Annotated in this window: 104 protein-coding genes and 4 pseudogenes (2 of these 108 running past the window's edge); 51 read left to right on the top strand and 57 right to left on the bottom strand. The window is 66.2% G+C overall.

Annotation, left to right across the window (positions count from 1 at the left end; all coding sequences use genetic code 11):
- The 5 genes from ACSQ9I_RS35200 to ACSQ9I_RS35180 form a co-directional block, all read right to left on the bottom strand.
- A protein-coding gene (locus ACSQ9I_RS35200) for a hemerythrin domain-containing protein (protein ID WP_436316605.1) crosses the window boundary here: on the bottom strand, window positions 1–166 show its start. Its footprint begins 386 nt before the window's first position; only the first 166 of its 552 coding nucleotides appear in the window; it begins with the start codon at window positions 164–166; its stop codon lies off the left edge, out of view.
- Window positions 163–789: a nitroreductase family protein gene (locus ACSQ9I_RS35195; protein WP_436316604.1), complete on the bottom strand. Its 627-nt coding sequence runs from the start codon at window positions 787–789 to the stop codon at window positions 163–165. The genes ACSQ9I_RS35200 and ACSQ9I_RS35195 overlap by 4 nt, the downstream gene beginning before the upstream one ends.
- Window positions 790–915: 126 nt before the next feature.
- Window positions 916–3,321, bottom strand: coding sequence for an adenosylcobalamin-dependent ribonucleoside-diphosphate reductase (locus ACSQ9I_RS35190; protein WP_436316603.1), 2,406 nt, complete (start codon window positions 3,319–3,321; stop codon window positions 916–918).
- 297 nt (window positions 3,322–3,618) lie between these two features.
- On the bottom strand, window positions 3,619–5,037 hold the full coding sequence (gene hemN / locus ACSQ9I_RS35185; RefSeq protein ID WP_436317112.1) for an oxygen-independent coproporphyrinogen III oxidase: 1,419 nt from the start codon (window positions 5,035–5,037) through the stop codon (window positions 3,619–3,621).
- A gap of 447 nt (window positions 5,038–5,484) precedes the next feature.
- Window positions 5,485–5,928, bottom strand: coding sequence for a universal stress protein (locus ACSQ9I_RS35180; protein WP_436316602.1), 444 nt, complete (start codon window positions 5,926–5,928; stop codon window positions 5,485–5,487).
- Window positions 5,929–6,375: 447 nt separating this feature from the next.
- On the opposite strand from ACSQ9I_RS35180, the gene ACSQ9I_RS35175 reads away from it, so the two are divergent.
- The 11 genes from ACSQ9I_RS35175 to ACSQ9I_RS35125 all read left to right on the top strand — a co-directional run bounded on the left by ACSQ9I_RS35175 (window position 6,376) and on the right by ACSQ9I_RS35125 (window position 21,845).
- Entirely contained in the window at window positions 6,376–8,289 is a 1,914-nt protein-coding gene (locus tag ACSQ9I_RS35175) for a type IV pili methyl-accepting chemotaxis transducer N-terminal domain-containing protein (protein WP_436316601.1), read from the top strand.
- A 6-nt stretch (window positions 8,290–8,295) separates the two neighbouring features.
- The gene (locus tag ACSQ9I_RS35170) at window positions 8,296–8,979 is read left to right on the top strand and encodes a response regulator (RefSeq protein ID WP_436306436.1); all 684 of its coding nucleotides are present in this window, start codon (window positions 8,296–8,298) and stop codon (window positions 8,977–8,979) included.
- Window positions 8,980–9,143: 164 nt separating this feature from the next.
- Window positions 9,144–10,433, top strand: a complete 1,290-nt coding sequence (locus ACSQ9I_RS35165) for an MFS transporter (protein ID WP_436316600.1) — start codon at window positions 9,144–9,146, stop codon at window positions 10,431–10,433.
- Window positions 10,430–12,082, top strand: coding sequence for an MFS transporter (locus ACSQ9I_RS35160; RefSeq protein ID WP_436316598.1), 1,653 nt, complete (start codon window positions 10,430–10,432; stop codon window positions 12,080–12,082). The genes ACSQ9I_RS35165 and ACSQ9I_RS35160 overlap by 4 nt, the downstream gene beginning before the upstream one ends.
- 27 nt (window positions 12,083–12,109) lie before the next feature.
- Complete coding sequence (locus ACSQ9I_RS35155; RefSeq protein WP_436316597.1) at window positions 12,110–15,928, top strand: nitrate reductase subunit alpha; 3,819 nt, start codon at window positions 12,110–12,112, stop codon at window positions 15,926–15,928.
- Window positions 15,925–17,457: a nitrate reductase subunit beta gene (gene narH / locus ACSQ9I_RS35150; protein WP_436316596.1), complete on the top strand. Its 1,533-nt coding sequence runs from the start codon at window positions 15,925–15,927 to the stop codon at window positions 17,455–17,457. The genes ACSQ9I_RS35155 and narH overlap by 4 nt, the downstream gene beginning before the upstream one ends.
- Window positions 17,458–17,459: 2 nt before the next feature.
- Window positions 17,460–18,155 carry a nitrate reductase molybdenum cofactor assembly chaperone gene (gene narJ / locus ACSQ9I_RS35145; RefSeq protein WP_436316595.1) on the top strand — a complete coding sequence of 232 codons (696 nt, stop codon included), beginning with the start codon at window positions 17,460–17,462 and terminating at the stop codon, window positions 18,153–18,155.
- On the top strand, window positions 18,152–18,886 hold the full coding sequence (narI, locus tag ACSQ9I_RS35140; protein WP_436316594.1) for a respiratory nitrate reductase subunit gamma: 735 nt from the start codon (window positions 18,152–18,154) through the stop codon (window positions 18,884–18,886). Before narJ ends, narI begins: the two co-directional genes overlap by 4 nt.
- Before the next feature lie 20 nt (window positions 18,887–18,906).
- Window positions 18,907–19,731: a peptidylprolyl isomerase gene (locus ACSQ9I_RS35135; RefSeq protein WP_436316592.1), complete on the top strand. Its 825-nt coding sequence runs from the start codon at window positions 18,907–18,909 to the stop codon at window positions 19,729–19,731.
- Window positions 19,732–19,750: 19 nt separating this feature from the next.
- The gene (locus tag ACSQ9I_RS35130; RefSeq protein ID WP_436316591.1) at window positions 19,751–20,479 is read left to right on the top strand and encodes a carbonic anhydrase; all 729 of its coding nucleotides are present in this window, start codon (window positions 19,751–19,753) and stop codon (window positions 20,477–20,479) included.
- A 157-nt stretch (window positions 20,480–20,636) separates the two neighbouring features.
- On the top strand, window positions 20,637–21,845 hold the full coding sequence (locus ACSQ9I_RS35125) for an NAD(P)H-dependent flavin oxidoreductase (RefSeq protein ID WP_436317111.1): 1,209 nt from the start codon (window positions 20,637–20,639) through the stop codon (window positions 21,843–21,845).
- Window positions 21,846–21,870: 25 nt separating this feature from the next.
- On the opposite strand, the gene ACSQ9I_RS35120 is transcribed toward ACSQ9I_RS35125, so the two are convergent.
- From ACSQ9I_RS35120 to ACSQ9I_RS35105, 4 genes are all read right to left on the bottom strand, one after another.
- Entirely contained in the window at window positions 21,871–22,272 is a 402-nt protein-coding gene (locus ACSQ9I_RS35120; protein WP_436316590.1) for a ribonucleotide reductase subunit alpha, read from the bottom strand.
- Entirely contained in the window at window positions 22,269–22,625 is a 357-nt protein-coding gene (locus ACSQ9I_RS35115) for a cupin domain-containing protein (protein ID WP_436316589.1), read from the bottom strand. The genes ACSQ9I_RS35120 and ACSQ9I_RS35115 overlap by 4 nt, the downstream gene beginning before the upstream one ends.
- A gap of 63 nt (window positions 22,626–22,688) precedes the next feature.
- Window positions 22,689–23,333 carry a hemerythrin domain-containing protein gene (locus tag ACSQ9I_RS35110; protein WP_436317110.1) on the bottom strand — a complete coding sequence of 215 codons (645 nt, stop codon included), beginning with the start codon at window positions 23,331–23,333 and terminating at the stop codon, window positions 22,689–22,691.
- 2 nt (window positions 23,334–23,335) lie between these two features.
- The gene (locus tag ACSQ9I_RS35105) at window positions 23,336–23,779 is read right to left on the bottom strand and encodes a group III truncated hemoglobin (RefSeq protein ID WP_436316588.1); all 444 of its coding nucleotides are present in this window, start codon (window positions 23,777–23,779) and stop codon (window positions 23,336–23,338) included.
- Between ACSQ9I_RS35105 and ACSQ9I_RS35100 the strand changes: the two genes are divergently transcribed.
- The 3 genes and pseudogenes from ACSQ9I_RS35100 to ACSQ9I_RS35090 form a co-directional block, all read left to right on the top strand.
- On the top strand, window positions 23,778–24,053 hold the full coding sequence (locus ACSQ9I_RS35100) for a hypothetical protein (protein ID WP_436316587.1): 276 nt from the start codon (window positions 23,778–23,780) through the stop codon (window positions 24,051–24,053). The two genes, ACSQ9I_RS35105 and ACSQ9I_RS35100, sit on opposite strands and share 2 nt — an antisense overlap.
- A gap of 252 nt (window positions 24,054–24,305) precedes the next feature.
- A complete protein-coding gene (locus ACSQ9I_RS35095) occupies window positions 24,306–24,683 on the top strand; it encodes a YbaN family protein (RefSeq protein WP_244504029.1) in 378 nt (125 codons plus the stop codon).
- A 151-nt stretch (window positions 24,684–24,834) separates the two neighbouring features.
- Window positions 24,835–25,119, top strand: a pseudogene (locus tag ACSQ9I_RS35090) (cupin domain-containing protein); the annotation flags it as partial.
- A gap of 579 nt (window positions 25,120–25,698) precedes the next feature.
- On the opposite strand, the gene ACSQ9I_RS35085 reads toward ACSQ9I_RS35090, so the two are convergent.
- The gene (locus ACSQ9I_RS35085) at window positions 25,699–26,199 is read right to left on the bottom strand and encodes a universal stress protein (protein ID WP_436316586.1); all 501 of its coding nucleotides are present in this window, start codon (window positions 26,197–26,199) and stop codon (window positions 25,699–25,701) included.
- Between the two features lie 33 nt (window positions 26,200–26,232).
- Window positions 26,233–27,108: a hypothetical protein gene (locus ACSQ9I_RS35080; RefSeq protein ID WP_436316585.1), complete on the bottom strand. Its 876-nt coding sequence runs from the start codon at window positions 27,106–27,108 to the stop codon at window positions 26,233–26,235.
- Window positions 27,109–27,245: 137 nt separating this feature from the next.
- Between ACSQ9I_RS35080 and ACSQ9I_RS35075 the strand changes: the two genes are divergently transcribed.
- The gene (locus ACSQ9I_RS35075) at window positions 27,246–27,974 is read left to right on the top strand and encodes a Crp/Fnr family transcriptional regulator (RefSeq protein WP_436316584.1); all 729 of its coding nucleotides are present in this window, start codon (window positions 27,246–27,248) and stop codon (window positions 27,972–27,974) included.
- 191 nt (window positions 27,975–28,165) lie between these two features.
- Complete coding sequence (locus tag ACSQ9I_RS35070) at window positions 28,166–28,324, top strand: hypothetical protein (RefSeq protein ID WP_170855733.1); 159 nt, start codon at window positions 28,166–28,168, stop codon at window positions 28,322–28,324.
- Window positions 28,325–28,342: 18 nt separating this feature from the next.
- Here the strand turns inward: ACSQ9I_RS35070 and ACSQ9I_RS35065 are convergent, their stop codons facing one another.
- Together ACSQ9I_RS35065 and ACSQ9I_RS35060 are read right to left on the bottom strand one after the other, a co-directional pair.
- Window positions 28,343–30,811, bottom strand: a complete 2,469-nt coding sequence (locus ACSQ9I_RS35065; RefSeq protein ID WP_436316583.1) for a response regulator — start codon at window positions 30,809–30,811, stop codon at window positions 28,343–28,345.
- Window positions 30,808–32,511 carry a SpoIIE family protein phosphatase gene (locus ACSQ9I_RS35060; RefSeq protein ID WP_436316582.1) on the bottom strand — a complete coding sequence of 568 codons (1,704 nt, stop codon included), beginning with the start codon at window positions 32,509–32,511 and terminating at the stop codon, window positions 30,808–30,810. The genes ACSQ9I_RS35065 and ACSQ9I_RS35060 overlap by 4 nt, the downstream gene beginning before the upstream one ends.
- Window positions 32,512–32,978: 467 nt before the next feature.
- Between ACSQ9I_RS35060 and ACSQ9I_RS35055 the strand changes: the two genes are divergently transcribed.
- Together ACSQ9I_RS35055 and ACSQ9I_RS35050 are read left to right on the top strand one after the other, a co-directional pair.
- The gene (locus ACSQ9I_RS35055; protein WP_436316581.1) at window positions 32,979–33,452 is read left to right on the top strand and encodes an SET domain-containing protein; all 474 of its coding nucleotides are present in this window, start codon (window positions 32,979–32,981) and stop codon (window positions 33,450–33,452) included.
- Window positions 33,453–34,087: 635 nt separating this feature from the next.
- A pseudogene (locus ACSQ9I_RS35050) lies at window positions 34,088–34,198 on the top strand (tyrosine-type recombinase/integrase); the annotation flags it as partial.
- Between the two features lie 456 nt (window positions 34,199–34,654).
- Here the strand turns inward: ACSQ9I_RS35050 and ACSQ9I_RS35045 are convergent.
- The 4 genes from ACSQ9I_RS35045 to ACSQ9I_RS35030 form a co-directional block, all read right to left on the bottom strand.
- On the bottom strand, window positions 34,655–35,086 hold the full coding sequence (locus tag ACSQ9I_RS35045; RefSeq protein ID WP_436316580.1) for a YybH family protein: 432 nt from the start codon (window positions 35,084–35,086) through the stop codon (window positions 34,655–34,657).
- Between the two features lie 307 nt (window positions 35,087–35,393).
- Entirely contained in the window at window positions 35,394–36,512 is a 1,119-nt protein-coding gene (locus ACSQ9I_RS35040; protein ID WP_436316579.1) for a hypothetical protein, read from the bottom strand.
- Between the two features lie 12 nt (window positions 36,513–36,524).
- Window positions 36,525–37,484, bottom strand: coding sequence for a hypothetical protein (locus tag ACSQ9I_RS35035; RefSeq protein ID WP_436316578.1), 960 nt, complete (start codon window positions 37,482–37,484; stop codon window positions 36,525–36,527).
- Between the two features lie 397 nt (window positions 37,485–37,881).
- The gene (locus tag ACSQ9I_RS35030; RefSeq protein ID WP_436316577.1) at window positions 37,882–39,624 is read right to left on the bottom strand and encodes a winged helix-turn-helix domain-containing tetratricopeptide repeat protein; all 1,743 of its coding nucleotides are present in this window, start codon (window positions 39,622–39,624) and stop codon (window positions 37,882–37,884) included.
- Window positions 39,625–39,726: 102 nt separating this feature from the next.
- On the opposite strand from ACSQ9I_RS35030, the gene ACSQ9I_RS35025 reads away from it, so the two are divergent.
- The gene (locus ACSQ9I_RS35025) at window positions 39,727–40,392 is read left to right on the top strand and encodes a tetratricopeptide repeat protein (protein ID WP_436316576.1); all 666 of its coding nucleotides are present in this window, start codon (window positions 39,727–39,729) and stop codon (window positions 40,390–40,392) included.
- A 419-nt stretch (window positions 40,393–40,811) separates the two neighbouring features.
- On the opposite strand, the gene ACSQ9I_RS35020 is transcribed toward ACSQ9I_RS35025, so the two are convergent.
- The gene (locus tag ACSQ9I_RS35020; RefSeq protein WP_436316575.1) at window positions 40,812–41,024 is read right to left on the bottom strand and encodes a hypothetical protein; all 213 of its coding nucleotides are present in this window, start codon (window positions 41,022–41,024) and stop codon (window positions 40,812–40,814) included.
- A gap of 374 nt (window positions 41,025–41,398) precedes the next feature.
- On the opposite strand from ACSQ9I_RS35020, the gene ACSQ9I_RS35015 reads away from it, so the two are divergent.
- Window positions 41,399–42,121, top strand: coding sequence for an SIR2 family NAD-dependent protein deacylase (locus tag ACSQ9I_RS35015; RefSeq protein WP_436316574.1), 723 nt, complete (start codon window positions 41,399–41,401; stop codon window positions 42,119–42,121).
- A 145-nt stretch (window positions 42,122–42,266) separates the two neighbouring features.
- Here ACSQ9I_RS35015 and ACSQ9I_RS35010 read toward each other — a convergent pair.
- Window positions 42,267–42,419: pseudogene (locus ACSQ9I_RS35010) on the bottom strand (type VI secretion protein); the annotation flags it as partial.
- A gap of 516 nt (window positions 42,420–42,935) precedes the next feature.
- Between ACSQ9I_RS35010 and ACSQ9I_RS35005 the strand changes: the two are divergent.
- Window positions 42,936–43,364: a hypothetical protein gene (locus ACSQ9I_RS35005; protein WP_436316573.1), complete on the top strand. Its 429-nt coding sequence runs from the start codon at window positions 42,936–42,938 to the stop codon at window positions 43,362–43,364.
- Window positions 43,365–43,469: 105 nt separating this feature from the next.
- On the opposite strand, the gene ACSQ9I_RS35000 is transcribed toward ACSQ9I_RS35005, so the two are convergent.
- A complete protein-coding gene (locus tag ACSQ9I_RS35000; protein WP_436317126.1) occupies window positions 43,470–43,760 on the bottom strand; it encodes a hypothetical protein in 291 nt (96 codons plus the stop codon).
- On the opposite strand from ACSQ9I_RS35000, the gene ACSQ9I_RS34995 reads away from it, so the two are divergent.
- The 3 genes from ACSQ9I_RS34995 (at window position 43,659) to ACSQ9I_RS34985 (ending at window position 46,184) form a co-directional block, all read left to right on the top strand.
- The gene (locus tag ACSQ9I_RS34995; RefSeq protein WP_436317109.1) at window positions 43,659–44,327 is read left to right on the top strand and encodes an EAL domain-containing protein; all 669 of its coding nucleotides are present in this window, start codon (window positions 43,659–43,661) and stop codon (window positions 44,325–44,327) included. The two genes, ACSQ9I_RS35000 and ACSQ9I_RS34995, sit on opposite strands and share 102 nt — an antisense overlap.
- Before the next feature lie 363 nt (window positions 44,328–44,690).
- On the top strand, window positions 44,691–45,128 hold the full coding sequence (locus ACSQ9I_RS34990) for a hypothetical protein (RefSeq protein ID WP_436316572.1): 438 nt from the start codon (window positions 44,691–44,693) through the stop codon (window positions 45,126–45,128).
- 846 nt (window positions 45,129–45,974) lie between these two features.
- Entirely contained in the window at window positions 45,975–46,184 is a 210-nt protein-coding gene (locus ACSQ9I_RS34985) for a hypothetical protein (RefSeq protein ID WP_436316571.1), read from the top strand.
- A gap of 91 nt (window positions 46,185–46,275) precedes the next feature.
- Here ACSQ9I_RS34985 and ACSQ9I_RS34980 read toward each other — a convergent pair whose 3' ends face one another.
- From ACSQ9I_RS34980 to ACSQ9I_RS34955, 6 genes are all read right to left on the bottom strand, one after another.
- Window positions 46,276–48,582 carry a molybdopterin-dependent oxidoreductase gene (locus tag ACSQ9I_RS34980; protein ID WP_436316570.1) on the bottom strand — a complete coding sequence of 769 codons (2,307 nt, stop codon included), beginning with the start codon at window positions 48,580–48,582 and terminating at the stop codon, window positions 46,276–46,278.
- Between the two features lie 14 nt (window positions 48,583–48,596).
- Entirely contained in the window at window positions 48,597–49,577 is a 981-nt protein-coding gene (locus ACSQ9I_RS34975; RefSeq protein WP_436316569.1) for a Bug family tripartite tricarboxylate transporter substrate binding protein, read from the bottom strand.
- Window positions 49,578–49,621: 44 nt separating this feature from the next.
- Complete coding sequence (locus ACSQ9I_RS34970; RefSeq protein ID WP_436316568.1) at window positions 49,622–50,491, bottom strand: sulfurtransferase; 870 nt, start codon at window positions 50,489–50,491, stop codon at window positions 49,622–49,624.
- A 61-nt stretch (window positions 50,492–50,552) separates the two neighbouring features.
- Window positions 50,553–51,545: a Bug family tripartite tricarboxylate transporter substrate binding protein gene (locus ACSQ9I_RS34965; protein ID WP_436316567.1), complete on the bottom strand. Its 993-nt coding sequence runs from the start codon at window positions 51,543–51,545 to the stop codon at window positions 50,553–50,555.
- A 62-nt stretch (window positions 51,546–51,607) separates the two neighbouring features.
- Window positions 51,608–52,966, bottom strand: a complete 1,359-nt coding sequence (gene purB, locus ACSQ9I_RS34960; RefSeq protein WP_436316565.1) for an adenylosuccinate lyase — start codon at window positions 52,964–52,966, stop codon at window positions 51,608–51,610.
- Window positions 52,967–52,982: 16 nt separating this feature from the next.
- Window positions 52,983–54,461 carry an FAD-binding oxidoreductase gene (locus ACSQ9I_RS34955; RefSeq protein ID WP_436316564.1) on the bottom strand — a complete coding sequence of 493 codons (1,479 nt, stop codon included), beginning with the start codon at window positions 54,459–54,461 and terminating at the stop codon, window positions 52,983–52,985.
- Between the two features lie 257 nt (window positions 54,462–54,718).
- Between ACSQ9I_RS34955 and ACSQ9I_RS34950 the strand changes: the two genes are divergently transcribed.
- Complete coding sequence (locus ACSQ9I_RS34950) at window positions 54,719–55,540, top strand: IclR family transcriptional regulator (protein ID WP_436316563.1); 822 nt, start codon at window positions 54,719–54,721, stop codon at window positions 55,538–55,540.
- A gap of 79 nt (window positions 55,541–55,619) precedes the next feature.
- Here ACSQ9I_RS34950 and ACSQ9I_RS34945 read toward each other — a convergent pair whose 3' ends face one another.
- Window positions 55,620–57,017: an MmgE/PrpD family protein gene (locus tag ACSQ9I_RS34945; protein WP_436316562.1), complete on the bottom strand. Its 1,398-nt coding sequence runs from the start codon at window positions 57,015–57,017 to the stop codon at window positions 55,620–55,622.
- Window positions 57,018–57,087: 70 nt separating this feature from the next.
- On the opposite strand from ACSQ9I_RS34945, the gene ACSQ9I_RS34940 reads away from it, so the two are divergent.
- Window positions 57,088–57,960 (top strand): MBL fold metallo-hydrolase, encoded by an 873-nt coding sequence (locus ACSQ9I_RS34940; protein WP_436316561.1) that lies wholly within the window; start codon window positions 57,088–57,090, stop codon window positions 57,958–57,960.
- A 566-nt stretch (window positions 57,961–58,526) separates the two neighbouring features.
- On the opposite strand, the gene ACSQ9I_RS34935 is transcribed toward ACSQ9I_RS34940, so the two are convergent.
- Both ACSQ9I_RS34935 and ACSQ9I_RS34930 read right to left on the bottom strand, forming a co-directional pair.
- Window positions 58,527–59,012 carry an SRPBCC family protein gene (locus ACSQ9I_RS34935; protein WP_436316560.1) on the bottom strand — a complete coding sequence of 162 codons (486 nt, stop codon included), beginning with the start codon at window positions 59,010–59,012 and terminating at the stop codon, window positions 58,527–58,529.
- Between the two features lie 10 nt (window positions 59,013–59,022).
- A complete protein-coding gene (locus ACSQ9I_RS34930) occupies window positions 59,023–59,388 on the bottom strand; it encodes an ArsR/SmtB family transcription factor (RefSeq protein ID WP_436316559.1) in 366 nt (121 codons plus the stop codon).
- A 192-nt stretch (window positions 59,389–59,580) separates the two neighbouring features.
- Here ACSQ9I_RS34930 and ACSQ9I_RS34925 point away from each other — a divergent pair.
- Window positions 59,581–60,542, top strand: a protein-coding gene (locus ACSQ9I_RS34925) for an IS5 family transposase (RefSeq protein ID WP_436316558.1) whose coding sequence is annotated in 2 segments (ribosomal slippage) — window positions 59,581–60,085 and window positions 60,085–60,542 — 963 coding nt in all. Because the reading frame shifts where the segments join, the coding sequence is not laid out codon by codon here.
- Between the two features lie 148 nt (window positions 60,543–60,690).
- On the opposite strand, the gene ACSQ9I_RS34920 is transcribed toward ACSQ9I_RS34925, so the two are convergent.
- A complete protein-coding gene (locus ACSQ9I_RS34920) occupies window positions 60,691–60,993 on the bottom strand; it encodes a hypothetical protein (protein WP_436316557.1) in 303 nt (100 codons plus the stop codon).
- Between the two features lie 429 nt (window positions 60,994–61,422).
- Here ACSQ9I_RS34920 and ACSQ9I_RS34915 point away from each other — a divergent pair, with 429 nt between their 5' ends.
- Window positions 61,423–63,162 (top strand): hypothetical protein, encoded by a 1,740-nt coding sequence (locus tag ACSQ9I_RS34915; RefSeq protein WP_436314384.1) that lies wholly within the window; start codon window positions 61,423–61,425, stop codon window positions 63,160–63,162.
- Window positions 63,163–63,218: 56 nt separating this feature from the next.
- Here ACSQ9I_RS34915 and ACSQ9I_RS34910 read toward each other — a convergent pair whose 3' ends face one another.
- Window positions 63,219–63,953, bottom strand: coding sequence for a LysR substrate-binding domain-containing protein (locus ACSQ9I_RS34910; RefSeq protein WP_436316556.1), 735 nt, complete (start codon window positions 63,951–63,953; stop codon window positions 63,219–63,221).
- Window positions 63,954–64,057: 104 nt separating this feature from the next.
- Here ACSQ9I_RS34910 and ACSQ9I_RS34905 point away from each other — a divergent pair, with 104 nt between their 5' ends.
- Genes ACSQ9I_RS34905 through ACSQ9I_RS34885 form a run of 5 tightly spaced genes read left to right on the top strand, consistent with a single transcriptional unit; the run spans window position 64,058 to window position 69,582 of the window.
- A complete protein-coding gene (locus tag ACSQ9I_RS34905; protein WP_436316555.1) occupies window positions 64,058–64,648 on the top strand; it encodes a hypothetical protein in 591 nt (196 codons plus the stop codon).
- A gap of 35 nt (window positions 64,649–64,683) precedes the next feature.
- Window positions 64,684–66,285, top strand: coding sequence for a rhodanese-like domain-containing protein (locus ACSQ9I_RS34900; protein WP_436317108.1), 1,602 nt, complete (start codon window positions 64,684–64,686; stop codon window positions 66,283–66,285).
- Between the two features lie 40 nt (window positions 66,286–66,325).
- Complete coding sequence (locus tag ACSQ9I_RS34895; protein ID WP_436316554.1) at window positions 66,326–67,318, top strand: Bug family tripartite tricarboxylate transporter substrate binding protein; 993 nt, start codon at window positions 66,326–66,328, stop codon at window positions 67,316–67,318.
- A gap of 7 nt (window positions 67,319–67,325) precedes the next feature.
- Entirely contained in the window at window positions 67,326–68,531 is a 1,206-nt protein-coding gene (gene metC, locus ACSQ9I_RS34890; RefSeq protein WP_436316553.1) for a cystathionine beta-lyase, read from the top strand.
- Between the two features lie 22 nt (window positions 68,532–68,553).
- Window positions 68,554–69,582 carry a YeiH family protein gene (locus ACSQ9I_RS34885; RefSeq protein WP_436316551.1) on the top strand — a complete coding sequence of 343 codons (1,029 nt, stop codon included), beginning with the start codon at window positions 68,554–68,556 and terminating at the stop codon, window positions 69,580–69,582.
- 410 nt (window positions 69,583–69,992) lie between these two features.
- On the opposite strand, the gene ACSQ9I_RS34880 is transcribed toward ACSQ9I_RS34885, so the two are convergent.
- Both ACSQ9I_RS34880 and panD read right to left on the bottom strand, forming a co-directional pair.
- The gene (locus ACSQ9I_RS34880; RefSeq protein ID WP_436316550.1) at window positions 69,993–70,376 is read right to left on the bottom strand and encodes a hypothetical protein; all 384 of its coding nucleotides are present in this window, start codon (window positions 70,374–70,376) and stop codon (window positions 69,993–69,995) included.
- Between the two features lie 591 nt (window positions 70,377–70,967).
- Complete coding sequence (gene panD, locus ACSQ9I_RS34875; RefSeq protein ID WP_436316549.1) at window positions 70,968–71,363, bottom strand: aspartate 1-decarboxylase; 396 nt, start codon at window positions 71,361–71,363, stop codon at window positions 70,968–70,970.
- A 356-nt stretch (window positions 71,364–71,719) separates the two neighbouring features.
- On the opposite strand from panD, the gene ACSQ9I_RS34870 reads away from it, so the two are divergent.
- The 5 genes from ACSQ9I_RS34870 to ACSQ9I_RS34850 all read left to right on the top strand — a co-directional run bounded on the left by ACSQ9I_RS34870 (window position 71,720) and on the right by ACSQ9I_RS34850 (window position 77,110).
- A complete protein-coding gene (locus ACSQ9I_RS34870) occupies window positions 71,720–72,679 on the top strand; it encodes a hypothetical protein (RefSeq protein ID WP_436316548.1) in 960 nt (319 codons plus the stop codon).
- A 61-nt stretch (window positions 72,680–72,740) separates the two neighbouring features.
- Entirely contained in the window at window positions 72,741–73,613 is an 873-nt protein-coding gene (locus ACSQ9I_RS34865) for a c-type heme family protein (protein ID WP_436292855.1), read from the top strand.
- Between the two features lie 14 nt (window positions 73,614–73,627).
- Window positions 73,628–75,136, top strand: a complete 1,509-nt coding sequence (locus ACSQ9I_RS34860) for a protein kinase domain-containing protein (protein WP_436316547.1) — start codon at window positions 73,628–73,630, stop codon at window positions 75,134–75,136.
- On the top strand, window positions 75,123–76,388 hold the full coding sequence (gene tagH, locus ACSQ9I_RS34855) for a type VI secretion system-associated FHA domain protein TagH (RefSeq protein WP_436316546.1): 1,266 nt from the start codon (window positions 75,123–75,125) through the stop codon (window positions 76,386–76,388). The genes ACSQ9I_RS34860 and tagH overlap by 14 nt, the downstream gene beginning before the upstream one ends.
- Window positions 76,370–77,110 carry a PP2C family protein-serine/threonine phosphatase gene (locus tag ACSQ9I_RS34850; protein ID WP_436292858.1) on the top strand — a complete coding sequence of 247 codons (741 nt, stop codon included), beginning with the start codon at window positions 76,370–76,372 and terminating at the stop codon, window positions 77,108–77,110. Before tagH ends, ACSQ9I_RS34850 begins: the two co-directional genes overlap by 19 nt.
- Here ACSQ9I_RS34850 and tagF read toward each other — a convergent pair.
- The 11 genes from tagF to ACSQ9I_RS34795 all read right to left on the bottom strand — a co-directional run bounded on the left by tagF (window position 77,074) and on the right by ACSQ9I_RS34795 (window position 88,740).
- Window positions 77,074–77,661 (bottom strand): type VI secretion system-associated protein TagF, encoded by a 588-nt coding sequence (gene tagF / locus ACSQ9I_RS34845; protein WP_436306504.1) that lies wholly within the window; start codon window positions 77,659–77,661, stop codon window positions 77,074–77,076. The genes ACSQ9I_RS34850 and tagF overlap by 37 nt on opposite strands.
- Window positions 77,655–80,978: a type VI secretion system membrane subunit TssM gene (gene tssM, locus ACSQ9I_RS34840; RefSeq protein WP_436316545.1), complete on the bottom strand. Its 3,324-nt coding sequence runs from the start codon at window positions 80,976–80,978 to the stop codon at window positions 77,655–77,657. The genes tagF and tssM overlap by 7 nt, the downstream gene beginning before the upstream one ends.
- A complete protein-coding gene (locus ACSQ9I_RS34835) occupies window positions 80,975–82,102 on the bottom strand; it encodes a DotU/TssL family secretion system protein (RefSeq protein WP_436316544.1) in 1,128 nt (375 codons plus the stop codon). The genes tssM and ACSQ9I_RS34835 overlap by 4 nt, the downstream gene beginning before the upstream one ends.
- Entirely contained in the window at window positions 82,099–83,292 is a 1,194-nt protein-coding gene (gene tssJ / locus ACSQ9I_RS34830; RefSeq protein ID WP_436316543.1) for a type VI secretion system lipoprotein TssJ, read from the bottom strand. Before tssJ ends, ACSQ9I_RS34835 begins: the two co-directional genes overlap by 4 nt.
- Before the next feature lie 185 nt (window positions 83,293–83,477).
- The gene (locus tag ACSQ9I_RS34825; protein ID WP_436316542.1) at window positions 83,478–84,089 is read right to left on the bottom strand and encodes an OmpA family protein; all 612 of its coding nucleotides are present in this window, start codon (window positions 84,087–84,089) and stop codon (window positions 83,478–83,480) included.
- A gap of 62 nt (window positions 84,090–84,151) precedes the next feature.
- Window positions 84,152–84,874, bottom strand: a complete 723-nt coding sequence (locus tag ACSQ9I_RS34820; protein ID WP_436316541.1) for a GIN domain-containing protein — start codon at window positions 84,872–84,874, stop codon at window positions 84,152–84,154.
- A 33-nt stretch (window positions 84,875–84,907) separates the two neighbouring features.
- Window positions 84,908–85,336, bottom strand: a complete 429-nt coding sequence (locus tag ACSQ9I_RS34815; RefSeq protein ID WP_436316540.1) for a hypothetical protein — start codon at window positions 85,334–85,336, stop codon at window positions 84,908–84,910.
- The gene (locus ACSQ9I_RS34810; RefSeq protein ID WP_436316539.1) at window positions 85,320–86,954 is read right to left on the bottom strand and encodes a DUF4384 domain-containing protein; all 1,635 of its coding nucleotides are present in this window, start codon (window positions 86,952–86,954) and stop codon (window positions 85,320–85,322) included. The genes ACSQ9I_RS34815 and ACSQ9I_RS34810 overlap by 17 nt, the downstream gene beginning before the upstream one ends.
- Before the next feature lie 29 nt (window positions 86,955–86,983).
- Window positions 86,984–87,313, bottom strand: coding sequence for a hypothetical protein (locus tag ACSQ9I_RS34805; RefSeq protein ID WP_436316538.1), 330 nt, complete (start codon window positions 87,311–87,313; stop codon window positions 86,984–86,986).
- Window positions 87,314–87,388: 75 nt separating this feature from the next.
- Window positions 87,389–87,961, bottom strand: a complete 573-nt coding sequence (locus tag ACSQ9I_RS34800) for a hypothetical protein (RefSeq protein WP_436316537.1) — start codon at window positions 87,959–87,961, stop codon at window positions 87,389–87,391.
- A gap of 206 nt (window positions 87,962–88,167) precedes the next feature.
- A complete protein-coding gene (locus ACSQ9I_RS34795) occupies window positions 88,168–88,740 on the bottom strand; it encodes a hypothetical protein (protein WP_436306512.1) in 573 nt (190 codons plus the stop codon).
- Window positions 88,741–88,885: 145 nt separating this feature from the next.
- Here ACSQ9I_RS34795 and ACSQ9I_RS34790 point away from each other — a divergent pair, with 145 nt between their 5' ends.
- Window positions 88,886–89,884, top strand: a complete 999-nt coding sequence (locus ACSQ9I_RS34790; protein WP_436316536.1) for an alpha/beta fold hydrolase — start codon at window positions 88,886–88,888, stop codon at window positions 89,882–89,884.
- A gap of 11 nt (window positions 89,885–89,895) precedes the next feature.
- Here ACSQ9I_RS34790 and ACSQ9I_RS34785 read toward each other — a convergent pair whose 3' ends face one another.
- The 3 genes from ACSQ9I_RS34785 to ACSQ9I_RS34775 all read right to left on the bottom strand — a co-directional run bounded on the left by ACSQ9I_RS34785 (window position 89,896) and on the right by ACSQ9I_RS34775 (window position 92,243).
- The gene (locus ACSQ9I_RS34785; RefSeq protein ID WP_436316535.1) at window positions 89,896–90,732 is read right to left on the bottom strand and encodes a caspase family protein; all 837 of its coding nucleotides are present in this window, start codon (window positions 90,730–90,732) and stop codon (window positions 89,896–89,898) included.
- A 5-nt stretch (window positions 90,733–90,737) separates the two neighbouring features.
- Complete coding sequence (locus ACSQ9I_RS34780) at window positions 90,738–91,355, bottom strand: anti-sigma factor family protein (RefSeq protein ID WP_436316534.1); 618 nt, start codon at window positions 91,353–91,355, stop codon at window positions 90,738–90,740.
- A gap of 291 nt (window positions 91,356–91,646) precedes the next feature.
- Complete coding sequence (locus tag ACSQ9I_RS34775) at window positions 91,647–92,243, bottom strand: RNA polymerase sigma factor (RefSeq protein WP_170855510.1); 597 nt, start codon at window positions 92,241–92,243, stop codon at window positions 91,647–91,649.
- A gap of 109 nt (window positions 92,244–92,352) precedes the next feature.
- On the opposite strand from ACSQ9I_RS34775, the gene ACSQ9I_RS34770 reads away from it, so the two are divergent.
- On the top strand, window positions 92,353–92,838 hold the full coding sequence (locus ACSQ9I_RS34770) for a toll/interleukin-1 receptor domain-containing protein (RefSeq protein WP_436316532.1): 486 nt from the start codon (window positions 92,353–92,355) through the stop codon (window positions 92,836–92,838).
- Window positions 92,839–92,975: 137 nt separating this feature from the next.
- Here ACSQ9I_RS34770 and ACSQ9I_RS34765 read toward each other — a convergent pair whose 3' ends face one another.
- From ACSQ9I_RS34765 to ACSQ9I_RS34750, 4 genes are all read right to left on the bottom strand, one after another.
- Window positions 92,976–93,308 (bottom strand): hypothetical protein, encoded by a 333-nt coding sequence (locus tag ACSQ9I_RS34765; RefSeq protein ID WP_436316530.1) that lies wholly within the window; start codon window positions 93,306–93,308, stop codon window positions 92,976–92,978.
- Between the two features lie 112 nt (window positions 93,309–93,420).
- Window positions 93,421–93,669, bottom strand: coding sequence for a hypothetical protein (locus ACSQ9I_RS34760; protein ID WP_436316529.1), 249 nt, complete (start codon window positions 93,667–93,669; stop codon window positions 93,421–93,423).
- 362 nt (window positions 93,670–94,031) lie between these two features.
- The gene (locus ACSQ9I_RS34755) at window positions 94,032–94,343 is read right to left on the bottom strand and encodes a cytochrome c (RefSeq protein ID WP_436316499.1); all 312 of its coding nucleotides are present in this window, start codon (window positions 94,341–94,343) and stop codon (window positions 94,032–94,034) included.
- Window positions 94,340–95,602: a molybdopterin-dependent oxidoreductase gene (locus tag ACSQ9I_RS34750; protein ID WP_436316498.1), complete on the bottom strand. Its 1,263-nt coding sequence runs from the start codon at window positions 95,600–95,602 to the stop codon at window positions 94,340–94,342. The genes ACSQ9I_RS34755 and ACSQ9I_RS34750 overlap by 4 nt, the downstream gene beginning before the upstream one ends.
- A gap of 634 nt (window positions 95,603–96,236) precedes the next feature.
- On the opposite strand from ACSQ9I_RS34750, the gene ACSQ9I_RS34745 reads away from it, so the two are divergent.
- The 4 genes from ACSQ9I_RS34745 (at window position 96,237) to ACSQ9I_RS34730 (ending at window position 98,517) form a co-directional block, all read left to right on the top strand.
- On the top strand, window positions 96,237–96,512 hold the full coding sequence (locus ACSQ9I_RS34745; protein ID WP_436316528.1) for a DUF1778 domain-containing protein: 276 nt from the start codon (window positions 96,237–96,239) through the stop codon (window positions 96,510–96,512).
- The gene (locus ACSQ9I_RS34740) at window positions 96,512–97,024 is read left to right on the top strand and encodes a GNAT family N-acetyltransferase (protein ID WP_436316527.1); all 513 of its coding nucleotides are present in this window, start codon (window positions 96,512–96,514) and stop codon (window positions 97,022–97,024) included. Before ACSQ9I_RS34745 ends, ACSQ9I_RS34740 begins: the two co-directional genes overlap by 1 nt.
- A 1,002-nt stretch (window positions 97,025–98,026) precedes the next feature.
- On the top strand, window positions 98,027–98,335 hold the full coding sequence (locus tag ACSQ9I_RS34735; RefSeq protein ID WP_436316526.1) for a type II toxin-antitoxin system RelB/DinJ family antitoxin: 309 nt from the start codon (window positions 98,027–98,029) through the stop codon (window positions 98,333–98,335).
- The gene (locus tag ACSQ9I_RS34730) at window positions 98,332–98,517 is read left to right on the top strand and encodes a type II toxin-antitoxin system RelE/ParE family toxin (RefSeq protein WP_436316525.1); all 186 of its coding nucleotides are present in this window, start codon (window positions 98,332–98,334) and stop codon (window positions 98,515–98,517) included. Before ACSQ9I_RS34735 ends, ACSQ9I_RS34730 begins: the two co-directional genes overlap by 4 nt.
- Before the next feature lie 169 nt (window positions 98,518–98,686).
- Here the strand turns inward: ACSQ9I_RS34730 and ACSQ9I_RS34725 are convergent, their stop codons facing one another.
- The 4 genes from ACSQ9I_RS34725 to ACSQ9I_RS34710 form a co-directional block, all read right to left on the bottom strand.
- Window positions 98,687–99,271 (bottom strand): DUF7686 domain-containing protein, encoded by a 585-nt coding sequence (locus ACSQ9I_RS34725; protein ID WP_436316524.1) that lies wholly within the window; start codon window positions 99,269–99,271, stop codon window positions 98,687–98,689.
- Between the two features lie 36 nt (window positions 99,272–99,307).
- Entirely contained in the window at window positions 99,308–101,005 is a 1,698-nt protein-coding gene (locus ACSQ9I_RS34720) for a phage integrase family protein (RefSeq protein WP_436316523.1), read from the bottom strand.
- A 694-nt stretch (window positions 101,006–101,699) separates the two neighbouring features.
- Window positions 101,700–103,406, bottom strand: a complete 1,707-nt coding sequence (locus tag ACSQ9I_RS34715) for a patatin-like phospholipase family protein (protein WP_436316522.1) — start codon at window positions 103,404–103,406, stop codon at window positions 101,700–101,702.
- Entirely contained in the window at window positions 103,403–103,744 is a 342-nt protein-coding gene (locus tag ACSQ9I_RS34710) for a hypothetical protein (RefSeq protein ID WP_436316521.1), read from the bottom strand. The genes ACSQ9I_RS34715 and ACSQ9I_RS34710 overlap by 4 nt, the downstream gene beginning before the upstream one ends.
- Between ACSQ9I_RS34710 and ACSQ9I_RS34705 the strand changes: the two genes are divergently transcribed.
- A complete protein-coding gene (locus tag ACSQ9I_RS34705) occupies window positions 103,728–105,218 on the top strand; it encodes a cyclic nucleotide-binding domain-containing protein (protein WP_436316520.1) in 1,491 nt (496 codons plus the stop codon). The genes ACSQ9I_RS34710 and ACSQ9I_RS34705 overlap by 17 nt on opposite strands.
- 36 nt (window positions 105,219–105,254) lie before the next feature.
- Here ACSQ9I_RS34705 and ACSQ9I_RS34700 read toward each other — a convergent pair whose 3' ends face one another.
- Window positions 105,255–106,820 carry a phospholipase D-like domain-containing protein gene (locus tag ACSQ9I_RS34700; protein WP_436316519.1) on the bottom strand — a complete coding sequence of 522 codons (1,566 nt, stop codon included), beginning with the start codon at window positions 106,818–106,820 and terminating at the stop codon, window positions 105,255–105,257.
- Between the two features lie 651 nt (window positions 106,821–107,471).
- On the opposite strand from ACSQ9I_RS34700, the gene ACSQ9I_RS34695 reads away from it, so the two are divergent.
- Together ACSQ9I_RS34695 and ACSQ9I_RS34690 are read left to right on the top strand one after the other, a co-directional pair.
- Window positions 107,472–107,720 carry a hypothetical protein gene (locus ACSQ9I_RS34695; RefSeq protein WP_436316518.1) on the top strand — a complete coding sequence of 83 codons (249 nt, stop codon included), beginning with the start codon at window positions 107,472–107,474 and terminating at the stop codon, window positions 107,718–107,720.
- Complete coding sequence (locus ACSQ9I_RS34690) at window positions 107,717–108,328, top strand: SGNH/GDSL hydrolase family protein (RefSeq protein WP_436316517.1); 612 nt, start codon at window positions 107,717–107,719, stop codon at window positions 108,326–108,328. Before ACSQ9I_RS34695 ends, ACSQ9I_RS34690 begins: the two co-directional genes overlap by 4 nt.
- Before the next feature lie 327 nt (window positions 108,329–108,655).
- Here the strand turns inward: ACSQ9I_RS34690 and ACSQ9I_RS34685 are convergent, their stop codons facing one another.
- Window positions 108,656–108,991, bottom strand: a complete 336-nt coding sequence (locus ACSQ9I_RS34685; RefSeq protein ID WP_436316516.1) for a hypothetical protein — start codon at window positions 108,989–108,991, stop codon at window positions 108,656–108,658.
- A gap of 161 nt (window positions 108,992–109,152) precedes the next feature.
- On the opposite strand from ACSQ9I_RS34685, the gene tnpA reads away from it, so the two are divergent.
- The 4 genes and pseudogenes from tnpA to tnpC form a co-directional block, all read left to right on the top strand.
- Window positions 109,153–109,563, top strand: a complete 411-nt coding sequence (gene tnpA, locus ACSQ9I_RS34680) for an IS66-like element accessory protein TnpA (protein WP_436316515.1) — start codon at window positions 109,153–109,155, stop codon at window positions 109,561–109,563.
- Complete coding sequence (gene tnpB / locus ACSQ9I_RS34675; RefSeq protein ID WP_436316514.1) at window positions 109,560–109,907, top strand: IS66 family insertion sequence element accessory protein TnpB; 348 nt, start codon at window positions 109,560–109,562, stop codon at window positions 109,905–109,907. The genes tnpA and tnpB overlap by 4 nt, the downstream gene beginning before the upstream one ends.
- 68 nt (window positions 109,908–109,975) lie before the next feature.
- Window positions 109,976–110,212: pseudogene (locus ACSQ9I_RS34670) on the top strand (transposase domain-containing protein); the annotation flags it as partial.
- Between the two features lie 44 nt (window positions 110,213–110,256).
- Window positions 110,257–110,290, top strand: the 5' end (the start) of a protein-coding gene (gene tnpC, locus ACSQ9I_RS34665; RefSeq protein ID WP_436316513.1) for an IS66 family transposase. Its footprint extends 1,295 nt past the window's final position; the window shows 34 of its 1,329 coding nt (coding positions 1–34); the start codon lies at window positions 110,257–110,259; its stop codon lies beyond the right edge, outside the window.

The following is a 110,290-nucleotide window of genomic DNA, read 5'->3' as shown; positions in this document are numbered from 1 at the left end:
GCGCCTGTTGATCGGCGCCGTGACGCGCGACATGGGCGCGCAGCCGCTCGAGCAGCCCGAGGGTGCGCTGCAGGCGCTCATGGCAGGCTTCCATCATCTCGAAGGGTTGTTCGAATCCGGCCGCTGGCGATGCGATGAGAGAGGCCAGGCGCGAAGAGCGGTTCATGGCGTGGGGACCAGTTCGGAGACATAGCGCTCGAGGTCCGGCCGCGCCGGACCGGCCGCGTGCGCCAGCACGGTGCCCACGCTGATGAAGCAGAGCGGTTCCTCTTGTGGGTCCAGAGCGAACAGTGCGCGCAGTCCGGTGGATTGCAGCGCCTTGCCGGAGGTCAGTGCCGAACCGTAGCCCAGGACTGTCGCGGTCAGAAGCATGTTCTGGATGGCGCATCCGGCCGACACGATCCTCTCGGCGGCCGGAATCTCCTCGTTGTCGGGGCCCAGCCGCACGATCGCCAGCATCAGGACCGGAGCGCGAAAGGCCTTCTCGCGCGCCTTGCCCCGTTCGTCAGGCGTGGCGTGCTGCAGGGCCTGCGCGAATACATCGGCGAGGCGCCCGCGTTGCGGCGGCGGCACGATGACAAAGCGCCACGGGACCAGGCCGCCGTGATCCGGGGCCGCGGCCGCGGCGCCGAGGATCTGCTCGAGTTCGGACCGTTCAGGTCCGGGCGTGCCGAGCCGCTTGGGCAGTACCGTGCGGCGCGTGTGCAGGAGTGCAGCCAGTTGCCGTTCAGTGACAGGCGGATCAGCCAGGACGGCCGTCGCAGCGCGGGCGTCCGTATCAGGAGGCATGTCGAATTCCCCAGATGAGCATGAGGGCGGCTCGCAAGAGGGCAACGAGCGTCAGCATGGTCCGGCCGAGCCGGAAGGTCAAGGTGGCGGAAACACGCAGCAGCGTCGCGGCCGCCCGGGCCGCGTTCATCCGCAACTTCCGAGGTGCCCGCACTGCGTGCAGTAGTCGCAGCCGTCCTTTCGGATCATGGCGTGGGCGCCGCATTCCGGGCACTTGGCGCCCATCGAGGGCGAGGGTGCAGCAGCCGTCGGCGTCGAAACGTCCGGCGCCGTTGGCGCCGAGCCGCTTCGCTTCGCGATCAGCTGCTGAATCGCGTACGCGATGGCGCCGACTTCGGAGTCGTGCCACATGGGCACCTGGCTGCCATCGGCCTTCACGTGATGGCCCAGACGCACGGGACCGCGGTCCCATGCCACCTTGCGCATGTCGGCGAGCGCGCGTTCGAGGAAGCCCCCGCGTGCGGCCAGCGACAGCAGCCGCATGCTCGCGGTGATCCACTGCTGCGATTCGCCGCTCTGGCCCACGGGCATGAAGAACTCGATGGCCCGTTCCCGCCCGTCGGCCAGGGGCAGGAAGGACACCACCAGATAGAGCGTCTGCCGGCCCTGCTGCGTCCAGTACTCGATCTTCTCGGCGCTGGCATTCAAGGCACCCGTCGGACGACTCTCGATCATCGCGCGCATCGGGTCGGCCGCGGCGTTGTCAGCGCGCGAGGGCGCGCCCTCTTGCGCCGTCGGCGCGACCTCCAGCACCGACCCCAGGATGCTGTTGGGCCGGTAGGTGGCCAGTCCCTTCAGGTTGGCGGTCCAGGCGTGCAGGTAGAGTCCCTTGAAGTCTTCATAGGGGTAGTCAGCGGGCACGTTGACCGTCTTCGAGATGGCAGTGTCGACGAAGGGCTGCACCGCTTCCATCATCGCCAGATGGCCGGCCGCGGGCATCGACAGTGCCGAGACGAAGTAGGCGGGTAACGCGTCGGTGTCCCCACCCAGGGAGCGGTACAGGCGCCAGGCGTGATCTTCAACCTCGTACTCGGAGATGCTGCCGTCGGCTTCGCGCTTCTTGCGCCGATAGGTCCAGGAGAACGCCGGCTCGATGCCGTTCGAGGCGTTGTCGGCGAACGCCAGGCTCACGGTGCCGGTGGGTGCGATCGACACCAGATGGCTGTTGCGGATGCCATGCATGCGGATCTGCTCCTGCAATGCCTGGTCCAGGCGGCTGGCGAAGGTGCCGCGCGCGAGGTAGCGCTGCGCATCGAATAGTGGGAACGGACCCTTCTCGCGCGCCAGCGCCACCGACGCGGCGTAGGCGGCGTCGCGCAGGCTGCGTGCAATGCGCATGGCCATGGCCCGGCCCTCGGGCTGGTCATAGCGCTGGCACAGCATGGCCAACGTGTCGCCCAGCCCCGTGAAACCCACGCCGATGCGGCGCTTGGCCATGGCTTCGGCGCGCTGCTGCGGCAGCGGCCAGAAAGTGAGGTCCAGCACGTTGTCGAGCGCCCGGACCTGCAGTGCGACGGCTTCGTTGAAGCGCTGGAAATCGAACTGCGCCGCCCCGCCGATCCCGAACGGATGGTCGACGAAGCGCGGCAGGATGATCGGCCCGAGGTCACAGCAGCCGTAGGGCGGCAAGGGCTGCTCGCCGCAGGGATTGGTCGCCTCGATGTGCTCGCAGTAGCGCAGGTTGTTGTCGTTGTTGATGGCGTCCGTGAAAAGGATCCCCGGCTCGGCGAAGTCGTAGGCCGAACGCATGATCGTGTCCCACAGTTCTCGCGCCGGCAGGCGCCGGTAGATCCAGTGGCCGTCCAGGGCCTGCGTGGCGCCTCGCGCGATCAGTTCGGACCCCGGCTTGGCGCTGTGCACGAGCGCCCATTCCTCGTCGGCCGCCAGCGCGCGCATGAACTGGTCGCTGACCGCGACGGACACGTTGAAGTTGTTCCAGCGCCCCGGCGTCCGCTTGGCGGTGATGAACTCCTGCACGTCGGGGTGGTCGATGCGCAGCACACCCATCTGCGCGCCGCGGCGCGCCCCTGCGCTTTCGACGGTCGCGCAGGACCGGTCGAACACGTCGATGTAGCTGCACGGGCCCGAGGCCAGCGAAGCGGTGGCGCGCACCTGGGCGCCGCGCGGGCGGATACGGGAAAAGTCATAGCCCACGCCGCCGCCACGGCGCATGGTCTCCGCGGCCTCGCGCAGTGCCTCGTAGATGCCGGCATAGCCGGCCTCGTCCTGGCCTTGAATGCAGTCACCCACTGGCTGCACGAAACAATTGATCAACGTGGCATCGAGCTCGGTGCCGGCGGCACTCATGATGCGCCCGGCCCCAATGGCTCCTGCGCGCAGGTTGGCGAGGAAGCGCGCTTGCCACTGCGCGCGTTCGCCTTCGGCCTCCACCGACGCCAGCGCGCGCGCGACGCGCGCAAACAGGTCCTCGGCCTCCTGCTCGCCGGGCTTGAGGTACTTTTCCAGCAGCACGTCGCGGCTGATGGGCTGCACGGGCAGCAACGAGCCCAAACCAAGGTCGTCACGCTTCATACGACGGTCTTCTTGGTCGCGGCGCCCGAACGGCACGAGCCGGCGCCCGGGTCGAACAAGCGGTGCTCTTCGCGAGCGCTTGAGCGGGTATCGCCGCGCGCGGCGGGCCGCTGCGAACGGGTTGGGCTGGATATGACTGTGTGCTGATGCACGATGGGTCTCCTGAAGGGTGCTTGAGCTCGGCGATCAGACGCTCGAGCCGCCCGTGACCCACGTCCGGCAAGAGCCAGTTGGGCCGTCGACGATTGGCGAGCTGCAGGCGAGGTGCATTTGGCAGGGCGGGGTGCGACGCAGTGGCTAGATGATTCGGGAGAAGCGAGCGCGCTTGCGATCCGTTTGCAGATAGCGGTCGAAGACCATCGCCACGGCCCGTACGAAGAACCAGCCTTTGTCGGTGACCGTGAGATCGCGGTCCGTGAGGCAAACGAGGCCGTCCGCCTCCAGCTGGCCGAGAGCGGCCAGTTCGGACGCGAAGTAGTCACGAAAGGTGATCAGGTGGGCGATGTCGATCGACTCGAAGTCGACATGGCCCTGGCACATGATGGCCATGATCACCGCGCGACGCAGCACGTCGTCGCGCGACAGCGCGAGCCCGCGCACCACCGGCAGCCGTCCCTGGTTGAGATGGTCGTAGTAGTCCTCCAGGGTCTTTGCGTTCTGGCTGTAGGTGCCGCCAACCCTTCCGATCGCCGATACGCCAAGCGCGACAAGGTCGCAGTCCGGCTGCGTGCTGTAGCCTTGGAAATTGCGGTGCAGCCGACCTTGGCGTTTGGCGACAGCCAGGCTGTCGTCCGGCAACGCGAAGTGGTCCATGCCGATGTAGACATAGCCAGCGCAGGTGAGGGCGGCGATGGAGCGCGACAGCATCTCGATCTTCGTGGCCGCGTAAGGCAATTCGTCGGCGGCGATCCGGCGCTGCGGCTTGAACCTCTCGGGCAAGTGCGCGTAGGCATAGAGGGCGATGCGGTCCGGACGCAGCTCGCAGATCTGCGCCAACGTGCGGTCGAACGAGGCAGCGCTTTGACGCGGCAGTCCATAGATCAGGTCGACGTTGATGGACTGGAATTTCAGCTCGCGCGCCGAGGCGACCAGATCGAATACTTGTTGTGCCGGCTGGATGCGATGTACCGCTTGCTGGACGTCGGGGTCGAAGTCCTGGACACCGAAACTCAGCCGATTGAAGCCCAGCCGGGCCAGGTGGGCAAGACGGCCGGCGTCGACCGTGCGTGGATCGACCTCGATGGAGCATTCGGCGCCCGGCGCGAATGAAAAAGCGTCGCGCAGCATCCGCATCAGGTCGCTCAGCCCGTCATCGCTCAGGAAGGTCGGCGTCCCGCCACCAAGGTGAAGCTGGCTCACCGGCGTCCGTGCGCTCAATTGCGCCGCGTGCAGGGCGATCTCCTTCTCCAGGTACCCCAGGTACTCACGCGCACGGGAGGCATGCCGCGTGATGATCTTGTTGCACGCGCAGTAGTAGCACAGCGATGCACAGAACGGAATGTGGACGTAGAGGGAAATGGGGGTCATGACTGCGCTGATGCCCAGCCTTCGCTGCCGCGCCGCGGCACCGTAGTCGTCGGGGCCGAAGGCCTCGACAAAGCGGTCCGCCGTCGGATAGGACGTGTAGCGAGGCCCGGCCACATCGAAGCGGGCCAGCACGTCGGCCGAGACCGAAGACGGTGAGGTTTCGTGGGGCGGAGCCAGGACAGTGGACATCATTGCGTTCAACCAAGGAAAGGCAGGTCTTCACTGTGCCTTCGTCGCGCCGGTCGTTGGTTGATGCTTGTCAACATAAGCAGCCGGACCGCTCGGCAGGAGGCATCTGAACAACGATCCGGACGAGCGCCGATGACGACGATGACGCCGAGCGACTCGGCGCCCGGCGAGACGCTGGCGGGAGAGCGGTCGGATGCGGCGTCGAGGCCATGACTGCCGCGACGGTCAGGGGGCGACGTTGCGTTGTGTGCGGAGCTTGCACGCTGAAGCGCCCGCGCTGCGTGCTGCCGACGAGCAGCAGGTGGTCCAGATCAATACGGTCTCGGAGATCTCAGCTTCAGCGCTCGTTCGCAAGGGCATCCACCCGGGGTTCGAGCCGGGCTCGGCAGCAAATGGATCAGCGCGCAGCGCGCCTTGGTGCTTATCAGGAAAGCGCGCGGGCCAAGGTCAGCGCAGCACCAGCACGGGCACGTCGGAGTTCGCAAGCACATGCGCGGTTTCGCTGCCCAGGAAAGCTCGTGCCAGCCCTTTTCGTCCGTGCGAGGCCATCACGATGAGATCGCTGCCGTGCTTGATGGCGGCACCAATGATTGAATCGGCCACTCGATTCGATTTGACAGACGCCGTGCTGACCCGTACGCCGCATGCTTCGGCGCGCTTCTCTAGCGCCTCGAGCATGGTCTTGGCCTGCTCAGTGCGCCGGCACTCGATGCGGTCGATCTCCTCGGCTTCGAATTCGATGGTGCCGTCCATGTAGCTCTTGGCTTGCCGTCGTACCACGGTCACGGCCCTGAGCTCGGCCTTGTGCTCGGCAGCCAGGTCGATGGCTTTCGAGACGGCCTTTTCCGCCAGCACGGAGCCGTCAGTGGCAACAAGAATGCGCTTGAACATGAACTGTCTCCTCGGAGGTTGAGTTTCTGCAGCGTAGCCCCGCGGGGGCTTTGGAGCTTGATCCAGATCAAGCATGCACCCGGTTTCAAACGCAGAATGCGGCAAGCGAACGAGTACATGGACCTGCCGACGCACCCGAGAAGGCGACGACTGAGGGGAATGGTGAGCGCTCGTCGAGCGCGCGCGCAACATAGGAATGCAGCTGTATCCGAACGAGGAGCCGATCCCGATGACTGACCGAACTCGTGAGCGTGCCTGGGCCTATGGATCCCAGCAACAAGGCCGGGATCGGTGCGTCAGCAGTGGGGCGTATGCGATGTGCAGCATGTCCCACTTGGGCCTCGCTGTCTCGAACGTCTACGCGCGTCGACTCGTCGGCCGGCCGGATCTGCTGCATCGAACGCGCTCCACTTGTGCGGCCGCTGCCGCAACGCTGACATGCGCTCGATGAACAGAGCTCGGCAATGGACGCTGGGCGCCAAGCTGGCGCTGGTCGCCATGCCGTTCCTGTTGGCAGCCCTTGGCGCCATCGCGACCTTGGTCTACATGTCATGGCAGATCGAGGGGGGCGCCGCTGCGGTCAACGAAGCCGGGCGCATGCGCATGCAAACCTATCGGATGGTGCTGTCGGCTGGCGCGGGCGATGTGCGGGCGCTGTCACAGCAGGTGGCAGAGTTCGAGCGCAGCCTCCAGGGACTGCGCCGCGGCGACACCGAACGGCCGTTGTTCGTGCCCTGGGACGACACCGTGCGTCAACGCTTCGCCGTCGTCGAACGCGACTGGGCCGCCTTTCGCCGGCGCCTGAACGATTCGATGCCGCCGGGCGTCGCGACCCGCCTCGGCGAAGACGCCGTCGCGTTCACGTCGAGCATCGATGCATTCGTCGCCGGCATCGAGGCCCATTTGTCGCGATGGACTGCGCTGATGCATTTGCTGCAGGTCGCGATGATGGGCGTGGCGCTCATCGGCGCGGCGGTGCTGGTCCATACCGGTTACCGCTTCGTCCTGGAGCCGCTGGGATTGCTCAAGCGAGCGATTCATCGCCTCCAGGATGGCGATCTCGGCGCCCGCGTCGAGCGCACCAGCACGGACGAGTTCGGCACCCTGGCGGTGGGATTCAACAACATGGCCGAGCAGCTGCAGGCCATGTACCGGAATCTGGAAGGCCGGGTCCAGGAGAAGACGGCGCTGTTGGAGGAAGAGCGCGGCCGGCTGGAATGTCTCTATGAGGTGACGACGCTGGTCGCCAAGGCCTCGACACTCGACAAACTGGCGCAGGGGTTCACGCAGAGCATCGCGCAGATCGCACATGCCGACGGCGTCGCCTTGCGCTGGTCGGACGAGGCGAACCGCCGGTACCTGATGCTCGCCTCACAGGGCTTGCCGCAGGCGATGACCGATGCCGAGCATTGCCTGGCGGCAGGCGATTGCCATTGCGGCTCGCCGCTGGCATCGCCGGGCGCGCGTGTCATTCCGATCCGTACCATGCACCCCCTCCGGATGCGACATTGCGCCCAGGCCGGCTTCGAGACCGTGGTGTCCATACCGATCCGGCTGCATGAACGGCTGATGGGTGAGGTGGACCTCTTCTTCCACGCCCAGATCACGATCTCCGAAGCCGAGCGCTCCCTGCTCGAATCGCTCACGGTCCACCTCGCGGGCGCGATGGAGAACCTGCGCCTGAACTCGCTCGGGCTGGAGGCCGCCATCTCGCAGGAGCGCGGCTTCCTCGCGCGCGAGCTGCACGACTCGATTGCCCAGTCGCTCGCGTTCCTGAAGATCCAGGTCCAGCTCATGCGCGACGCGATCGCTGCCGGCGATCCGCTGAAGGTCGAGCACGTATTGGGCGAGATCGACGTCGGCGTGCGTGAGAGCTACGGCGACGTGCGGGAGCTGCTGATGCACTTCCGCACCCGGGCCAACAGCGAAGACATCGAACCCGCACTTCTCACGACGCTGCGAAAGTTCGAGCATCAGAGCGGCCTGAAGGCAAGCCTGCAGATGCTCGGCCAGGGCATGCCCTTGCTCCCGGACACTCAGATCCAGGTGCTGCACATCGTGCAGGAGGCGCTGTCGAATGTTCGCAAGCACGCCCGTGCCAGCCAGGTGTGGCTGGACGTGCAGCAGGCGCCGCAGTGGCGCCTCGAGGTGCGCGACGATGGCCTCGGGTTTCCCGATGGCCACGGCGCGCCCGACGAGACCCACGTGGGCCTGCGCATCATGGCGGAGCGCGCCGAACGCCTGGGTGCGCAGCTCGAAGTGATGTCCTCGCCCGGCCGCGGCACCTCTGTCGTCCTGACCCTGCCAATGATGTCCCGCACCGGTGGCGCGGTGGCGCCACTGCAACGCCAAGTCGCCTGAATCCCCATGACCGAGCTGCCCCCGAAGATCCGCATCCTGGTTGTCGACGACCACACGTTGTTCCGGCGTGGCCTGACGGCACTGCTGCATCGCGATCCGCAATTCGAGGTCGTCGGCGACGCCGGCGATGCGGGCGAGGCGCAGCGCCGCGCCCAGGAGTTGAAGCCCGACGTGATCCTGCTGGACAACCACCTGCCGGGCGTCACGGGCGTTGATGCCCTGCCGGCCCTGCGCGAAGCCGTGCCCGCGGCACGGGTGCTGATGCTGACGGTGAGCGAAGACGAACGTGACCTCGCGGGCGCGCTGCGCGCCGGCGCGAGCGGCTACCTGCTCAAGACCATCGAGGGCGATGCGCTGGCCGCGGCGATCCGTCGCGCCATGCGCGGCGAAAGCATCGTGGCCGAGGAGATGACCGGCAAGCTGGTGGCGGCCTACCGTGATGCCGCCGCGCCGCAGCCTGCCCAGGTTGTGGAGCCCGCGGCGCCGGCGTCGCCGCTGCACGCGCTGTCGCCGCGCGAGCAGGACATCCTGCGCGGTATCGCGAACGGCCAGGGCAACAAGGAGATCGCGCGCTCGCTGGGCATCGCCGAAACCACGGTGAAGATCCATGTGCAGCACATCCTGCGCAAGCTCGACGTGAGCTCGCGCGTGCAGGCTGCCGTTATCGCAGTCGAGCACGGCCTGGCTTGATCCAGCGCAAGCGCGCGGCGTTTTGCCACAGCGCTAGTTCTTCATGAGGATGCCGGCGAGCGGCCGCATCGTTCTTGTGCCGCCCGGCGGCCCTCCCACCGAAGGATGCCGCAAGCTCCCCGCATTTCCTAAAGTCGGTTCATGAGCAACGAGCGGACTTCGTCATGAGCAAGAAGAGCCAGGCACTGGCGGTGCTGATGGTCAGCACGCTGGCATTCACAGTGTGCTTCATGGTGTGGATGATGTTCGGCGTGATCGGCATCCCGATCAAGAAGACGCTGGGGCTCAACGCCACCGAGTTCGGCCTGCTGACCGCCACGCCGGTGCTCACCGGCTCCCTGATCCGCGTGCCCCTGGGCATCTGGACCGACAAGTACGGCGGGCGCATCGTGATGGCGCTGCTGATGGCGCTCACCGTGCCCGCCATCTGGCTGATGAGCCACGCGACGGCGTACTGGCACTTCCTGGTCATCGGCCTGTTCGTCGGCCTGGCCGGCGGCTCGTTCTCGGTGGGCACGCCGTATGTGGCGCGTTGGTTCCCGAAGAACCGCCAGGGCTTCGCGATGGGCGTCTACGGCGCCGGCAACTCGGGCGCGGCGGTCAACAAGTTCATCGCGCCGGCGCTGGTCGTCGCCTTTGGCTGGGCCATGGTGCCGCAGGTCTATGCCGCGGTCATGCTCGGTACCCTGCTGCTGTTCTGGATCTTCAGCGCGAGCGACCCGGCGCACCGCGTGCCGAGCCACACCCGCTTTTCGGACCAGCTGCGCGCGCTGAAGGACCCGAAGGTCATCAAGTACTGCCAGTACTACAGCATCGTGTTCGGCGGCTACGTGGCGCTGAGCCTGTGGATGGTGCAGTACTACATTGGCGAGTTCGGCCTCGACATCCGCGCCGCAGCGCTGCTGGCCGCGTGCTTTTCGCTGCCGGGCGGCGTGCTGCGCGCGGTGGGCGGCTGGCTGAGCGACAAGTACGGCGCGCATTCGGTCACCTGGTGGGTCATGTGGGTCAGCTGGATCTGTCTCTTCCTGCTGAGCTACCCGCAGACCGACTTCACTGTTCTCACCATCAACGGCCCGAAGACCTTTCATCTCGGCCTGAACGTCTACGCCTTCACCGCCCTGATGTTCCTGCTCGGCACCGCCTTCGCCTTCGGCAAGGCCTCGGTGTTCAAGTACATCGCCGACGACTACCCCGAGAACATCGGAACCATCAGCGGCATCGTCGGCCTGGCCGGCGGGCTGGGCGGCTTCGTGCTGCCGATCATGTTCGGCGCGCTGGTGGACTTCACCGGCATCCGCTCCAGCGCCTTCATGCTGATGTACGGCGTGGTCTGGGTGTCGCTGATCTGGATGTACTGGACCGAGGTGCGCGGCACCGAGGTCATGGGCCGGCGCGCGCACGCCTTCAGCCTCGACGGCCGCAGCGTTTCCCCCTCCTTGCAGGAACCCGCATGAACTCCACCATCGACACCAAGGCTCCGGTGCGGCCCAAGAACGGCGCCGACATCGCCGACTGGCGCCCCGAAGACGACGCCTTCTGGGCGTCCACCGGCCGGCGCATCGCCTACCGCAACCTGTGGATCTCCGTGCCCAGCCTGTTGTGCGGCTTCGCGATCTGGGGCATGTGGGGAATCATCACGGTTCAGATGCTGAACCTGGGCTTCCCGTTCAGCCAGGCCGAGCTGTTCTCGCTCACGGCGATCTCGGGGCTGGCCGGCGCGACGATGCGCATTCCGGCCTCGTTCCTGATTCGCCTCGCGGGTGGTCGCAACACCATCTTCCTGACCACCGCCATGCTGCTGGCGCCGGCCATCGGCACCGGCATCGTGCTGCAGCACAAGGACTGGCCTCTGTGGTCCTTCCAGCTGATGGCGCTGTGGTCGGGCGTGGGTGGCGGCAACTTCGCGAGCTCGATGTCCAACATCAGCACTTTCTTTCCCAAGCGGCTGCAGGGAACGGCATTGGGGCTGAACGCCGGCCTGGGCAACTTCGGCGTGACGAGCATGCAGATCGTCATTCCGCTGGTCATGACGCTCGGACTGTTCGGCGCGCTGGGTGGCGAACCGATGACGCTCGTCAAGGACAGCGGCTGGATCTTCGGAAAGATCGCGGCCGGCACGCCCACCTGGATCCAGAACGCGGGCTTCGCCTGGCTGCTGTCGCTGGTGCCGCTGGCGGCCTTGTGCTGGTTCGGCATGAACAACCTGAAGACCGTCTCGCCGAACACGGGTGGCACGATCGTCGCCTTCCTGAAGATCATCTGGCTCTACACGCTGTCGTTCGTTCCGGCCGGCCTCGGTCTGTACCTGTACCTGCCGCCGCCCACCGGCCTCGGGGTGCTGAACATGTGGGTCGCGATGCCGCTGATCATCGTCAGCACGCTGCTGGTGCTCAAGCTCACCGCCTTCGGCCCGATGAAGGAGAGCATTGCCAAGCAGTTCGAGATCTTCCGCAACCGGCACACCTGGGCGTTGACGCTGCTGTACATCGTGACCTTCGGCTCGTTCATCGGGTTCTCGATGGCGCTGCCGCTGGCCATCACGGTGATCTTCGGTGTCAGTCATGTGCCCGACGCGGCCGGCGTGATGCAGCACGTGCTGAAGAACCCGAATGCGCCTTCGGCGCTCACCTACGCCTGGATCGGGCCCTTCGTCGGCGCGGCAATGCGGCCGCTGGGCGGTTGGATCTCGGACAAGATCGGTGGCTCGATCGTCACCCAGATCATCTCGGCGGTGATGGTGCTCGCCTCGACGGCGGTGGGCTACGTGATGATGCTGGCCTACCGCTCGGCCGCGCCCGAGCAGTACTTCCTGATCTTCATGGTGCTGTTCGTGGTCCTGTTCACCGCCAGCGGGATCGGCAACGGCTCGACCTTCCGCACCATCGGCGTGATCTTCGACCGCCAGCAGGCCGGCCCCGTGCTCGGCTGGACCTCGGCCGTGGCGGCCTACGGGGCCTTCATCGCACCGGTAGTGATCGGCGCCCAGATCAAGGCCGCCACGCCCGAGCTCGCCATGTACGGCTTCGCGGCGTTCTACGCCCTGTGCCTCATTCTCAACTGGTGGTTCTACCTGCGCGCCAACGCGTACGTGCAGAACCCCTGAGCCATTGAATTTTCCGGAGACCCTCCAATGAGCCATTTCCTAGACCGTCTCAGCTATTTCAGCCAGCCCAGAGAGTCCTTCTCCGGCGACCACGGCGTCACCACCGGCGAAGATCGCACGTGGGAAGATGCCTACCGCAATCGCTGGGCGCACGACAAGATCGTGCGCTCGACCCACGGCGTGAACTGCACCGGCTCGTGCTCGTGGAAGATCTACGTCAAGGGCGGCATCGTCACCTGGGAAACCCAGCAGACCGACTACCCGCGCACACGCTGGGACATGCCCAACCACGAGCCGCGCGGCTGCGCGCGTGGCGCCAGCTACAGCTGGTACCTGTACAGCGCCAACCGCGTCAAGTATCCGATGGTGCGCAGCAGGCTCTTGAAGAGCTGGCGCGAGGCGCGCGTCGCACACGACCCGGTCGACGCATGGGCGTCGATCGTCGAGGACGATGCCAAGCGCCGCGACTACCAGCAGGTGCGGGGCCTCGGCGGCTTCGTGCGCTCGTCGTGGGACGAGGTCAACGAGATCGTCGCCGCGGCCAACGTCTACACGATCAAGAAGCACGGCCCCGACCGGATCATCGGCTTCTCGCCGATCCCGGCGATGTCGATGATCAGCTACGCCGCGGGCAGCCGCTACCTCAGCCTGATCGGCGGTGTGTGCATGAGCTTCTACGACTGGTACTGCGACCTGCCGCCGGCAAGCCCGCAGGTCTGGGGCGAGCAGACCGACGTGCCCGAATCGGCCGACTGGTACAACTCGAGCTTCATCATCGCCTGGGGTTCCAACGTGCCGCAGACGCGCACGCCGGACGCGCACTTCTTCACCGAGGTGCGCTACAAGGGAGCGAAGACGGTGGCGGTGACGCCGGACTATTCCGAGGTCGCCAAGCTGGCGGACATCTGGATGCACCCGAAGCAGGGCACCGACGCGGCGGTGGCGATGGCGATGGGCCATGTGATCCTGAAGGAGTTCTACTTTCCCGATGGCGGCCGCGAGCGCAGTGCCTACTTCGACGACTACGTGCGCCGCTACACCGACATGCCGATGCTGGTGATGCTCAAGGAACACCAGCTGCCCGGCGGCGAAGTCGTCATGGTGCCCGACCGCTATGTGCGCGCCTCGGACTTCAACGGCAAGCTCGGCCAGGCCAACAATCCGGAATGGAAGACCGTCGCCTTCGACGACGAGGGCAAGGTGGTGCTGCCGCACGGCGCGATCGGCTTCCGCTGGGGGCCTGACGGACGCGCAGACGAAGGGCAGTGGAACCTCGAGGCCAAGGAGGCGCGCCACGGCAACGAGGTGAAGCTTCGGCTGTCGGTGCTGGAGGGCGAGCAGCCGAGCACCGAGACCGCTCGGGTCGGCTTCCCCTATTTCGGCGGCCTTGTCAGCGAGCATTTCCCCGGCAACGAGCAGACCGAGGTGCTGGTGCGCACCGTGCCGGTCAGGCGCATCGCGCTCGGCAAGGCAGGCGAGCAGCGAGACGCGCTGGTGGCGACCGTGTTCGACCTGCAGGTGGCGAACTACGGCGTGGCGCGCGGGCTGAGCGGCGAGCTGGCGGCCAGCAGCTTCGACGACGACACCCCCTACACGCCGGCCTGGCAGGAGCGCATCACCGGCACCCCGCGCGCGCAGCTGATCACGGTGGCACGCCAGTTCGCCGAGAACGCGCACAGGACGCAGGGCAAGTCGATGGTGATCATCGGCGCGGCGATGAACCACTGGTATCACAGCGACATGAACTACCGCGGCGTGATCAACATGCTCATGATGTGCGGCTGCATCGGGAAAAGCGGTGGTGGCTGGTCGCACTACGTGGGCCAGGAAAAGCTGCGCCCGCAGACCGGCTGGACCGCGCTGGCCTTCGCGCTCGACTGGATCCGCCCGCCGCGCCAGATGAACAGCACCAGCTTCTTCTACGCGCACACCGACCAGTGGCGCTACGAGAAACTGGGCATGGAAGAAGTGCTCTCGCCGCTGGCCGACAAGAAGGCGCACGCGGGCAGCATGATCGACTACAACGTGCGCGCCGAGCGCATGGGCTGGCTGCCCAGCGCGCCACAGCTGCAGACCAATCCGCTGCAGGTGGTGCGCGACGCGCAGGCTGCCGGCATCGATCCGAAGGACTACGCGGTCCGCTCCCTGAAGGATGGCTCGCTGAAGATGAGCTGCACGGACCCCGACCACCCGGACAACTGGCCGCGCAACATGTTCGTGTGGCGCTCCAACATCCTGGGCTCCAGCGGCAAGGGCCATGAATACTTCCTCAAGCACCTGCTCGGCACCAGCAACGGCGTGCAGGGCAAGGACCTCGGCGCAGAGGAGGCGAAGCCCGAAGAGGTCGTGTGGCACGACAAGGCGCCCGAAGGCAAGCTCGATCTGCTGGTGACGCTCGACTTCCGCATGAGCACCACCTGCCTCTACAGCGACATCGTGCTGCCGACGGCCACCTGGTACGAGAAGAACGACCTCAACACCAGCGACATGCACCCTTTCATCCACCCGCTGTCCACGGCGGTGGACCCGGCCTGGCAGTCGCGCAGCGACTGGGACATCTACAAGGGCTTTGCCAGGAAGTTCAGCGAGGTCTGCGTCGGCCATCTCGGTGTCGAGCGTGAGCTGGTGCTGACACCCCTGATGCATGACAGCCCCTCGGAACTGGCCCAGCCCTTCGAGGTCCGCGACTGGAAGCGCGGGGAGTGCGAGCTGGTGCCGGGCAAGACCGCGCCCAACCTGCAGGTGGTCGAGCGCGACTACCCCAATGTCTACAAGCGCTTCACGGCGCTGGGACCGCTGATGGGAAAGGCCGGCAACGGCGGCAAGGGGATCGGCTGGAACACGCAAACCGAAGTGCGGCAGCTCGGCGAACTCGCCGGCTTCGTCACCGATCCCGGTGTCACCTGCGGAATGCCGAAGATCGAGAGCGACATCGACGCCGCAGAGGTGGTGCTGATGCTGGCGCCCGAGACCAACGGCCACGTGGCGGTGAAGGCCTGGCAGGCGTTGGGCAAGCAGACCGGGCGCGATCACACGCACCTGGCGATCCACCGGGAGGACGAGAAGATCCGCTTTCGCGACATCCAGGCGCAGCCGCGCAAGATCATCAGTTCGCCGACCTGGAGCGGCATCGAGAGCGAGACCGTCTCGTACAACGCCGGCTACACCAACGTGCACGAGCTGATTCCGTGGCGCACGCTGACCGGACGGCAGCAGTTCTACATGGACCATCCGTGGATGATCGCGTTCGGCGAGGGCTTTGCCAGCTACCGCCCGCCGGTGGACCTGAAGACCACCGCAGGGATCCAGGGCGTCAAGCCGAACGGCAACCCCGAGATCGCGCTGAACTTCATCACGCCGCACCAGAAGTGGGGCATCCACTCGACCTACACCGACAACCTGCTGATGCTCACCCTCAGCCGCGGCGGGCCCTGTGTGTGGATCAGCGAGGACGATGCGAAGCGCGTGGGCATCGTCGACAACGACTGGATCGAGCTGTTCAACCTCAACGGTGCCATTGCGGCGCGCGCGGTGGTGAGCCAGCGCGTCAAGCCGGGCATGGTGATGATGTACCACGCGCAGGAAAAGATCGTGAACACGCCGGGCTCCGAGATCACCGGCGCGCGCGGCGGGATCCACAACTCGGTGACCCGGATCGTGCTCAAGCCCACCCACATGATCGGCGGCTACGCGCAGTTCAGCTACGGCTTCAACTACTACGGAACCATCGGCACCAACCGCGACGAGTTCGTCGTGGTGCGCAAGATGAACCGGATCGACTGGCTGGACACGCCGGTCGCCGATGAACTGATCCGCCCCGTGCAGGCCCAAGGAGAAGTCGCATGAAGATTCGCGCACAGATCGGCATGGTGCTCAACCTGGACAAGTGCATCGGCTGCCACACCTGTTCCGTCACCTGCAAGAACGTCTGGACCAGCCGCCCCGGCATGGAGTACGCCTGGTTCAACAATGTCGAGACCAAGCCCGGGATCGGCTACCCGAAGGAGTGGGAGAACCAGGACAAGTGGAACGGTGGCTGGGTGCGCAAGGCCAACGGCGCGATCGAGCCGCGGCAGGGGGCGAAGTGGAAGCTGCTGATGCGCATCTTCGCCAACCCGAACCTGCCCGAGATCGACGACTACTACGAGCCCTTCACCTTCGATTACGGCCACCTGCAGTCGGCGCCGGAGATGAAGGCGACGCCCACGGCCCGTCCGCGCAGCCTGATTACCGGCAAGCAGATGGACAAGATCGTGTGGGGTCCGAACTGGGAGGAGATCCTCGGTGGCGAGTTTTCCGGGCGCAGCAAGGACAAGAATCTGGATGGATTCGAGCAGATGCAGAAGGACATGCTCGGTCAGTTCGAGAACACCTTCATGATGTACCTGCCGCGGCTGTGCGAGCACTGCCTGAACCCGGCGTGCGTCGCGTCGTGCCCGTCGGGCTCGATCTACAAGCGCGAGGAAGACGGCATCGTGCTGATCGACCAGGACAAGTGCCGCGGCTGGCGCATGTGCGTGAGCGGCTGCCCGTACAAGAAGATCTACTACAACTGGAAGAGCGGCAAGGCCGAGAAGTGCATCTTCTGCTACCCGCGCATCGAGGCCGGCCAGCCGACCGTGTGCAGCGAGACCTGTGTCGGCCGCATCCGCTACCTGGGCGTGCTGCTGTATGACGCGGACCGGATCCAGGAGGCCGCCAGCGTCGAGCACGACCGCGACCTGTACCAGGCGCAGCTCGACATCTTCCTCGACCCGAACGACCCGAAGGTGATCGCGCAGGCGCGCCTCGACGGCATCCCCGACAAGTGGATGGAGGCCGCGCGCAATAGCCCGGTCTACAAGATGGCGGTGGAATGGAAGGTGGCATTGCCGCTGCATCCCGAATACCGCACTTTGCCGATGGTCTGGTACGTGCCGCCGCTGTCGCCGATCAGCGCCGCGGCCAACGCGGGGCATGTGGGCAGCAACGGCGAGATCCCCGACGTCAACCAGCTTCGCATTCCGGTCAAGTACCTGGCCAATCTGCTGACCGCCGGCGACACCGTGCCCGTCCTGAAGGCGCTCGAACGCATGCTGGCCATGCGCGCCTACCAGCGCGAGAAGCATGTCGACGGGCGCATCAACCAGGCCGTGCTGGCGCAGGTCGGCATCAGCCAGGCGCAGGTCGAGGAGATGTACCAGGTGATGGCGATCGCCAACTACGAGGACCGGTTTGTGATCCCCACGACCCACCGCGAATACGCGGAGAACACCTTCAATGTGCGCGGCGGCTGTGGCTTCACGTTCGGCAACGGATGCTCGGAAGGAACCAGCGAAGTCAGCCTGTTTGGCAGCGAGAAGAAGCGCTCGATTCCCATTCGGGCGGAGGTTTGACCATGTTCGCACTGAACTCCCAGCGCCCGATGACGAAGAGCCTGCGCGTGCTCGCGGCGCTGCTCGGCTACCCCGATGGGCGGCTGCGCAGCGATCTGCCGGAGATGCGCGAGCTGCTGCAGGACGAGCGTGCCCTGTCGCCTTCGCGCCTTGCCGAGCTCGATGCGCTGATGGACATGCTGTGGCGTGCCGACGCCCTGGAGGCTGAATCCGACTATGTCGAGCTGTTCGACCGGGGTCGTGGCACCTCCTTGCACCTGTTCGAGCATGTGCACGGCGATTCGCGCGAGCGCGGCCCGGCAATGATCGATCTGGGACAGACCTACGAGAAGGCCGGCCTGATCTTGGCCGAGGGCGAGCTGCCCGACTACTTGCCGGCCGTGCTGGAGTTTGTCTCCACGCAACCGGTGCGCGAGGCGCGGGCCTTCCTCGGTGAGATGGCGCACATCCTGAATGCCATCTTCGGCGCACTGCAGCACCGCAACAGTCCCTACGCGAGCGTGCTCGGCGCGCTGCTGGAACTGGCCGGCGAGAAGGCGCAACCGGTCAAGCCGCCGGCCGAGGAGGCGCTCGACGAGAGCTGGGCCGAACCGGTCGTGTTCGATGGCTGCTCGTCGAAGGGCCAGGCCAAGCCAGGCCAGGCGCAACCCATTCACATCGTGCGCAAGAGCCACGTGACACAAGGAGCATCGTCATGACAGGCGTGTATGGTTTTCTCTTCCAGGTCTATCCGTATGTCTGCTTCATGGTGTTCGTGATAGGCAGCCTGATCCGCTTCGACCAGAGTCAATACAGCTGGAAGAGCGACTCTTCCCAGATGCTGCGGGTCGGCAGTTTGCGCTGGGGCAGCAACCTGTTCCACTTCGGCGTCCTGTTCCTGTTCTTCGGTCACATGGTCGGGCTGTTCACGCCGCACAGCGTCTACGGCATCTTCATGAGTGCGGCGACCAAGCAGATGCTGGCCGTCGTGGCAGGCGGCATCGCGGGCGCGCTGTGCTTCGTCGGCCTGACGCTGCTGCTGCACCGGCGCGTGTTCGATCCGCGCATCCGCCTCACCAGCCATCCCACGGACATCGCGGTGCTGGTGGTGCTGTGGGTCCAGCTCGTGGTCGGGCTGATCACGCTGCCGTTCTCGTGGCAGCATGCCGACGGCAGCGTGATGCTGATCCTGGCGGACTGGGCGCAGCGCATCGTGACGCTGCGGCCGGTGGATGCCACGGCGCTGGCCGCCCTGCCGTGGCCCTACCAGTTCCACATCGTGTTCGGCATGACGATCTTCCTGCTGTTCCCGTTCAGCCGGCTGGTGCATGTGTGGAGTGGCTTCGGGACGGTCCGATTCCTGTTCCGCTCACACCAGGTCGTGCGCAGCCGCCGGCTGAACGTGCCAGCTGGCCACAACCAGCCGCGTGAGCCCCGCGCCGGCGCATGAGCTCCAGGAGAAATACCTTCATGAATGTCGATACTGTCAATCCCGGCGCCGCGCCCCACGCCATCGCGCCCCGGGTGGCGCGCATCAATGACGTGGCCCTCCACGGCGCGGCCGAAGCCCTGTCGATCGAGGAACTGCGTCAGCGCGCGTGTTCCGAGTTGCTGCGTCAGGCAGCCATCCACGGCGGCCTGCTGCCATCCACGGACGCGGCGCCCGGCGACGGCGTGCTCAGCGAGGCCGCCTCCCAGGCCATCGACGCCTGGCTGGAACGCGAACTGCAGTTGCCCGAGCCGTCCGAGGAAGCCTGCCGGCGCCACCATGCGGCGCACGCGGCGCGCTACCGGACGGGACAGCGCGTGCGGATGCGGCATGTCCTGTTCGCAGTGACGCCGGGCATGGACGTGGTGGCATTGCGCAACCGCGCAGAGGCCTGCCTGCTCGATGTCCGCTGCCACGACGGCAAAGCGAGTGGCGGCGCCAGCGCGGGCTTCGAGCGGGCCGCCCGCGCGCTGTCCAACTGTCCGAGCGGTGAGCAGGGGGGTGAGCTGGGGTGGCTGACACCGGCCGACTGCGCCCCCGAGTTCGCTCGGGAGATCTTCGGTCATGTCGAGGTCGGCGTTCTGCCGCGCCTGGTGCACAGTCGCTTCGGCCTGCACGTGGTGGAGGTGCTGGAGCGCGAGGGCGGCGAGCCGCAGCCCTTCGAGTCGGTGCGCGGCGCGGTCGCGATGGCGCTGCGCCAGCAGACCTATGTGACGGCGCTGCGCCAGTGCCTTCAGCTGCTGGCCGGCCAGGCCACGGTCGAGGGCGTGGACCTCGATGCGGCCGAGACGCCGCTGGTCCAGTAGTCGCCGCAGGCGGTGCGCGATGCCCGACGACCTGCTGCAGCGGCTACGGCGCTTCCACGACGACTATTTTCCCGGTGTGCAGGACCGCTTCCAAAGCCTGGTGCGCGACGGCCAGCATCCGAACATCCTGTTCATCGGCTGTTCCGATTCGCGCCTCGTGCCCTACCTGCTGACCGGCACCGGGCCCGGCGAGCTGTTCATCGTCCGCAACGTCGGCGCGCTGGTGCCGCCGCACGATGGCTCCGCCGGCTATCACGGAACGGCCGCCGCGATCGAGTTCGCCGTGCTCCGCCTGGGCGTCGAGCGCATCGTCGTCTGTGGCCATAGCCATTGCGGCGGCATCCGGGCGCTGTACGAGGAGAACGTGCCGCAGGCGACCAACCTCGCGGCCTGGCTCGACCTCGCGCGCGAGGCCGTGCTGCCGGTGCGGGTGACGCCTGAGGCGCTGCGTCGCACCGAGCAGCGCTGCGTCGTGCTGCAGCTGGAACGACTGATGGGCTACCCGATGGTGCGCGAGCGCGTCGAGTCGGGCCGGCTCGCGCTGCACGGCTGGCACTATGTGATCGAGGAGGGCGAGGTTCATGTCTTCGACCTGCGCAGCGGAAGCTTCGTGCCGGCGTCCGACGCCGACCACAGCGGCACCGGCCCGTTCGACCACGCGCCGGTCGACGATGGCAGCGGCACCGGCATCTTCAACGAGATCGACGAAGCACTGGCGCCGGCGCGGCGCAGCGCGGCGCAAGGTTGACCTTCGTCAACACCACGTTCGCAGCGAAGCACTACCGTGCAGGGGTTTCAACACACACGCGGCGCGCACGCGCTTTGCCGCGGCCGCAATGACCACTGCCACCCACCTCGACCCCATCTCTGACACCGGCGACACCGCCGACACCGCCGATCAACTGATGGCGTTGCTGCGCGAATGCGGCCTGAGACCGCTGCGTCTGGGTGAGCGAACCCTCCTGCCAATCGTCCAGGGCGGCATGGGTGTCGGCGTGTCGGCGCATCGCCTCGCCGGCAGCGTCGCTGCGCTCGGCGCGATGGGCACGATCTCGTCCGTCGACCTGCGGCGCCATCATCCGGACCTGATGGAGCGCACCCGCGACCTGCAGCCGGGAGTGGCCGCCACGCGCCATGCCAAGGAAGCCATCAACGCGGCCAATCTCGAAGCGCTGGCGCGCGAGATCCGTGCCGCGCGCGAGCGCTCGGGCGGGCGCGGCCTGCTCGCAATCAACGTGATGCGCGCGGTGGGCGAGTACAGCCCGTCGGTGACGCGCGCGCTCGAATGCGGGATCGATGCGGTGGTGGTCAGCGCCGGCTTGCCGCTCGACCTGCCCGAGCTCGCGCAGGACCACCCCCGCGCGCTGCTCGTGCCCATCCTGTCGGATGCGCGCGGCGTGCAGCTGCTGGTTCGCAAGTGGGAGCGCAGAAAGCGCCTGCCCGACGCGATCGTGATCGAACACCCGCGGCTGGCCGGCGGCCACCTCGGCGCCGCGAGGATCGCCGATCTGGCCGACCCGCGCTTCGACTTCGAGAACGTCATTCCGCAATCGCTCACATTCCTGCGCACGGCGGGAATCGAGAAGGAGATCCCGCTGATCGCGGCCGGTGGCATCCGCCGCTTCGAAGATATCGCGCGCGTGCAGGCGCTGGGCGCCGCCGCCGTGCAGCTCGGCACGCCCTTTGCCGTCACGCAGGAGTGCGACGCGCACCCCGAATTCAAGCGCGTGCTGGCGCAGGCGCGCGATGAGGACTTGGTCGAGTTCACGAGCGTGGCCGGCCTGCCTGCGCGTGCCGTGGCAACCCGGTGGCTGAAAGGCTACCTGAAGGCCGAGGCGAAGCTGCAGAGCGTGGCGCATGTCAAGCCGCGCTGCACGCTCGCCTTCGACTGCCTGGCGCAATGCGGGTTGCGCGACGGGCTGGCCGGCTGGGGCCAGTTCTGCATCGACACCCAGTTGGCTGCCGCCCTGCGCGGCGACGTGAAGAAGGGCTTGTTCTTCCGCGGCGTGGGCGCGCTCCCATTCGGCGACCAGATCCGCAGCGTGCGCGAGCTCCTGGCTCGGCTGTTGGCGCCGCACGAGGCCGCGCCCTCGCTCGGCGTCAACGCGTCCTGAGCGGGCGGAGCGCGACAGCCCTCTCTCATTCGAGCTGCACCGGCTGACCTGCGCCGTCGAAGGCGATGAAGCCGGCGATACCGCCGGACTTGATCGACTCGACCATGCGCTGCAGCGGCACTTCGGCCTGGGCGCTGGTCGGCCCGTGGCCCGCGTTGCCCGACATCGCGGCGGCGAACACGAGGTCCCAGGCCTGGCCGAACTGCTGCGACTCTTCGCGCAGCGCCTCGAAAGAGCCCAGCTCATCGGGCGTCTTGTCCACGCACATCAGCGGCGTCAGCGTGCCGCCTTGACCGGACTGGAAACGCTCGCGCTGCTCGAGCGTCGCGTCGTCCGGCAGGCCTGCGGCTGCGAAGACGAACAGCAGACGCTGCGGCTGTGCCTGTGCGCGCGCAAAACGCAGCAGGTCGTCGAAGCTTGAAATCATGGTGGGCTTTCGGTGTCCGGGAAATGGGTGAGGCGCTGGCCCTGGACAGCCGGTTGCCCCGTGTGCAGGAGGATCGTGACCAGCAGCGAAGCGTCTGTCAACGCGTGCACCGCGTGCGGTTCGCCTCCCTCGAGCACCACCAGGCGGCCGGTGGCGAGATGGCAGGCGCGTGACGGCGTCGTGACCGTCGCTTCGCCTTCCAGGCACTGCACGGTGATCGCTCCCGGCACACTGTGCTCCGGCACGTCCGCGCCAGCGCGCAACACCATGCGCATGAGCTGCGAAGCGGGTGTCTTGATCAGGCTGGTCGTGACGGCCCCCGCGCAACTGGTCGCCCAACGGGGTGATGTCAATCACGTCGAGGGCTTGGGCATGAGGAGGGGCCATGGAATCTCCTCAAGGGCGCGTGTTGCATGTCAATGGTGTGGCGGGAGCTTCGGCAGCGCGGCGCCCGCGAAGGCTTCGAGCACCGAGCCGAAACTGCCCGAACTCTGCAGCGCACCGACGATCTTCTTGAAAAGCGGCCCGTAGGCCTCGTCGGCCTCGTAGCCTGCGAGCGGGTCGCGGTTCATCAGGAACGCAGCGTCGAGTTCGGCCCATTCGTCGGCGCTGAGCACGGTCTCGGCCAGCGGCAAGATCTCGGCTTCCTCGACGTGCATGTGATCGAGGTAGAAGTCGGCGTACTGCTTCATCAAGGTCTCGAAGTTGTCCCGGCGGGCTTCACCCTGATCAGTCCCACTCATCATCCGAAATCCGAGCAGCGCGTGTTCGAGTTCGCGGATCGCCTGCTCGCCACGTGCATGGTCGGCGTCAAGGCGGTCGAGCACCGCGTCGGTCTTCGCGTTGCGCCCGCGCAGCTTGGGAAAGAGAAGGCGGCTCTCCTTGGGGTGGTGCAGCTTCTCCGGGAACTCGTCGACGTAGAACAGCATGGCCTGCAGGGCATCGAAGTCGGGCAGGGTGCCCCGCCGCCGGTGTTGGCGGAGGAGCAGGGTGATCGAGCGCAGCATGGCCGACAGCGCCCGATGTTCGCGACAGATGATGGTCAGGCTGGGGTGCGTCATCGTCATGGCCCGGTCTCCCTTGTGTTTCGACTGTGGCGATCTGCCGCGAGCTCGCAACCCACGGCCGGATGGTCGGCGCCATGCCGCGCCTGATATCCATACCAGAGGCTCCCGGCAATGCGGTGCGCGAGGTCGTCGGCCCGTTCCTGGAGATCTGCGTTGCCCAATGCCTGCGTGGTATCGCGAAACAGTGCGAGCCAGCGGTGGAACAGCTGCGCCGTGAGCCCGGGCAATGCAACATGCTTGGGCATTGGCGCGCCCCTGTAGCGGGCGGTGCCTCTCAGGGCAGACGACCAGAAGTCCACCATCTTCGCCAAGTGCCGGTCCCAGTCGACGATACGCGATTCGAAGATCGGAGCGAGCATCGCGTCGTCGCGCAGCTTCGAATAGAAGGTATGGACCAGGCGGACGACGTCCTCTTCGGTACAAAGGTCAGGATCCGGCATGATGGAACTCGCCGCGTTCGAATGGGAGATCGTGCGCGATGGAACCCTGGTTCAGCGCTTGCCGGCCGCGGGCGGTGACCTCGAAGACCTTGGCCGGGTCCTGCCTTGTGCAGTCGTCAGGGTCGATGTGCACTGGCGGAATGAAAGCCTTGACGTAGCCCGCCGCTTCCAGCAGTCGGACCTTGTCGATCTGGGACCGGCTGGCTGTCGTGAATGGAAGCTGCGCGCTCGCAATCCTCAGCCATATTTCCATGCACATCCCACACCTCCTTGAATCCTGGCGGGCTGTTCAGCACCGGCATGCAAGCCTAGCGCGGCCAAGCCGTTGCGTCTTTGATTTGAAGCAAGCTTTCTGCCGGGCATCCGCTGTGCGGATCGAATCGGCCATGGGTGGATCGCGCCGCCGCAGATCACGCTCAGCTGCATGCCGAGGCGGGCAAGCAGCCAATGTCGAGGGGCGATTGACCTACCATTCGCAGATGCCTCCTTCGCAGTTCCCGGCAGATCGCTCCAGAGGGCTCGCTCGTTGAAGCGGCTCGAGGGTGCCATCGCAAGGCTGCTCTGGCGGGTGTTGGCCTTGGTACTTGTCGCTCTGGGCCTGCTCGGCGTCTTTCTACCCGTTCTGCCGACGGTGCCATTTCTGCTTGCGGCCGCCTGGGCGGGCGGACGCGGCTGGCCTGCGCTGGAGCATTGGCTACTCGACCACCCGCGCTACGGCGAGTCCATCCGGCGCTGGCGACAGGAGGGTGCGGTGTCACGCCGCGCGAAGTGGGCCGCGAGTTGGATGATGTTCTTCAGTACGGCCGTGCTGCTCGTCACCAACGCGCCGATCGTTGTGAAGGTCGCAGCGCCGCTCCTCATGGCGGTGATTGCGATCTGGCTGTGGAAACGACCCGAGCCGTGAACGCGTTGGCCGCAGCGGTGGCGCGGTCTGCCGACGGCAACGATTGATGTCGGCACGCAGGTGCGATTCCTGTGCGAGGCAGAGCGCACCGGTCGTGCCTTTTCGCTGATGGAAGTCGTTTTGCCGCTGGACCAGGGACCGCCACCGCACGACCATCCATGGGGCCTATTACGTCCTGGAGGGCGAGGTGCGATTCCTGCTCGGCGAGCAGGAAGAGGTCTTTCGCAAGGGCGATTTCATCTATGCACCCGGCGGCACGCTGCATGCGTTCAAGGGTGCGCTGCCCGAGCCAACTCGTGTCCTCGTGCTGGATGCGCCGGCCACGGCCGAGGGATTTTTCAGGGAGGTCGATCGGGAGGTCAAATCTCCGTCAGACCACAGCAAGATCCCGGAGATCGGCCGGCGTCACCAGATGCGGTTTCATGCACCTGGTTGACACCGGCTCAAGCGCACCAGGAGCTGGCGCCACCCAAAAGCGTCAAGGGCGGGCCGCTGCAGTGCGCTGATGAGCCAACGCGGTGGCCGACGTGCGCGTGCAGCGCGACGGCAGAACCTCCGGCGCACGCTACGAGCGCACCGCTGGACACCCGAGCTGCTTCATGCAGGTGAGCGAACTCACCCGTCGGGTGCACAGCGACGCCGCATAGCAGGCGTCGCCTATGGACGGCGAGGACCCAGGTACTTGCCTCCCAATCTGTCTGCGGGGCCGGCACCAACCTCCAGGCCTTGTTGTACGTGGTGATTGCCTTCTCATAGAGATGGCGCTTGGCAAGCGCATCTCCGTCGGCGCATATCTTCTCGATGTCTGCGTGCACGCGCTCGGCAGTTCATCCATGTTGTCACGTCGCATCGGCAAGGAGGCGGGAACGTCCGGTGTTGGGCCTGCAGCCGAAGGGCAGAAGGTTCCGAGCGGTCGCAACGCGCGGTGTCGCCCCGACGGGCAGTGCAATCAGACGGCAGTGAAGATGAAACGGTACGCCGGGGGCTGAGACAGTCGAGCCAGCCATCGGTCTCGTCACTCGAATGCAAGCGCTGGCGCGAGAGCTGCCTGTTGCCTGGTCGAGGAGCGCTTGTCGACAGTTTCTTCGACCGGCTCGGGAACCAGCATCACGGGCACGGTTGACGTTCGCAGGAAGCGCTCTGCATCGCTGCCCATCGCCCACCGCCCGCAACGCCCAGGCGTGCTCAGAACAATGAGGTCTGCCGGCCACATTCTTGCTTCGTAGGCGACAGCGTCGGCGAGGGGTGTGGCGAAGTCGCTGTACAGCATCACATCCGCATGCACGCCGCGAGCCTCGGCAGCTTTTTTCGCTGCTTCAAGGATCTCCCGCCCCCAATTGTGCAGCGTACCCAGCCAGGTGTCGGTATCGGTGGATCTGCGTGCGAGCGAGAGATCGTCCACCACGTGAACCAGCCGCAGCAGGCCCCTCGCGGTCCTTGCGATATCGATGGCCTCGTCCAAGCTTCTTTTGGAAGCCGGACTCCCGTCGATGAGAACCAGAATCCGTTTGTGCATGGCGAGTTCCTCTTGAGCGAGGTGAAGGAGCCATCAGTATCGAAGGAGCGAGGATTCGTGCCTTGATATGGCGCAAGAACCGGCGCGGGAGGACCCCTGAGTCCGGGCCGCCGCGAGCGCGCCCGAATTGACTTTGACGATCGTCTCGAGCAGTTCGGTTTGCATCATGCAGCGATGGTTTTCCGAACACCGAAGCACGTCCAGCGGGCCGGCCGGCCCGCATAGCGACCAGTGGGGACCATGGGTCGCATCGACCACGAAGGTCGCGTCCTCCGATCCCGCTTGCGGGCGTTCTTCGGTGCGCATCTCGAAGCCCATCGCCCGCGCAGCCGGCAGGAAGGCGCGTGCCCGCGCCGTCGTCGGGTCGCCGAGGAGCCGGATCGATGCGCCTGGCGCCGGCCGATGCTCGCAGAGCGTCATGAGATCCGCCAGCGCCCTTGCCGGATGATGGTCTAGGCCCAGTCCCTCGTAGACCGGGACGCCCGCCTCCTGCTCGATCTGGCGCACGAAGGCCGGAGCCAGCGTTCCGCAGTCGATGGCGTCGTACATGCGCCCCAGCATCCGGGCCAGGCCGCGAAGATCGTCCTTTGCCGACGCCGAGCCGGCCGGATCGGTGAACCGGACTTCGGAAACCCGCGCGCCCAGTTCCTGCGCGGCGCGATGGAGGGCCGACGTCTCCTCGCCGGGCGGGGTGTCGAGCAGCAGCGCCAGGTTCTTGCCGTGCAGCGGCTTGCCGATCGTGCCAGCTCGGGCGTCCTCACGCAGGCGCCGGGCGGCCGCAAAGATCGCCAGGATGTCTTCCGCGGCCGGCGGCTCGCCGGCGCACCCGCGGTGAGAAGGAATGGAGAGAACGGATTCCACATCAGCGAAGGTATTGCCTGCTGCGATCGAGGCCTTGATCGCCGTCAACAATCCGTCATCTTGCAGCCGTCGATACCGGCCGGATACCAAGCATTCACCCACTGTTACCGAGGGGGCGACCGCATTGGCGCTGCTGTTGCAGTGGCCTTCTAAGCTTCAAGCCATCGATCTGCGAGGAACAAGTGATGACCGAAGCGACAAGCGCTCTCCAAGACAACCGGCGTGCCGTCCGGCGCATCTCCGACATGCTGCAACTGCTGCAGGACAGCCTGCCGATCCAGCGGCGCATCGTCCGCGCAGGCGACACGGTCTACCAGGTGGGACAGAAGTTCGGCTGCCTCTACGTCGTGAACTCCGGCTTCTTCAAGATGGTCAACCTCTCCGGCGAGGGGCGGGAACAGGTGGTCGGCCTGCACTTCAAGGGCGACTGGCTGGGCATCGACGGCATCGCGGCCGGCCAGTACGGCTGTGACGCGGTCGCGATGGACACCGGCGAGGTCTGGGCCATCCGCTACGACGCGCTGTTGCAGGCAGCCCTTCGCACGCCCGCGCTGCTGACCGCGCTGCATGAGGCCATGAGCCGCGAACTCACGCGCGATCACGATTCGATGCTGTCCTTGTGCACGCTGCCCGCCGACGCCCGCGTGGCCGGTTTCCTGCGCTACTGGGCCGACGCGCTCGCACAGCGCGGCCTGCGCACCGACCAGATCACGCTGCGCATGACGCGCGCCGAGATCGGCAACTACCTCGGCATGACGCTGGAGAGCGTGAGCCGTGCGCTGTCGCGACTGGCGCGTGGCGACGTGATCCGCTTCACCGAGAAGGGTCGGCGCGACATCCATATCCCGCAGGTGGAGGCGCTGACGGGCTTCATGCGCGCCGTCGCGCCGCCGAGAGTCGTGGCGCTCCACTGAGCAGCGCTCAGGACCCGCGCACGCTCGAGTTCGCTGCGCGTGTAGGGCTTGCGCGGCAGGTCCCAGCCCAGCGACTCGTCGAGCAGTCCGCTCGAATAGCCGAACATCAGCAGCATCGGCAGCATCGGCAGCATCGGCAGGCTGGACAGCCGCGTGCGCACAGAACGTGTCTACAAGCTCGAGATCGGAAAATGGCGCTCTACCGCGGTGAAGGTCCGTATTGCGAGCGCATCCATGAGGCGGCGCTTGTCAATTTCGGTTTCCCGTGGAGGCGCGACCGCGCCATTCCTTCACAACCCGGATCGTCGTCCGGAGACAGCGTGACTGGCGAATGCGGCAAACGTTTTTGAACGGAAGGGACTTGCCCGTCAAGACGTTCCCTTGCGCCCCTCGAAATAAGCGGCCAGGCGCATCCGTTCCTGCTCGAACGCCGACATGCCGGCGAGGACCGCCTTCCAGTCGCCGATGCGGCTGGCGCGCTCGATGTTCTCGCATGCGGCCGCGAACGCGGGCGCACCGACCATCTTGCCGGCGCCCGCCATGCGGTGAGCGAACTGGGTGACCTGGGCGAGGTCGCCGGCGGCCACCGCCTGCCCGAGTCCGGCCGAGTCGTCCTCGCAGGTTCGCCGGAAGGCTGCAAGAACCTCGCCCACCATCGACGCGTCGCCGCCGCATGTCGCCGTGAGGAGCGCCTGGTCGATCGGGCTGACGGAGGGGGCGGCCTCCGGGCTTGATCCAGCGGGAGCGGCGGACGGCGAGGGTGCCTGGGGAAGCGGCAGCCATCGATCGAGCTTTTCGGTCAGCTGCGCCAGTTCCACCGGCTTGACCAGGAAGTCGTCCATGCCGGCGGCCAGGCACGCCTCGGCCTCCCCCTGCAGCGCGTTGGCGGTGCAGGCGACGATCGGCACGCGCTCGCGCCCCGCGTCGGATTCCAGAGCGCGGATGCTGCGCGCCAGGTCGTAGCCGTCCATGTGGGGCATGTGGCAGTCGGTGATGACCAGCCCGAAGCGACCCGACTTCCACATCTCCAGGGCCTGGACGCCGTCGTCGGCGGTCTGGGCGGCATAGCCCAGCGTTCGCACCTGGCGCAGGAGCAGCATGCGGTTGACGGGGTGGTCGTCCACCAGCAGCACCAGCGTTCCTTCCGTCTCGGCCTGCGCGGTGCCGGGTGCCATGCGGCGCATGGCCGTAGCCGCCGGAAGAGGGCGCGCGCTGTCGGCGCCGCTGCCTGGCAGGGGCTCGGCGACGGGCAGCGACAGTTCCAGGGTGATCGTCGAACCCTTCCCCGACGCGCTTTCCAGCCTGATCGAGCCACCCATCATCTGCGCCAGCTGCCGGGAGATGACCAGCCCCAGTCCGGTGCCACCCGGCCGTCGCCGCGCCTCGTCACCGTCCGCCTGGCTGAAAGGCTGAAACAGGCGCTGCTGGTCCTCGGGTGAGATGCCGATGCCGGTGTCCTTCACCTCGAAGCGCAGGTTTTCCTGTCCCTGCGAGCGCCCCAGCCAATGCACGTTGATGTCGATCCAGCCCTCGGAGGTGAACTTGATCGCGTTGCTGACGAAGTTGTTGAGGATCTGGCGCAGGCGCACCGGATCGACCCGCAGCGCCGCACTGATGCGCGGGTCGACCATCCGCCGGACGACCAGGCCCTTGCTGCTGGCATTGCCCAGGTAGATGCTCTGCACCTCCTCAATCAAGCGCTTGATCGAGACGACTTCGGGGCGGACCTCCAGCTTGCCGGCCTCGATCTTCGAGAAATCGAGGATGTCGTCGATGATGCGCAGCAGCGACCGGCTCGATTCCCGCACGAGCCCGAGCGTCTCGCGCTGCTCGGCGTCCAACTCGGTCAGGCTCAGGAGTTCCAGCATGCCCAGCATGCCGTTCATGGGCGTCCTGATCTCGTGGCTCATGGTGGCCAGGAAGGTGCCCTTGGCGCGGTTGGCGGCTTCCACCTCCGAGCTGCGCTGCGCCAGGGCCGCGTTCAGCCGCTCGATTTCACGCTCCTTCTTCTTCCTCTCCGTCACGTCTTCCGTCATGGTCAGCACGTAGCGCGGCTGGCCGGCCTCGTCGAGGATCGGGATCTTCTTCGCGTGGAGGACGTGCACGCTGCCATCGCGCGTATGCAGGGTCCCCTCGGGGATGTCCACTTCCCGGCCGAGCGCCAGCGCTTCCTTGTCCTTGGCCGTGAAGAAGTCGGCCTCCTCCTTGGAACTGACGAACTCGTAAGCCGTCTTGCCCAGCAACTCCTGCTGGCTGCGCCCCGTCATCTCCTCCATGCTGCGGTTGACGCGAACGACCTTCAGGTCGCTGGCGTCCTTGACCATGACCTGATAGGGAATGTGATGGATCACCGAGTTCAGGAACGCGTTGGCTGTTTCCAGTTCGGCGGTGCGCAGGCGCACGCGCGCCTCCAGGTCGGCGTTCAGGACACGCAGGTCTTCTTCCGCCTGGCGCAGGGCCGCCTTCTGCCGTTGTTCGGTGAGCGCTCGGCGCACCGAGAAACCCAGCCGCCGCAAGCGCTGCTTGAGGACGTAGTCCGTGGCGCCGGCCTTCACGCAATCCACCGCCTCTTCCTCGGTCAACAACCCGGTGGATATCACAATCAGCAGAAGCTCCGGCTGCTGCTGCAGCACCTGGCGCAGCAGCTCCAGGCCGCCGACTTCGTAGTCGCACAGCACCAGGTCGAAGGCTTGCCGCTGCAGGGCGGAGACGAAGTCCTCCCTGGTTTGCACCCATACGATGTCGCAGGCCAGGTCCTCGTCCTGCAGCCTGCCCCGGATGCGCTCCGCATCGGCCGGGTCGTCCTCGAGATGCAGCACGCGGATGGCAGCGGTCATCTCGGCCCGTCCTGTTCGCCACGCAGCGACTCGACGACGTCCTTGAACTCCTCGCGGTTGCGTTCGCTCAGCGCGGAAAGGGCCTCGTGCGCCTGCAGGATCCGCTTCTGCACCACGGCCTGGTCGCCCCCCGTACCCAGCGCGTAGAGCTCGGGCGCGGCGGGAATGTCCTCGCGGATCGCGGCCAGCACCTGCTGCATGCTCAGTTCCTCGAACAGGGCGTGCACGGCCGGCGTCACCCCCGCGAGCACCACGCCGCCCCGGGCGACCAGCTCGTGCACCGTGCCGAGGCAGGTGCTGTCCATGTACTCGCAGCCGGAGAAGTCCAGCACCAGGGGGCGTCCCCCGTCCAGCACGGCCAGGGCCGTTTCATGGAAGGCATCGCAATGCATCCAGCTGGCCCGGCCACGCAGCGCAAGGTAGGCGGCATCGACTGTTTCGCCGTAGAACACCGCCTCGCCCTCGGGCCGCGGGGCGCCGGAAGCGGCAGCCGCGGGGAGCTCGGCGCCATTGTCGAACGAGGAGGCGCCCGCGTGCGCGTCGATGAGCAGGATGGTCACGTCATCCCGGTCCGCTCCCGCTGGCGCGTCACCGTGAAGCTGCGCCATCGCCTCCTGCGCACTGGAGAGCGGCTTGGCGAGCACCTGCTGCAGCAGTTCCAGCTCGCGCTCCGACCCGGAGGGCAGGAGCCCGTCGGTGTAGAGGAGGATCCGGTCGCCCGCCAAGAGCTGGAGACGCTCCTGCGCGAAGTGCGCGTCCGGCGCCAGCCCGAGCGCGGGCCCCGTGCGGCGGATCAGGCGCGTTTCCCGGCCCTCGCGTGCGTGCAGCACGGGCGGATGGCCCGCGGATGCCAGCGTGAGGCTCGCGTCCGACGTATCCAGCAGGCCGAAGACGGCCGTCAGGAACAGTCCCGGCGCGGCGTGCGTCTCGCAGATCGAGCGGTTCACCGCGGCCAATACCTCCGCCGGCGGCAGCGCGAGGCCCGTCGCCGGGTCCACCAGGACCAGCCGCTGCTTGAACAGCACCGAGAGCATTGCCGAGGTGACCCCGTGGCCGGTGGCGTCGGCCAGGTAGAAGGCGAGGTGCCGCTCGCCCAGCCGGACCACGTCGTAGAGGTCGCCGCCCACATGCTGCCCCGGGCGGTAGACCGCCTGGATGCAATAGCCCTCCATGGGGGGCGGGCTGCGCGGCAGCAAGGCGCGCTGGATCACCTCCGCCCGCTCGAGGTCGCGACGCAGCAGTGCGGAGGTCTCCTGAAGTTCGCAGACCTTGCGCTGTAGCTCCCGGTGCAACCGCTCGCGTTCAGCCAGCAGTTGCCGCCGCTCCAGCGCGTTGCGCACCGCAACCCCCATCTCTTCCGAGCGCGGCGACTTCGGCAGGAAGTCGAACGCCCCCAGCCGGATCGCGGCCACCGCCGAGTCAAAGGTCTCCAGCCCCGAAAGGACGATCCACATGGTGTCCGGCACTGCCTCGCGTCCCCAGCGCAGCAATTCCAGGCCGTCCATCCGGGGCATCATGATGTCCGTCAGCACCAGGGCGACGTCCGGGTGCTCCCGCAGGACCTCCTGCGCCGCGATTCCGTCGGCAGCCTCCAGGACCGGAGCGCAGCCGAAGCTTTCCAGTGCCAGCTTCACCATCAGTCGGGCCACCGGCTCGTCGTCTACCACCAGCGCGACGGGAGGGACAGGGTCGAGGTTCATCACATCCCCTAGCAGCGAGTGTGCCGTGCAAGAAAGAATTCTCCGAGCCGGCGGGCGCGATGGCAAGCCACTGACGCACAGGCAGCGGCGCCGCGATCGCGTTCGGATGTGGCAGCCGGCATCAGCGCGGGGCTGCCTCGAGAAGGACGGCAGAAGGGGACGCGCCAACGATCGTCATCAGCCGCTTGACATCAGATCGTCGGGTGCGCGCCGCCAGCGAGCCGCTACGAAGACTTTGTGCTTGAGGGCAGGAGCATCCGAATGGATGTGCATGATTGGCTGGCGAGGCGGCTGCCGAAGGGGTCTCTGCTCAATGGAGTTGGGGTCATGAGCGGTGCCCGGGAAGTTCGCCTCAAAAGGGCGTCTCGATCGAGACGCCTTTTTTCTTGGACCTCAGCTGCGAAAATCTGCTCGGCGCTCGTTCGCGACCTCGGCAAGTCTGGGCTCCACCTACAATTTCCATCCGCATGGCAAAGCTTCGCAAACACACATCTCCCACCCCTTGTGTCAGGGTGGCGCCCAGTGGCGTCCACGGCCTGGGCGCCTTTGCAACGCGCGCCTTGCCCGCCTTCGCATTGCTGGGCCTTTACGAAGGCCGGCGCTACTCACCGCAGGAAGTCGCCGCCAGAACCTGGGATGATCAGCTCACTTACCTGTTCACCTTGTCCAATCAGGAAACCATCGATGGTGCCAAAGGCGGCAATGGCACTCGTCACCTGAACCACGCCTGCGACCCGAACTGCGAGGCGGTCGAGGAGTACGACGACGCAGGCCAGCTGCTGCTGAAGTTCCAGACAATCGTCCCTGTAGAGGCAGGGGACGAGTTGTTCATCGACTATTGCCTGACAGCGGATGACGGCTCGCCGCCCTCAGACTATCCCTGCCATTGCGGCTCGTCGAATTGCCGTGGCACGATGCTCGCCCCTGTCGAAACCAGCTGAATCCGGCGATCTGTCTGCCGACGCGCAGGTCATTGCCCGCCCGTTCCAGCGCACGCTGAGCGGCAAGCAAGTGCACTGCCACGCAGCCTCGCATCCGCTCTTCGTCCTCGTCGAAGTGCGTGAACGAAGGCCGGTCCTCAAGGTGTCATGGGCATGCCGCCGACCATGGGCGCAGCCATTCGAGTCATCACGCCCGAGCCGGTTGCGCTACCGCACATGATGGGGTCGAGCTTCCTCCCCTTGGCGCGTCCCGGGGGGTCACCTGCGGCGAGCAGCAAAACCGCCTTGGCTGAATGATGGCAGCGAGCTCGCCCCGTGGCGGGCACTTCGCAAAGTCTGAGGACCCTAGATTTCCTTCAAGACCTCTGCGCCCGGCGCCGCCATGCTGGGCTTGAACTCGGTCACATCCTTCCGAGCACATGCGTTCTGCACGAAAGGGTCAGCCTCGAGCTCCTTGCGGTCGCCTGAACGCGCGAGGATCACGCCGCCCTTGCGGGGCACTCGGACGCAGCGTGATGAAGGCGCCCGGCCGCCAGGCGCAGCGTCCGCGCATCCTGAACCTGGTGGCGGTCGACTCAGCAATAGGCATGAGTCCTTTCAGGGCGCGTCGGTGATGCCTCATGGAAGTCATCAGCCGGCGCGCCAGTGCGCACTGGATGCGCCATACCCATGCGACGCGCGCCTTGGCGCGCGGGGTCGAACTGACAATCGTGCGCGACAATCTGCGCCGCGACTCGCTGGTAACTTTGACCCATGGACCTCACGCTACAGCTCGTATCTCTGGGACGGCTTCACCCGGGCTGATTGCCCAACCGAGGATGACGCGTCGCTTGTGTTTCCCCACGTGGCGATCACTGAGCGAAAGATCGCCGGCGTCCACACCGCGATGCTGCAGGCCTCCGATCACCAGAGTTGGGGAGGGCAGTTCGCCCGGTACATCCGCACTGTCCACCACGCGCACGGAAGCTCGCCTGCCGCAGCTGGACGCTGCACCGTGTACGGATTTCCTACCGAGGGCGATCGCGACGCATTCTGCGATCTGACCAGAGCAACCCCTGGCAAGTTCTTGCGAGCCATTGCTCAGAGGCATTCGGCCTGAGCATCCGCTGCTCCGGTCGGGTCACAAGTGCGTGAATTCATTGCATTGCGAATGACCGCAAAGCCTGTTAAGCCGGGAGTCCGTGAATCTGGGGCTCATGGGGTTATCGGCTGATGACCGACGATGCCGGCCTCGGAGTCGTGATCGGGTCAGCGTGCCGATGAACGAGCTTCCACGCACCCTGCTCCAACCGAAATAAGCTGGTAACGCGTACTGCGACCGCGACGAGTTCCTCGGCACCTCCAACCTTGGTTCGGCCGCGCTCTACCTCGACAACGCACGCGAGTCCGTCCGAGACATATTTCGCTACGAGTTCGACGCCGGTGCCCTCTCCGTCGCGGTAGTGCGACGCGGCGCCCTCCAGGGTTGCCTCAACCTGCTTCCGACCGCGCGCGTACGGTCCGAAAGGATTGCCCAGAGTCACGTCTTCCGTATGGGAATACAGCGCCTTGTAAAGGCCAGGGTCGCCTTTTAGGATCGCGCTCAGAGCAGCGTGGCTCTGTTCAATTGCACTGTCGAGGTCATCCGACTTCATTTCACAACCCCTGTGTGAAGGCTTGCCTCGGTTGTTCGGCTACCGCCCGAAGCATTTTATCAAACGGATCGCGTTTCGACGACCGCTCTTGTGCAGATCGCGCGTCCAGGTCGATAGACCGATTTTGTTTGGCCGGTTCCGGCCGCTGGCGATGCCGATGCTCGAGGACTGATGACATTCGGTACGCACCTGCCCCGCGTCGCAAAGTTCTTTTCTCTTGGTGCATTCGATTGCGGGACTCCAACGCTGGGTCAGGGTTGCATGGAAATCATCAGCGCATCCCAAGGCACTACCTGGTGATGTCGCGTCAAGGTTTTCCTTTGGGCCTTCCCACTCTCTGGCTGATTTCCTGGCCGGCCGATTGAAGGATCATGTTGCGCGGATGCTGTGCTGCGTACTGGTTGGAGGCCGATACCAATCCCGCGGCCGGCGAACCCAGGCGCGCGGAGGACAGAATCGAGGATGCCTCGGGCATCAACAGATAGGCCGTGATCTTGCGAGGATCGGTTCCGGGCAGGCTCAGTCTCGCAACGATCACCGCATCCACGTCGGTCTTCTGAGCGAGGCTTTCGATCTCGGCGCTGGCGCGCAGCCAGTGGGCGTACCTCACGGCATCGGTGAGGCCGAAGTCTCCAGTGGCGCTGGCAAATCGGGGCTCGCTCTTGCTGAGCAATTGCGCGATCTCGTTCACCGAGTGGGCGGTGTAGCCCTTCAGGATTTTCGGATCGTCATGGATCGAGCCGGCCAGAATGTCGGCCGCATAGGAATTCGCCGAACTGCGGATCGCCGATAAAAGTTCATCCTGCACGCCCACAGGGGCCAGCCGTGCCATGTGGGCCAGTTCGCCGTAGTAGTCGTCCGCACTCAGGACGTGGGTTTCGAACGCGCTCTTCAGCAGCGCATCCGATCCCGGCAGATAGCCGATGCGCGAGAAGCTCAAAGCGGCCGATCGCGCGACCTCCTTGTTGTTGTCGCCGATCAGGCTGCGCAGATCCAGCAGGATGTCGGCGTTGTGGCCGGTCGCATTGTCCGGCGAGTACAGGCGGCCCAGGATGCGGGCCAGCGCAATCTTCTCGTCGTCGCTGATCCCCGCCTTCAGCAGCGCGCGCGCAGCCAGAGCCGATCGAGAGGTGAGCGGCACGCCCTGCGCGAAGATTCGGTCGAGCTCATTGCGTCCCTCGATGCCGGGCTTCGGGACATACGAGGCCAGGGAATTTTGCGAATCCTCTTTGCCCCTGGCGGCCCCGATCGCCGCCGCGTACCTTGCGGCGGCTGTGGACGGGCCGCCTCGATCGTCCCGGTGGAGTGCGGGCGCGGATGTACTTGGATACGACGCCGTCGACGCAACAGGTGGCGTCTTGAACCACCCCCAGATGATCCCGGCCAAGGCGATACCCGCGACGGCAAGGAGACCGGCCTTTTTCATGCCTGCCGCGCCTCAAAACCAGCCCTTCATGGTGTTGAAGAGCCTCGACGGCAGCATGACGCCGCTCTTGAGATCGCGATTGCGGTCCAGCCAGATTTGCGGAACCGGGTAGATCGACGGAATGCCTTCGTCATCGGCCGTCTTTTCATACAGATTCACGATGAATGTGTCGCAGCGGTACAGGCCCCGTTCGGCCGGACGGCCCCACATCAGCGGCTTGGCGCTCGTGTAGTGTTGACCGTAGGTGTAGTCGGCGCCGATGAGGTACGCCTGAAAGGCACGCTTGACCAACGCCATCCTGGCCCGCACATCCTCGAAGTCACCCGTTTGCAGGCACGCCGTCCTGAAGCATTTGTTCAGCAGGTGGTTGGGATTGTTGGGAGAGGCCGTGCCCCAATATGCCGAACGCGCCTTGAAGCTTGCCAGGGATTCGTACTGGATGGCATTGCTGCCCTCATTCAGCACCTCGACGATGGCACTGCCGTCGAACATGCCGGTGTGTCCCAGCGAACCCAGGCCGGAGATCGACAGGTCGCGTCCAACAACGTCGCCGGCCCACTGGGGATCGCCGGCGACGAGGTCAGCGCCGATGTGCCAGAGCGGTCTGCCGCTGCTATAAATGACCAGGTTGCCGTCATCCTGTGCTGCCAGGTACGCACCCGGGTTGCCGCTCGTTTGCGAGTTCCAGAGCGCCGCTCCGCTGTTGGCATACACCACCAGGTTGCCATCGCCCTGCATTGGGGCGAACGCGCCGGGACTCTGCGTCTGGCTGTTCCAGCGCGGGGTCCAGTCAGATGTCCGGTAGTAGACAAGGTTTCCATCGCCCTGCATCACAAGGACGTAGCGGCCGTTGTCGGAACTGATGGATTGTCCAGGTGAAAGCGCTGTGTTGGGCGCCAGAATGCCAGCGCTGGTGAGACATGCGATGAGGGCCAGCGCGAGGGCACCCAGTGCCCGAAATAACGTCGCCATCACAACCCCCCCAGGCATGGCTGCCCGCGCCGCGTTGCAATGCGCCAGCGCGGATCGTCAAGGCGCTGGCCCCGGTCCCGCTTGTGAAGTGCGCCCAAGTGGGGCAAGCATTGTTCCGCGAAAAGCTGGCGTCCGCAAGCGCGACCGAGGGCAGATCAAATGGGCGGGCTGATCAAGGAGGCGGGAATCACTCCATGACCGTTCGCGCGAACATATTCTCTAGAGTGGACCCCGAAGGCATCCTCCGACACATCTGTTGGAGCGCTTTCCTTTCTATTGCCGCGATGACCATCTCGGGGCGCACCATCACGTCTACCCACTGACCAGGCCAAGCCCGATCAGGCTGCCCACGCTCAACTTTGACCGTCAAACCGCTGCTTGATCGGCCGCTGAAGCGCTATCTGCTATCGAAGGGCCGCACCGTCGCGACAATCACGTCGCGCCCGGCCACGAAATCCGGCTGCGTTGCCGGCCACATCGATGTCGCCTGGGTCAACGCGAACGTCGGATGCCGTGCGCGGAAATCAGCCCACACGCGGCGCGCCTCCTCCGACTGCCCGTCACGCTCCAGCGACGCGGCCAGCAGCAGCCAGTAAAACGGCAGGTGAGGCAGGCCACCGACGGTGAGGCGCGCCCGCTCGGCCGCCTCGGCGTAGCGCCCCTGCATGAAGCGGTTCATGCCGATCAAGCCGTGCCAGATCGGCACGCGCGAGTCGCGCGGGCTGATCCGCAAGGCGCGCTCGCAGGACGGCACCGATTCCTCGAAGCGTCCCAGGCGCAGCAGTGCCGAACAGCGGTGGTGGTGCGAGGTATGGTCGCTCGGAAAATGGGCGATCATCACCTCCGACAACTTGAGCAGGCCCGGCCAATCGCCGCGCCAGTTGGTCAGCGTGGCACGGCCGTCGAGCGCGGCAAAGCTGGTCGGGTCGAGGGTCTCCAAGCGCGTCTGAGCTTGCTCGGCGCGCCGCACGGCCGCTTCGGGATCGTCGGTCCAGCGGAAGATCGCCCTCATGGCCTGGACGTTGACCACACCCCCCAGCCCGCGCACCGAATCCGGGTCCTTGGCCAGCGCCTGCTCGAACAGGCGCAGCGCCTCGGTGAAGTTGTCGGGCCCGACGGCGCGAAGCATCACGGACGTGCCCTGCATCGCCAGGTCGTCGGCCTCCACCGCCTCCGGCTTCATGCGGGCAGTGCGCTGGCCAACCGACCTGCCGATCTCGACCAGCAGGGTGCGCGAGATGCCGCCGCGGATGTCGTCCACCGACTGCGCCAGCTGGGCGCGCTCGATCTGGTATTGCTCGGCCCACTGCGCAACGCCGGTGTCGCCGTCGATCAGGTTCATCTCGAGCCGGACCTGCTCGCCGTCGCGCCGCACGCGGCCGTGCACCACGTAGCGCACACCCAGTTCGCGCGCCACGGCACGCGGATCGTCAGACCGGCCCTTGTAGCGCGCCGCAGTGCCACGGCCGATCACGCTGACTGTGCGCCACACTGTCAGCGCTCGCGTCAGGTCGCCGGTCAACGCATCGGCGAACCAGGCCTGCTCGTCGGCGCCGGCTTCGCTGTCGAGCGGCAGCACCACCAACGAGCGCAGCGGCACTGCAGGCGGTGCCGTGCTGCGCCATGGGCCCAGCGCAACAAAGCCGGCGATGGCCGCCGCCAGCACCAGCAGGGCGGCCGCGAAGACGATGCGCTGGCGCGCGGGTGGCGAGGCGGAAGCCGAGGCTGAAGCTGGAGATGGCGCTGCGGCGCTGTCCACTGGGTCTGGCGCTGGGCCTGGCGCTGCCTCGTCGGGCATCAACAGGTAGCCACGCCGCGCCACGGTGCGCACGCGCCGGTGTTCGCTGTCCCCCAGCACGCGGCGGATCTCGGCGATGGCCTGCGCCAGCGAATCGTCGCCCACAACCACACCGGGCCAGACGCGGCGCATCAGTTCGTCCTTGCCGACCACGCGGCCGGCCTGCGACCCCAGCACCAGCAGCACCGCCAGCGCCTGGCGACGCAAGCCGGCAAGCTGGCCGTCGGCGCGGCGCAACTCGCCATCAGCCAGGTCCAGCACGAAGCCGCCCAGATGAAGGCGGGTTTGCGCGGTGTCGTCGAACGTCGCGGCCTGTTCCATTGAGCGGAAGCCCCCCGGCATGAAGTTTCATCGTACTTCTTTCGTCCTGATTTCAGGCGTCTTTCAAGACCTGCGGCAAGGCGCCCGGCAGACTGGTCCGCCATTTGTCGCTGGAGCAAGGCCATGAACAAGTTCCTGATCACCCTCGCATTGGCGGCCGTCACCTGGAGCGGCCAGACGCCCGCCGCGCCAGCTGGCACTGAGGCCGCCCAGGCGCGCGCCGCGGCCGGCGCCGCGGCGTTTCGCCAAGGCCATCACGAGAGCGCGCTGGCGCACTTTCGGCAGGCGGCAAGAGCCGGGCATGCCGTAGCGCAGTTCAATCTGGCGGTGATGCTGATGGAGGGGCAGGGCACTGCGCCGCGGCCTGCGGAAGCGATCGGCTGGCTGCGCAAGGCGGCCGAGAACGGCTTCGTTCAGGCCCAGAATGCGCTGGCCACCCTGTTGGAGCGCGGCGAGCACGTCCCGCGGTCGCTGCCCGAAGCGACCCACTGGTGGCGCCGCGCGGCCGAGCAGGGCTCGCGTGACGCGCGCGTCAACCTTGCCACCCAGTACTTGCTGGGACGGGGCGTGGCGCAAGACGACGCACAGGCAGCGCTCTGGTATCAGCGCGCCGCCGGGCAGGGTGACGCAGGCGCCTGCTACATCATCGCCAGCATGTATGACAAAGGCTACGGCGTGCAGCAGGACCCCGAACGCGCCGCCTTCTGGTACGGCCAGGCGGCGCTGCGCGGCGAGCCCGGCGCTGCTGACATGGCACGCGCGGCGCGCCGCAAGGTTGAGAGCCTGTAAAACGGGGACTTTTTGTGGTGCTACCGATTCGATAGCCGACGGGCAAGTGGTGTCCAAGCTTCAGCCACGACCCAGTTACGGGGATGTCGGCCAGGCCCGGTGCTCGCACTGCGACACGGTGTTCATGTTTCCAGGCGGATGACTTCACGACGGCATTCCGTTCCAGACGCGACCAACGAGGCCGGCAGCCTTCTTGCCGACGCGTCCATTCGATCTTGCTGGCCGCGCCGGAGCAAATGACTCAATGTGGCAAGACCTTCGCTTGCCCGTCCTGTTCGTCCGCGGTTTGCGGCTTTTGACAGTTCGAATTGGGGTCGCCGACTGCGGTGCGGCTTTCGTTTGGGCGTTCCGGCGGCCGAGCTCGGAATCCTGGGGAGCACTGGTTCGGTACTGGCAGCCGTCTGGTGGGCGTCATCGGTCTACTCCAACGCGGCGTTCCGGTACTCAGCCAACGTCGTGCGGCGGAATTCGATCACTGGTACCAGCATGTCACCCGAATCCGGAAAGCGGGCGCGAATGTTGGCTTCTTCGCGGACCCAACATCCGCGGGAAGTCGTGCCATCCCACGACGTCAGGTAGCAAAGTCGATTGGGCGTGATGCATTCTTCCTCGGCATCGGTCAACTGCAGCATGTGGAACACGCTTCCGTGCGCCACGAATAAGACGGTGGGCTGCGTGTCGCAGCCGAGAACGAATGTGCAAGTGGCGACACATGCCACGACTGAGGATGCCTTCATATCTGGCTCCAGTCGATGTCGGGGAAAGTTCGATTGAGCGCTTTGGTATTAAGGGTAGTCAACCCTCGATATGAGGAGCCACGCTGCCGTCGATAGTCGGGAGCTTTCGGTAACCTGGCCGCGACACCGAATAAGGCAAGGTTGCCGCATCTCGCAACGGCAACCGATCGATCTGTCACTTGTGTCCGATGCCGAGGTTCAGAGCCGAGTTCGGCGCGGTATCCGACTCCGGCGGTCCGATCGCCGCGGAAAACGCGGATGATTGTTGGATGACCTCGATCGATTCAGCAGCGGCGCTCCTGCACGCCGCCTCGCGCATCTCGGTGCTCTCGGGAGCCGGTCTTTCGAAGGCGTCAGGGATCCCGACGTACCGCGATGCCGACGGCCTCTGGAGGGACGAGAACGCGGTCAGGTTTTCCCACATCGACGATCTGAAACGCGATCCCGAAGGCTTCCACAACTTCTGGGCGGCGCGGATGGCGGTGTTGTCGGAGGCCAGGCCCAACCCGGGGCACCGCGCGCTCGTCGAGCTGCAGATGCGCAGACCGAGCACGGCGCTCATCACGCAAAACGTCGACGGGCTGCTTGCCGAGGCCGGGGCTCAGGAGGTCTTCGAGCTGCACGGCAACCTGCGGCGCTGGCGATGCGACAGCTGCGGAAACCGGGAAGGGCCCTGGTTGTCGCAACGCTGCCCGCGCTGCGGCTCGCAAGCGAGACCCGACGTCGTGATGTTCGGGGAAATGCTCAACGAGGGACTCCTCACCCGGACGCAAGAGGTCGCGGCGCACAGCGACCTGTTCCTGGTCGTGGGAACCTCTGCGGCGGTTTACCCGGCGGCGGACCTGCCGACGATCGCGGCGACGAACGGTGCCAAGATCATCACGCTCAACATGGAGACGATTGATGTTGATGACGTGGCGGCCGTGGTGCTGCGGGGCCCCGCAGAGGAGCTCCTGCCCGACCTCATTCAGGCCGCCCGGCTCAGGCCGTAGGCAGTCAAACTTCGGCTTCACGAACCTGGCTGCGTTCTCGTCCGCGCCGGCTTCCCTTCGTCCGAGTGAGAGTTGGCGCTGCGAGCCAATGCCGCGATCGACGGATTTGAGCTGGCGAGAGGACTGAAGGAAGGCCGCGGCGCCGCTAGGGCGCCAGCATCAACACCTTGAATTGGCTGGGCACGATGCGCATGCCCATGGCGTTGCTGCGGTTCTGAACCGAAAGACTCGTCATTCGAGTGGCCGGACTGCCTTTGAGCAGCACGGTGAACGAGCCTGTCAGATGCCGCGACGGCCCCCCAGGGTGAAGTAGTGTGCATGCGTGATCACCCGGCCCCGCTGGCTGCGATCAGGATGATCGAACACCTGCACCTGCCCAACGCAACCTACGGCTTGAGCCACCCGATGGCCCGCTTCGGCTGGAGCCGGTTGATCTGAAGACTTTGGACTTCATGCCGGCATGCAGCGCTCCCAGCATGCGCGCTGACCATGGCCGGCTTCGCCAGAAACGCACGTTTTCGCTGTAGGACCGAACCCCAAAATACAGACGCGCCGCCCATCACAGCCGTACGATAAGACCCAAGTTCGAACGAGAACGCGGAGGGATTGAAGCATGAGCAAACGCAGGGAAGAACTGGAGACGGTGCCCCACGACTGGCCTACTCCTTGGGGCCTAGAGTCCAAACGGACGCGAGGACGTTCGCGAACACCGTGGCCAACTTCTTCCGCAGGAACGGCGGCGCGGACACTCCCGAGTCGATGGGCGCCACGGTCCTGCCTGCACCGGAGGTCATTCCTTGACGGGTAGGAACTCATGGCCACATCCTCGAGCTCGCTCAATTTGTTGGAAAAGGCGGTCAATGCTATTGAGCAGGCGGCCCACGATATGCTGGACAGCGAGCCCGATGTACCGTTCACTGCATCGACCGATCTGCTTTCTCTTAGCCCGAACGAACAAGAGCGCATCCGCAGCAAGGAGGAGGCAAGCTATCGGACACGGCCCACGCTGTCGGCCATCCATTTCTGCCTGACATCATCCATGGCAATGCTTGCCATTTGCCAGTCACTGATTGAGCAACCACCGACCCAGTCGCCGCGCGAACGCGAACGGCGGTGGAAGAAGCTGGCCTCCGATGCCAAGATGGCAGGCCGCACCGCCTACCGCGCGGCGCTCGTTCTTTCAGATCCTAGTGCGAATGAGGGCCCCGGAGGTCAAGGTGGTGCGCCCCCTAGCGGCACATAGTCTATGCCGACCTGAAGACGGGAAAGCCCACGAAAACAAAGTCCCGCAAAAGATCGTTCTGTCGCTGTCGGACGTGGGAAGTCCCTTCGTATTCGCCTGTGCCAGCTACAACTTCTGTACGCGGCCATGAAAGATGGAAGAATCAGCTTCAATGAGGGTTGCCCCGAAATCCGAAGCTCCGCGCCGCTCTTCGTCGCCGCGCCAGGAGTCCGATGCCCGGTGACATCCGAAAGCATCAACGACGTTGCCGTTGACGGCGTCGGCCCGGCGTTCACGATCGCATTCCAGCCGATCGTGGACGTTGAGCGGCGGGAAGTATTCGCGCATGAGGCGCTCGTGCGAGGTGTTCACGGCGAAGGAGCGCTCCAGGTGCTCGGCAGAGTAGAAGCGCGTCATCGGTTTGCCTTCCACGAGGCATGCCGCGTGAAATCGATCGAAATGGCGTCGATGCTCGGCATGCAATCCAGGCTGAGCCTCAACGTTTCTCCCAACGACGTTGCAGGGCCCACGGAGTGCTTTCATACCGCCATCCGCACTGCCGATCGGGTCCGCTTTCCCATCGATCGCCTGATACTCGAACTCACTGAAGGCGAACCCGTTGCCGATCTGCCCGCGCTGGCCGCGACTTTCCGAGCTTTCCAAAGCTTCGGATTCGCCTCTGCCATCGATGACTTCGGTGCTGCTTATGCAAGCTTTGAACTGCTGGCCGCTTTTCAACCGGACATCGTCAAGCTTGATAGGAGCTTCGTGCGAGACATCCATCTCAGCGCCGTGCGGTTCACCCTCGTGAAGGGGCTCGTTGCGATATGCGACGAGCTTCGGATCAAGGTGCTCGCAGAAGGCGTGGAAACTCCGGAAGAGGTCCAGGTGCTTCGTGGGCTCGGCGTGAGGCTGTTTCAAGGCTTCCTATTTGCCCGCCCCGGCATTGGCATGCTGCCGACTGTTGCCTGGAATGCGGCCTGACCCTCGCACGTTGGTGCAGCAACTGCGCATGCGCATCGCCGATGCGCGCCGCGAAAGCGATGCGGCGCCGCCCATAGCCGAAGCCGAGAAGGCGTTTGCATGACCGCCGCCGAAACGTGGCGCACATCATCAAGCCCGTCGTTACGTGATCGGCACACGCGCATGTGCATCCCGATGGCCTGAAGACTGCAACCTGCAGATCCGCCAAAACGGTATGGCGGCAGGTATGGGCATGTACCTACGACTGCTCCACGGGGCGTCCTACCTTCGCAGGATTCGGCCGATTTCTACATTGACGATGACGCCGAAGTTCAAGCAGGAACAGCGGGCTCCTTACACCCTGTCGGCGTCGAGGAAACCATCATGAAAAAGCTATTGTTGATGTTCACCATTGCGTCATCGTGCCTGGTTGCCGTCCAGACCAGCGCGCAGGTCAGCGCACCTTCAACTCCGGCAACGTCCGGTCCGGCCGACGCCGAATACAAGGCCGCCCGCGACAGGATCGCGGCCGACTCCAAGGCTGCCAAGGCTCAGTGCGACGCCATGAAAGACAATGCCAAGGACGTCTGCATCGAGGAGGCCAAGGGCAAGGACAAGATGGCCAAGGCCGAGCTCGACCAGCAGCGCAAGCCGAGCGACAGCAATGCGCGCAAGGTCGCCGAGGCCAGGGTGGAGGCTGCCTACAACGTCGCCAAGGAGAAATGCGATGCTCACAAGGGCGATGCCAAGGCCGCTTGTGTGAAGCAGGCCAAGGCCGAAGAGGCGAAGGAAAAGGCCGAGATCAAGGCCGTGAAGAAGTGAGCGGCAGGCCGCTGCGGTCCCCTCTCGCGCCACACCACACGTTTGTCACGGTCATGGCGCGTGGCAAGGACAGGCCGAGTTCCTCGGTCGAGACAGCCGCCGGCATCGAGGAACTGCCCGGACTGGGCGGTTGCCGAAGCCACCTCTACCAGCGCCGGACGACTGTCTGCCTGAAGTATGGTTCGCCAGTCTCAGAAGTCCACAAGCGCAGGCGCGCGCTCCTCGGTTGTCTTCACTTCCTTCGGGTAGAGGCGCCCGCAAACGATCAGCGTTTGTCCGTCCAGGCGGTGCCGACATGCCGTAGCCGCGGTGGATCCATTTGGCGCTGGAGGGGCCGCGCCCCCTGTTTGGCGAGCAAGGTGTCGACGAGATGCCTGGCCTTACGCACTGGCCGGCGATGCGACTGCTCGAAGCTCGCACGTAGAGCGTTGATCTCGTCATTGGTGGCCGGCATGACAGAAGTTTGTCGGACTTGTCGGCTATCCAAAACACAATCTGCGTAGACAGATTGATCGACAACCCGGAGGTCAGTTTCCTGATGCCGCCAGGGGGTCAACTCCAGATGTCGTGACAAAGAGCGAAGCCGCTGGGCTGGATGCTCACCGGTTTCTGACCCAGATGACCTGTTTCTAGGTCGATGGCTCAACCACGCGGCTTTCAAGACGAAATCGCCCGTTCACTGCACTGTTATCCAAGGGCCTATCCACAGCCTTATCCAATGACGTCAGGGCTGAGGCCACGTGCATACAAATGGTTTCTGGCAACGTCCACTGAGGGAGGCAACCGGGTGTGCTGCTCCACCAAATGGCGGAAGCGAAGACGCATGATCCTCGGCATGAATGGCCGATGGAAACGGAAGACTTAGCCGACGAACAACTGGCGGCCTCTGCGCACGTCTGGCGCCGAAAAGCATTTCACGGTGAGAAGCACGCGAGTTCCGTGGCACTGCATTTGCGCCGCGGTGGGCGATATACCAGCGACGCTCAGGTGGTGCATGGCTTCGTCGAAGCCAAGCTTCCGACGATTGTCGTTAGCGCCGTAGCAGCCTTGACTTAGAGGCCGTGACAGCATGCGAAGGAATGGCTCGCCGCAGTTTGCGATTGGGCCTCGCTGTGCGTGCCTTGTCTCGATATCTTCTTGTTCCGCCTCAGCTAAAGATGGCCGCCGGAGGCTCGAAGGCGCGGATCGGCGGCAGCGCGCCGTCGTAGCGTTCGATTTGCACTGTGCTGAGCTGTCCCGCGCAGCCTTGCGCCAGCGACGAAGTGCCGATGTCGCGCGTCAGCACGTTGGGGTTGCCATGCACGCACATCGGGCGGCCCTGGCCGTCCATCGCAGGGTCGTACCAGGCGCCGGTGGGCAGTTGCACCACGTCTTCGCGCATGTCGGCACACAGGTGGGCGCTGGCCAGGCAGGCGCCGATCTCGTTGAAGAGCCGCACGATGTCGCCCTCCCTGACGCCGCGCGCCGCAGCGGCCGTCGGGTGCAGCGTGCAGACCTCGCGTCCGCGGCGCTTGCTGGCCTGGCTGTGCGCACCGAAGTCGAGCTGGCTGTGCAGCCTGGTGTGCGGTTGGTTGGCGACCAGCCACAGCGGATGCTCGGCGGTCGGCGCGAACTTCGGCGCAAGCCACGCCGGATGGCCCGGGCAGTCGGCGTAGCCGAAGGCGGCAACGGCCGGCGAGCTGACTTGCATCTTGCCGCTGGGTGTGGGCAGCGGCGCGCCGACGGGGTCGTTCCGGAAGGCGCGCAGCATGCCACCGTCGTCGTCCCGCTGCGGCAGCATGAGTTCGCCGCGCTGCCAGAAGGTCTCGAAATCCGGCGCTTCCAGGCCCAGATCCTCGAGCCCGGTGCGGGTGCGTTCGTACAGGTGGGCCAGCCATTCGCGCGTCGTGCGGCCCTCGCTGAAGGCCTCGAGCGCGCCGAGGCGCCCGGCCAGCTCACAGAAGATGTCGTAGTCGTCGCGCGCCAGGCCGCATGGCTCGGCGATGCGGTGCATCGCCACCACCATCGGATCGGTGGGCGTAGCGCCGATGTCCTCGCGCTCCAGCGTCATGGTGCTGGGCAGCACGATGTCGGCATGGCGCGCGGTCGCGGTCCAGGCGATCTCGTGCACGACGAAGGTGTCGAGGGTGCGGAAAGCCTCGGCCAGGCGCGCTAGGTTCTGGTGGTGGTGAAACGGGTTGCCGCCCGCCCAATAGGCGAGGCGGATGTGCGGGTAGGTTCGGCGCTGGCCGTTGTAGTCGAAAGGCTGGCCGGGATTGAGCAGCATGTCGCTGATGCGCGCGACCGGAATGAACGCTTTCACGCCGTTGGTGCCCTGGGGCAGCGCGGCCGCCGGCACGGCGTTGTTGCGCTTGCCGTAGTGCGCCAGCGTGCCCAGCGCGTAGTTGTAGCCGCCACCGGGCAGGCCCAGCTGGCCCAGCGCCGCGGCCAGCACCGCGCCCATCCAGACCGGCTGCTCGCCGTGCTCGGCGCGCTGCAGGGAGTGCGACACGACCACCAGCGTGCGCTTGCCGACGAGCGAGCGGGCCAGCTCGACGAGCTGCTGCGCAGGCAGGTCGCAGATCGGTGCGGCCCAGGCGCAGCTCTTGGCCACGCCGTCGCTGCGGCCCATCAGGTAGTCCTCGAACGTGGCCCAGCCGGCGCAGCAGCGGGCAATAAAGTCGCGATCATGCGCGCCGTCGCTGACGATCTGGTGCACCAGGGCCAGCATCAGCGCCGTATCGGTGTTGGGCCTCGCGGGCAGCCATTCGAACTGCGCCTCCTCGGGCAGGTCGCTCCTGAGCGGGCTGATGGAGACGAAGCGGCAGACACGCGCCGCCGCTTCGCGCATGGAACCGCGCTCGATGTGGCGGCTGATGCCGCCCGAGGCCACGCGCGAATTCTTCAGCGCCATGCCGCCGAAGGCCAGTACCACCTCGGTGTGCTCGACGATCTGCTCCCACGTCACGTTGCGGCGCGCCACCTCTTCCATCGAGCCGAGGATGTGCGGCAGCATCGGGCCCGAGGCGCCGGCACTGTAGCTGTTGACCGAGCGCACGTAGCCGCCGAGCGTCGTGTTGAGGAAGCGGTGGACCTGGCTCTGCGCATGATGGAAGCGCCCCGCGCTCGACCAGCCGTAGGAGCCGCCGAAGACCGCGCCGGCGCCGTGCTGTTCCTTCACGCGCCGCAGTTCCCCGGCCAGCAGGTCCAGCACCTCGCTCCATGGCATGGCCACATACGCGTCCTGGCCGCGCATCGGATCGGGTCCCGGGCCGCGCTCCAGCCAGCCCTTGCGCACCATCGGGGTGGTTACGCGCGCCCTGTGGCGCAGCGCATCGGGAAAATTGTCGATCAACGGGTTCGGGTCCGGATCGTCCGGATGCGGCTTCACCGCGAGCGTATGGCCGTCCCAGGCGGCGGAAAAAACGCCCCAGTGGGCGCTGTGCGGATGGAAGACGGGCGTGTCGGTCGGCATGGTGCGGATGCTTGCTACTCGGCCTTCAATCCACCGCGCTCGACGGCGCGCTTGTAGTTCGCAACGTCCTTGACGATGAAATCGCGGAACTGGTCGCCGGTCAGCGTGGCTTCCCGCGCACCATCGGCGCGGTAGACCTTGAGCACTTCCGGATCCTTCATGGCTTCCTTGACGGCGCGGCCGATGGTGTCGACTACCTCCCTGGGCGTGCCGGCCGGAGCGGCCAGGCCATACCACTGCGTCATCACGACGTCGATGCCCGACTCCTTGAGCGTGGGCACGTCCGGCAGCGAGGGCACGCGGCGCGGGCTGCTCACGGCCAGCAGCCTGAGCTTGCCGCCGGTGATCTGCCCCATCAGCGGCGTGTAGGGCGCGAAGAAGCTTGCCACCTGGCCGCCGAACAGGTCGTTGAGCGCGGGACCCGAGCCCTTGTAGGGGATGTGCAGGATGTCCAGGCTGGCCTGCTGCTTGACCATCTCCATCACGATCTGCGCCGCGCCGCCGGTGCCGGTCGAAGCGTAGGTGAGCTTGCCCGCCTTGGCCTCGGCCACGTAGTCCTTCATGGTCTCGATCTTCGAGTTGCCGCTCACCATCAGGCCGAAGGGCGTCTCGACCAGCTGGGCAATGGGCACGAAGTCTTGAGGCACCTTGTAGGGCAGGTTGCCGCGAATCGCGGGCGCGCTGCCCATGTTGCCGCTCATGGCGAGGATCAGCGTGTAGCCATCGGGCCGGGCGCGCGCCACGGTCTCGGCCGCGATGTTGCCGCCGGCGCCCGCCCTGTTGTCCACGATCACCGCCTGGCCGATGTGTTTGCCGAGCGCATTGGCGATGACGCGGCCGTAGAGGTCGCCGCCGCCGCCGGGCGGAAACCCCACGACCAGCTTGATCGGCTGCTCGGGGTAGGCAGCGTGGGCGATGCCCGTCAGGGCCGTGAAGCCCGCCACGGCGAGCAGGGCGGCCGAGCGGCGCAGGACATGGCGTCTTGGTGTTGGCACGAGGGTGTCTCCGAATGGGCGATCAGGGGATGCAGCCGGCCTCGTCAGGCTGCCGGTCCTGTTGCGATCGGCGCGCCGGGCTGTGCGCTCCATTCGCTCCACGATCCGGGGTACAGCGCCGCGCCCTTCAGGCCCGCCACTTCCATGGCCAGCAGGTTGTGGCAGGCGGTGACACCCGAGCCGCACTGGTTTACCAGGTCCGTGGCGGGCCTGCCGCCGGTGATGGCGTCGAACTCGGCGCGCAGCTGGTGGGCGGGCTTGAAGCGGCCGTCGGCATCCAGGTTGTCCTTGAACAGGCGGTTCTTCGCGCCGGGAATGTGGCCGCCCACGGGGTCGATCGTTTCGTTCTCGCCTCGGAAGCGGTCGGGTGCGCGGGCGTCGAGCACAAGCTTGCGCCGACTGTCGATGTTGGCCCTCACCTGGTCGTAGGAAAGGGTCGTGACCAGCGGTTCGCGCAACGCGAAGTTGCCGGGCGCCCGCGCGGATGTCGCCTCGGTTGACACCGCATGGCCCGCGGCCTTCCAGGCCGCGATGCCTCCGTCGAGCACGACCACGGCGCGGTGCCCGGCCCAGCGCAGCATCCACCAGAGGCGCGCTGCATACATGCCGCCCGCGTTGTCGTACGCCACGACCTGGGTGTCGCCGGCCACGCCGATCGCGGCCATGGTGCGGGCGAAGGCTTCGCGGGTGGGCAGCGGATGGCGGCCGTTGCGGCCGGTCTTCTCGGCCGAGAGGGCATGTTCCAGATGGAGGTAGACCGCTCCGGGGATGTGCCCCGCGTCGTAGGCCTGCTGGCCGGCGTCGAGCTTGGTCAGTTCGAAGCTGCAGTCCAGCACCAGCGGAGGATGCGCACTGCGTTGCGCGTCGGCCAGTTGCTCGGCGGAGATGAGGGTGTCGTAGGTCATGTGGTTCATTTCCTGGAATCGGGGAGGGCGTCCATGGCGCGCAGCGAACAGGGGTGCGGCTGGCGATGGTTCATTGGGAGACTTCCTTCATCAGCGCAGGCGTGATCGCCGCCTTGTAGCGGGCGATGTCCTCCACGATGAAGTTTCGAAAGCCATCCATCGGCAGGTCGCGCTCGATGGCGGCGTCCTTGCGAATGGCATCGCGCACCTCCGGCGTCGCCAGTGCGCGGCCGAGGTGATCGGACAGCAGCTTCACCACCGCCTGCGGCGTGCCGGCGGGCGCCACCAAGCCGTACCACTGCGTCACCGGCACGTTCACCCCAAGCTCCCTGAAGGTCGGCACCTCGGGGATCGCCGGGTTGCGCTTTTCTCCGGTGATCGCCAGCAGCCGCAGCTGGCCCTGGCGCACCTGGCCGACCAGCGGGGATGCGGTGGCGAAGAAGCTGTCGACCTGGCCGCCCATCATGTCGGTGATGGCCGGGCCCGACCCCTTGTAGGGCACGTGCAGCATCTCCACGCCGGCCTTCTGCTTGACCATTTCCATGCCGATGTGTGCGGCGCCGCCAGTGCCGGTGGAGGCGAAGCTCAGCTTCTGCGTCTTCGCGGCATCGAGCAGGTCGCGCGCCGTCTTGAAGCGCGAACCTTGGCTGACGAACAGGCCGTGCGGAGCCTCCAGGATCAGCCCGATCGCCGTGAAGTCATCGGGCACCTTGTAGGGAAGGCTCTGCGGCTTCATGGCGGGCGAGACCGCCAGGTTGCCGCTCATGGCCAGCAGGAGGGTGTAGCCATCGGGCCTGGCCTTGGCAACGATGTCGGCGGCAATGTTGCCGCCGGCGCCGGCGCGGTTGTCGACGACCACGGCCTGCCCGAGCGTCTTGCCCATGGCGTTGGCGATCAACCGGCCGTACAGGTCGCCGCCGCCGCCGGGCGGAAAACCCACCACGAGCTTGAGGGGCTGCTCGGGGTAGGCCGCCTGGGCGGCGGGCGCGGCCAGGGCCAGCATGCCGGCGCCGGCCAATGCGAGGACGCACAGACGGCGGCGGCTCGGGACGAGGGTGTGCATGTCATGTCTCCTTTGTTTGTTCGTGAGCGGGGAGGCGCTGTGCGCACCCGCGGGGATGCAATTCAGCGGAGCCAGGCCGCCTGCGCGGCCACGACACGGTCCACCGAGGCGCCGCACTGGCCCAGATAGGCCGCGGGATCCGTCATGTCGCGGATCTCGTCGTCGGTCAGCAGCTTGCCGAGGCCCGCGTGCTCGCGCATCGCGTCGGCGAACGTCAGCTTCTGCGTGATGCCGTGCATCGAGGCCTCGTAGATCCATTCGTGCGCGGTCTGCTTGCCGACGCGCTCCGACAGTTCCAGCATCACGCGTTCCGACAGCAGGTAGCCGCGCATCCTGTCGAGGTTGATGGCCATCACGTCGGCATTCACCTTCAGGCCCGCCAGCAGGTTCCTGGCCTGAAACAGCATGGCGCCGGCGATCATGCAGCACTCGGGCAAGGCCTTCCATTCCATCTTCCAGGCGATGCCGTCGCGCTCGCCCTCCTGCACCATGCCCTCGACCATCATTGCGGCGTTGTAGCGCAGCGGCCTGGACAGGCCCGCCAGGTTCTCGGCGGAGGTCGGGTTGCGCTTGTGCGGCATGGTGGACGAGCCGAGCTTCCCTTCAGAGAAACCTTCCTCGACTTCGCCGAACTCGTTGCGCTGCATGTTGAAGAGCTCGTTGCCGATCTTCGACAGCGTGCTACCCACCATGGCGAGCAGGCTCGTGTATTCGGTGAAGCGGTCGCGCGCAGGTGCCCAGCTGATCGTGGGCACGCCCAGGCCGAGCTTCTGCAGCATCAGGGCCTCGAGCTCGATCGCCTTCGGGCCCAGCGAAGCCTGGCTGCCCACCGCACCGGCGAGCATGCCGACCAGGACGCGCGGTGCGGCCTGCACCAGGCGCTCGTGGTGGCGGCCGAGCTCGTCGAGCCACAGCGCACACTTGTGGCCAAAGGTGATCGGCAGCGCCTGCACGCCGTGCGTGCGGCCCGCCATGGGCGTGTCGCGGTGGGCCACGGCCAGGCGGCTGAGTTCCTTGCCCACGGCCTGCAGGTCGCGCATCGCCACGGCGTGGAATTCCTTGAGCTGCAGTGCCACGCCGGTATCGACCACGTCCTGTGTGGTGGCGCCGTAGTGCACCCATTCGCCGTTCTCCCTGGAGCAGGCGGCCTGCAATTGCTTGAGTGCTGGTACCAGCGAATGCTTGATGCGGCGGATCTCGGCCGACATCGCGGCGATGTCGATGTTCTCGACCTTGGCCTTGCTCGCGATCTCCTTCGCGGCGGCTGCCGGGATGATGCCCAGCTCGGCCTGTGCGGACGCCAGCGCGGCTTCGAAGTCGAGCCACTTCTGGATGCGGTTCTCCTCGCCGAAGATGGTGCGCAGTTCATCGGTGCCCCAAAGGTGCTGAAGCGATTGCATGTCGAAGACGGAAACGGGCATGGAAGTCCTGTGGGTATTAGCGAGAGGTGAGGGAGTCCAGCAACGCGCGCGGCAGCATGCGGCCTGGGTTGAAGGTGTTGGCCGGGTCCAGCGCACGTTTGATTTGCGCCATCGCGGCCAGCGCGACCGGGCTCTTGTAGTGCATGAAGGCCGCTTGCTTTTGCCGCCCGATGCCGTGCTCCGCGGAGATGGAGCCGCCCAGCCGCGCAGCGGTGGCATGCACGACGCCGTGCACCGCCTCCTCGTGCGAACGGAAATCGGCATCGGCCATGCCGGCAGGCTTGCTCTGGTTGTAGTGCAGGTTGCCGTCGCCCACGTGGCCGAAGCAGACGATGCGAATGCCGGGCATCAGCTGCTGCAGCGCCGCGCCGGCCTCGGCGATGAAATCGGGAATGCGCGAGATGGCCACGGAGATGTCGTGCTTGATCGACGGGCCTTCCAGCCGCTGGGCCTCGGGGACGTGCTCGCGCAGCGCCCAGAAGGCATGGGCCTGGCTGTCGGAGGCGGCGAGCGCGGCATCCAGCACCAGCCCGTCATGCATTGCGGCACCCAGCACGTCCTCCACCGCTGGCTGCAGGTCCAGACTCGCGGAGACTTCGGACACGTCGAGCAGGACCGACCACGGCGTCACGCCGCCAAGCGGTGCGCGCATGCCTGCCGTGGCGTGCCGGAGCACCAGGCCCAGCGGGCCTTCGCCGATCAGCTCGAACGCGGTCACGCGCTCGCCCACCGCATCGGTCAGTCGCGACAGCAGCACCACCGCGGCCTGCGGGTCGCGCACCGCGACCCAGGCCGTGACCACCTGGCGCGGCCGTGAAAAGAGCTTGAAGGTGACGGCGGTCACGATGCCCAGCGTGCCTTCGCCGCCGATGAAGAGCTGCTTCAGGTCGTAGCCCGTGTTGTCCTTGCGCAGCGCACCCAGCAGATCGAGCACGCGGCCATCGGCCAGCACCACTTCCAGGCCCAGCACCAGCTCGCGCGTGTTGCCGTAGCGCAGGACCTGCTCGCCGCCCGCGTTGGTGGAGACCACGCCGCCCACCGTGGCACTGCCTTCGGATGCCAGAGAGAGCGGGAACAGGCGGCCCGCCGCCTCGGCCGCCGCCTGCGCCTCGAGCACGGTGCAGCCGGCCTCAACCGTGAGCGTGTTGTCCAGCGGATCCGCGCGGCGAACGGCGCGCATGCGCTCGAGGCTCAGCACCACCTCGGTCCTCGAATCGTCGGGCGTAGAGCCACCGACGAGGCCGGTGTTGCCGCCCTGCGGCACGATGGACACGCCCGCGGCCGCGCAGGCCGCGACCACGCGCGACACCTCGTCGGTGCTGGCCGGCCGCACCACGGCGCGCGCGGCGCCGGGGTAGGTGCGGCGCCACTCGGCCTCGTAGCGGGCCATGTCGGTGGCGGCCGTCAACACGTGGGCGGCGCCCACGATGCCGGACAGCGTCTCGGCCAGCGTGTCGGTGACAGGGGCGGCGGGAATGGCGATGGTCGCGGTCATGCAGAAGGCGGGTGCCTCTGCGCGCCGATCGTCCTGGCGCGAGAAAAACACCCGATGTCTCCGTCTCTAAAAACGCTTCTCGGCAACCCTGCACGATGGAGCAGGGCGGCCCTGCTCCATCGTGCAGGGATGGCTCATCTATGATTTGAAGTATTTCATTGATTGAAATACAGTTCACTAAACAAAATTCTAACGAGCGTGCCCGGCACTGTCAACCGTGCCCGCACCGATGCGACGATCGAACACAATCTGCACCCATGAGATCCACCCCACCTTCGAAAAAGACATCGGACCTGAGCCCGGCTCGCAAGACGGCACGGCGCGCATCGAACGTCGCCGCGCTCGCGAAAGCGCCGGCATCCGAGGTGGAGGCCAGTGCGCCGCAGCCGCCCTCCGGCGTGCTCGAGCGCGGCCTGTCGATCCTCGAATGCTTCACCGAGGACCGGTTGCGCCTGAAACTGCGCGAGCTGGCCGAATGCACGGGCCTGGACAAGGCCACGCTGCTGCGGCTGCTCGGTGTGCTGGTGCGAGCCCGCATGGTCCACCGCTTCGACGACGGCGCCTACGCGCCCGGCCCGGCGCTGCTGCACATGGGCATGCTTTACCGGCGCACCTTCGACATCGGCACGCGGCTGCAGCCGGTCCTGCAGGAGGTGATGCGGCAGACAGGCGAGACGGTGGCCTTCTACGTGCGCGACGGCGATGAACGCGTCTGCCTCTACCGCGAGAACAGCAGCAACGAGGTGCGCCACCATGTGGAAGTGGGCGCGCGGCTCAAGCTTTCGGCTGGCGGCTCGTCGTCGCATGTGCTGCGCTATTTCACGGGTGGCAGCACGCCCCAGGCGGCGGCCATAGCGCGCGACGGCTTTGCCATCACTCGCGAGGAACGCGTGCCGCAGATCGCGTCGGTGGCCGTGCCGGTGTTCGACAGCGATGGAGTCTTCCAGGGCGCACTGGTCGTGATCGGTATCGCGCAACGGCAGAGCGCGGCGGCCCAGCGCAAGGCCGTGCAGGTCGCGCAACAAGCCTTGGTGCAGCAGGGCTTCAGCAGCCGTCCGCCCCGGGACTGGCACCGCTAGCCGCAGCGGGCGCGGCGCGCATGCCCCGACGGGTCAGCCGTTGAGCCGGTTTCGCCTTCCAGGCATGAAGCGGCAGACGCTAGGTTGCGCCGAACAGCGCGCTGGCCGGCGCGAAGGGCGCTGCGTCCTGCGCTGCATCCGTGAACCTCTCGCACCAAGCCCCCAGCGCGGCGGCCTGCGCATCGTCCATCGCGGGCACGAAGGTGCGCATGCGTTGCTGCAGGCCGGCCCACGTGTAGGGGTCTTCGGGATCGCCGCGGCGCAGTTCACGGTAGGCTGCGAGCTGCCTTCCATCGTGCAGCGTGATGGTCACCCGGCTTGGGCGGCGCTGTGGGAAGGCCTCTTGGAACTCGTCCTTCGGCAGCACCCACATGCGCGCGGCTAGCGCACGAAGCGTCGGGTTGTCGATGTCGGGCGCCTCGGTGTCGGCGATGCCGAGCGCGCCTTTTTGCAGCAGCACCGCCAGCACGTAGCGCAGGCAGAAGCTAGCCTCGGCCGGCTTGACGGGCCACTGCACACCAGCGATCTTGAGCGCGTGCGGGAAGATCTCGATCTTCATCGACTGCACGTCGGCGGCGCTGATGGCGTGCTCCTCGATGAGCGCGCGCGTGGCGTCGAGCGGCGTGAAAAGCATCGCGCATGCCGGCCAGGCCTTGATGCTGGCTGTATGCAGCCGCTCGGGCGCGTCCAGCCCCCCATCCACTGAGGTCAATGGACCTTCGCCCGCGAGCGCGGCGTACATGCCGCGCCGCCCGGTAAAGAAGGCTCGCGCGCCCGGCAGGCCGACCTGAGCCGCGTATGCTGCCGTCATGCCGTTACGCACGGCGAACGCGGGGTGCAGCGACTTGGATTCGTGCGCATCGTCGTCCACCAGTTGCCAGAGGCCGGCCGCCTGCGTGGCGGCGATGCCCAGCGCATGGTGCAGCCGTGGTGCATCCAGTCCCATCGCCATGCCGGCCGCAGCGGCTGCGCCGACGGTGCCGGCCGTGGCGGTCGCGTGAAACAGGCCTGCGTGGCGCGCGCCCAAGGCCTCGCCCAAACGCAGTGCGACTTCGTAACCGGCCACGATGGCCCGTGCGGCGCGTTCGCGCGTCAGCCTGAGGGAAGACGCCAGCGCCAGCACAGGCGTGATGGCGACCACGCCCGGATGCAGCATCGCCGCACGGTGGGCGTCGTCGATTTCGCGAAGGTGCGTGATGCCGGCGTTGACGAAGCCAGCGGCCAGCGGTGTGGCGCACGCGGCGTTGGTTCCGAACAGCGCCGCTTGGCCCGCGCCGGGCATCAGCGTCCGTCCCAGGCCGCGCAGCGTCGCGGCGGCCGGCAAGTCCCGAGCCGACCAGCCGGCGGTGAACCAGTCCAGCAGTGCCTGCGCCAGTCGCGCGCGCGTCACTGCCCGCAACGGCTGCGCCGCCTGATCGAACAGGTGCGCCACCAGAGTGGATTCGGGCAGGGCCGCGTTGGCGGAAGCTGTGGTCACGGCGATCACCATGTTTTATTGAATGAAATATATATCATTATATAAAATACTGCTTCTTGCTGAGACTTCCATGAGCCTCTCCATTCAATCCTTCTTCGATACGTCCACCGCCACGTTTTCCCATGTGGTCGACGACGGCGCTGGCGTCTGTGCCGTCGTCGACCCGGTGCTGGGCTTCGACCAGAATTCCGGTCGCACCCATTCGCGTCCGGTCGAGACCGTTGCCGCGCACATCGATGCGCACGGCCTGCGGGTGCAGTGGCTCCTTGAGACGCATGCCCATGCGGATCACCTGTCCGGCGCGCCCTGGCTGCAGCGGCGCTTCGGCGGCGCGCTGGCGATCGGCGCGGGCATCACCGAGGTGCAGCGTGAATTCCGCGGTGTCTTCAACGCCGACGACATGGCTGTGGACGGCTCGCAGTTCAACCGGCTGTTCGCCGATGGCGAGTTCTTCTCCATCGGCCGACTGCAGGCTCAGGCGATGCATGTGCCTGGTCATACGCCAGCTGACGTGGCGTATCGCATCGCGGATCCGGGGGGCGGCCCGGATGCCGTCTTTGTGGGCGACACCTTGTTCATGCCCGACGTGGGCACGGCCCGCTGCGATTTCCCAGGCGGCGACGCGCCCACCTTGTTCCGTTCGATCCGCCGCCTATTGACGCTGCCGCTGAAGACAGTGCTCTACCTTTGCCACGACTACCCGCCCGCGCACCGCGAGGCAACCTGCATCACCTCTGTCGCACAACAGCGCGCTGACAACATCCATGTGCGCGACGGCGTACTCGAGGCGGTATTCGTTGCGCGCCGCCAAGCTCGCGACGCCACGCTGGCTTTGCCGACGCTGATGCTGCCGTCGGTGCAGGTCAACATGCGCGGCGGCCGCATGCCGCCTTCGGATGCCAACGGCACCGCCTATCTGAAGATTCCCGTGGACCGGTTGTGAACACGCGTTGGCGGCAGAAGGACTTTGGGGGGGGTATTCGATTGCGTCTTCGCCCCGATCTCGTGTACGCCCTTGGCCGAAACGAATGCTATTGACGTAGCTATGCTGCAACGGCTCGGCCCCCCCGCGCATTGAGTCTGAAAACGCTCACTGCGCACCAGGCTGTCGGACACGCAGCGACTGCGTCGCGGCCGAGTGGGCTTCACGCTGCCAGGTATACCCGTGGTGGCGTCGCTGCGGCCCAATTGCCGCGGCTCCGCGGCTCCTGTCTAAGGCAACGCTGAAAAAGCCGCCGATTTGATTGGTTCATCGGCGAGGGGTTTGCGCATTGCGGGATTGAGGGCCGGAGAGGAGCGATTTCGAGGCGATTGGGCGCCATGGGTGCCCGCGCAGGGGCGCTGGGCGCCCATTGTGGACGCACTCATATTCCAACCACTTGGGACATTGATAGCTGTCATGCACCAGCCTGCGATGGCTGAACCCGCCGCCCGGCACTTCGCGCGGACCGTCAAACACGGTCCCACCGCCGGCGGCGAGCCAGGCGGCCCACCGCGAGATCGACGACTTCATGACCGTCCCGCGCTCGCGCTCAGGGTGACGAGAAGCTCGTCCAATTGCTCGAACTGCTCGGGCATCCCGCCCTCCATCCCGACGATGGCACCGTCGAGAGCTTCGTTCGAGGGATAGAGTTCGTGCAAGACCAGCAGCGTCTTGCCACCTTTTTCCTCGAAGGTCACCGTGGTGACGGCACCGTCGTCACTTTCGTCATTGGTCCAGACGAGGCGCGAGTGCGGTGTCACTTCGATATACCTACCGAAGAACGCCATAGGCTTTGAGGCTTCGTGGCCGAACTCGAAACGGTACCTGCCCCCGACACGAACATCCGCCTCGCAGGAAAGCAGGGACACGCCTGTCGACTTCGGTGCCCACCACCGCTTGAGCAGCTCGGGCTTGGTCCACGCCTCGAACACGATGCGCGCCGGGCCGTTGAAGGTTCGCGTAACGACTAGCTCACGCTCGGATTTCCGTTCCACTGTCGTGCGGTTCTTCATGAGGGTAGGCTCACTCTCTCTTCTTGCGTCCATCGACCTTCTCCTTCCGTTTCAGTTCCTCGACAACCTTGTCCAGCTCGTCGAAGCGGGCGTCCCAGAGCTGGTGGTACCTCTCGATCCATGCCGCCTCTTCCTCAAGTCGGCGCAGGCCGAGCTTGCAGGTCCGCACGCGCCCGACCTTCTCCGTGGTGACGAGCCCCGCCTCCTCCAAGACGCCGACATGCTTCTTCATGCCCGTGAGGGTCATGTGGAACTGCTCGGCAAGGTCCGTGATTGAAGCGTCTGCACCTCCGAGCTGCTCCAGAACGCCGCGTCGGGTGGCGTCCGAGAACGCGGCGAACGAGGCATCGAAGCGGGCCCGGCTATACTGAACCATACAGTTCAGTATACACACGGATTGGCGGCATGCAAGGGGAGGCCGAGCGCGCGCTGCGCTGCCGGCCGCCTTCCCCCAAATCGATCCCATCTTGATGCAGATTCAATCGACTCGGCGATCCCCAGGCCCGTAGCTTCGGAATTAAAAAAAGTCCACCACCCTTGCGTCGTTGCGTCGTTGCGTTGTAGCTGGATGAAGCAACAAACCCTTGCCGCAGCAGCCGATCAAGGCGCCGGATTCGAACAGTACCGCCGAGCAACCAAGCGCGATGTGTTCCTTGCGACGATGAACGAGATCGTTCCCTGGCACGCACTGTGCGAGGTGATCGAACCGCACTACCCGAAGGCCGGCAACGGCCGCCCGCCAGTGGGCCTGGAGCGCATGCTGCGGATGTACTTCGTGCAGCACTGGTTCAACCTGGCCGATGAGGCTTGTGAAGAGGCGCTGCTGGACAGCACGGCACTGCGCGGCTTCGTGGGCATTGATCTGGGCCGAGAGCGCGTGCCCGACGGCACGACGTTGCTGAAGCTTCGTCGTCTGCTGGAGAAGCATCAACTGGGCGAGCGGCTGTTTGCCACGGTCGGGCAGGTGCTGCAGGCCCGGGGCCTGAAGGTGGGCACGGGCACCATCGTGGACGCCACCATCATCGGTGCGCCCAGCTCGACGAAGAACGCCGACAAGGCGCGCGACCCCGAGATCACCAGACGCGCAAGGGCCAGCAATGGTTCTTCGGCATGAAGATGCACATCGGCGTGGACAGCCGCACGGGGTTGGCGCACAGCGCCGTGGTCACGGCGGCCAACGTGCATGACAAGCACCCGCTACCGGATCTGCTGCATGGCACCGAGCAGCGTGTCTATGGTGACAGCGCCTACGCCAGCCAGAAGTCGCTGGTCGAGTCCAAGGCGCCGCGGGCGCGTGACTTCACCAACCAGCGCGCGCGCAAGGGCGGCGAGATCGACGAGGCCGAGCGCTCGAAGAACCGCAACAAGTCCAGGGTGCGGGCTCGGGTGGAGCACGTCTTCGCGGTGGTCAAGCGGCTGTGGGGTTTCACCAAGGTGCGCTACCGCGGCCTGGCCAAGAACGCCACGCGCTCGTTCGTGGCCCTGAGCTTGGCCAACATCTACTTGGCGCGTCAGGGCCTCATGGCATGAGTGCGTCCACAATGGGCGCCCAGCGCCCCTGCGCGGGCACCCATGGCGCCCAATCGCCTCGAAATCGCTCCTCTCCGGCCCTCAATCCCGCAATGCGCAAACCCCTCGCCGATGAACCAATCAAATCGGCGGCTTTTTCAGCGTTGCCCTAAGCCGTCCGCTGCAGCGGCACAACGTTGTTGGCCGTCAAGATGGCGTCAATGCGCTGACCGAGTCGCTGCCATGCCTCACACTTTTCTTCGGCGTAGTCATGATGCAGATAGTGCCTGCGCACTTTGCTGCCTGGCAACACGTGGTTCTGGCAGCGATCAATCACGTCCGGGCTGACGCGCAGCGCCTGCCTCATCGTGGAGGCGGTTCGGCGCAGGTCATGCGGCGTCCATTCGCTGTTCTTGCCATCAGCTAGCACCAGCGAGTCATTGTTCCTGCGGTGTCGGAGAAAAATTCGCAATCTTCTCAAAGTGCCGCACTGCCGATCAACCCCAAGTTCGCCTTGAGCATGTCAAACACCTTGCGGGTACGCGGACTGATGACGTTCTTGCGGATGAACAAGTGGTAGGCCAAGTCGGGAAGGCGGGGTAGACCGTCATTTTCGCCTAGCCTGGATTTCCACGCACCACTATTTGGGTAACGCTGCTCGATAGGAGCAGACCGCTTCTGCTGTGTTGGCGGAGGGGCCTGGCCCTCCAGCGTTAGCAGTTGGTGCGCCTACCCCATCATCTCGACGGCCCCACGCGGGGCCGTTGGCATTTCTGCATTGCTTGTGCCAGTCCACGCCAATCTCTCGCCAAGCCGCATGCAGCTTGAGGTTCCCGATCTTTGATGGGTACCGATGGGATTGTCGTTGACACCGCCATTCTCCATATAGCACAATGCACGTATGGGTATAGGCGTACCTAAAGATCTAACAGATATCCGACGATTCTTCGCCGAGCCCTCCCATCCCCGCCAGCGCCAGTACGAAGCGCTGCGCGCCTTCTTCGTCGAAGACCGCCCCTCCCACGAGGTCGCCCGCGCCTTCGGCTACACCCCCGGATCCTTCCGCGTGCTGTGCCATCAGTTCCGCCGCGATCCCGATCCGCAGTTCTTCCACTCTCCCAGTCCCGGTCCACGCACCCAGCCGCTCAAGTCCAAGGCCCACGACCTGGCCGTGGCCCTGCGCAAGCAGAACCATTCGGTCTACGAGATCAGTCAGGCACTCAAGGAGCACGGCACGCCCTTGAGTCCCACCGCCGTGCGCGAAGTGCTGCGCGAGGAGGGCTTCGCGCCGCTGCCGCGGCGCGGCGACGACGAGCGACTTGAGCATCTGGGCCCCACCGCTGAGGCGGTGGCCGACGTGCGCGAGTTCGCGCTACAGCCCGGCACGCAGTTCACCACACGCTGCGGTGGCTTGTTCCTGTTCTTGCCCGATCTGGTGCGCCTGCAGCTCGAGGAGATCGCCGCGCGCGCCAAGCTGCCGGGCTCCAGGATGATCCCCTCGTCTCACGCCCTGCGTTGCGCGCTCGCGCTCAAGCTGTGGTCCATCGAGCGCAAGAGCCATGTCATGGCCTTGGTCACCGATCCGGGCCTGGCGTTGTTTTGCGGCTTGAACGTCATCCCCAAGAAGAGCTACCTGTGCGAGTACTCCTCGCGGGTCGAGCGTGAGCGCACCGTCGCGCTGCTGGCGGCCTGGCACCGCGCCGTCACCGACGAGCAACTGTTCGACGCCCACTCTTTCAACCTGGACTTCCACTCAGTGCCGTACTACGGCGACGATCCCCAGGTCCAGCGCCACTTCGTGTCCGCGCGCAGCCGCGCCCAGCCCAGTGTGCTGGCCTTCCTCGCGCAGGACGCGAGCGGCCGCGCCTTTTGCTACTCCAACGCCGATCTGCGCAAGGGTGAGGAGGCCGAAGAGATCTTCCGCTTCATCGAGTTCTGGAAGCGCCAGCACGGCGCGCTCCCGCGGCACCTGGTGTTCGATTCGCGCCTGACCACCTATGCCCACCTGGCGCGTCTGGATCAGTTGGGCATCACCTTCATCACGCTGCGTCGCCGCTCGGCGGCGCTGCTGCAGGAGGTGGCCGATCTTCCCGCCTCGGCCTGGCGCCGTGTCACGCTGGATGTGCCCGCGCGCAAGTACAAGACCCCGCGCGTGTTCGAGCAATCGATCCGCCTGGCCGGGGCCACCTTGCGTCAGCTCTTCGTGATCGACCTCGGCCATGAGCAGCCCACCATCCTGCTGACCAACGACCCTCACAGCTCTCACGCCAAGCTGCTGACCCGCTATGCCCAGCGCATGTTGATCGAGAACGCCTTGTCCGACGCCGTGCGCTTCTTCCACATGGACGCACTGTCATCGGCGGTGGGCATGAAGGTGGACTTCGACATGGCGCTGCTGGTCGTCGCAAGCGGCCTGTACCGGTTGCTCGCGCGTCGCATGCGCGGCTATGCCGATGCTCAGGCTCGCCACATCTTCCGTGACCTCATCGACACTCCCGCCGACGTCTCGGTCACCGACTCCGAGGTCCACGTCCACTTTCACCGCCGCGCCCACTTGCCCATCGTCCTCGCCTCCGGACTGCTCAATACTGCGATCCCCATCCCCTGGTGGAAGGGCTACTCTCTGCGCATGTCGGCGTAACCCTCAGCACCTGACGAACAGGCCACCGCGTTAGGTCAACTACCCTGCGTGGAAATTCAGGCTAGCACGCGCAGGTCCGCACCCACCAGCTCGACACCGCGCGCAGTCACGCCCAAGCCGGCACGCAGAGCAGCCTTGATACCTATCAAGCTCGAGGCGGTGTAACTGGCCGTCCAGCGGATCCCGGCGGCGTCCAGCGCCTCACGTGCCATCTTGTGGAACACGCTGGGTCCTTCCACCAGGATCAGCGGCAGCGGCTTGACGCGGTCATGCACATAGTTGGCCGAACACAGCCACACGGTTGGCGATGTGCGCAACACCACGCCCTCCAGCGTGGCGTCGTGGCGGTTGGAGATCGTCATGTCGATCTCTCCGCGCTTGAGCGACTCCATGAGGAAGGGGCTTCGGCCCACTTGGATGTCCAACTGCAGCAGCGGTGAAGCGCGCGCCACCTGTGCCAGCAGCGGTGGCAGCATGGTGTCGGCCACGTCGTGCGGTGCACCTATGCGCAGCACGCCTTCGAGGTGGCCCTGCTGCAAGCTGCGCAGAGCCTCGTCATTGATGGTCAAAAGGTGCCGCGCATATTCCAGCAGCTTTTGTCCATGTGGCGTCAGGCGTTTGTGGCGTCCGTGCTTTTCAAACAGCGGGCGGCCGATCTGGTCCTCCAGCCGCTGCATTTGCTGCGTCACCGCGGATTGCGTTTTGGACAGGCGCACAGCGGCGGCGGCGAAGCTGTCTTGCTCGTCAATGGCCACCAAGGCCCTGAGTAATTCCAGATCCAGGGTGTCCATATATTAATAAGTCTAATGTATTTGCTTTGGCTTCTCGCTTGTTGGGCGTAATTGGTTTGCCTAAAGTAAGTCCAGTCAGGCCTTATTTCACTTAGGAAACCTTCATGAGCGTAGCAGAGCAGCGCAAACAAGCGGTTGCGGACAGCATTCGAAACATTAAAGATTCTGTTGGTAATGGCGAACCCACGCGCGAGTCTCTGGCCGCGGTGCTGGTTGCCCTCAACCAGCTCGCGGCGCGCAAAGAGTTGTGGAGCGCCAGTGAGTTCGCCGCGCCCCAAGGCGGTGAACTGCAGGCTCGCTACCTGATTGCCGAAGACGCTGATCAGAGCTTCGCGCTCTACCTGAATGTCATGCGCCCAGGCAAGCGGATCGTGCCCCACAACCACACCACCTGGGCCTGTATCAGCGCGGTGGAAGGGACCGAGGTCAACCGCCTCTATGAGCGCCAAGACGATGGCTCGGCGCCGGGCAAGGCTCAACTCAAGCAGACCGGCTCCATGACGGTAGAACCCGGCACCGGCATCGCGTTGATGCCCGATGACATCCACTCCGTGGAGATCCCGGTCGGCCAGGTCATCCGCCACCTGCACATGTATGGCCGCGCGCTGGAGACGCTGAACGCGCGGACCGCCTACGACATGGAAAAAGGCACCTGCGAGACCATGTCCATCGGCGTGCCGACCCGACGCTCATGAACGCGCCCGACCACGCGCCAACCCTCGCAGTTGCAATGACATCCTGGGTAGAAGCGGCCACGCTCAAGGCCTGGCTGCACGACGGGCACGAGATAGCGCTGTTCGATGTGCGCGAGCACGGCCAGTATGGCCAAGCTCACCTGTTCTACGGCATCTCCCTGCCTTATAGCCGGCTGGAGATCGAGGCTCCTCGCCTGGCGCCGCGCAAAAGTGTGCGCCTTGTCGTTCACGATGGCGGAGATGGCGTTGCGTTGACAGCTGCGCAGCGCCTGGTAGCGCTGGGTTACACCGATGTCCATGTGCTCCGTGGCGGCACGGCGGGCTGGCAGGCTGCGGGCTTTCCGCTGTTTGCCGGCGTCAATGTTCCATCCAAGACCTTTGGTGAATTGGCCGAGCAGGTCTATCGCACGCCACATGTCAGCGCGAATGATCTGGCGGCGATGCTGGAGCGCAAGGAAGACGTCGTGGTGCTCGACGGACGGCCGTTCACCGAGTTCCAGAAGATGAACATCCCGACGGCCATCAATTGCCCCAACGGCGAGCTGGCCCTGCGCATCCGCAGCCTCGTTCCGAGCGAGAAGACCCGCATCGTGATCAACTGCGCAGGGCGCACGCGCAGCATCATCGGCGCGCAGACGCTGATCAATCTGGGTTTGCCCAACCCGGTGTTCGCGCTGGAGAACGGCACGCAAGGTTGGCACTTGGCCGACCTGGCGTTGGAGCATGGGGGAAGCCGCCGCTACGGCAATGCGGACGAACCCGCCGCAAAAAGCGCCATGCAGGCAGCGGCCAGTGCATTGGCGCGGCGCTTCGAAGTGCCTTCAGTCACCGCGGCCACCGTGCGCACGTGGGCGGTCGATCCGCGGCGCACCTTGTTTTTGTGCGACGTGCGCACGCCCGAAGAATTCGCCAAGGGCAGCCTGCCCGGCGCCCAGCACACGCCGGGCGGCCAACTGATGCAGGCCAACGACCAGTACCTGGGTGTGCGCCATGCCCGGCTGGTGGTGTTCGATTCGGACGGTATTCGTGCCCGTACGGTGGCGAGCTGGTTGCGCCAGATGGGTCATGACGCCAGCGTGCTGGACCAGGACCTGGACAGCGGACTCGCGCTGCCTCCGGCCGAGATTGCGCCGTTGCCGCCGCTGCCGTCCATCAGCCCGAAGGCATTGGCTGCGGGTCTGGCCGGGCGCGGCGTGGCCGCCATCGACTTGCGGCCCAGCATGCAGTTTCGCAAGGGGCACATTGCAGGCACGCGTTGGTCGATCCGTCCGCACCTGACCGCCGCCTTGGCTGGCGAGCAGCGGCCGGTGGTGCTGATTGCGGACGATCCCGCGGTAGCGGGCTGCGCGGCCATTGACCTTGCGGAGCTCGGCCTGCACGCCAGCCTGCTCGAAGGCGGCACGGCGAATTGGCAAGCTGCGGGGCTGCCACTGCGCGCCGGTGACGGCGCGCTTCCCGACAGCGATTGCATCGATTTCTTGTTCTTCGTCCACGACCGGCACGACGGCAACAAGGAGGCGGCGCGCCAGTACCTCGCCTGGGAGGTCAACCTGGTGGGCCAACTGGACGCGCTGGAACTGGGCGCGTTTCGTTTGCCGCCCGCTCTGCCGCCGCACCCGTCCTCACCTTCCGCTTGATCGCCTCCGTCAACTTCCCTTCACTTCACGGGAGACCGCCATGCTTGCCAAGATCAAACTCACCGCCGCCTCGCTCTGCTGGAGCCTGTGTGCCCTGCAGGGCGCATCAGCCCAGCCCATGCCGCAGGTGGGCGAGTTTCCGAACCAGCCGATCAAGTTCGTCTCCCCGTTTCCGCCTGGCGGCGGCAATGACGCCAGCACGCGTTTCGTGACCAGTCGCCTCCCGGAGATCATTGGCCAGTCCGCTGTGGTGGACAACCGCGCGGGCGCCGGCGGCAACATCGGCGCGAAGGCTGTAGCCGAGGCCAAACCCGACGGCTACACGGTTCTTACGGGACAGGTGTCGCTGATGGCCGTGAATCCCTCGCTCTATGCCGCGCCGGGCTTCGATCCGTTGAAGAACTTTGTGCCCATCACCCAGATCAATGCCGCGCCGTTGGTGCTGGTCGTGGCCAGCAACTCACCGCTCAAAACCATTGCCGATCTGGTCGAAAAAATAAAGGCGCAACCTGGTCGCGTCACCTATGCCACGCCTGGCAATGGCACGCTCTCGCACCTGGTGGGCGTGGTGCTGGAAAAGGACAGCGGGATGACCATGACCCATGTTCCGTACAAGGGCGCAGCCCCAGCGATGACCGACCTGTTGGGTGGCCAGGTGGACCTGCTCATTACCTCCACCGCATCGGTGGCCGGCTCCATCCAAAGCGGCAAGATGCGCGCCTTGGCGGTGACCAGTCCGCGCCGCATCGGTGTGTTCGAGAAGGTGCCCACGCTGGAAGAGCTGGGCTACCGCAACACGACCTTTGAAGACTGGTACGGCTTCTTTGCTCCGGCCGGCACGCCGCCCGATCGCGTTGCCTATCTCAACAGGAGCATCGTTCGAGCACTCAACACGCCCGAAGTCACCAAGCTGATCACCGACGGCGGCAGCGCCGTGGTTGCCAACAGTTCTGCCGCCTTTGCCGCACAGCTGAAGGATGACATTGCCCGCTGGTCGCGCGTCGTGAAGCTCTCGGGCGCCCGTCTGGACTAGCACCTGCATGAGCAAGCCATTTCTCTCAAACCCAGGGAGCGCAAGCTCTACGTTGACCCGGCTGGTCCACGCCGCCAAGCAGCCGCAGTACGACGGTGGGCGTCCTGTGAACCCACCGCTGGTGCGGGCCAGCACCGTGCTGTTTGAAAGCGTGGCGCAGCAACAGGAGTTGCGCATCAGGCGCGACGGCGAGCGCTTGTTCACCTATGGGGCCCGCGGCACGCCTACGGTGTTCGCGCTCGAAGACCTGGTCTGCGAGTTGGAAGGCGGCTGGCGCGCGCGCCTGTTGCCTACCGGTCTGGCGGCCATCGCCATGACGCTGCTGTCCTACCTCAAGCCCGGTGACCATGTCCTCATGTCGGACAGCGTCTACGAGCCGGCTCGCAATCTGGCTGACTCCTTTCTCGCGCGGTACAACATCCGCTGCACTTTTTTCGCGGCCGACGGCAGCGATGTCGAAGAGAAGTTCGAGGCTGGTACGCGAATGATCTACGTCGAATGCCCGGGATCGCTGGTCTACGAAATGTGTGACCTGCCTCGCCTGGCCGCGCTGGCGAAGGCACGCGGCGCGTTGCTGGTGGCAGACAACACCTGGGGCTCGGGCTGCCAATACCGGCCGCTGGCCTTGGGCGCGGACGTGTCCATCATGGCGGCCACAAAATACCTGTCGGGCCACTCTGACGTGATGATGGGCACAGTGGCTACCACGCGCCAGGCCTGGCAGCCAGTGGCGGAACGCTGTGATGCGTTTGGAATGACCGTGAGTCCTGACGATGCCTGGCTGGTGCTGCGAGGCGCGCGTAGTCTGGCCGCCCGCCTGGCCATGCATGAAAACCACGGTCTGCAGGTGGCGCACTGGCTGCAATCGCGCAGCGAAGTGGGCAGGGTGTTCTGCCCGGCCCTTGCCGGCGATCCGGGCCACGCTCTGTGGCAGCGGGATTGCAAGGGAAGCAACGGCCTGGTTTCTTTCGAGCTTCAGCCGGACTACCGTCGTGATGCGGCCGAACGACTTATCGACAGTCTCGTGTTGTTCGGCATTGGCGCGTCCTGGGGCGGCTATGAAAGCCTGGTCGCGCTCGCAGACATGAATCGCGCCCGCAGTGTGGCTGACTGGTCTGGCTGCGGACAGGTGATCCGGCTCCATGTCGGGCTGGAAGATCCGGCTGACCTGATTGCCGACCTGGCGCAGGGATTTGCCGCACTGGCCTCCTGAAGCTTCGACAGCAGTGATCAGCATGTCTGGCGTCCGCGCCCTCACGCACCCCTGGATTGCCGGGACCCGAAGCCTGTGGCCCGGCGTAGCCGCGCCGCTGCTGATCATGCTGGGCGCGACGTTCCTCTCCGAGCATTACGGTGGGCCGCAACTGCTCTACGCGTTGCTACTCGGACTGGCCTTCCACTTCCTGCATGAGGACGAACGCTGCCGCCCCGGCATCGAGTTCTGCGCCAAATCGCTGTTGCGCATCGGCGTGGCCCTGCTGGGCGCGCGCATCACGCTGTCGCAGATCGGACAACTGGGCGCCGGACCGCTGGCGCTGGCCGTTTTAAGCATTGCCAGCACGATCGTGCTGGGCGCCTGGCTGGCGAGACGGCTGGGCTTGCGGACAGACTTCGGCCTGCTGTGTGGCGCGGCCGTGTCCATCTGCGGCGCGTCGGCCGCGCTTGCCGTGTCGGCGGTGATGCCAAAGTCGCAAGATGGCGAGCGCCACACCTTGGTGGCCGTGGTGGGCGTCACAGGGCTGTCCACCCTCGCCATGGTTGTCTATCCGCTGCTGGCCCAGCAGCTCGGGTTCAGCGACACCAGCGCTGGCATTTTTCTGGGTGGCACCATCCATGACGTTGCCCAAGTGGTGGGCGCGGGGCTGATGCTGTCGCATCCCACCGGAGACGTCGCATTGATCGTCAAGCTGGTCCGCGTCACGCTGCTGGTGCCAGTCGTGGCCGCACTGGCCTTCTACTGGCGGCGCAGCAGTGGGTACACAGCAGCAGGCGCGGGCCGGCGGGCGCCGCTACTGCCATTTTTTTTAGTGGGCTTCGTCGCCCTGGTGCTGGTCAACAGTACAGGCTTCGTTACGCCAGAGGTCACTGACGTGTTAGGTCAGGTCTCGCGCACCTGTCTGGTGGTCGCCATTTCGGCACTGGGCATCAAAACCTCATTGGGGGAACTGGTGAAGCTGGGCTGGCGTCCCATGGCGCTGATGATCGTCGCCACTTTGTGGCTTGCTGGCGTCGTGTTGGCCTATCTGTGGGTATTTAGGCCGTGAGTGCCGAACGCAGCCACGGCTCTCCGAATCGGATGAGCGCGCCCCTCAGGCCACCGCCATCGGACCTGCACGGGATCAATCTCGAGACCGTCCAATTCTCGATTGCGAGCCGCTATCGCATCTCGAATATGACTCGGGCGCAGGAGCCTATCTGGCCGCGCGCCAAAGCTGCAAGCGGGCTCGGCGCCCTGACTTCCGCTGTCATCGAAGAAGATTTCAGCAATGCGTACAGCCACAGAAAATGTGAGCATGGTGGCACGCGGCTTGCGTAGCCTGTGCATTCGGCGCGATCGCTTTGCAGACGCACCAAGCTGAACCGGTTGTCTCCTCCACCCCTCTTGGTGGATTTACTCCCGGGGCGCGAGCCCCGGGGGCTTTCTCGCATCGATCCGCTGCGTGGGTGTTGCAAGCTACGCTTCGCTTGCGCCAGGGGAGGGCTTGCGTACCCCTCTTGGCTTGCGCACTGCCGCCAGCGCACCGGCGAGCAGCGCACGGGTTCCGTCATGCGATCTCTTCTCTTCATCGAACTGCCCTTGGAGGTCGTCCAGGCGCTGCTGCAGCGCCGAACCTTGCGACTGGGCCTGCGCCAGTGCGATGCCCTGGGCGGCGAGTTGATCACGCAGGGCGCGTTCGGTCTGCCGGGCAGACTGCTGTGCATCGCGCAGCGCCTGACGCTCGGCGTCGAGCAGTTCGGCCGCGGCTTCCTCGCCGCGCACGCGGCGCTGCTGCTCCTTTGAAAGGTCGCCCTCGAGCTGCTTCGTCGCCTGGCGCGCGCGGTCGACATCGGCGAGCATGCGTGTCTCATGCGCGGGGCGGCCGTTCTGGAGGTTCTGGTAGCTGCGCCTCCGAACTTGCGGACCGTCTGGAGCGCGACCTTTGGCGGATTCCCATTCGCTTGAATGCAGCCGAGACTTCGGCTGCACTTGACCCCAAAGAACGTACATGACCCCAACCCATCCCTCCCCAACCAAGATGGCGCTACCCAGACTTCGTTTCCGCAGGGAGGGTGAGCGGCGGCCATTTCGACGTGGCGACCTGGCCATGGGCCGAAACGCGCCCCACGAATGCGCGATCGTCGTGTTGTGTGCCGGGGAGTCCGACGCACTGGATGGAAAGCTCCCTGTGAGGACGCTTCGTGGGGACGACATGGATCTGGCACCTGGTGATCTGGTCCTCCTTGCGGGAGTCGACACGCAGGAGTTCGGGCCGGGGCTCCATGATCTGCTGAGGTTCATCGACGCCGCCGCTGCCGGCTCCTGAGCCTTATTGGCGAGCGGTATCCAGCCGCAACGCGGTATTCGAAGCCTTGCCCTCTAGCCCACACAGCTCGTGCAGGGGGATGGCGTCGCGGAAGCGGGAGCGGCCGGACGCCGCGGAATCCGCGCTCAGGCCGCGAACGCTTCGCCGTCGGCGGCCTGCACCGGAATGTGGGCGCGCTCTTCCTTGATGAAATTGGCTTCGTCCACGAACACCAGCTTGGGCCGGTGGCCACGCACCTGCTCCTCGGGCACCAGGCCGAAGGCGGCGATGATGACCAGGTCGCCCAGCGAGGCGCGGCGCGCGGCCGAGCCGTTGAGCGAGATGATGCCGCTGCCGCGCTGGCCGCGGATCGCGTAAGTCACGAAGCGCTCGCCGTTGTTGATGTTCCAGACATGGATCTGCTCGTTCTCCGCCAGGTTGGCGGCCTCCAGCAGGTCTTCGTCGATGGCGCAGGAGCCCTCGTAGTGAAGCTCGCAATCGGTGACGGTGGCGCGGTGGAGATGGTCACATGAGGCCCCCATTGTGGGGGCACGTGTGCCCCTCGCCTCTGGCAGGCCAAGTAGACCCTGCCCAGGACGTTCAGCATCAGCCAAGGCGCAGCGCCAACGCTTCCTCGCCGTGCACGAACTCAACGCGGGGTTCACCTCCGCGCAGAAAAACTTCTGCCGCGCGGACTCCTAGGTGCAGGAAGGAATTCTCCGAGCCGGCGGACGCGATGGCAAGCGACTCGAGTAGCGCCGCAATCGACGTCGGGCTACCCCCTCTGATGTAGTACTTCAGTTCGGAAAAATACGAACGCAGCGCGGGGGGACTTGGGTAACATGGTGCTGTCACATTGGTTGACAACCAGATTCAATGATGCCAGGGGAGTTACGTCTTGCGGCTCACCAAGATATCGTTCGGGTCTTTCCTGCTGTGCATCGCGAGCCTGCTCGCGTCGTCGCTGACCTGGGCGCAATCCACCAGCGTCGTCGGCATCGTCGAAGGCGGCGCCACGCTGATCCGCCAGACCACGCGCTATGCGCTGGCCGAGGGCGTGGCGTTGAATGAGCAGGACATCATCGAGACAGCGCCCGGCGCTTTCGCCCAGATCGAACTTCCCGGGGGCGTCCTTGTCGGTATCGGTGAATCGACGCGGCTGATGATGCGGCCTCGCGTTGGCAAGGGGCTCGCGGCGCCGCCGCTGTATCTGCTCCAGGGCTGGCTCAAGACCAGCAGCAGCGGGACCTTCGGCTACGCAAGCCCCACCTTCGAGATCGCGACGCAAGCCGCCAACACCGTTGTCTACACGACCGGCGCGCAATACGAGGTGTTCGTCGAAAGCGGCGCCGCCAAGCTGACGCTGCGCGATGGCGCCCAGACGATCTCCCAACTGGCCGGCGGCGACTTCGCACAACGGCGTGAAGGTGCCACACCGACGGTCGCGCGGCGTGCCGCGCCCGAGTTCCTGGCCAAGGTGCCGCGCCAGTTCCGCGACCGGCTGCCGGCGCGCGGCGAGCAGTTCGCCAAGCGCAATGTCGCGCCCAAAGCGCTCGGCGAGATCGCCTACACCGATGTGGCCGCCTGGCTGCGCACCGAACCGGCGCTGCGTCTGCCGCTGCTGCCGCTGTGGCGCTCGCGTGCAGCCGCCGACCTGAGCTTCCGCGCGGCGGCCAAGGCCGAGCTGGCGCGGCATCCCGAATGGGAACCCTATGCAGACCCCGAGGGTTATGCGCGCCGCCTGGCCGAAGAGGCCGAGCGTCGGCGCGCGCGGGAGGCCGCGCGCCAGGCCGCCCGGGCCGCCGCCGCCGCTGCGGCCGCAGCGGCGGGCACCGGCGCCGGCTCGGGTAAACCATAGTGAACCGCCGCGTGTCCAGCCGCAACTCAGCGACTACGGACAGCCAGGACTGGAGAACCACATGCGCCTCTTATTCAAGTTCAACCTGATCTTCCTGGTCGTCTTCGTCGCCGGCGTGGTCGGCGCCGGCAAGGTTTCTTACGACCTGCTGCAAAGCAACGCCAAGGAGGAAGTGCTCAACCACGCGCGCCTGACGATGGAAAAGGCGGTGGCGATACGCACCTACACCAACGACCAGATCCGCCCGCTGCTCGAAACGCAGATGAAGTACACCTTCCTGCCCCAGACGGTGCCGGCCTACTCCGCCACCGAAGTGCTGGCGACGCTGGCCAAGAGCTTCCCCGACTACACCTACAAGGAAGCGACCCTGAATCCGACCAACCCGCGCGATCGGGCGGCCGACTGGGAAGCCGACATCGTGAATCGTTTTCGCACCCAGGCCGACAAGAAGGAGTTCGTTGGCGAGCGCGAGTCGGGTACCGGGCGCTCGCTCTACATCGCGCGCCCGTTGCGCATCACGAACGCCGCCTGCCTGGTATGCCACAGCACGGTCGAGGCAGCGCCGCGCACGCTGATCGACAAGTACGGTCAGGCCAACGGGTTCGGCTGGCAGTTGAATGAAGTGATCGGCGCACAGGTGGTGTCGGTGCCCATGGCGGTGCCGCTGGCGCGCGCCGAGCAGGCCTTCAAGGTCTTCATGGCTTCGCTCATCGGCATTTTCGTGGCCATCGGCATCGTGTTGAACCTGATGCTCTACCTGCTCGTGATCCGACCGGTGACGGCGCTGTCGAAGCTGGCCAACCGCGTCAGCCTGGGCGAGCTCGATGTCCCGGAATTCGCGACGCATGGGCGTGACGAAATCGGGACGCTGGCGCAATCGTTCGCGCGCATGCGTCACAGCCTCGATCACGCCATCAAGATGCTCGACACCTGAGGTTCACCGCGCGTATGTCCGCACCCATCCCATCCCATGTCGGTCCGTACCCGATCCGCGGCGTGGTCGGCTCGGGTGCGATGGGCATGGTGTACCTGGCGCATGACCCGGCCATCGACCGTCCGGTGGCGATCAAGACGATCCACCGTCGCCTGCTCGACTCGAGCGACGACGACCCGAGCGTGGCGGCGCGCTTTCGCGTGGAAGCCAAGGCGGCAGGGCGGCTGACGCACCGCAACATCGTCTCGGTCTACCAGTTCGGCGAAGACAACGACTGCGCCTACATCGTCATGGAGTACGTCGCCGGGCGAAACCTGCGCGATTACATCCAGGCTCCGCGCAAGCTCGAGGTGTCGCAGGTGCTGTGCCTGATGCTGCAACTGCTCGACGGCTTGCACTACGCCCACGAGCGCGGCATCGTGCACCGCGATATCAAGCCGGCGAATCTGCTGATTGCCGATGACGGGCGCTTGAAGATCACCGATTTTGGTATCGCGCGAACCGAATCGTCGAATCTGACTCGCGGCACTTCCGTCATCGGGTCGCCCGGCTACATCGCGCCCGAGCAGTACACCAACAGCGACGTCGACCGGCGCGTCGATGTGTTCTCGGCAGGCGTGCTGCTCTACCAGATGCTCAGCGGGACGACGCCATTCGTCGGCACGGACGACGCGATCATGTACAAGATCGTCTACGAGCCGCACAAGCCGCTGAGCGAGGTGACGAAGGACGCCGCGCTCGAGCCCTTCAACGCGGTGCTCGACCGCGCGCTGGCGAAGGATCCGACGCAGCGCTACGCGACCGCCATGGAAATGCGAACCGCGCTGCTGGCGCTCGCGACGGAGGCGGTGCCGGATGTGCTCCCGGCCGACATCCTGCTCGCTCCTCGGCTCAAAGGCCCCGAGGCGAAGCCGGCCGTTGGGAAGGTGCGCGACCCGTCCGCGCCCTCCAGGCCGAGCTCGACATCGGTGCCGTCGGTACCCGACCCGGCGACGACTCCCCTGACGCCCTCGAAGCCGCTGCCCGTCACCGGCCCGCCCTCGGTCCCGGTACCCACCGGATGGGACACCGCGGCGCTGGCCGAGGTCGAACGCGAACTGGCCCAGCATGTTGGACCGGTGGCTCGCGTGCTGGTGCGCCGCGCAGCGCGCGGGTTGACCTCGCTGACGGCAGTGCGCCATGCCGTCGCCAGTGCGATCGTCGATTTTGAAGCGCGCGAGCGCTTCCTGGCCAAGGCCGGTGCGCCGCGCAGCGATACCGCGGTCTCGGCAGCGGCCACCAGTTTCCAGTCCACGCAGGTCGGGGGCGAAGCGCCGAGCGGCGTGCCGATGCGTGAGGGGGATGTCGAGAAGGCGGCCGCCGCACTCCTTTCCTCACTGGGACCGATTGCGCGGGTCGTCGCCAGGCGCTGCGCTGCGAAGTCGCATACCCGCGAGCAGTTCGTCGCCAGCGTGGTCGAACAGCTCATGCCGAACGTCGATGCCCGCCGTGTGCAGGCCGACTTGTGGCGTGCCCTCGGCTGAACTCGAGCGCGCCGTGATCGAGCTGCGTGTCACGCGCCGACCCGGCGCCACCGAACCCGATGCGACGGCGCTTCCTCTGCCGCCCGAGGGCCTCACGATCGGCCGCGCCGTCGATTGCGGCCTGGTGCTGGCTGACCCGCTGCGCCTTGTGTCGCGCCAGCATGCACAAGTGATCGTGGCCGACCAGGCCGCGCGCGTGCGCTGCATCAGCAGCACCGCACCCTTGTGGGTGAACGGCATGCAGCTCGACCCGGGCGGCGAACGGGCCCTCTTGGTGGGCGACCGCTTGCGCATCGGCGGGTTCGAGCTCGCCGTCGAGCCCGCGGCGGCGGCGGCTGCGCAGCGCTCGCGCCTGGACCGCTGGTTCGATCTGGACGCAGCGCTCGATCCACTCGCTGCCGAATCTCCGCTGCCGGCCCTTGCACCTTCGGCCGAAGCTGCGGCAATCAGCGCGGTGGTGTCGTGGCAGACGAGCCGGCATGTCGTGCGCACCATCACATCGATAGCGCCGAGTGCGCCCTCGATGCCACCGGCACCGCCGCCCCTGCAGGCCTCTCTGCCGGCAGTGACACCACGGCCACCGCCCGCCGCGGCAGCCCATTCGCGTTCGGCAGACATGTCGCCGGAACTGCGTGAGCTTGCGGCGGCTTTCGGTCGCGGCGCCGGCCTTGGCGCCGAGGTAGCGCCGCTCACGCCGGACTGGATGGAACACCTCGGCGCGCTGCTGCGGGCCACGGCCGAAGGCACGCTCGCGCTGCTGCAAAGCCGCGCGGTCGCGAAACGCCAGATGCGCGCCGAGGGTACGCACATCACCCCGCGCCAGAACAACCCGCTGAAGTTCTCGCCGGACGCGACCGAAGCGTTGACTCGAATGCTGCAGCGTGACGCGAGCCCCGGCTTCCTCGACCCGGTGGCGGCATTGCACGACGCGCATCACGACCTGCTGGTGCACCAGGTGGCGATGGTGGCCGGCATGCGCGCGGCTGTGTTCGAGCTCTTCTCCCGGCTGGGTCCCAAGGCCGCCGAGAACGGGGAGGGGCCGGCGCACGGTATTTCACGCCTGCCCTTGCTCCGCGCCGCGGCCCTCTGGCATCGCCACCGCATGCAGCACGCCCAGTTGCTCGAGCACCTGGATGACGACTTCGAGACCATCTTCGGACGCGAATTCCTGCGCGCCTATGAAGCCCAGTCGCGCGTCAATGCCGACGTCGATCCCGCGCCGCCGGAGGATCCATGGCCGAGCGCGCGTTGACCGTCTCGCTCGCTGCGCTGTCGCAAACCGGGCGGCGCGAGTGCAACGAAGATGCCTTCGGCTATTGGGAAGGCGCCGGTTCGCTTGTCGCCGTTCTGTGCGACGGCGCTGGTGGGCATGGCGGCGGCCAGACGGCATCGCGCGCCGCCGTGACGCATGTGCTGGAAGCCTTCGCGCTCCATCCCGAGTTCAGCTTGAACGCGCTGCAGTGGCTTGTCCAGGGGGCCAACGGCGCAGTCGTCGCGCAACAGGTTGCCGGTACCCTGACTGCCGACATGCGCACCACCATCGTGGTGCTACTGCTCGATCTTCACAGCGGCGCGGCGCTCTGGGCCCATGCCGGCGACTCGCGCCTGTACCGCTGGCATGACGCCCGATTGCTCGGGCGCACGCGTGATCAAAGCCTCGAACAGCGCTTGCGCGACGCCGGCCTGAGTGCGACCGCCGACGCCTCGGGGCAGCTGACTTCGGCGCTCGGCTCGCCCGAAGGCTTCGACTTCGAGGTTCTGGAAACGCCGCAGGTGCTCGCTTCCGGCGATGCGCTGCTGCTGTGCAGCGACGGCCTGTGGTCGGCCTTCGACGATGTGGCGATGGCGCGCAGCGTGGTCGGCTGCAGTGGCGCCCAGGCCTGGCTCGATCGCCTCGAAGCGGGCGTGCAGCAAGCCGACCGCAGCGACCAGGACAACTATTCGGCGCTCGCGATCTGGTGCGCGGCGGGTTGAATTTCGAGCAGTTCGAGCAGTAGCGCCGGCTCCGGTGGCCAGGCCGCAGCCCTGGGAATGACATCGTGCGCAGCGGCGAGCGGCCACCAGAGGCTGGCCGGCTGCGACGGCCAGGCCTCGGCTGGCTTGAATTCCTGCTCGGAGTGCGGCGGCAACGCGGCTATAGCCGCCTCGAGCGCTTCGGGTCCTTCTGCTGCCGCGCCAAGCAGCGACGCGAGCCGTGCAGCGCTTTGGTCGGGTGAGGCCGGCGCGGCAAAGCGTTCGGCCAGCGTCAACGGAAAAGCGCGTCCGACACGATCGTGCGAAGCCACGATGATGCCGCACCAGATCTCGCCGGGCGCCGGCAGCGCCAGATAGCGCCACGGCGCGAAGGCGCGAAGGCGTTCGCGCAGCGCGGCGCCGTCCACCATCGTCGCGGCGAGGGCGAGGCCGCGCTGTAGCCAACCGTCCCAGTCGCCGCGCCAGCGTGGCGGCAGGCCACGGCCGACGAAGTCTCCGCGCGCGGGCAGCTTGCCGTACCAGGACACGCGACGCGACGGCAACTTCACCATGTCGCTTGCGGGCAGCGAAAACGTGCCAGCTCCCGGAGGGTCCAGATATCGGCCTCGGGCGCGCCGGATGCGCTCGCCTCGACGTCGAGGGTGCGTGTGTCGACGACAAAGGCCAGCCGCGCTGGCGCGCCCCGCTCGCCCTTCCAGTCGCCGCGCAACAGCACCCGAAGCCAGGCGAACGGACCTTCATGGACTTCGGCGCCGACCCCGGCGGGGCCGGGCGGCAAGATGCGCATCAGCACTTTCTGCGTCGACGCCGGTCCCGGCCAGACCAGTTCCTTGGAGCGTGTCGGGCCGTTTTCGAAGCGCAGCAGCTGACCATCGACATCGATGCTGAACTGCAGCAGCTCGGTATCCATGCGCTGCGGCGTGAGGCGCAGCTTGAGCTCGGGCAGCGGAGCACCCCCGGGGAAGAACAGGGTGCCGATCGCCGCCGCCTGCTCGAATGCACCCGGCATGCTCGCATCGACGGGTGAGCTGCGCGCCTTCCAAGGCCGGCTCGACGTGTCGACGCGTTCGCTCAACTGGTTGCGCCGGAACTCGTCGAACAGGCCGCCGGGTCCGAACAGGCGCGCGAAATCGGACGGTGCCATGTCGCGCGACGCGGCGGCGCCAAACGGGAAGCGCTCGCGCGTCAACGCGCTGCAGGTCTGCGCGAGTTCGGCCAGCGCGGCGTCGAAACTTGCCTTGGCGCCGCCGCGCGAGCGAATCAAGGTCCCGAGGCCGATGTAGACCTTGCGCAGCGCCACCGGCGCGCGGGCGGCCTCGGCGCGCAAGGTCGCGTCGAGCTCGGCATTGGCAGCCTCGTCGCGCTTGGCCGTAGCCAGGGCGTGAAGGCGGTCGAGCGCTTGCGGCCCGGCACCTGCCGCGTAGTCGCCGAGCGCACCGAAGCGGGCCCGAAGCAGGCCATCGAAGGCGGCCTCGGCCGTGCTGCCGCCCTGGGAGGTCGCGCTGAACTCGTCGGCCAGGCGTGTCAAGAGGCGGCGCAGCGGCGAATCGGGCGCCGTGAGTTCTGTGGCCTGGCGCGCGGCGCCATCCGCATCGGTGCCGGGCGCCAACGCAAGGGCATCGAGTTGGCGCGACCAGGCGGCGATCACGCGCTGGGCCTGGCGCTTGCCGACCTGCGCGGCGATTTCGTCGCGCCAGACGCGGTCCTTCTGCAGACGCCGTACTTCGCTGCCGGTGTCGCCGAGCACCCAGTCTGCCTCGTTCGCGAGCTCATCGAAGGTCGCCTCGAGCGCCGGCACGAGCTTGCGCCGCCAGTCGCCGGCACTTGAATGCTCGGGCATCGGCCCGGCGCTCGACGCTGCGAACATGAGGGCGCCGGCCGCGCCGAGGCGCGTCGGCAGATCCTGCGCCGGTTCGGGGTCGGAAACGCGTCGCAGCAAGCGCTCGTGCACGCGCTGCGCCAGCGGCAGCGCCGCGAGAGCGCTGCGCGCCGCGCGCACCCCGGCATCGTCGGAGCGCATCGCCTCGGGCAGCCCGCTGCGCTCGAGCAGGGTCTCGACATGGCGCGCCCATTCGACGCGTTCGCCGGCGCCGCTCGCCTGTACCAGCGCCTGCTCGACCCAGGGTCGCAACTCGCCGCGGACCAGCCGCGCCGGGCTGGCGAGCATCAATGAAGCGCGCAGCGCCTCGTAACGCGTCGCGCTGTCCTCGGCCTCGCGCAGGTCGCGGCGCAAGCGCTCGATGAGCAGCGGCGCCAGACTGCGATCGAGCATCTCGCGGTAGGCCTGCTCCGCCGAGCGCGCCAGCCGCGGCCCCTGGAACAGCCCGAAGCCAAAGCCGGCGGGCGGTTCGTTCGGATCGATGCCATCGTTCGCGGCCAGGCGCTCGAGCAGCGAATAGAGCGGCAACACCTGCTCGAGGCTTGCCGACTCCAGCGAGCCGATGCGCTCGGTCAACTGCTCGACGCGCGTGCGCACCGTGTCGACATAGTCGAGGTTGCGCCGGTAGCTCTGCCACCACAGGGCAGATGCGGCGAGCAGAGCGGCGCCGGCAAAGCCGGCGCCGAACACGGCGGCTCGCCGACGCAAACGCAGCCGCTCCAGCCGCTGACCTGCCAGCGGCGCTTCGGCGATCACCAGGCGCTTCAGCAGCGAGTTCAGGAAGAACGATTTGCCGCCGGCGTCGGGTCGCGGCAGCGGCTTCAGCGCCAGGCCGTGGCTGCGTGCGAGTTCGCCGATCACCCGGTCGATCGGATTGCCCTCCTGGGTGCCGCTCGTCAGCGCGATCGAGCGCAGGCGCTGCGCCGGTTCGGCGGCAATGCCGGCGAAGGCCTTGCGCACAAATCCTTCGAGAGGTGCGAGCAGGGCTTCGAACTGTGCCGCGAAGGCGTAGATCGGCAGGCGGCGCTGCGGTGTGCGTTCATGCTGCAGCGCCTCGGGGCCGCGCCGTGCCAGGCGCTGCGCGAGGTCGGCCAGGCGCGGCGCGAGATCGACCGGGATGCCGGCGACATCGGCGTCGAACACCAGGCCCCAGAGGTGCTCGCGTTGCGCGGCGTCGAGATCGCCGAAGGTTTCGACAAAGCCGGCGAGCAGGTCGGCCTTGGTCACCAGCAGATAGAGCGGAAAGGCGAGATCGAGCTCGCGGCGCAGTTCGTCCAGGCGCGCCGCGACCGCAGCCGCCTGGCGCGCGAGTTCCGCGCCGCCGTGCAGCAGGTCGGGCACGCTGACGCTAATGATCACACCATTGATCGGCTGCACCGGCCGGTGCCGGCGCAGCAGCGCGAGGAATTGCTGCCATTCCCGGGCGTCGGCCGCGGCGTCACTGTCCTGTGTCGTGTAGCGTCCCGCAGTATCGATGAACACGGCGTCCTTGCTGAACCACCAGTCGCATTGACGTGTGCCGCCGGTACCCGCGAGCGGGTCGCGCCCGAGCCGTTCGGCGAGCGGAAAGCGCAGACCCGAATGCAACAGCGCCGTGGTCTTGCCGCCCCCGGGCGCACCGATGATCAAGTACCAGGGCAGCTGCTGCACCTGTCGCCGGCTCTGCCACCAGCGCTGGGTACCCTTCGCCTCGATGCCCTGCCGCAGCATCGCGAGCGCCTGGCGGAAGCGCTGGCTCAGTTCGGGGCTGGCATCGCCGGATTCGAGGCCCTTCAGCAGGCGCTCGTTGCGCCGCCGGGCCAGCAGCACCCGCAGCCCGCCCAGACCGAGCAGCAGGAGCGCGACCAGCGCCAGCAAGGCGACGCGTGTGCGCATGTCGTCGAAGGGATGCCAGTTGCCGAAGGCGAGCAGCGGTGCCGCGAACCACAGCAGGGCGCCTGCCGCGCCGAGGTTCACGGCGCTTTGCACGAAGCGGGTCGACGCCTTCATTCCGGGAACAGGACGATCTCGACCCGGCGCAGCGGCTTGCCGGCCGTGGCGTCGACGCGGGCCTCGACCGCGAGCCGCGCATCGCCGAGTTGCGGCCGCAAGACGTCGGCGGCGCCGCGCGCCCATTCCATCGCCTGATGCCAGGCCGAGGGCGTGCGGGCCGTCGGAGGATCGCTGCCATCGGTGTAGCCGACGACAAGTACCTTGCCCGGCAGCTTCGCGAGCGCTGCGCCGAGGCGCGTCAACGGGCCAGTGGCGTCGCCCAGCGCGTCGGCACTGACCACGACCACGCTGCGCAGCGCCTCGTCGCGGACCGACAACCGGCCGGCGTCGATGTCGTCACGCAGGTTCGGGGCCAGCCGCGGCGGCGCCGTCGGCGTGCCCGCCACTGGCACCGCCGTGGCGGTGCTTGCCGGCACGAGTTGCTGCAAGGACGCCAGCACGCCGTCGACGCGCGCCGCAAGCTGCAGCTGGCCGGCGCTGTAGACGCCCAAGGCCAGCACGCCGAGCAGCAGGACCGCCGGCAACGCGACGCGTGGCGCCCGCGGCGGGCTGGCGGCCGCTGCCGCGCAGTGCCAGGGGGCGACCAACGCCGGAACCGGCGCCACCTGCTGCAGCGCGAGGTGCACGCGTGTGCGCAGGGATTCGTGTTCGCGGTTGTCGAGGACCATGCGCGCGCGCAGCCCGAGACTCAGGCAGGTGTGGAAGAGTTCGAGCAGCGCGCGGTACTCGCGCGGCTTTTCGGCGAGCCGCGTCAGCAGGCGCAACAGCTTGTCGCCGCCGTCGGCTTCGCCGTGAAAGCGCTGCAGCAGTCCGGCGCCTTGCGCACCCCAGGGCGCCGAGCCGAACTGCTCGTCGCCCCAGGCACAGAGCACGTAGCTCGCGGCCGCGATGCCGGCCTCTTCGACGCCTGCCGCGCGTGCATCCGCTTCGAAACGGTTCACCGCTGCAGCCAGCGTGCTGCGCAGCGCGGCCGGGTCGGCGGGCGTCGCGTCTCGCAAGCCGGCCATCAATGCCACGAGGGGGAGCGCCTGGGCGCGCAACGCACGCGCAGCGGCCGGCTCGTCGACGCCGTCCGGCCCGCCGAAAGCCGGCGATGCGGGCGCGGCGCCGGGCCGCTTCACTTCGCCCACCCCATGAGCAGTTGGCGCGCCTGTGCGTCGACGCGCGCGCGCGGCGCCAGCGTCCCGACGGGCAAGGGCAGGATGGCACGCCACTGCGAGTGCTCGATTTCCCGGAACGCACCGAACACCGCGACGGCACGCGCGTCGCCGCTCAGCTCGAGGGCCAGCTCGCGCGCTTCGCCAGGGCGCAGGTGCAGACTCTGGCGCACGAGCACATTCGACCCGAGGGTCGCCTCGTCATCGTCGTAGAGGCTGTCGAAACTCGCCTTCTCGAATCCGCTCGCATCGCGCAATACATAAACCCGCAGCGCCAGCGAGGCCGACGCGTTGCGTGCATCGGTGTTCAAGCTGCGCTGCGCCTGCACGAGCAACTGCAGGTTGCGTTTGGGCCCGGCCAGTACCGGTGCCGCACCGGGATTGAACATGAAATTCACGACCATCGAGGTGTTCACCCAGGGGATCTGGCGCTGAGCGGTGTCGCGCAGCACCTTGATGCGTACCGCCTTCATCATTTCCTCGACCTCGACGCCCATGGAGCGCAGCTCGGTGGCGAGGTGGCGCGTATAGATGCTGTTGCCCCCGATCGGGCCGTCCTCGGCGACCCCGCCGGGGGCTGCAGAGAAAGCAATGAGGGCACCCGGCGCCGCCATCTCGGCCAGGCCGTTGGCGTTGCGCGATCGCCTGCGCGCCGCGAAGGGGTCGTTGCGGCAGGCGTCGATGATGAAGATGCGGGCGCGTGGACGCACCCGGTCGACATGCGCGAGCAGCGCTTCGTGCATGTCGATGGCCTCGTCGCGCACTTCGGCCTCGTCGCGCAGCGCGATATCGACCGGCAGCAGGTAGTTGCGCCCGCCGATCTGTACGCCGTGACCGGCGTAGTAGAAAACCGATGCAACCTGATCGTCGTCCATGCGGCGCGCGAATTCCCGCAGCACGCGCTTGAAGTCGCGGGCATTGAGATTGAGGTATTCGCCCACTTCGAAGTCGAGGGAACGCAAGGTCTGCGCGACCAGGCGAGCGTCGTGCTCGGGATTGTTCAGCGGAATTTCAGGGTATCGACCGTTGCCGATCACGAGTGCGACTCGGCGTTGCCTGGGGGCTTCGACCTTGGCCTGCGACTGAGCGTGGCAGACCCCGCTCCACAGCACAGGGACGAGGCCGAGGCAGGCAAGAAGGCGACGGCGACTCATTGGAGTACCTTCGCCTTCGGCTGCGGTGCTATTCGACTTGGGAGCGGCCTGGCGTCTCATGTGTGAAGCCCTCCACTGGCGATCGCATCCCATTCTCGGCGCTGCGCAGCGGCGGCACAAGGGGAGAGCGCGCGGCCGCCGCGACGCGGCCGTGGTGCGGGCCCTGGGTACGCGCGATCGTCCGTTCAGGAGCCGTGGAACTGCACGCGACGGTTCACGGCGGCGTACGGATCGGAGTCTGCGATCGGCCGGTCTTCGCCATAACCAACCGTCTTCAGGCGTGCGGCGTCGATGCCGTGGCGCTGCACCAGATAGTCACGCACTGCGCGGGCGCGGCCCCGCGACAGCTCGAGGTTGTAGGCATCGCTGCCGACGGCGTCGGTGTGGCCTTCGACCGTGACGATGCTCTTCGGCGCAAGCAGCTTGATGCCTTCGGCCAGCGCGTCGAGTTGGGCCCGTGCGGCCGGAAGGATGTCAGCGGAGTCGAAGGCGAAGCGTACCGGCAGGGACAGCGCCGAGGCGTCCACGTTCGAGTCATCACGCGCAATGGGCACAGAGGCCGAGGTACGCGCCGAGGTCTTCGCCAGTGCAACCGCCGCCGCCGCGACGAACTTCGTCGGGGCGGCAGGTGCATCATCGAGCAGGCGGATCGAACGGGTCTTGCCGAGCACCGCCGCCACGTCCAGCGGGTTCACGAGCTGGCCCTCACGATAGACGATCACCTTCTCGGCCTTCACCTGGGGGGTGATCAGGGCGGCGGCGAGGGCGAGGGCGAGGGTGCTGAAGTAGCGGGTCATTTCGGGCTCCTTGGGCGTTGGATTCGTCAATGCCCATGGGTTGCGCGCGCCGCCTGGTCGGTTCAATCTTTCTCGATCGACCCGATGCCGCGGATGGAACGTGTCACCACCGGGTCGCCGTGATAGCGCACGTGGCCGACACCCCCGATGCGCACCGCCAGCGTGGTGCTGGCAGCAAGTCGCACTTCGCCATTGCCATCGATCGTGACTTCGGCGCGCTCGCTGGCGAGCTTGGGTGCCAAATAGCTGCCCATGCCGGTGATGGCAAGTTGCTGCGCCATCACCTTGCCGCCCCCGACAGCGACTTCGCCGGCGCCGGTGATCCGCACGTCGAGGCTGCGCGCGTTTTCCAGGCGATCGAGGCGGATCGAGCCACCGCCCGCCAGCACCAGCGCGAGCGCGTCACTGCGCAGCGGTCCGATGCTGATCGCACCGGCGGTGCGCGACTCGAAGGCACGCAGTGCGCGGACGCCGAGCTTCATCCGGATCGGCTGCTGTGTCTCGATCCGGCCGGGCGCCAGGCCGATGAGCAGGCGCCGGCCCTGAACCTCGGTCGTGATCTTGCGCAGCACCGCCGGCTCGGCTTCCAGGGTCAGCGTCTCGCGCGGGCCCTGCTCGATGCTGACCTCGCCGGCGACGGCGAACACGACCTGGTCGAAGTCGGCGACGCTGCGGGTTTCGGTGGCCGCCTGTGCCGGCTCGGCAAGGATCGCGGCAAGAACCGCGGCCGAAGCCGCGGCCCGAAGCGTCCCCCGCACGGGGAACACACGGGTGAACCAGTTCATGGTGCGGCTCCTGGGTTGCGATGAGCCGTGGCCTCAGCGCGGCAGCGCGAGGTTGGGTGCCGCGGGGTAGGGGCGCGCCTGGCAGGTGGTCCAGCCGGCATCGGTGACGATCACCGCCCCGCCGTCGCGGTCGATCGCCACCAGCTTCGCACCCTGCCGTGCGTCGGGGCCCAGGGTGACCGGCCCCTCGTCGAACAGCAGGCGGCCGTACTGCCAGCAGCGCAGCCGATAGGTGCCCTGCGCCTTCTGTCTCGGCACCGGCGTCGAGGCCGGGGGGGCGGGCGGGAGCCCGGACCCGACGCGATCGTCGGTGGGGGCGGCCGCGGTGGCGACGCCTGCCGTCGCGCCGAGGGGCAGTTGCAGGACGCCGATGGCGGCGACCAGGGCGACCGCGCTCACAGCGGCCAGGCGGATGCCGAGCTGCTTCGCACGGCCAGGACGGGACTCATTTGGCTTGGACACGGAAGTTCTCCTGGGCGAGCGTGCCGCCGCTGGCTTTGAGGAAGGCGCTGCGGATCAGTTCGAGCGTGGCGCCGGGGAGGGGTTCGAAGTCAGTGCCGACCAGCGCCTGCGGCAGCGAAGCCATCACGTCGCGCTGCGTCGCGAAGCAGGAGACGGTCTCGGGTACGCCCTTCGTGTTCATCGTGAGCTGGAAGCGCATCGCGCCGGGCAGCGCGAGCGGTTGGGCCGCGGCGACGCGCGAGTCGCGGGCGAAGCGGTTGGGGAAGAAGCGGATGACCTTGGCCTCCTCGTCCTGCAGGTAGCAGTAGACATGCGCATCCTGCGAGGGCGCGAGGGCCAGGTTGATCGCCTCCCCGCGGGCGAAGCGGGTCTGCTGCTTCGGGGTCGTCAGCGAGAGCTTGAGCGGCGCCGCCTGTGCGTGGGCCGCCTCGGCTGCCGGGGTGGCTGCGGCCCTTGCGGCTGTTGCGGTCGTTGCGGCTGCGGCCACCGGGATCGATGTGGGGGCTCCGGCCACCGAGGCCGGCGCGACGTAGCGTGCAGGCTGGTCCGGCCGCTTGATCTTGGTGTGGTCGGCGGCGAGGAAGGCGTAGAAGAACTCCTCGTTGAGCACCGCCTCGCGGCTGAGGCCCAGCGCAGCGCGGTAGTTCGCGATCGCCTCGTCGATGGCCGGGTTGAATTCGCCGTCGATCGGGCCGTCGTAGAACGCGCGCCGGCGCAGCTGGTTCTGGAAGTAGGCGATCAGCTCGATGCGCGTCGACGCCATCGCGTGGTACCAGTCGAACATCTCGAGGCGCGTTTCGTCGTTCTTCTTCGGGTCGGTCACGCCCAGGCAGGTCCAGTACGGAGTCTTGGTGAGCTTGCCGATGAGTTCGACCGCCGCGAGCTCGACCAGCCCGCGCAGCGCCTGCGTCTGGCCTTCGGCCTTCGCCAGGTTCATGCTGTAGTTGATGCCGAACTTGTGATACGCAGCATCGCCGTCGATGCCGCTGCCCTGCTTCAGGATCATCACCGAGTTGCGCGAAGTGACGCCCGCGAGCACCGCCATGTCGCTGGTCGTCAGCACGCTCAGGTCGAGCGCCAGCATGCTGGAGCCCGCATCCTTTGCCGCGCCGAGGTTGATGAAGGGCGCGAAGCCGATGCCGATGTCCTTCTGGTTCTTGACCAGGTTCTCGTCGAACTGCGACACCGAGCCCTTGATGTCGTACAGCGGGATGGCCTGGTAGGCCGACGCGCTTTGCGCCGAGGCGAGGTAGCTGATGACATTCGCCGTGTCCTTCCCGAACGCGACCAGGCGCACCGCCCGGCTGCGCCGCGACATGTCCGACACCGACGAGATCAGCATGTCGCGCGTGCCGGCGTTCAGCTTCTTCGTTTCGTCGGCGATTTCCTCGGTCAGCATCGTGATGTCACGCACGCCGTAGTCGAGCAAGAGCGTGTCCATGCAGCGCAGCGCATGCGAGAAGCCGGTGATCGAGCGCTGGGGCCGGTCCTCGGGCCCCTTGCGGATCTCGTTGGTCTGCTCGATGGTGGGCTGCTTGACCTCGAGCGTCTGGCAGCCGGCGAGTGCAATGAGGGCGGCGGCAAGCGCGAGGAGGCGCGCGACTTTGGGCGGTTTCATGTGAGATCTCCCTTCTGCGGGACGTCCGCTTAGCGGCACCCGCCGCGGCCGACGATGTTGATCGCGTTGGGTGCGAACACGAAAACCTCGCGCGGGCCGGCGCCGATGCGCCCGCCGGTGTCGATGTTGCCGATGTTCTGACTCCCGCAGCTGGTGGAGTCCAGGGAATTTCCCTGTGACTTGCCTTGTTCGTCGGCCTTGCGCTCCTGGGCGGCGATGCGGATCTTTTCCTTCGCGATCTTCGCGCGGAAGCGCGTATCGACACCCATCAGCTCCTGCCCCGCCATTGCGTGGGCGCCGGCACCCAGTGTGGCGGCGGCGAGGACGATGCGGGCGGTGAGGGCGAGGCTTGCATTCATGGTGGTCTCCTGGGTGGGGAAGCGCCGGCGGGGGGAGACGCCGGCGCAGGGAAAGAAGAAGGACGAGGTCTTGTCTTACTTCGCGACGCCGACGCTCTGGTCGGCGGTGGACAGGAAGCCCGCGGCGGTGTTGACCTGGCCCGTGGCGAGCACCGTCGAGTTCGTCAGCTTGCCGCTGCCTTGCGCGCCGCCGATCTGCTGGTGCGCCGAGGCCAGGAAGCCGCCGGCCACGTTGCTCACGCCGGTGGCGCCGACGAAGCTGCCCTGGACCTTGCCGTCGTCCTTGGCGAAGCCCACTTCCTGGTTTGCGGTGCTCAGGAAGCCGGCGGCGGTGTTGTTCACGCCTTGCGCGACCACGGCGGTCTGGCTGATCTGGCCGTTCTGGGTAGCGCGGGCGATGCTCTGGTTGGCCGTCGACAGGAAGCCCGCCGAGGTGTTGACCGCGCCGTTGACGATCACAGCCGTGTTGCGGATCTTGCCGTTCTGCTCGGCCACGCCGACGTTCTGCCGCGCGGTGGACAGGAAGCCAGCCGAGGTGTTGACAGCACCGGTCGAGAACACGCCGGAGTCGGTGATCTCGCCGGCCATGGCGGCACCGAAGACGAGGCCGAGCGCGGCGAGGACGGAAAGTTTGGGAGCGGATTTCATGGTGGTTCTCCTGAAGGGTTGGCGGGTTGGGGGTGGCGGCATGCGCTTGCTTGCCTTCCGCTCCATGGGTTGCGGCGGGTCCGCAAACGGTTCAAGCGAATTGGCATTCGCGGCGGACAAGGCGAGCTGCAGGAATGAAAAGACCCGCCGGCGCGGATGCGCGGGCGGGCCGGGCGGCGACAGGCCGCGGGAGTAGCGGTAGCGGCTTACTTGGCGACGCCGATGCTCTGGTCGGCGGTCGACAGGAAGCCGGCGGCGGTGTTGACCGAGCCGGTGGCGATGACCGTCGAGTTCGACAGCTTGCCGTTGCCTTGGGCGCCGCCGATCTGCTGGCGGGCGGTGGACAGGAAGCCGGCGGCCGTGTTGCTGGCGCCGTTGGCGATGACCGTCGAGTTCTCGACCACGCCGCTGTCCTTGGCGAAGCCCACCTCCTGCGTGGCGGTGCTGAGGAAGCCGGCAGCCACGTTGTTCAGGCCGTTGCCGATGATCGTGCTGTTGGTGATCTTGCCGTCCTGCGTCGCGCGGCCGACGTTCTGCGTCGCCGTCGACAGGAAGCCCGCGGCGGTGTTGTTGGCGCCGTTGACGATCACGGTGCTGTTGGTGATCTTGCCGTTCTGTTCGGCCACGCCGATGTTCTGGCGCGCCGTGGCCAGGAAGCCTGCCGAGGTGTTGACGGCGCCGGTGGACAGCACCGTGGAGCCGGTGATCTCGCCGGCGATCGCGCCACCGAAGGCGAGACCGAGAACGACGAGGGCGGAAGCTTTGCGAACGAGTTGCATGATGATCTCCTGAGAGTGGTGACGAGGTTGATGGTGGGGCTTGCCGATTTGCCTGCCTTCCCGCTCCATGGGTTGCGGTCGGTTCGGAAACGGTTCAAACGATTTGTTCAGGCCTTGGCCGAGGATCTGAGAAGGGTTCAAGCGGATGTCGGGCGGGCTGCGCGCCAGCGTAGGATTGCCCGCCATGCTCGACAGGGCTCCGCCTGAACCGCCTCCCCACCCGCCACGCCTGACGGGCCTGCGCGGCGCCTTGAACGCGCTGCGCAATTTCGGGCTGGTCGGCCTCGGCACGCCTGGTGCCGGCGAGTACGACAGCTTCACGGCCAGCGATGGTCAGGTGGTTCCCGTCTACGTGCTCGGCAAAGGCCCGCCGCTGGTGCTGGTGCACGGGGTCGGGTGCTCGCATCGCGACTGGATGCCGGTGGCGCGACGGCTGGCGCGGCGTCATTGCGTGCTCGCCTGGGACGCACGCGGCCATGGCAGTTGCCGGCCGGTGCGCGGCAGCATCACGCTGGCGCGACTGGCTTGCGACCTGGCCGAGATGCTCGATCACTTCGGGCTGCAGCGTTCGGCGTTGGTCGGGCACTCCATGGGCGCGCTGACGCTGATGCAGTATCTGCATTTGTATGGCACGCAGCGCGTCGCGGCGGTGGCGCTGGTCGACCAGTCGCCGCGCATCGTGACGGACGACAGCTGGCGTCTCGGGCTGTTCGGCGGCTGCAGCGCGACGATGCTGTCGGGGCTGATCGCGGGTGCGCGCCAGGATCTGGCCGAGACGCTGTTGAACGAGGTCGGCACGTTCGGCGGCGCTTGGCTGAAGCGCCAGCTGGGTGTGGAAGCATCGCTCGGACGGATGCTGCGCCGGCGCCTGGGACGCATCGATGTCCGGCCATTGCTCGACCTCGCCGAGTCGATGGCGCAGGCCGACTTCCGCGCTTCGCTGTCGCGCCTCGACGCTCCGCTGCTCGTCGTGCTCGGGGCGCGCAGCCCGCACTACGCCGGTCTGCCGCTCGATGCCTGGTATCGCGACACGGTGAAGCACGCGCAGATCTCGGTTTACCCGCGTGCCGGCCATTCGCCGCATGTCAGTGAGCCGCTGCGCTTCGCGCGCGAACTCGAGCGCTTCTTGGACGACCACGCGTGAGCGCGGTTTGCCTACCCGCAGCGCCCCCTGTCGTCCGATTTGAAGCAGAAGTCGGTGGTCAGGCTCGACGACTCCCAGGGCACCTGCGCGCGGCCGGTATCTTCGGCCACACCGATGCGCACCCGCTTGAAGAGCTGCTCGATCTGCAGCCCCGGCGTCGGCAGGTTGGCCAGCAGGTGACGCGCATAGACGCTGTGCTTGCCGCTGGCGCCGTCGAGTGCCACGCCGTTCGGCGCGGTCGAGAAGGCCACCAGGGTGCCCACGGGCGCATCGAGCGTCGCCAGCCCACCCGGCGTCGCGCCGCGGAATCGCAGTCGCCGCCCATCGGGGCCGACAATGACGCCGCCGGCGAACGGGTTCACACGGCAGGCGTCGAGCACCACGATGTTGACGCCGGTGGGAATCGCGCTGAGTCGGTCGACGAACTCGCCGACGTCCGCACTTTGACGCTGGATGTCCGCTTCCGATTGCGGGTCGGCGTCGATCGGCACCAGGTAGTTGCGGCCTTTCACCTGAACGCCGTGGCCGGCATAGAACAGCATGCGGACCGAGGCCTTCGGAGCGCGCACCGAAAACTCGCGCAGCGACTCGATCAGTTCCGGCAGCCGCGTGTTCTGACGCAGGGTCACGTCATAGCCAAGGCCGCGCAGCGCCGCCGCGACCGCGCCGGCGTCGCCGGGCGGGTTCTTCAACGGTGCAGTGCGATACGCGCCGTTGCCGATCACCAGGGCGATGCGCGACTCGGCGACGTTGGCGTCGGCAGGGCCGCTCATGGCGGGACCGAAGGGCAGCGCTGCGGCGCCCAATGTGCAGCGCAGCAACATACGGCGGGTCAGCAGCGTGGCCATGGCGGCTACTCCCGAGGCGGCACGCCGGGCGCCAGCGAGGCGGCCTGAACGATCGGGGCAGCCTGCACCCGGGCGAGCGCTGCCGCTTCGCTGCCGGCCGGCACGCGCAGGTAGTAGTCGCCCAGCTGGCCCGGACCGCCGGCCAGCTCGCCGTGAACCTGGACCACCAGCATGCGGATGTCGGCCTCCTTGGCGTCGGGGGCGAAGCTGATCTTCAGCATCGGAGCCTCTTCGACGCGAACCGCGTGCAGTGCGCGGATTTCGTTCTCGTTCTCGCGTACGTCACCGAGCAGGTTCAGGATCACGCCGCCTTGCACTGCCACGAGCGCCAGCCCGGCCATCGCATAGCTCGGGCGCATGCCGAAGTTGCCGAAGAAGGCGCCGATGCGCTCGGCCAAGGTCGGACGGTCGCCCTGGATCAGGCGCATGGCGCGCGCCAGACCGATCGTTGCCGGTACGGCCGGGGCGTTTTCCTGTACGCGCTGCTGCAGCGAGCGATACCAGTCCAACTCGCTCCGGGCCTCGGGATTCTGTTCCAGGTAGGCGTCGACCCAAGCGCGCTCTTCGGCTCCCAGCGTGCCGTTGGCGTACCAGGGGAGCAGTTCTTCGAAGCGTTTGTTCATGATGCCTGTGCTCCCGTGGCAACGGTCGCACCCTGGCGGTGCGGCAACGATGAAAAGATCTCGACCATGGTGACCACCCAGAATTCTTCGGCTCGTACGAGCCCGCAACTGACCCGATCGTTGTCCATGCAAGCGGCGACTGTGGTGAGATCACGCAATATAGCGCGCGCGACCGACCGCACCGAGACCCCGATCTACCTGCACGGGACATGCCCGTGTCGCCTCTGGGTTGCGCGAGGTCGGCCGAAGGTTCAGTTTATTTTTGCGCGCTTGTCACGTACACCGCAAGCTTCAGGATGCGAGCGCGCCTTTGGCGTCGGGGGCGCCGCCCTCGCTGCGCAGCAGAGACTCCAGGCATTTCTTGATCTTCTGGCGGGCGTGGAACAGGCGCGTCTTGACGGTGCCCTCGGGACAATTCTGTACCTCTGCCACTTCAGCCAGGCCCATGCCCTCGTAAAACACCAGGTGCAGGCATTCGCGGTGCTCGTCCGACAGCTTGCCCATGCAGTGCTGTACGCCTTCGCGCCGTTGCTTGCCCGCCAACTCCGCGTAGCCGTCAGGCGTGTCCGAGGCGGTGATCTCGGCGATGTCCTCGAGATCTCCATGCACCTCGTCGGGCCGGCGCGCCCGATAGACCATCAGCGCCTTTCTGCGTGCGATCCCGATGAGCCACGTGGAAAACTGCGAATCGCCGCGAAAGCGCTGGGGGTGGCGCCAGACCTCATAAAGCGTGTCCACCAGGACCTCCTCGGCCCGCGCGTGGTCGTTCAGCATGTTGAGCACGTAGGCGTATACCTTTCGGCTGAACGCCTTGTACAGCTGACGAAACGCTGCCTGGTCTTCGCGGCCGATGCGTACGAGCAGCTGATTGACCTCGTCGTTGTCCATGCGGGCGGTGGCGGTGCGGCGGGGGTGACGGTGACGCAATATAACGTCATCACCCATCGGTATGAATGGAGCTGCGTGCGCCACTGGCGGCATCAGCCAGAATCGACCCATGAAGGACACGCCAACCACACCGCCTTCCCCGCAAGCGCCGAAGGTCTCATTTGCCTCGCGACTTTTCGGTTACGACGTGTTCATCTCCTTCGCGCTAGGTGGCCCGACGCGTGGATCGCAGAGCTACGCGTCGGACCTTGCCAGGCTGCGCGAGCGAGACCTGAGCGTGTTCTTCAGTGAGGACGAGGCGCCCCCCGGCGAACCGCTGTCCGACACCCTGAGACGTGCCCTGCTGCGGTCGAAGTTGCTGGTGGTGATCATCAACCGCGACACGCTAGAGGTGCCGAATTGGCTGCGTACCGAGGTCGAAACGTGTCGATCGAAGTGCCCGGGCCGGCGCCAGCAGCACGGGGTCGCTCATCGAAGCAAGGCCCCGCATGCGCGGCGTTTCGAACATCGACCAGAGATCGACGCGCAGCAAGTTGCGCTTGCTGTTGTTCGCGGCTCGATCCGGGGTAACCGTATCGCGGGAGCCGAAGCCTAAACCGGCTCGCGCTCAGCCGAAGGTGGAGCCGCCAGAAGAGGAGCCGTCGCTATTCTGGTATCGGCGGGCAGCTAGACACTGCCGAACCTCGGCGGCCGAGCGGATGGGGCGATCGGCGTGTGATCCCCACCCGCTTTTTAGTCGTCGTGATGGCCGTGACGCCTCTCGCGTTTCCGTTCGCCCCGGTGCTCGTGGCGGTCGTCGTCCCAGTCTTCGCGCCGACTGTGCCGGCGGTAGCCGGGCTCGTAGTAGGTTGGCGCGGGGCCATAGTAGACCGTGGGCGGCGGGGCGACATAGACCGGCCGCGGCGGAGCAACGTAGACGGGCGCCGGCACGTACACCGGGGCCGGTGCAGGAACGGCGACCACGCCTGGGAGGTTTATACCGATGCCAACGTTGACTTCGGCGAATGCAGGCGCCGCGATCAGCGCAGTGGCGGCCATGATGAAAGCGGATCGATCAAAGCGCAAAGTGAAACTCCACATAGATGGCGATTGCGAGCGCGAGCCCGGAAGGCAAAGAGCAGAGTGTAGTCAGTGGCCTTCAGGCGGCTCCAGCGTGCGTGGGGCCATTTCAGACGGACTACGGCCTGGCGCTTTCCCGCGAGTCGCCGAACCGCCGGGCCGGGTTCTCGAATTCCTCGTGTGCAACCTCGATGGGGTCACGGTCGGTTTTTGAAGAGTAGAGCTCGATTCCCAAGTCCGCGAGTTGCTCCAATGGGACAGCTCGATTGGAGAGCCTGGAATACTCCTGCGTGAAGCCGCGCAGCCATGCCTCAGCCGGCGAGAGGGTGTAGCCGGCGATGACGATGGGCGCGGCAGGCTTCCACATGGCACTTGATCCGATGGGTGTCTTGCATTCCATCGCCGTCATCCTAGGCCCTAAAGATTGCTGTTCCGGGGTATCTGCGTTTGCTGACGTTTCGGTGGGTAACGGGACCTTCAATCGTCTTCAGGTACGGCAACGAATTCCCTTCGGGCGGGCCGCGCTCATGAGAGCCGAGCCTGTTCACGCAATTTCTATGCGCGCCCCGATCGTTTCTCAGGCGCACCGGTGAACGGACTACGGTCCGGCGGCGCGCTTCTTTCATACAGACTTCCGGGGCCGGCGAACCATGCGTCAGTTGGCGCTTCGTGAGCGGCTCGAGACCCAGTATGGCGGCCAGCTGGTCCCCCTGAATCCCTCGGCGAACGCTACTTCGACGCCGCCTTGCCGTAGTGCTCGGCCAGGTACGTCGCGATCACGTCGACGTCCTCCTTCGGTATCGGTGCACCGAAGGCGTTGATCATCTTGTTGATCGAGGCGGTCCATCCGGCCTTGTCGAGGAAGCGCGCATTCATCTGGATGTAGTCGAGGCTGTGACAGGCGATGCACTGACCCACCTTGTCCTTGCCCGGTCCGTCGACAAGCTGCACCCGCGATTCCTGCGAGAGTGCGCCGCCGGCGAGGGCGCAGACGACGACACCAGCGCTCGAGCGCGCGACCAGGCGCATCAGTGCTCTCATACAACCTCCACCGGTATGCGCTGGATCACGTTGTGGTGATACCCCGCGGGGTTGTGGATCAACTGCTCGACCTGCGTCTCGCCCGCGCGGCTCGTCGCCCGCGCCATGACGAGCCTCGTTCCGGTCTGCATCGCCGGCGCGCTCCACGAGAAATCCCGGAACGAGAAGCGCCCGAGTTCCTTGCCCAGCGCGGCCTCCTGCCAGGTCACGCCGCCGTCGATCGAGACTTCGACCTTGGCGATACCCGAGCCGCCGTCCCATGCCAGGCCCTTGACGACGATCGCCTTGCCGCGCCGGACCTTCTGCCCGCTCGACAGCGAGGTGATGAGGGAGTTCACGACCATCGTCGTGATCGGCTCGTTGGCCTGCCCAACCTGCGATGCGAAGCTAGGCGTCCTGAACTTGCCTCGCGGCAGCCGGTAGGCCGTGCTCATCCAGAAGTTGCCCTCCGGCTTCGAAACGACCTTGATACCGACGAGTGCCTTGATCCAGTATGTCCCCGTCCACCCTGGCACGACGAGCCGCGCAGGAAAGCCGTTCATGTGGGGGAGCGGTTTGCCGTTCATCTCGAACGCGATCAAGGTGTTCTTGTCCAGCGCGATCTCGAGCGGCAGAGACTTGACGAAGTCCGGCGTCCTGTCGATGACGGGATGATCGGCGCCGTCGAACACGACTTCAAGTGCGTCAGCCTTGATGCCGACCGTCGCCAGCACGTCCTTGAGCCGCACGCCCTTCCAGACCGCGTTGCCCATTGCCCCCACGCCCCATTCGATTCCCGGCACATGCGGCTCGAACAGCCCACGCCGGTTGCCCGAACACAGGCACACTGCAGTGATCTCTTCGGGCTGGAACTCCTTGCGCAACTGGGCCATCGTGAACCTGCGCTCGCGCTCGGCGCTTTCGCCGCCGACGGGCAGCACCCAATCCTTGACGTCCACTTGTGGAATGCCGGCGAGGTGCCAGCGGACGAAAAAGGCATCGTTGCGCGTGATCGGCGTGCGCAGGTACTCGATCGGCGTCTCGAAATTCGGAGGGCGGTAGGTCTTCTTGATCAAGGGCAACTTGCCCGGCAGCGCGTACAGATGCTGCGAGGCAAGCGCCCCGTCGGGAATCTCGGCCAGCCCCAATTCGGCGGTGCCGCCGACTGCAGCGGCAAGGGCGCGACGAGGCCCCAGCAGCGCCAGCCCACTCGCTTGTGCCGCACCCAGTACCAGGAGCCGGCGGCGAAGCTCTCTCTTGCGCGCGAGTGAATCCTTCATGACCACCCCTTCGACAAGCCGCGACCGGTCTCCGGTCGGGTGGACAGCCCGGCAGGGCTCACGTGCCTTTATAGCGTCGGGACGAGACACGTCAAGCCGCGACTCCGTCGGCCCACCATGTGCGCGAACTCCTTGATCTCCAGCGCCAGGCGCCAGCCAGACGCATTAGCTCGTCGATGCGCTCCCTATACGCGGCGAGGGAGCAGCCATCGAGCTGACAACGGGCAGCCACCCGATTGAGCTCCAGGTGGGGGTGATCGTACTTATCTGCAAATGGGTGCGCTTTGGGTCGAAAAGTCTTGGGATGGTCTGCAAAACCGGCCCGCGACTTGCATGGTCTGAAAACGAGTCGACCCGTGTCTGCACCTGCAACTTCCCTTCAACGAACTGCTGTTGAAGGACGTCCAGGCGCTGCATCAGCGGCGCGCCTTACGAATGGGCCTCTGCCAGCGCCCCCGCCCGTGCGGCCAGCTGATCGCGCAAAGCGCGCTCGGTCTGCTGGGCCCTGCTGCACATCGCGCAGCCCCTGGCGCTCGGCGCCGAGCAACTGGGCCGCGGTCGACGGCCAAAGGGTGGAGTTGCGCTTGTGTGTCAATTGTACTAACATGGCGTACATGTTCTGTAGGAGAGTGCCATGACAACCGCCACCCGCTCCGCGCGCCTTGGATTGCGTGCAACGCCCCAGCAGGAGACAGTGCTGCGCCGGGCTGCTGAGGTTTCCAACAAGTCGATGACGGACTTCATCCTTGACAGCGCCTATCAGGCTGCCGAGCAGACCTTACTTGACCAAAGGCTGTTCTTGGTAACGAGTAGTCAATCGCAAGCATTGCTGTCGTTGTTGGATCGACCGGAGCAAGAAAACCCTGGTCTGAAGGATTTGTTTTCTCGGCGCGCGCCCTGGAACGCGTAATGGCGTTGAGTGCACCGCAGTCACTGGATGCCCGCCATCAATTGGATGCTTTCGATTGCGGCAAGCCTGCGCTCAACGACTGGTTGACGCGGCATGCGCGGCAGGCACAGGCCAGTGGATCGTCCAAGACCTATGTGATTGCGGAAGACGAGCGCATCGCCGGCTACTTCAGCCTGACGGTGGGTCAGATCGACACGCTTGAAGCTCCCGATCGTGTGCGCAAGGGCATGGGCAGCTACCCCATACCCGTAGTTATCTTGGCCCGGCTCGCCGTATCGTTGTCAGATCAGGGGCGCGGTATCGGAATCGGAATGCTTCAGGACGCGATTCGGCGCACCCTGGCCATTGCTGACCAAGCTGGCGTGCGGGCCTTGCTGACTCACCCCATCGACGAGGAAGCGGCACGGTTCTATCTGCGGTTTGGCTTCGAGTCTTCGCCGGTACGCGAACAGCAGTTGCTTCTGCTTCTCAAGGATGCGCGTCGGTTGGTACGAGCCCCATCGCACTGGTGATCGAGGCCGGATCCGGTGAACGGAGCCGAAAAACGAAGAAGTAAGAAGATCGAAGATGGCTGACGCGGCCCGCGATCACTCTGGACCGTCTCGAGTCGATTGGCTTCGCGCATGGACATGGTGATAGTTGCCGCCCGAGTTGCCATCGCTGTGCCTCGGATCCAGGAGCTGGACCGGGCAATGATGCGACATTTCTATTTAGACCTCTGCCTTCGCAGACGCTCGGCTAAAGACCTCTGCCTTTCAAATGCGACATTACTATTTGGGGCCTACACACGGGCTGGATGCAAGCCTTGTTGTTAAATCGCGGAGAACGCGTCTGAAGGCGAGGCCGGCTAAACCGAGCAGGCTCGCTCGGGCACCTTAGCGCTCGAGCGGGCGCAGGGGAAGGGATTCCTGCGAAAGGAAAGGGGGGTTTTCAGAGCCACGCTGGCGGCGCATTGACCTGGCGCGCGACATCCAGGAACTGCTTGACGAACTCAGTGCGCGGGGTATTGCGGTCGTTGTGTCTTGGGGCATGCGCTTCATGAAGGGGAACGGCAAGCTGGCGCACATGGACAAGTTTCCCCTGCATCAAGGGACCGTCTACCTCGAGCGGGTGACGCACCTCCGCAAGCCGGGAATCCGAGGTCTGACGCCAGTGAAAAGGGGGTACGAGGCAGCCGGGAGGGGTTGCACCGTATCCGTCATCGGTTTTCGCTGCGGAGTCCCTTGTTCGGGGCGCGAGGGCCTCTTGCGTCGCGCGGCCGCGCCCATAGGAGCGCGGGAAGTGGACGCGACAAGGTCGAGGCCAGGGCGGGCCGGCTTCCCCGGCTTCGTCAACGAGTCTGTTCGTGAGCCTGAAGCGGCCGCGCCGGTGCTTGCGGCCCAGCAGGAAGAGGACAGGCAGCGAGCTCAGCCCGCCTGCTGCTGCGTCCAGCCCAAGCGCTGTACCGTTGCACGTTGTGATGTCATTCAATTGAATTACAATAAATCCGTTGTTCCCTGACTTGGAGGCCCGCCATGGTCGCAAACGCATTGGTACAGACCCGCATCGACGCTGACGTGAAGGAGCGCGCCACCGCAGTGCTCGACAACATCGGCCTCACCGTCTCGGACGTGATGAGGATAGTTCTGACACGTGTGGCCAAGGAGGGCGCATTGCCGGCGGGTTTTACCGTTGACGCTGCGGCCCATGACGCCTGGTTCCGAGCCAAGGTGCAGGAGGCCTTGGATGATCCGAGCCCCGCCGTCCCGCACGAGAAAGTTGAAGTGCATTTCGCCAAGCGCCGCGCAGCTGCGCTGCTCAAAGCGGGTGAAGGTAAGGCGTGAGGCTGGAGTGGTCGCCGTTGGCGATGGATGACCGGGAGCGGATTTTCGACTTCATCGAACAAGACGATCCGCGCGCGGCGATTGCAGTGGACGAGCGCATCGCCACGCAAGTGCTGGTGCTGTTGCAGTTTCCAGAAGGCGGACGTCCAGGGCGCGTCGAAGGGACGCGCGAACTGGGGTAGTCGTACTTATCGTGCAGATTGGTGCGCTTTACTCTGAAAACCCGTTGCACGACAAGCACTTACGTTTTCGGCACTTCCGAGCGCTCCGTATTTTTCGTGCAGATTGGTGCGCTTCGGCCCAGGTGGCCCTATGAGGGCCGCACCCCGAGGTATCCCACGATCTGCCCGGTCAGATCTCTTCGCTCAGGTCGCGAAACTCCAGCTTGAACTGCCAGCCCTCGAAAGTCGCCACCATGCGGCCGAGTTCGTCCCAGGAAATCTCACGACCATCGATGACGACCATCGGCACTCGATGATCCTCGTCGGGATCGCTATTGACGGTGCCACGCAGGATCAGGCGATCGTTCACCTGCGGCCCGTGATCGGTGTCCTCGAGATGGGTGAGAGCCAAGGCCCGGCGCATCTTGCCAATGAGCCTGCCCAGCAACTCCAGAGGGTCGTCGTCTGGCTCGTCGATCACCTGAAACCGATAGCCGGCCGGGCAGCCATCGCGCAGCTCGAATGCGTCGATCGCCACGCCTGGCCCGAACAGCCGGGTGCGAAACTGGAACTCGTGCTTGGCGCCACGGGCGTCGACCATGCAGACGGGTTCGAAGCCCACATGCTCGAACCCCTGCAGACCGAGTTGGCTGGCGGCGGCCTCGTTGAAGCATCGGCCGCAGAGCTGCCTGTAGCCGCCCTCCATCGACCCGTAGTTCACGACATCGTGGGCGACCGTGGGCTGACGGCAGGCGTCGCAGGTGATTGGCTGCATGGGTGGTGCGGTGTGTGTAGGCGAGACGAATGTAGGCTACGAACGCGGCGCCGCGAACCGATCGGCCACCTGCTTGGCTCGCCGGGCATCGTCGACGTGCAAGTACATCGAGGTCGTGGCCAGCGAGGCGTGCCGCAGGTTGTCGCGCACCGTGGTCAGCTCGGCGCCGCCTTCGAGCAGGTGGGTGGCATGCGTGTGCCTCGTCCAGTGAGGAGTTGCCTGCCGCAACTTCTCGGCGAGGGTGGGGGTGCCTTCCTCCACGACTTCGGCTGCAGTGGTGAAGAACCGCTTCATCACCCGCCATAGGCGCCACGAGGAAATTCCACTGGCATCTTCTCCAAGGCTGCCAATCAGCGGGGTCGATGGACGCCACTTCGATGGCGTCGCGGGCAGCCCTCGTTGAACGAGGTAGCGGTCAAGGGCTGCGCGGGCCAGCGGTGGCAGCACGACCTTGCCGGCCTTGTGGCCCTTGCCAATGACCCGGATCCACGTGTCGCCGTGTGCGTCCGAATCGATCGCACCGAGTTGCGCACCCACGAGTTCGCTGATGCGAAGGCCCGTGGCGTAGGCGAAGTCCAGCATGAAGCGCACCCGCTGTGCGGCCGGCGCGCTCCAACCGTACGACCACTCCAGGCCTTCGGCGACGACTCGGACGAGCTTCCACTCATGCTCGGTGAAGGCGTGAGCCGTGTCGAGCTGCGCCGGCCGGCCGCCTCGCACCTTGACGCCGGCGAATGGGTTGGCCAGCACGTAGCACTGCTCAATGAGCCAGCGGTACAGGGCGTTGAGCACCGACAGCGCGTAGGCCGCCGAGCGCGCCGAAAGGTCGCCCGCGAAGGGACGCCACGCCGGCGACGACCTCGGCTGCGGTGCGCCGACCCAGCGCGCCCGTGGGCTTGGATGACGCAGGAAGGCGCGGTAGGCAATGGCGTCCTCGGTGGTCAGTGACGAAAGAGCCCCCCCTCGCTCGGCGATCGCCCACAGGATCAGCCGTTCGGCCTCCTTGCGGTAGGCCCGCTGGGTTGCCGCCGACTCGTGCAGCGACAGCCAGGCGTTCAAGGCCTGATAGTCGTTGCTGGCGTCGAGCGCACAGCTGTCCAGCGGCGCTCGAAAGGTGCCCCGTGAGCCATCGACGTCTCCAGGGACGACAAGTCGCTCCCAGGGGACCAGTTCCTGCCTCTGGTTTACTGTGATCAGCGATCGAGCGCGTTCGGTGAGCGCAGGGTGCTGGGCAAAGAACGCCTCGATGTGGCGGGCGCCGGCCGGCCCGAGCCCCCCGATGCCGGCCCACCAGCGCCGGCGCCTGGGCACGCGCAGGGTCAGGTCAGCCAGCGTGCGGATGCCCGTCGCGTGCAGGACGCCCACGAGCCGCACGGGTAGCCAGCGCTCGACGGCGTCGCCGATGAGCGGCTGCGGAGGCGGCATTCCACGCAGCGTCTCGATGGCGGCCGCGGCGGCCTTTGCGAGTTTCCGATCGGATGGACTGGTCGCCGCGAGTGAGGCAGCGAGGTCCGCCCGCGCACGGCTCGTCGCGAAGGCCACGAGCTGGCGCTTCACCCGCCCGATCACCGAGCGCGCCGACGCGGCTACAGACCGGCGGTCGGACAGATAGCGATCCACGGCGGCGCGGCTGGGCACCCCTTGAAGCCAGGCGCGGAATGCGGCCAGCGAAGCCTCGTCTGGCCAGGTGGAGTCCACGGGCGAGTCCGATGGCGTTGACTGAGCGTTTTCCATGCACGCCAGTTTAGATCGGCGGCAAGCATGCCAAGCTAATGTTGTTTATCTTGGTAGCGTTGCCGAATCGCGATGTTTCACATGAGGTTGGCCGCCTTGCCTCGTCTGCAGGCCGCAGTAGTCGATGTGGTCGTGTCCCAGGGCAGGAGGCGTACGACGCAGGGCGGAACAGTTGCCGATGCAGCAGAGATGCCTCGCGTCCTGCGGCTGCTGGTCTCTCAACACGGTTGAGAGTTCTGGCAGGTTCCGCGCGGGGGGCGCTCGAGTAAGCCGCTTCAGTCGAAGGTCAGGCTCAGGTTGATTGCCCCAGCCATGCTGAGCGACCAGAAAGCTGCCGCCCGTGGGGACCAGCCATCGGCCAGGAGCAGACGCTGACGGATGACTGCAAGTCGGTTAATCGTCCGTGCGTACGCCCGGGGCGGAACTGACAGTTTCGGTGATAGACGGCACGCGGGTCACGAGGGCAGAAAGGACAGTCGCGCACACTTGCCAGTATCTGCGCAACTGGCCACGTTGCCGTTGGAGTAGGGTAGCTACAGACGACCTATGGACGCTCACTGCCGTCGGCTACTGTTTGCTCCGGCTTGCCTGCCGGCGATCAAGGCAACTTTGCCCGGAAGCTTTGTTGAGGTTGACCGGTCTATGGCGCAGGTCAACTACTGGGTGCCGGTGACCCACGCCCGGCTGCGTATTGTCAAGGCACCCCTGGCGCCAGCACCTGCTGCATCGCCAGGCGGATCTGCGGCAGACGCTCCAGCGCCGTGCGCCGGCCACAGTCGACCATGGCCTCGGCCGCCGCAAAGTTGAAGCCTTCGCCGACCGGGATCGGAACGGTCAGCGACAGGTCGGCGCGATCGGCCTGGGCGGCGGCGTCCCACCAGCCCTGCAAGCGCCAGGCACCGCCCATCGCGGCGCGCAGGCCGAACGGGCGACGCAGTCGCTGTTCGAAGCGATCGGCAGCGCGCGCAGCATCGGGGGGCGCCTCGGGATAGGTGGGTCGGACCAGCGCGGCGAGCCTGAAGCCGCAGCCGCGCGCAGCGAGCAGGTCGACCGGCAGGCGCGACACGACCGCACCGTCGACGAGTACCGAGTCGCCGAGCCGGACCGCGGCGAACACCCCCGGGATCGCCGCCGTGGCCCGTGCCGCCGGCGCCACGGCGCCGCTGTCGAGCACGGCACGCTTGCCCATCGTCAGGTCGGCCGCGACGACCGCGACCGGCAACCGCAACTGCGCAAACGTGGCATCGCCATACAGCTCGCGGGTGAGCGTCGTCATGCGCGATGCGGAGATGAGCGAGGCGCGTGGCAGCCATTGCATGCCCCTGGCGCGCGCGAAGTCCGCGACCACGCGCAGGACGTTCTCGGTCGCCGCGCGCGCGCTGCCGAATCGGGCAAAGGCCAGTGCCACGGCACCCCCCATGCTCGAGCCGCAAAGGAAGTCGATCGGCAGCCCGTCGCTTTCCAGGACCTCGAGCACCCCCAGGTGCGCCAGCCCGGCAGCCGCGCCCACGCTCATGGCCACGCCCACCTCCCGGCCGCAAAGCCGCCGCACGAGGTGATCGAGCGCCGGCTGGCGCGCCCGCGACCAGTCGTCGCCCGATGCCGCAGCGTCGATCTCGTCGCGCGGCACCGCGTGGCACCAGCGCTGCAGTGCCGCCGCCCCGGAGAGCGCACCCGGGCGCCAGACGACGGGGGCGGCGTGCGTATCCGGGAGGCGGCGCAGATCGTCTGCGGTGACCAGCAACGCGTCATCGGCATCGAGCTCCGCCAGCAACGCCGCGCTGCCGGCCTGGCCGGTACCGAGCAGCAGCACTGCGTCGCTCGGCCCAACGTCCCGCCAGCGGCGAATGCGCTGCGCGCCGCTTGCCGCGTCGTCGCGCGACTCGTCGTGCTCGGAGCCGGGCGCGTAGTGCTGCAAACCGCGGGCAAGCGCCGCCAGCAGGATCGGGTCGCCTTCCTCCCCCGTCGGCACCAGCACGACGCGCGGCCGCGCCGCCGGCGCACGGCGCGTCCGCTCGCGAAGGCGCAGCCCCAGCAAGGTCGCGACGTTGCGGAAGAACGCGACCTCCTGCGCCATCGCCTCTAAGAGAACGGGGGCCGAGAGGACCCAGGTTCGCACATCGCGCTGGGCGACGACGTTGGCCGAGACCGGATCGCCGGTCAGCGCCGACAGCTCGCCGAAGCACTGGGGCGGCAACAGCAGCAGCCGCCGGCCACCCCCGGCCAGCTCGACGCGCACAGCGCCGTCGATCAGCCCGAACAGCTCGGCCGACGGCACGCCGGCGCGCAGGATGATGTCGCCCGCTTCGAAGCGACGCGTTTGCAGGTATCGTTCAAGGGAGGCGAGCGCCTCGGACGAAATGCCGGCGAACAGCGGGTGCAGGGCGAGCGCAGGCGTCATCGCGCCAGGCCGGGCACCAGGGCGTCCCGGCGCGCGACGTTCTCGATCGGCAGGGCAATCGGCGCGGCGAGCACGCCGAGCAGCAGGAACCCGCAACCTTCGGCGAGGACTGCGAGCGCCTCGGCGTGAAGCGTCCGGCGGCTGCAAAGGGGCGGCGGCTCGGCGATCATGGCCGCCAGTATGCCGCGGCGCGAGGGCGCCTCGGTGATCGGGTCGGGCGTGCCGTGGGGCAAAATCGTTCGTCCCATCCGCCACGCGTGCAACCGCCGGCCTTCGGATTTCCGGCGGTTCGACGGGTGGTCCGCAGCGCGCCCGACACCCATGCCGAAGATCGCCAAATCCGCCATCGTCGTCCCGAGCAAGCTCGACCCCGCCGCGCGGCAAGAGTTCATCGATGCGCTCTACAAGGTCCATTGCGAGGTGTTTGACGGCGTCAGCCGCGACTCGTTCGCGAAGTACGTGGTCGAGTCCCCGGCCGAGCACACCTGGATCAACGTGCACCGCAACCACGCAGGCGAGATCGTCGGCTACTTCGCGCTGCACATCTTCGAGCGTGAACTGGCCGGCAAGGCGAGCGCCATCTTTCGTGCCGAGGCCGGTACGCTGCGCGCTTACCGGGGTGGCAATACCAACACACGCTTCGGCCTCAAGCTCGGCGTGCCTTACCTGCTGCGCTACCCCGGGCGGCGCGTCTACTACCTCGGCTCGCTGGTGCACCCTTCGAGCTATGGCCTGTTTGCCAAGCACTTCGACGTGATCTGGCCGAGCACCCGGCATCCGCCGCCGCCGGCCGTGCTCACCTTCATGGACGAGCTGGCGAACTCGTTCGGCCTCGAGCGCGTGACCCTCGACAACCCGCTGACGCGACAAGTGCACTGGATCACGCGCGACTCCGAGGTCGAGCGCAACTACTGGCGCAACTGCGACAAGCCCGCGGCGCGCTTCTTCATCGAAGCCAACCCCGGCTACAGCGAAGGCGATGGACTCGTCACGCTGATCAGGGTCGACGCGCACAACCTCTGGCACATGATCTCGACCTTCTTCGCCGAGCGCTACACGCGGCGCAAGGAGGGCTTGATGGTGATGCTGTACCGCCTGCCCATCGGCGGCCAGCTGCTGCGCCCCGCCGAGGTCATCCGGCGCCTCAAGGCGACCGCACTGTTCGGCTCATTCGACGCACCCAGCCTCGCCACGCTGGCAAGCAGCGCGCAGATCGTTGCGCTCCCCGCGGGAAAAACAATCTTCCGTGCCGGCGACCCCGGCAACGAGCTCTACGTGATTGCGCGCGGCGCCGTCTATGTGCTGGCCGATCGCGAGGGCGCAGGCGAAGGCGAAGGCGAAGACGCCATCATCGACGAGCTGGCCAGCGGCGACATGTTCGGCGAGATCGCCATGCTCAGCGGCGAACGGCGCAGTGCCTCGCTGCGCACCGCCACCGCCACGCTGCTCATCCAGATTTCGCGCGCGGCGTTGTTCTCCATCCTCGAGGCGCATCCGAAACTGAGCGAGATCCTTTGGAAGAACTTCGCGGCGCGGCGCTTCGACGACTGCGTGCGTGGCCTGCCGACGTGGAAGACGATGGAGCGCGCGGCGCGGCTGGCGGTCGTCGACGCGGGGCAGCACCGGCCGCTGGCCGCCGGCGAGCGCGCCGAGGTGAGCGCCGGCGAGCTCTTGCTCGTGCTGCTGGGCACCGTGCAGGTCGAGCAGGCTGGCACATCGACCGTCGTGCGCGCGCCCGCCTTCTTCGATACGAAGCAGGCGATGGCAGTGACGGCCATTGGCGCGGCGCGCATCGTGCGCATCGCGCGTTGATGAACCTCGGATTCAAGGGACCCTGGCCGGGGCCGGCTACAAGTCGTTCTCGGACACGAACAACGATTGCAGCCACAGCGAAATGCCTTGCCATAGGCTCGCGTGCGGCTCGTCGTGCCGCACCTGCGTCTTGCCGCTGTCGTCGCGCAGATGCCATTCGACCGTCTGGCCGTCTTCACCAAGCTGGAGCCGGTACATGCTGGCGAAGGCATCGGCGCGCAGCAGGCCGAGCGCCTGACGCGTGAGCGCCGCGCAGTCGATGGTGACGCCCAACTCGGTGTTCAGCACCGCCGAGCGAAGATCGAGGTTGACCGAGCCCACCACCATCCAGCGCCGGTCCACGCCCACCACCTTGGCGTGCAGGCGCGGCGTGGATTTGCCGAAGACCCCGAAGGTGTTCGACCGCCGCACCAGGTCGGGACCGAACTCGTACACCTGCACGCCCAGCCGCAGCATGTCGGCGCGGTAGCGTGAGTAGGCGCGGTACACCAGAGGTTCGTCGGTGGAGCCGAGCGAGTTGGTGACGATCAACACACGCGTGCCGCGCTTTTGGGCCTCGCCCATCATGCGCAGGCCCACCGGGCCAGGCAGGAAGTAAGGATTGACGATGACCACTTCCTCGCGCGCGGCGGCGATCACGTCGAGCTTGGCGCGCATCGCCGGGCTGGCCTTGTTCGGGTCCACGGGTTGGAGCACCTTGTCGGGCGGGTCGTCGTGCACGCGGGCACTGCCGGCCAGCAGTCGCACCCGGCCCTGCGCGATCTGCACGCGAACCGTGCTCTGGCCCAGGTAGTCCAGCGGTGGCACCTCCGGCGGTGGGCCGGCGATTCTTTTCAGCTGCACGTCGAAGTCGGCGCGCCGCTCGGCGGGTTTGGAGGCGCGTTCCAAAGCGTGCAGCCTCTGCTCCAGCGCCCACACCTGTTCGCTGTTCCAGTAGCGGTCGAAGCTTGCCGACAGCTCGCGCACGACGGTGCCGGCGGAGAGGACGTCGAGGTCGATGAAGTTGGCCTCGCCGTGGCGCGTGAAATATTCGTCGGCGATATTGCGCCCGCCGTAAACGGCGAACTGGTTGTCGGCGACGAAGAGCTTGTTGTGCATGCGACGGTTGACGCGCGTGAATTCGTGCAGCGACAGCAGCAAGCGACGGATCGGCGTGCCGTAGCGCTCGGGCAGCGGGTTGAACAGGCGCACTTCGGCGTTCGGAAACGCGGCCAGGCCCCGCAGCATGGGGTACAGATCGCCGGCGTGGTAGTCGTCCACCAGCAGCCGCACACGCACGCCGCGCACCGCGGCATCGCGCAGCGCCCCCAGGAAGGCTGCGCCGGCGGTATCGTCATGGATGTGGTAGTACTGCGCGTCGATCGAGCGTGTGGCGGCCTCGGCCAGCGCGAGGCGCGCATCGAAGGCCATTTCGCCGCTCGGCAACAGCATGAAGCCCGAATTGCCACCGGGTGCCTCAGCCAGACTCGCCGCAGCAATGCGCCCGAGAGGCGTGTCGCCGGTATCGGCGATGGCGCTGCTGGCAGGCTGCGCGATGCGCGGCGGCAGCGTTGTGCAGCCGGCGAGCAGCAGCACGAAGAGGGCGGTCAACCAGCGTCTCATGGCTTCGGTTCCGAACCGCATCGCCTGGAAGCGAGCGTTCGCCGCAATTCTGACGCCATCCACAGGGCAGCGGAAGGTCCTGCTTGTCCAAGCAGCCGGCACGCACCCCATGCCGCCCGCGATCTCGAACCCGCGCGCGTCGATTGCCGCGGGACAGCAGCCTCAGCCCGGGGGACCCACTACCACGCCGATTCCTGGGGCAACGCAAGGGAATAGCACTTCAACGCCAGGGACGGCTCTTCTGGGACAAGGGGCGCCGGGATACAACAGCGCGAGTCCAGCAGGCAGCGGCCACATCATTGGTACGCCCATTACAGGGCCAATTTCTAATCCGGTGATGATGAGCGATAGTGGCAGCCGAGTAACGGTGCTCGACATTGATAAAGGGCGATTTCATATTCGTATTGACGGAGAAAATGGCCCAATGGAAGTTATAACGAATTTGAGTCAAAATGGCAATCAACTTGTACTAAGTGGACTGCACATACAGGGGTCCGGGGCTGGCTCGAGCAGCTTAAGAGAGTTGCGCGAAGCTGCTCGAGAAATTGGATCGGCATACGGCGCGAGCGAGGTGCTGATTCAAGGAGGCGAACGCAGTTCGGGTGCAAATCCCGGGCATACCCCTCGAGATATATCTATCAAGGTAAATAAATGAAAACCATAAATATAGTTGGCTGGAAGCCAGGCTTCCTGAAAATTTCGTTCGCGAAAATCTTGCAAGAGAATTTGGAAATTTCTTTATTCGACGCCAAAGAAATGGTTGAGAGAATTATGAAAGGCGTGCCAATTTCGGTAGAAATCCAAGACGAAAGAGTGGAGAGTTTTTTGATCACGGCCGAGAAGCTTGGAGCAGCTTGCAGCCTCGTTTCTGAATTCAACAATGATGCAAAAAAATCATGAACAGCATAGTGCTTGCGGGTGATTCTGTTTTCGATAATTCAAGTTATACGGCCGGGCAACCGGATGTCATATCTCATCTTCGAAATTTGGCTCCGCCTGACTGGCGTTTGACCTTGGCTGCGATTGATGGGGCTACAACGAATGACATCCAGGATCAGCTCGCAACTGTTCCTGAATCTGCCTCTCATTTGGTTTTGAGTGTTGGCGGAAATGATGCCATGCTAAAAGTTCAGATATTGGATGCCTCGGTGTCATCAATGACGGATGCGCTGCGCTTGTTGTCGGACACGATAGAGGAATTCGATTTTCATTATCGCAAGGCTATTGATGCTTGCATGAGGCTTGAAATTCCTCTGACTGTTTGCACAATTTATCATGGCTATTTTCCTGATCGGGATTTTCAGAAAAGGGCGATCGTCGCGTTGACGCTGTTTAATGACGTAATCTTGAAGTGCGCAAAAAGAAATCGACTTGAATTGATAGATCTTCGCGATGTTTGCAATTCTTCGGATGATTTTGTGAGACAAATCGAACCATCTGCGAGTGGCGGAGGAAAAATTGCGCATTCCATATTTCAATCTCTAACATCTCGTCGCAATTGGAACTAAAATCTATTCCTGGCCAGGACCCTATGGAAACCAAGACGCAATTGGTTCTTCCGGAAAGCTACTTGGAGCATGCCGAGGTTAAGCGATGACAGGTGATACCACGACACGCGAGACCGACACCCTTTCAAGACTGTCAACGATGCCCAGCGGTGTTCGCAATCCAGCCTCCATGCATGGCATGAGCCGTGCCGCCGCCTGTTGGCAGGCGTCCATCACGCGCAACACGGTGCGCTTGTTCAAGTCCGCGCGACCGGCGATGTGATGCTTTGGGACGGAAAATATCGCTCTAGTTCGACGTCTATCTCTCAGTCGCCAACTTATTCAAATTCAGCCGCACTGGAGAACGCCCGCACGGAAGCGATGCGTGCAGTTTCTTGCGGCCCGGTCGTGGCCCGATTCACGCCGCAGGAAGGGCATGCCTATACCGTTGACTATGCGTGAGGCAGCAAGCCCGCATGCAGGCTCGTGGTGATGGACGCCACCAATCCGGATGCGCCGTTGTTGTAGCAACCGACGACGTTGCAGGTTGCGCGCCACCGATGTAGCAGGCAGATCACTCACCCATTTTTCAAGGACGATCAGATTGTGAAGAACTGGCGAGTGCTCTTCGGGTGCGCGCCGATTTGCGATCGCAGCCGGCCACGCGCGGAACTCGATTTGCAATTGCCCATCTCATTCGGTCAAGACTTCCGGCGTCCACGTGCGGAAACAGCGTAATAGTCCGGCAAGCACCGTTCTTGTGGGAGCTGGCGAGATCTCGGAGCATGTGACCTGAACAGTGCGTGCCCGGAGATGGTGTGCACCAACAGGAGATCGTGCACACCATGAAGAGTCAAGCAGAGGGCGTCGAACCGTCACGTCGCCATCACGAGCGCGCCTTCAAGGCGCGGCTGATCGAGTTGAGCATGCAGCCCGGCGCGTCGGTGTCGGCCATCGCGATGGCCAACGGCATCAACGCCAACCTGTTGTTCAAGTGGCGGCGCGATCGCCAACGCGAATTGACGTCGCTTCATACGACGCCTGCCGTACTGCTGCCCGTGCGCCTGGCATCGGCCGGCGAAGATTCGGGTGTCAACGCAATTTCGCCGCTTGCCACCATCGCACCGGCGCCGGCCAAGCCCGCACGGACCGGCGTCATCGAACTGGAGATCGCAGGTGCGCAGTTGCGCCTGCACGGCGCCGTCGACGAAGCGAGCCTGTGCAGCGTGTTGCGCGCGCTGCGCCAATCGTCATGATCGGTCCGCGCGCGGGTACCCGGATCTGGCTGGCCGCCGGTGTCACCGACATGCGCTGTGGCATGGACACGCTCGCCGTCAAAGTGCAGACCGCGCTAACTGAAGATCCGTACGGCGGTCACGTCTTCGTCTTCCGCGGCCGCCGCGGGGATCTGGTCAAGCTGCTGTGGAGCGATGGGGACGGCATGTACCTGCTGTCCCGACGCCTGGAGCGTGGCCGCTTCATCTGGCCGAAGGCCGAATCCGGCTCGATCGCGCTCAGTGCCGCGCAACTGTCCATGCTGCTCGAAGGCATCGACTGGCGCCGCCCCGAGCGCACCTGGCAACCGCGTGCCGCGGCGTAGACCCAAGCCGACGGGTTGACAGGACATCTCCCGTGGGGAGTGCCGGGCGCATCCGGCACAGTCATGCCATGACGCCCGAACAACTGCTTGCCAGCAACGCTTTGCTCAATGGCGAAGTGTTGCGTTCGCAGGAGGCGTTGAAGATCGCGTTGCTGACCATCGACAAGCTCAAGGTCGAGCTGGCCTATCTGCGGCGCATGAAATACGGCCGCTCAAGCGAGCAGCTCGAGCATGCACAGCTTGACCTGGTGGGTGGCCAGGTCGCGCAGCCAGCCGTGGTGTTGACGGCTCATTGCGAGGGCAGCGAGGGCGCCGAAGACAGCGAGCAGCCCCAGCCAACGTCAGGTCGATGGAGGCAGCCCGCAAGAAACGCAAAGCCAGTC

It is taken from the genome of Variovorax sp. LjRoot84, assembly GCF_964254305.1.
In the GTDB taxonomy this organism is placed as follows: domain Bacteria; phylum Pseudomonadota; class Gammaproteobacteria; order Burkholderiales; family Burkholderiaceae_C; genus Variovorax.
Note: the sequence above shows the minus strand (reverse complement) of the source record. Positions and strands in the feature narration are given on the sequence as shown.

What these genes read in the sequence shown, in the direction of transcription:
- ACSQ9I_RS35195 (WP_436316604.1), bottom strand. Translation starts at nt 789, where the DNA reads ATGCCTCCTGATACGGACGCCCGCGCTGCGACGGCCGTCCTGGCTGAT.
- ACSQ9I_RS35190 (WP_436316603.1), bottom strand. Translation starts at nt 3,321, where the DNA reads ATGAAGCGTGACGACCTTGGTTTGGGCTCGTTGCTGCCCGTGCAGCCC.
- hemN (WP_436317112.1), bottom strand. Translation starts at nt 5,037, where the DNA reads ATGTCCACTGTCCTGGCTCCGCCCCACGAAACCTCACCGTCTTCGGTC.
- ACSQ9I_RS35180 (WP_436316602.1), bottom strand. Translation starts at nt 5,928, where the DNA reads ATGTTCAAGCGCATTCTTGTTGCCACTGACGGCTCCGTGCTGGCGGAA.
- ACSQ9I_RS35175 (WP_436316601.1), top strand. Translation starts at nt 6,376, where the DNA reads ATGAACAGAGCTCGGCAATGGACGCTGGGCGCCAAGCTGGCGCTGGTC.
- ACSQ9I_RS35170 (WP_436306436.1), top strand. Translation starts at nt 8,296, where the DNA reads ATGACCGAGCTGCCCCCGAAGATCCGCATCCTGGTTGTCGACGACCAC.
- ACSQ9I_RS35165 (WP_436316600.1), top strand. Translation starts at nt 9,144, where the DNA reads ATGAGCAAGAAGAGCCAGGCACTGGCGGTGCTGATGGTCAGCACGCTG.
- ACSQ9I_RS35160 (WP_436316598.1), top strand. Translation starts at nt 10,430, where the DNA reads ATGAACTCCACCATCGACACCAAGGCTCCGGTGCGGCCCAAGAACGGC.
- ACSQ9I_RS35155 (WP_436316597.1), top strand. Translation starts at nt 12,110, where the DNA reads ATGAGCCATTTCCTAGACCGTCTCAGCTATTTCAGCCAGCCCAGAGAG.
- narH (WP_436316596.1), top strand. Translation starts at nt 15,925, where the DNA reads ATGAAGATTCGCGCACAGATCGGCATGGTGCTCAACCTGGACAAGTGC.
- narJ (WP_436316595.1), top strand. Translation starts at nt 17,460, where the DNA reads ATGTTCGCACTGAACTCCCAGCGCCCGATGACGAAGAGCCTGCGCGTG.
- narI (WP_436316594.1), top strand. Translation starts at nt 18,152, where the DNA reads ATGACAGGCGTGTATGGTTTTCTCTTCCAGGTCTATCCGTATGTCTGC.
- ACSQ9I_RS35135 (WP_436316592.1), top strand. Translation starts at nt 18,907, where the DNA reads ATGAATGTCGATACTGTCAATCCCGGCGCCGCGCCCCACGCCATCGCG.
- ACSQ9I_RS35130 (WP_436316591.1), top strand. Translation starts at nt 19,751, where the DNA reads ATGCCCGACGACCTGCTGCAGCGGCTACGGCGCTTCCACGACGACTAT.
- ACSQ9I_RS35125 (WP_436317111.1), top strand. Translation starts at nt 20,637, where the DNA reads ATGGCGTTGCTGCGCGAATGCGGCCTGAGACCGCTGCGTCTGGGTGAG.
- ACSQ9I_RS35120 (WP_436316590.1), bottom strand. Translation starts at nt 22,272, where the DNA reads ATGATTTCAAGCTTCGACGACCTGCTGCGTTTTGCGCGCGCACAGGCA.
- ACSQ9I_RS35110 (WP_436317110.1), bottom strand. Translation starts at nt 23,333, where the DNA reads ATGACGCACCCCAGCCTGACCATCATCTGTCGCGAACATCGGGCGCTG.
- ACSQ9I_RS35100 (WP_436316587.1), top strand. Translation starts at nt 23,778, where the DNA reads ATGATGGAACTCGCCGCGTTCGAATGGGAGATCGTGCGCGATGGAACC.
- ACSQ9I_RS35105 (WP_436316588.1), bottom strand. Translation starts at nt 23,779, where the DNA reads ATGCCGGATCCTGACCTTTGTACCGAAGAGGACGTCGTCCGCCTGGTC.
- ACSQ9I_RS35085 (WP_436316586.1), bottom strand. Translation starts at nt 26,199, where the DNA reads ATGCACAAACGGATTCTGGTTCTCATCGACGGGAGTCCGGCTTCCAAA.
- ACSQ9I_RS35075 (WP_436316584.1), top strand. Translation starts at nt 27,246, where the DNA reads ATGACCGAAGCGACAAGCGCTCTCCAAGACAACCGGCGTGCCGTCCGG.
- ACSQ9I_RS35070 (WP_170855733.1), top strand. Translation starts at nt 28,166, where the DNA reads ATGGCGCTCTACCGCGGTGAAGGTCCGTATTGCGAGCGCATCCATGAG.
- ACSQ9I_RS35065 (WP_436316583.1), bottom strand. Translation starts at nt 30,811, where the DNA reads ATGACCGCTGCCATCCGCGTGCTGCATCTCGAGGACGACCCGGCCGAT.
- ACSQ9I_RS35060 (WP_436316582.1), bottom strand. Translation starts at nt 32,511, where the DNA reads ATGAACCTCGACCCTGTCCCTCCCGTCGCGCTGGTGGTAGACGACGAG.
- ACSQ9I_RS35055 (WP_436316581.1), top strand. Translation starts at nt 32,979, where the DNA reads ATGGCAAAGCTTCGCAAACACACATCTCCCACCCCTTGTGTCAGGGTG.
- ACSQ9I_RS35045 (WP_436316580.1), bottom strand. Translation starts at nt 35,086, where the DNA reads ATGAAGTCGGATGACCTCGACAGTGCAATTGAACAGAGCCACGCTGCT.
- ACSQ9I_RS35040 (WP_436316579.1), bottom strand. Translation starts at nt 36,512, where the DNA reads ATGAAAAAGGCCGGTCTCCTTGCCGTCGCGGGTATCGCCTTGGCCGGG.
- ACSQ9I_RS35035 (WP_436316578.1), bottom strand. Translation starts at nt 37,484, where the DNA reads ATGGCGACGTTATTTCGGGCACTGGGTGCCCTCGCGCTGGCCCTCATC.
- ACSQ9I_RS35030 (WP_436316577.1), bottom strand. Translation starts at nt 39,624, where the DNA reads ATGCCGGGGGGCTTCCGCTCAATGGAACAGGCCGCGACGTTCGACGAC.
- ACSQ9I_RS35025 (WP_436316576.1), top strand. Translation starts at nt 39,727, where the DNA reads ATGAACAAGTTCCTGATCACCCTCGCATTGGCGGCCGTCACCTGGAGC.
- ACSQ9I_RS35020 (WP_436316575.1), bottom strand. Translation starts at nt 41,024, where the DNA reads ATGCTGCAGTTGACCGATGCCGAGGAAGAATGCATCACGCCCAATCGA.
- ACSQ9I_RS35015 (WP_436316574.1), top strand. Translation starts at nt 41,399, where the DNA reads ATGACCTCGATCGATTCAGCAGCGGCGCTCCTGCACGCCGCCTCGCGC.
- ACSQ9I_RS35005 (WP_436316573.1), top strand. Translation starts at nt 42,936, where the DNA reads ATGGCCACATCCTCGAGCTCGCTCAATTTGTTGGAAAAGGCGGTCAAT.
- ACSQ9I_RS35000 (WP_436317126.1), bottom strand. Translation starts at nt 43,760, where the DNA reads ATGACGCGCTTCTACTCTGCCGAGCACCTGGAGCGCTCCTTCGCCGTG.
- ACSQ9I_RS34990 (WP_436316572.1), top strand. Translation starts at nt 44,691, where the DNA reads ATGAAAAAGCTATTGTTGATGTTCACCATTGCGTCATCGTGCCTGGTT.
- ACSQ9I_RS34985 (WP_436316571.1), top strand. Translation starts at nt 45,975, where the DNA reads ATGGAAACGGAAGACTTAGCCGACGAACAACTGGCGGCCTCTGCGCAC.
- ACSQ9I_RS34980 (WP_436316570.1), bottom strand. Translation starts at nt 48,582, where the DNA reads ATGCCGACCGACACGCCCGTCTTCCATCCGCACAGCGCCCACTGGGGC.
- ACSQ9I_RS34970 (WP_436316568.1), bottom strand. Translation starts at nt 50,491, where the DNA reads ATGAACCACATGACCTACGACACCCTCATCTCCGCCGAGCAACTGGCC.
- ACSQ9I_RS34965 (WP_436316567.1), bottom strand. Translation starts at nt 51,545, where the DNA reads ATGCACACCCTCGTCCCGAGCCGCCGCCGTCTGTGCGTCCTCGCATTG.
- purB (WP_436316565.1), bottom strand. Translation starts at nt 52,966, where the DNA reads ATGCCCGTTTCCGTCTTCGACATGCAATCGCTTCAGCACCTTTGGGGC.
- ACSQ9I_RS34955 (WP_436316564.1), bottom strand. Translation starts at nt 54,461, where the DNA reads ATGACCGCGACCATCGCCATTCCCGCCGCCCCTGTCACCGACACGCTG.
- ACSQ9I_RS34950 (WP_436316563.1), top strand. Translation starts at nt 54,719, where the DNA reads ATGAGATCCACCCCACCTTCGAAAAAGACATCGGACCTGAGCCCGGCT.
- ACSQ9I_RS34940 (WP_436316561.1), top strand. Translation starts at nt 57,088, where the DNA reads ATGAGCCTCTCCATTCAATCCTTCTTCGATACGTCCACCGCCACGTTT.
- ACSQ9I_RS34935 (WP_436316560.1), bottom strand. Translation starts at nt 59,012, where the DNA reads ATGAAGAACCGCACGACAGTGGAACGGAAATCCGAGCGTGAGCTAGTC.
- ACSQ9I_RS34930 (WP_436316559.1), bottom strand. Translation starts at nt 59,388, where the DNA reads ATGGTTCAGTATAGCCGGGCCCGCTTCGATGCCTCGTTCGCCGCGTTC.
- ACSQ9I_RS34915 (WP_436314384.1), top strand. Translation starts at nt 61,423, where the DNA reads ATGGGTATAGGCGTACCTAAAGATCTAACAGATATCCGACGATTCTTC.
- ACSQ9I_RS34910 (WP_436316556.1), bottom strand. Translation starts at nt 63,953, where the DNA reads ATGGACACCCTGGATCTGGAATTACTCAGGGCCTTGGTGGCCATTGAC.
- ACSQ9I_RS34905 (WP_436316555.1), top strand. Translation starts at nt 64,058, where the DNA reads ATGAGCGTAGCAGAGCAGCGCAAACAAGCGGTTGCGGACAGCATTCGA.
- ACSQ9I_RS34900 (WP_436317108.1), top strand. Translation starts at nt 64,684, where the DNA reads ATGACATCCTGGGTAGAAGCGGCCACGCTCAAGGCCTGGCTGCACGAC.
- ACSQ9I_RS34895 (WP_436316554.1), top strand. Translation starts at nt 66,326, where the DNA reads ATGCTTGCCAAGATCAAACTCACCGCCGCCTCGCTCTGCTGGAGCCTG.
- metC (WP_436316553.1), top strand. Translation starts at nt 67,326, where the DNA reads ATGAGCAAGCCATTTCTCTCAAACCCAGGGAGCGCAAGCTCTACGTTG.
- ACSQ9I_RS34885 (WP_436316551.1), top strand. Translation starts at nt 68,554, where the DNA reads ATGTCTGGCGTCCGCGCCCTCACGCACCCCTGGATTGCCGGGACCCGA.
- ACSQ9I_RS34880 (WP_436316550.1), bottom strand. Translation starts at nt 70,376, where the DNA reads ATGCTCGCCGATGTCGACCGCGCGCGCCAGGCGACGAAGCAGCTCGAG.
- panD (WP_436316549.1), bottom strand. Translation starts at nt 71,363, where the DNA reads ATGGGGGCCTCATGTGACCATCTCCACCGCGCCACCGTCACCGATTGC.
- ACSQ9I_RS34865 (WP_436292855.1), top strand. Translation starts at nt 72,741, where the DNA reads ATGCGCCTCTTATTCAAGTTCAACCTGATCTTCCTGGTCGTCTTCGTC.
- ACSQ9I_RS34860 (WP_436316547.1), top strand. Translation starts at nt 73,628, where the DNA reads ATGTCCGCACCCATCCCATCCCATGTCGGTCCGTACCCGATCCGCGGC.
- ACSQ9I_RS34850 (WP_436292858.1), top strand. Translation starts at nt 76,370, where the DNA reads ATGGCCGAGCGCGCGTTGACCGTCTCGCTCGCTGCGCTGTCGCAAACC.
- tagF (WP_436306504.1), bottom strand. Translation starts at nt 77,661, where the DNA reads ATGGTGAAGTTGCCGTCGCGTCGCGTGTCCTGGTACGGCAAGCTGCCC.
- tssM (WP_436316545.1), bottom strand. Translation starts at nt 80,978, where the DNA reads ATGAAGGCGTCGACCCGCTTCGTGCAAAGCGCCGTGAACCTCGGCGCG.
- tssJ (WP_436316543.1), bottom strand. Translation starts at nt 83,292, where the DNA reads ATGAGTCGCCGTCGCCTTCTTGCCTGCCTCGGCCTCGTCCCTGTGCTG.
- ACSQ9I_RS34825 (WP_436316542.1), bottom strand. Translation starts at nt 84,089, where the DNA reads ATGACCCGCTACTTCAGCACCCTCGCCCTCGCCCTCGCCGCCGCCCTG.
- ACSQ9I_RS34820 (WP_436316541.1), bottom strand. Translation starts at nt 84,874, where the DNA reads ATGAACTGGTTCACCCGTGTGTTCCCCGTGCGGGGGACGCTTCGGGCC.
- ACSQ9I_RS34810 (WP_436316539.1), bottom strand. Translation starts at nt 86,954, where the DNA reads ATGAAACCGCCCAAAGTCGCGCGCCTCCTCGCGCTTGCCGCCGCCCTC.
- ACSQ9I_RS34805 (WP_436316538.1), bottom strand. Translation starts at nt 87,313, where the DNA reads ATGAATGCAAGCCTCGCCCTCACCGCCCGCATCGTCCTCGCCGCCGCC.
- ACSQ9I_RS34800 (WP_436316537.1), bottom strand. Translation starts at nt 87,961, where the DNA reads ATGAAATCCGCTCCCAAACTTTCCGTCCTCGCCGCGCTCGGCCTCGTC.
- ACSQ9I_RS34795 (WP_436306512.1), bottom strand. Translation starts at nt 88,740, where the DNA reads ATGCAACTCGTTCGCAAAGCTTCCGCCCTCGTCGTTCTCGGTCTCGCC.
- ACSQ9I_RS34790 (WP_436316536.1), top strand. Translation starts at nt 88,886, where the DNA reads ATGTCGGGCGGGCTGCGCGCCAGCGTAGGATTGCCCGCCATGCTCGAC.
- ACSQ9I_RS34785 (WP_436316535.1), bottom strand. Translation starts at nt 90,732, where the DNA reads ATGGCCACGCTGCTGACCCGCCGTATGTTGCTGCGCTGCACATTGGGC.
- ACSQ9I_RS34780 (WP_436316534.1), bottom strand. Translation starts at nt 91,355, where the DNA reads ATGAACAAACGCTTCGAAGAACTGCTCCCCTGGTACGCCAACGGCACG.
- ACSQ9I_RS34775 (WP_170855510.1), bottom strand. Translation starts at nt 92,243, where the DNA reads ATGGACAACGACGAGGTCAATCAGCTGCTCGTACGCATCGGCCGCGAA.
- ACSQ9I_RS34770 (WP_436316532.1), top strand. Translation starts at nt 92,353, where the DNA reads ATGAAGGACACGCCAACCACACCGCCTTCCCCGCAAGCGCCGAAGGTC.
- ACSQ9I_RS34760 (WP_436316529.1), bottom strand. Translation starts at nt 93,669, where the DNA reads ATGTGGAAGCCTGCCGCGCCCATCGTCATCGCCGGCTACACCCTCTCG.
- ACSQ9I_RS34755 (WP_436316499.1), bottom strand. Translation starts at nt 94,343, where the DNA reads ATGAGAGCACTGATGCGCCTGGTCGCGCGCTCGAGCGCTGGTGTCGTC.
- ACSQ9I_RS34750 (WP_436316498.1), bottom strand. Translation starts at nt 95,602, where the DNA reads ATGAAGGATTCACTCGCGCGCAAGAGAGAGCTTCGCCGCCGGCTCCTG.
- ACSQ9I_RS34745 (WP_436316528.1), top strand. Translation starts at nt 96,237, where the DNA reads ATGACAACCGCCACCCGCTCCGCGCGCCTTGGATTGCGTGCAACGCCC.
- ACSQ9I_RS34740 (WP_436316527.1), top strand. Translation starts at nt 96,512, where the DNA reads ATGGCGTTGAGTGCACCGCAGTCACTGGATGCCCGCCATCAATTGGAT.
- ACSQ9I_RS34735 (WP_436316526.1), top strand. Translation starts at nt 98,027, where the DNA reads ATGGTCGCAAACGCATTGGTACAGACCCGCATCGACGCTGACGTGAAG.
- ACSQ9I_RS34725 (WP_436316524.1), bottom strand. Translation starts at nt 99,271, where the DNA reads ATGCAGCCAATCACCTGCGACGCCTGCCGTCAGCCCACGGTCGCCCAC.
- ACSQ9I_RS34720 (WP_436316523.1), bottom strand. Translation starts at nt 101,005, where the DNA reads ATGGAAAACGCTCAGTCAACGCCATCGGACTCGCCCGTGGACTCCACC.
- ACSQ9I_RS34715 (WP_436316522.1), bottom strand. Translation starts at nt 103,406, where the DNA reads ATGACGCCTGCGCTCGCCCTGCACCCGCTGTTCGCCGGCATTTCGTCC.
- ACSQ9I_RS34705 (WP_436316520.1), top strand. Translation starts at nt 103,728, where the DNA reads ATGCCGAAGATCGCCAAATCCGCCATCGTCGTCCCGAGCAAGCTCGAC.
- ACSQ9I_RS34700 (WP_436316519.1), bottom strand. Translation starts at nt 106,820, where the DNA reads ATGAGACGCTGGTTGACCGCCCTCTTCGTGCTGCTGCTCGCCGGCTGC.
- ACSQ9I_RS34695 (WP_436316518.1), top strand. Translation starts at nt 107,472, where the DNA reads ATGAAAACCATAAATATAGTTGGCTGGAAGCCAGGCTTCCTGAAAATT.
- ACSQ9I_RS34690 (WP_436316517.1), top strand. Translation starts at nt 107,717, where the DNA reads ATGAACAGCATAGTGCTTGCGGGTGATTCTGTTTTCGATAATTCAAGT.
- tnpA (WP_436316515.1), top strand. Translation starts at nt 109,153, where the DNA reads ATGAAGAGTCAAGCAGAGGGCGTCGAACCGTCACGTCGCCATCACGAG.
- tnpB (WP_436316514.1), top strand. Translation starts at nt 109,560, where the DNA reads ATGATCGGTCCGCGCGCGGGTACCCGGATCTGGCTGGCCGCCGGTGTC.